General features: G+C 47.4%; 96 protein-coding genes, 1 rRNA gene and 5 pseudogenes. 67 read left to right on the top strand and 35 right to left on the bottom strand.

All coding sequences use genetic code 11. From position 1 onward, the window contains the following. The 7 genes and pseudogenes from AC1DN5_RS17980 to nosA all read left to right on the top strand — a co-directional run. Window positions 1-181: pseudogene (locus AC1DN5_RS17980) on the top strand (collagen-like protein); the annotation flags it as partial. 179 nt (window positions 182-360) lie between these two features. Then, entirely contained in the window at window positions 361-1,965 is a 1,605-nt protein-coding gene (locus AC1DN5_RS17975) for a sensor histidine kinase (RefSeq protein ID WP_366970071.1), read from the top strand. Next, complete coding sequence (locus tag AC1DN5_RS17970) at window positions 1,962-2,642, top strand: response regulator (RefSeq protein WP_016936789.1); 681 nt, start codon at window positions 1,962-1,964, stop codon at window positions 2,640-2,642. The genes AC1DN5_RS17975 and AC1DN5_RS17970 overlap by 4 nt, the downstream gene beginning before the upstream one ends. 12 nt (window positions 2,643-2,654) lie before the next feature. Continuing rightward, window positions 2,655-3,617, top strand: a complete 963-nt coding sequence (locus AC1DN5_RS17965) for a tripartite tricarboxylate transporter substrate binding protein (RefSeq protein ID WP_264819818.1) — start codon at window positions 2,655-2,657, stop codon at window positions 3,615-3,617. 193 nt (window positions 3,618-3,810) lie between these two features. Then, complete coding sequence (locus AC1DN5_RS17960) at window positions 3,811-5,109, top strand: Mg(2+)/citrate complex secondary transporter CitM (RefSeq protein WP_366970070.1); 1,299 nt, start codon at window positions 3,811-3,813, stop codon at window positions 5,107-5,109. A gap of 51 nt (window positions 5,110-5,160) precedes the next feature. Next, entirely contained in the window at window positions 5,161-5,955 is a 795-nt protein-coding gene (locus AC1DN5_RS17955) for an MBL fold metallo-hydrolase (protein ID WP_047476464.1), read from the top strand. 123 nt (window positions 5,956-6,078) lie between these two features. Then, window positions 6,079-7,170 carry a nitric oxide synthase gene (gene nosA, locus AC1DN5_RS17950; RefSeq protein WP_045925413.1) on the top strand — a complete coding sequence of 364 codons (1,092 nt, stop codon included), beginning with the start codon at window positions 6,079-6,081 and terminating at the stop codon, window positions 7,168-7,170. On the opposite strand, the gene AC1DN5_RS17945 is transcribed toward nosA, so the two are convergent. Next, window positions 7,164-7,436, bottom strand: a complete 273-nt coding sequence (locus AC1DN5_RS17945) for an acylphosphatase (protein WP_326352472.1) — start codon at window positions 7,434-7,436, stop codon at window positions 7,164-7,166. The two genes, nosA and AC1DN5_RS17945, sit on opposite strands and share 7 nt — an antisense overlap. Before the next feature lie 67 nt (window positions 7,437-7,503). Between AC1DN5_RS17945 and AC1DN5_RS17940 the strand changes: the two genes are divergently transcribed. Next, the gene (locus AC1DN5_RS17940; protein ID WP_366970069.1) at window positions 7,504-8,163 is read left to right on the top strand and encodes an MOSC domain-containing protein; all 660 of its coding nucleotides are present in this window, start codon (window positions 7,504-7,506) and stop codon (window positions 8,161-8,163) included. 40 nt (window positions 8,164-8,203) lie between these two features. Here the strand turns inward: AC1DN5_RS17940 and AC1DN5_RS17935 are convergent, their stop codons facing one another. The 4 genes from AC1DN5_RS17935 to map form a co-directional block, all read right to left on the bottom strand. After that, the gene (locus AC1DN5_RS17935) at window positions 8,204-8,338 is read right to left on the bottom strand and encodes a YflJ family protein (protein WP_003155609.1); all 135 of its coding nucleotides are present in this window, start codon (window positions 8,336-8,338) and stop codon (window positions 8,204-8,206) included. 179 nt (window positions 8,339-8,517) lie between these two features. Then, window positions 8,518-8,673, bottom strand: a complete 156-nt coding sequence (locus tag AC1DN5_RS17930; RefSeq protein WP_003155608.1) for a hypothetical protein — start codon at window positions 8,671-8,673, stop codon at window positions 8,518-8,520. 81 nt (window positions 8,674-8,754) lie between these two features. Then, a complete protein-coding gene (locus tag AC1DN5_RS17925) occupies window positions 8,755-9,066 on the bottom strand; it encodes a DUF3243 domain-containing protein (RefSeq protein ID WP_003155607.1) in 312 nt (103 codons plus the stop codon). Between the two features lie 56 nt (window positions 9,067-9,122). Further along, window positions 9,123-9,872: a type I methionyl aminopeptidase gene (map, locus tag AC1DN5_RS17920; RefSeq protein WP_016936782.1), complete on the bottom strand. Its 750-nt coding sequence runs from the start codon at window positions 9,870-9,872 to the stop codon at window positions 9,123-9,125. Window positions 9,873-10,037: 165 nt separating this feature from the next. On the opposite strand from map, the gene nagE reads away from it, so the two are divergent. Further along, a complete protein-coding gene (gene nagE, locus AC1DN5_RS17915; RefSeq protein ID WP_366970067.1) occupies window positions 10,038-11,414 on the top strand; it encodes an N-acetylglucosamine-specific PTS transporter subunit IIBC in 1,377 nt (458 codons plus the stop codon). A gap of 128 nt (window positions 11,415-11,542) precedes the next feature. Beyond that, window positions 11,543-11,986 (top strand): YfmQ family protein, encoded by a 444-nt coding sequence (locus tag AC1DN5_RS17910; RefSeq protein WP_007408492.1) that lies wholly within the window; start codon window positions 11,543-11,545, stop codon window positions 11,984-11,986. A gap of 40 nt (window positions 11,987-12,026) precedes the next feature. Here the strand turns inward: AC1DN5_RS17910 and ltaS are convergent, their stop codons facing one another. Beyond that, window positions 12,027-13,964 (bottom strand): lipoteichoic acid synthase, encoded by a 1,938-nt coding sequence (ltaS, locus tag AC1DN5_RS17905; protein ID WP_366970066.1) that lies wholly within the window; start codon window positions 13,962-13,964, stop codon window positions 12,027-12,029. Between the two features lie 247 nt (window positions 13,965-14,211). On the opposite strand from ltaS, the gene AC1DN5_RS17900 reads away from it, so the two are divergent. After that, window positions 14,212-14,589, top strand: coding sequence for a DnaJ family domain-containing protein (locus AC1DN5_RS17900; RefSeq protein ID WP_016936778.1), 378 nt, complete (start codon window positions 14,212-14,214; stop codon window positions 14,587-14,589). Window positions 14,590-14,598: 9 nt separating this feature from the next. On the opposite strand, the gene AC1DN5_RS17895 is transcribed toward AC1DN5_RS17900, so the two are convergent. From AC1DN5_RS17895 to AC1DN5_RS17885, 3 genes are read right to left on the bottom strand one after another with little or no spacing between them, the layout of a single operon-like run. After that, window positions 14,599-15,030, bottom strand: coding sequence for an Hsp20/alpha crystallin family protein (locus AC1DN5_RS17895; RefSeq protein WP_016936777.1), 432 nt, complete (start codon window positions 15,028-15,030; stop codon window positions 14,599-14,601). Between the two features lie 15 nt (window positions 15,031-15,045). Beyond that, window positions 15,046-15,288: a spore germination protein gene (locus tag AC1DN5_RS17890; RefSeq protein WP_003155595.1), complete on the bottom strand. Its 243-nt coding sequence runs from the start codon at window positions 15,286-15,288 to the stop codon at window positions 15,046-15,048. Between the two features lie 14 nt (window positions 15,289-15,302). Further along, complete coding sequence (locus AC1DN5_RS17885; protein ID WP_007408496.1) at window positions 15,303-15,563, bottom strand: spore germination protein; 261 nt, start codon at window positions 15,561-15,563, stop codon at window positions 15,303-15,305. A gap of 70 nt (window positions 15,564-15,633) precedes the next feature. Between AC1DN5_RS17885 and AC1DN5_RS17880 the strand changes: the two are divergent. Both AC1DN5_RS17880 and AC1DN5_RS17875 read left to right on the top strand, forming a co-directional pair. After that, window positions 15,634-15,760 (top strand): annotated as a pseudogene (locus AC1DN5_RS17880) (trehalose operon repressor); the annotation flags it as partial. Window positions 15,761-15,892: 132 nt separating this feature from the next. Beyond that, the gene (locus AC1DN5_RS17875) at window positions 15,893-16,558 is read left to right on the top strand and encodes an NAD(P)H-dependent oxidoreductase (RefSeq protein ID WP_016936776.1); all 666 of its coding nucleotides are present in this window, start codon (window positions 15,893-15,895) and stop codon (window positions 16,556-16,558) included. A 39-nt stretch (window positions 16,559-16,597) separates the two neighbouring features. On the opposite strand, the gene AC1DN5_RS17870 is transcribed toward AC1DN5_RS17875, so the two are convergent. The 3 genes from AC1DN5_RS17870 to AC1DN5_RS17860 form a co-directional block, all read right to left on the bottom strand. Beyond that, window positions 16,598-17,359 carry a YibE/F family protein gene (locus AC1DN5_RS17870; RefSeq protein WP_047476487.1) on the bottom strand — a complete coding sequence of 254 codons (762 nt, stop codon included), beginning with the start codon at window positions 17,357-17,359 and terminating at the stop codon, window positions 16,598-16,600. Further along, the gene (locus AC1DN5_RS17865; protein ID WP_366970065.1) at window positions 17,356-18,495 is read right to left on the bottom strand and encodes a YibE/F family protein; all 1,140 of its coding nucleotides are present in this window, start codon (window positions 18,493-18,495) and stop codon (window positions 17,356-17,358) included. Before AC1DN5_RS17865 ends, AC1DN5_RS17870 begins: the two co-directional genes overlap by 4 nt. Before the next feature lie 180 nt (window positions 18,496-18,675). Next, window positions 18,676-22,968 (bottom strand): multifunctional 2',3'-cyclic-nucleotide 2'-phosphodiesterase/3'-nucleotidase/5'-nucleotidase, encoded by a 4,293-nt coding sequence (locus AC1DN5_RS17860; RefSeq protein WP_366970064.1) that lies wholly within the window; start codon window positions 22,966-22,968, stop codon window positions 18,676-18,678. 220 nt (window positions 22,969-23,188) lie between these two features. Between AC1DN5_RS17860 and AC1DN5_RS17855 the strand changes: the two genes are divergently transcribed. Continuing rightward, window positions 23,189-23,704, top strand: a complete 516-nt coding sequence (locus AC1DN5_RS17855) for a type 1 glutamine amidotransferase domain-containing protein (protein WP_016936772.1) — start codon at window positions 23,189-23,191, stop codon at window positions 23,702-23,704. A gap of 19 nt (window positions 23,705-23,723) precedes the next feature. Here AC1DN5_RS17855 and AC1DN5_RS17850 read toward each other — a convergent pair whose 3' ends face one another. The 5 genes from AC1DN5_RS17850 to AC1DN5_RS17830 all read right to left on the bottom strand — a co-directional run bounded on the left by AC1DN5_RS17850 (window position 23,724) and on the right by AC1DN5_RS17830 (window position 28,370). Next, on the bottom strand, window positions 23,724-24,755 hold the full coding sequence (locus AC1DN5_RS17850) for a LacI family DNA-binding transcriptional regulator (RefSeq protein WP_366970062.1): 1,032 nt from the start codon (window positions 24,753-24,755) through the stop codon (window positions 23,724-23,726). Between the two features lie 136 nt (window positions 24,756-24,891). Beyond that, a complete protein-coding gene (locus AC1DN5_RS17845) occupies window positions 24,892-25,776 on the bottom strand; it encodes a shikimate dehydrogenase (protein ID WP_366970061.1) in 885 nt (294 codons plus the stop codon). A 64-nt stretch (window positions 25,777-25,840) separates the two neighbouring features. After that, on the bottom strand, window positions 25,841-26,602 hold the full coding sequence (gene aroD, locus AC1DN5_RS17840; protein WP_366970060.1) for a type I 3-dehydroquinate dehydratase: 762 nt from the start codon (window positions 26,600-26,602) through the stop codon (window positions 25,841-25,843). Window positions 26,603-26,629: 27 nt separating this feature from the next. Beyond that, entirely contained in the window at window positions 26,630-27,823 is a 1,194-nt protein-coding gene (locus tag AC1DN5_RS17835; protein ID WP_366970059.1) for an MFS transporter, read from the bottom strand. 331 nt (window positions 27,824-28,154) lie between these two features. Next, entirely contained in the window at window positions 28,155-28,370 is a 216-nt protein-coding gene (locus AC1DN5_RS17830) for a DUF1128 domain-containing protein (protein WP_003155571.1), read from the bottom strand. 155 nt (window positions 28,371-28,525) lie between these two features. Here AC1DN5_RS17830 and AC1DN5_RS17825 point away from each other — a divergent pair, with 155 nt between their 5' ends. The 3 genes from AC1DN5_RS17825 to AC1DN5_RS17815 are packed head-to-tail and all read left to right on the top strand — an operon-like array spanning window position 28,526 to window position 30,190. Continuing rightward, entirely contained in the window at window positions 28,526-28,999 is a 474-nt protein-coding gene (locus AC1DN5_RS17825) for a low molecular weight protein-tyrosine-phosphatase (protein WP_038457293.1), read from the top strand. Between the two features lie 13 nt (window positions 29,000-29,012). Next, entirely contained in the window at window positions 29,013-29,339 is a 327-nt protein-coding gene (locus AC1DN5_RS17820; RefSeq protein WP_366970058.1) for a hypothetical protein, read from the top strand. Between the two features lie 11 nt (window positions 29,340-29,350). Beyond that, entirely contained in the window at window positions 29,351-30,190 is an 840-nt protein-coding gene (locus AC1DN5_RS17815) for a YihY family inner membrane protein (RefSeq protein WP_016936765.1), read from the top strand. Window positions 30,191-30,375: 185 nt separating this feature from the next. Here the strand turns inward: AC1DN5_RS17815 and AC1DN5_RS17810 are convergent, their stop codons facing one another. Next, window positions 30,376-31,554 (bottom strand): MFS transporter, encoded by a 1,179-nt coding sequence (locus AC1DN5_RS17810; RefSeq protein ID WP_366970057.1) that lies wholly within the window; start codon window positions 31,552-31,554, stop codon window positions 30,376-30,378. 159 nt (window positions 31,555-31,713) lie between these two features. On the opposite strand from AC1DN5_RS17810, the gene cax reads away from it, so the two are divergent. Both cax and AC1DN5_RS17800 read left to right on the top strand, forming a co-directional pair. Continuing rightward, window positions 31,714-32,769, top strand: a complete 1,056-nt coding sequence (cax, locus tag AC1DN5_RS17805) for a calcium/proton exchanger (RefSeq protein ID WP_366970056.1) — start codon at window positions 31,714-31,716, stop codon at window positions 32,767-32,769. A gap of 70 nt (window positions 32,770-32,839) precedes the next feature. Further along, a complete protein-coding gene (locus AC1DN5_RS17800; protein ID WP_095242108.1) occupies window positions 32,840-33,634 on the top strand; it encodes a YfkD famly protein in 795 nt (264 codons plus the stop codon). A gap of 28 nt (window positions 33,635-33,662) precedes the next feature. Here AC1DN5_RS17800 and AC1DN5_RS17795 read toward each other — a convergent pair whose 3' ends face one another. Both AC1DN5_RS17795 and yfkAB read right to left on the bottom strand, forming a co-directional pair. Beyond that, entirely contained in the window at window positions 33,663-34,496 is an 834-nt protein-coding gene (locus tag AC1DN5_RS17795; RefSeq protein ID WP_016936760.1) for a mechanosensitive ion channel family protein, read from the bottom strand. Between the two features lie 6 nt (window positions 34,497-34,502). Further along, window positions 34,503-35,624 (bottom strand): radical SAM/CxCxxxxC motif protein YfkAB, encoded by a 1,122-nt coding sequence (yfkAB, locus tag AC1DN5_RS17790; RefSeq protein ID WP_095242109.1) that lies wholly within the window; start codon window positions 35,622-35,624, stop codon window positions 34,503-34,505. A 145-nt stretch (window positions 35,625-35,769) separates the two neighbouring features. Here yfkAB and AC1DN5_RS17785 point away from each other — a divergent pair, with 145 nt between their 5' ends. Beyond that, window positions 35,770-35,955 (top strand): SE1561 family protein, encoded by a 186-nt coding sequence (locus AC1DN5_RS17785; RefSeq protein ID WP_003155558.1) that lies wholly within the window; start codon window positions 35,770-35,772, stop codon window positions 35,953-35,955. A 101-nt stretch (window positions 35,956-36,056) separates the two neighbouring features. Next, window positions 36,057-36,848 carry a delta-lactam-biosynthetic de-N-acetylase gene (pdaA, locus tag AC1DN5_RS17780; RefSeq protein ID WP_016936758.1) on the top strand — a complete coding sequence of 264 codons (792 nt, stop codon included), beginning with the start codon at window positions 36,057-36,059 and terminating at the stop codon, window positions 36,846-36,848. 34 nt (window positions 36,849-36,882) lie between these two features. Here pdaA and AC1DN5_RS17775 read toward each other — a convergent pair whose 3' ends face one another. From AC1DN5_RS17775 to corA, 3 genes are all read right to left on the bottom strand, one after another. Continuing rightward, window positions 36,883-37,743, bottom strand: coding sequence for an NAD(P)-dependent oxidoreductase (locus AC1DN5_RS17775; protein WP_366970055.1), 861 nt, complete (start codon window positions 37,741-37,743; stop codon window positions 36,883-36,885). 50 nt (window positions 37,744-37,793) lie between these two features. Next, window positions 37,794-38,441, bottom strand: a complete 648-nt coding sequence (locus tag AC1DN5_RS17770; RefSeq protein ID WP_366970054.1) for a hypothetical protein — start codon at window positions 38,439-38,441, stop codon at window positions 37,794-37,796. Between the two features lie 64 nt (window positions 38,442-38,505). After that, window positions 38,506-39,465, bottom strand: coding sequence for a magnesium/cobalt transporter CorA (gene corA, locus AC1DN5_RS17765; RefSeq protein ID WP_366970053.1), 960 nt, complete (start codon window positions 39,463-39,465; stop codon window positions 38,506-38,508). A 106-nt stretch (window positions 39,466-39,571) separates the two neighbouring features. On the opposite strand from corA, the gene AC1DN5_RS17760 reads away from it, so the two are divergent. The 19 genes and pseudogenes from AC1DN5_RS17760 to cyoE all read left to right on the top strand — a co-directional run bounded on the left by AC1DN5_RS17760 (window position 39,572) and on the right by cyoE (window position 62,356). Beyond that, window positions 39,572-40,435, top strand: coding sequence for a DNA-3-methyladenine glycosylase family protein (locus AC1DN5_RS17760; protein ID WP_366970120.1), 864 nt, complete (start codon window positions 39,572-39,574; stop codon window positions 40,433-40,435). Window positions 40,436-40,579: 144 nt separating this feature from the next. Then, window positions 40,580-41,980, top strand: coding sequence for a 23S rRNA (uracil(1939)-C(5))-methyltransferase RlmD (gene rlmD, locus AC1DN5_RS17755; RefSeq protein ID WP_198698554.1), 1,401 nt, complete (start codon window positions 40,580-40,582; stop codon window positions 41,978-41,980). A 481-nt stretch (window positions 41,981-42,461) separates the two neighbouring features. Further along, complete coding sequence (locus AC1DN5_RS17750) at window positions 42,462-42,761, top strand: YfzA family protein (RefSeq protein ID WP_327816156.1); 300 nt, start codon at window positions 42,462-42,464, stop codon at window positions 42,759-42,761. A 580-nt stretch (window positions 42,762-43,341) separates the two neighbouring features. Next, window positions 43,342-44,325 (top strand): tRNA dihydrouridine synthase, encoded by a 984-nt coding sequence (locus AC1DN5_RS17745; RefSeq protein ID WP_045925467.1) that lies wholly within the window; start codon window positions 43,342-43,344, stop codon window positions 44,323-44,325. Between the two features lie 189 nt (window positions 44,326-44,514). Further along, window positions 44,515-44,967 (top strand): DUF6884 domain-containing protein, encoded by a 453-nt coding sequence (locus AC1DN5_RS17740; protein ID WP_327816155.1) that lies wholly within the window; start codon window positions 44,515-44,517, stop codon window positions 44,965-44,967. A 272-nt stretch (window positions 44,968-45,239) separates the two neighbouring features. Next, a pseudogene (locus AC1DN5_RS17735) lies at window positions 45,240-46,260 on the top strand (thiamine pyrophosphate-dependent dehydrogenase E1 component subunit alpha). Beyond that, window positions 46,245-47,273 carry an alpha-ketoacid dehydrogenase subunit beta gene (locus tag AC1DN5_RS17730; protein WP_016936747.1) on the top strand — a complete coding sequence of 343 codons (1,029 nt, stop codon included), beginning with the start codon at window positions 46,245-46,247 and terminating at the stop codon, window positions 47,271-47,273. Before AC1DN5_RS17735 ends, AC1DN5_RS17730 begins: the two are co-directional and overlap by 16 nt. A gap of 14 nt (window positions 47,274-47,287) precedes the next feature. Continuing rightward, window positions 47,288-48,481 carry a dihydrolipoamide acetyltransferase family protein gene (locus AC1DN5_RS17725; protein ID WP_366970052.1) on the top strand — a complete coding sequence of 398 codons (1,194 nt, stop codon included), beginning with the start codon at window positions 47,288-47,290 and terminating at the stop codon, window positions 48,479-48,481. A gap of 14 nt (window positions 48,482-48,495) precedes the next feature. Next, on the top strand, window positions 48,496-49,875 hold the full coding sequence (gene lpdA, locus AC1DN5_RS17720; protein ID WP_016936745.1) for a dihydrolipoyl dehydrogenase: 1,380 nt from the start codon (window positions 48,496-48,498) through the stop codon (window positions 49,873-49,875). A 107-nt stretch (window positions 49,876-49,982) separates the two neighbouring features. Further along, on the top strand, window positions 49,983-51,791 hold the full coding sequence (locus tag AC1DN5_RS17715) for a sigma-54-dependent Fis family transcriptional regulator (protein WP_366970051.1): 1,809 nt from the start codon (window positions 49,983-49,985) through the stop codon (window positions 51,789-51,791). A gap of 65 nt (window positions 51,792-51,856) precedes the next feature. Continuing rightward, window positions 51,857-52,039, top strand: coding sequence for a small acid-soluble spore protein H (locus tag AC1DN5_RS17710; protein ID WP_016936743.1), 183 nt, complete (start codon window positions 51,857-51,859; stop codon window positions 52,037-52,039). A 171-nt stretch (window positions 52,040-52,210) separates the two neighbouring features. After that, complete coding sequence (gene glvA, locus AC1DN5_RS17705; RefSeq protein WP_060963313.1) at window positions 52,211-53,560, top strand: maltose-6'-phosphate glucosidase; 1,350 nt, start codon at window positions 52,211-52,213, stop codon at window positions 53,558-53,560. Between the two features lie 67 nt (window positions 53,561-53,627). Beyond that, complete coding sequence (locus AC1DN5_RS17700) at window positions 53,628-54,389, top strand: MurR/RpiR family transcriptional regulator (RefSeq protein WP_016936741.1); 762 nt, start codon at window positions 53,628-53,630, stop codon at window positions 54,387-54,389. Between the two features lie 16 nt (window positions 54,390-54,405). Then, on the top strand, window positions 54,406-55,992 hold the full coding sequence (locus tag AC1DN5_RS17695; RefSeq protein ID WP_366970049.1) for an alpha-glucoside-specific PTS transporter subunit IIBC: 1,587 nt from the start codon (window positions 54,406-54,408) through the stop codon (window positions 55,990-55,992). A gap of 135 nt (window positions 55,993-56,127) precedes the next feature. Further along, entirely contained in the window at window positions 56,128-57,861 is a 1,734-nt protein-coding gene (locus AC1DN5_RS17690) for an ABC transporter ATP-binding protein (RefSeq protein ID WP_366970048.1), read from the top strand. After that, a complete protein-coding gene (locus AC1DN5_RS17685; RefSeq protein ID WP_366970047.1) occupies window positions 57,842-59,659 on the top strand; it encodes an ABC transporter ATP-binding protein in 1,818 nt (605 codons plus the stop codon). Before AC1DN5_RS17690 ends, AC1DN5_RS17685 begins: the two co-directional genes overlap by 20 nt. A gap of 167 nt (window positions 59,660-59,826) precedes the next feature. Next, the gene (locus AC1DN5_RS17680; protein ID WP_060963309.1) at window positions 59,827-60,231 is read left to right on the top strand and encodes a DoxX family protein; all 405 of its coding nucleotides are present in this window, start codon (window positions 59,827-59,829) and stop codon (window positions 60,229-60,231) included. Between the two features lie 16 nt (window positions 60,232-60,247). Beyond that, window positions 60,248-61,105: a catechol 2,3-dioxygenase gene (catE, locus tag AC1DN5_RS17675; RefSeq protein WP_366970046.1), complete on the top strand. Its 858-nt coding sequence runs from the start codon at window positions 60,248-60,250 to the stop codon at window positions 61,103-61,105. 303 nt (window positions 61,106-61,408) lie between these two features. Continuing rightward, on the top strand, window positions 61,409-62,356 hold the full coding sequence (gene cyoE / locus AC1DN5_RS17670; RefSeq protein WP_188154866.1) for a heme o synthase: 948 nt from the start codon (window positions 61,409-61,411) through the stop codon (window positions 62,354-62,356). 39 nt (window positions 62,357-62,395) lie between these two features. Here cyoE and AC1DN5_RS17665 read toward each other — a convergent pair whose 3' ends face one another. After that, window positions 62,396-62,947 carry a PadR family transcriptional regulator gene (locus AC1DN5_RS17665; RefSeq protein ID WP_016936735.1) on the bottom strand — a complete coding sequence of 184 codons (552 nt, stop codon included), beginning with the start codon at window positions 62,945-62,947 and terminating at the stop codon, window positions 62,396-62,398. Between the two features lie 221 nt (window positions 62,948-63,168). Between AC1DN5_RS17665 and AC1DN5_RS17660 the strand changes: the two genes are divergently transcribed. From AC1DN5_RS17660 to AC1DN5_RS17640, 5 genes and pseudogenes are all read left to right on the top strand, one after another. After that, window positions 63,169-63,771 carry an NAD(P)H-dependent oxidoreductase gene (locus AC1DN5_RS17660; protein WP_016936733.1) on the top strand — a complete coding sequence of 201 codons (603 nt, stop codon included), beginning with the start codon at window positions 63,169-63,171 and terminating at the stop codon, window positions 63,769-63,771. Further along, window positions 63,762-64,850 carry an acyltransferase family protein gene (locus AC1DN5_RS17655; protein ID WP_366970045.1) on the top strand — a complete coding sequence of 363 codons (1,089 nt, stop codon included), beginning with the start codon at window positions 63,762-63,764 and terminating at the stop codon, window positions 64,848-64,850. The genes AC1DN5_RS17660 and AC1DN5_RS17655 overlap by 10 nt, the downstream gene beginning before the upstream one ends. Before the next feature lie 344 nt (window positions 64,851-65,194). After that, window positions 65,195-67,606 carry a PEP/pyruvate-binding domain-containing protein gene (locus AC1DN5_RS17650; RefSeq protein ID WP_366970044.1) on the top strand — a complete coding sequence of 804 codons (2,412 nt, stop codon included), beginning with the start codon at window positions 65,195-65,197 and terminating at the stop codon, window positions 67,604-67,606. A gap of 22 nt (window positions 67,607-67,628) precedes the next feature. Beyond that, entirely contained in the window at window positions 67,629-67,901 is a 273-nt protein-coding gene (locus AC1DN5_RS17645; RefSeq protein WP_016936729.1) for a ribonuclease inhibitor Barstar, read from the top strand. Window positions 67,902-67,926: 25 nt separating this feature from the next. Further along, window positions 67,927-68,468: pseudogene (locus AC1DN5_RS17640) on the top strand (YfiT family bacillithiol transferase). Here the strand turns inward: AC1DN5_RS17640 and AC1DN5_RS17635 are convergent. Next, the gene (locus AC1DN5_RS17635) at window positions 68,428-70,020 is read right to left on the bottom strand and encodes an MFS transporter (RefSeq protein WP_366970043.1); all 1,593 of its coding nucleotides are present in this window, start codon (window positions 70,018-70,020) and stop codon (window positions 68,428-68,430) included. The pseudogene AC1DN5_RS17640 and the gene AC1DN5_RS17635 sit on opposite strands and share 41 nt — an antisense overlap. Before the next feature lie 106 nt (window positions 70,021-70,126). Continuing rightward, entirely contained in the window at window positions 70,127-70,609 is a 483-nt protein-coding gene (locus AC1DN5_RS17630) for a MarR family transcriptional regulator (protein ID WP_016936726.1), read from the bottom strand. A gap of 168 nt (window positions 70,610-70,777) precedes the next feature. Here AC1DN5_RS17630 and mprF point away from each other — a divergent pair, with 168 nt between their 5' ends. The 3 genes from mprF (at window position 70,778) to AC1DN5_RS17615 (ending at window position 74,992) form a co-directional block, all read left to right on the top strand. Next, complete coding sequence (gene mprF, locus AC1DN5_RS17625) at window positions 70,778-73,348, top strand: bifunctional lysylphosphatidylglycerol flippase/synthetase MprF (RefSeq protein ID WP_366970042.1); 2,571 nt, start codon at window positions 70,778-70,780, stop codon at window positions 73,346-73,348. Window positions 73,349-73,446: 98 nt separating this feature from the next. Continuing rightward, entirely contained in the window at window positions 73,447-74,331 is an 885-nt protein-coding gene (locus tag AC1DN5_RS17620; protein ID WP_016936724.1) for a PhzF family phenazine biosynthesis isomerase, read from the top strand. Between the two features lie 76 nt (window positions 74,332-74,407). After that, window positions 74,408-74,992, top strand: a complete 585-nt coding sequence (locus AC1DN5_RS17615; protein ID WP_366970040.1) for a nitroreductase family protein — start codon at window positions 74,408-74,410, stop codon at window positions 74,990-74,992. A 38-nt stretch (window positions 74,993-75,030) separates the two neighbouring features. Here AC1DN5_RS17615 and AC1DN5_RS17610 read toward each other — a convergent pair whose 3' ends face one another. The 3 genes from AC1DN5_RS17610 to AC1DN5_RS17600 form a co-directional block, all read right to left on the bottom strand. Continuing rightward, the gene (locus AC1DN5_RS17610) at window positions 75,031-75,222 is read right to left on the bottom strand and encodes a YfhD family protein (protein WP_064778744.1); all 192 of its coding nucleotides are present in this window, start codon (window positions 75,220-75,222) and stop codon (window positions 75,031-75,033) included. Between the two features lie 69 nt (window positions 75,223-75,291). Next, window positions 75,292-75,402, bottom strand: coding sequence for a YfhE family protein (locus AC1DN5_RS17605; protein WP_003155504.1), 111 nt, complete (start codon window positions 75,400-75,402; stop codon window positions 75,292-75,294). A 57-nt stretch (window positions 75,403-75,459) separates the two neighbouring features. Then, the gene (locus tag AC1DN5_RS17600) at window positions 75,460-76,359 is read right to left on the bottom strand and encodes a TIGR01777 family oxidoreductase (protein ID WP_047476553.1); all 900 of its coding nucleotides are present in this window, start codon (window positions 76,357-76,359) and stop codon (window positions 75,460-75,462) included. Between the two features lie 90 nt (window positions 76,360-76,449). On the opposite strand from AC1DN5_RS17600, the gene recX reads away from it, so the two are divergent. The 3 genes from recX to AC1DN5_RS17585 all read left to right on the top strand — a co-directional run bounded on the left by recX (window position 76,450) and on the right by AC1DN5_RS17585 (window position 78,898). Further along, window positions 76,450-77,241, top strand: coding sequence for a recombination regulator RecX (recX, locus tag AC1DN5_RS17595; RefSeq protein WP_342007494.1), 792 nt, complete (start codon window positions 76,450-76,452; stop codon window positions 77,239-77,241). Between the two features lie 6 nt (window positions 77,242-77,247). Beyond that, window positions 77,248-77,562: a YfhH family protein gene (locus AC1DN5_RS17590; protein ID WP_198698574.1), complete on the top strand. Its 315-nt coding sequence runs from the start codon at window positions 77,248-77,250 to the stop codon at window positions 77,560-77,562. A 142-nt stretch (window positions 77,563-77,704) separates the two neighbouring features. Then, window positions 77,705-78,898: an MFS transporter gene (locus tag AC1DN5_RS17585; RefSeq protein ID WP_076983019.1), complete on the top strand. Its 1,194-nt coding sequence runs from the start codon at window positions 77,705-77,707 to the stop codon at window positions 78,896-78,898. A gap of 175 nt (window positions 78,899-79,073) precedes the next feature. Here AC1DN5_RS17585 and AC1DN5_RS17580 read toward each other — a convergent pair whose 3' ends face one another. Further along, window positions 79,074-79,226, bottom strand: coding sequence for a small, acid-soluble spore protein K (locus tag AC1DN5_RS17580; RefSeq protein ID WP_003155495.1), 153 nt, complete (start codon window positions 79,224-79,226; stop codon window positions 79,074-79,076). A 123-nt stretch (window positions 79,227-79,349) separates the two neighbouring features. Between AC1DN5_RS17580 and AC1DN5_RS17575 the strand changes: the two genes are divergently transcribed. The 6 genes from AC1DN5_RS17575 (at window position 79,350) to AC1DN5_RS17550 (ending at window position 85,375) form a co-directional block, all read left to right on the top strand. Beyond that, window positions 79,350-79,619, top strand: coding sequence for a YfhJ family protein (locus tag AC1DN5_RS17575; protein ID WP_016936717.1), 270 nt, complete (start codon window positions 79,350-79,352; stop codon window positions 79,617-79,619). A gap of 133 nt (window positions 79,620-79,752) precedes the next feature. Beyond that, a complete protein-coding gene (locus tag AC1DN5_RS17570; protein WP_016936716.1) occupies window positions 79,753-80,280 on the top strand; it encodes an SH3 domain-containing protein in 528 nt (175 codons plus the stop codon). Between the two features lie 112 nt (window positions 80,281-80,392). Beyond that, entirely contained in the window at window positions 80,393-80,698 is a 306-nt protein-coding gene (locus tag AC1DN5_RS17565) for an SdpI family protein (protein ID WP_366970119.1), read from the top strand. Further along, window positions 80,695-81,555, top strand: a complete 861-nt coding sequence (locus AC1DN5_RS17560) for an alpha/beta fold hydrolase (RefSeq protein WP_016936714.1) — start codon at window positions 80,695-80,697, stop codon at window positions 81,553-81,555. The genes AC1DN5_RS17565 and AC1DN5_RS17560 overlap by 4 nt, the downstream gene beginning before the upstream one ends. 217 nt (window positions 81,556-81,772) lie before the next feature. Continuing rightward, window positions 81,773-82,753, top strand: coding sequence for a glycosyltransferase family 2 protein (locus tag AC1DN5_RS17555; protein ID WP_366970039.1), 981 nt, complete (start codon window positions 81,773-81,775; stop codon window positions 82,751-82,753). 36 nt (window positions 82,754-82,789) lie between these two features. Next, complete coding sequence (locus AC1DN5_RS17550) at window positions 82,790-85,375, top strand: YfhO family protein (RefSeq protein WP_366970038.1); 2,586 nt, start codon at window positions 82,790-82,792, stop codon at window positions 85,373-85,375. On the opposite strand, the gene AC1DN5_RS17545 is transcribed toward AC1DN5_RS17550, so the two are convergent. After that, on the bottom strand, window positions 85,372-86,355 hold the full coding sequence (locus tag AC1DN5_RS17545; RefSeq protein WP_016936711.1) for a metal-dependent hydrolase: 984 nt from the start codon (window positions 86,353-86,355) through the stop codon (window positions 85,372-85,374). The two genes, AC1DN5_RS17550 and AC1DN5_RS17545, sit on opposite strands and share 4 nt — an antisense overlap. Before the next feature lie 225 nt (window positions 86,356-86,580). Here AC1DN5_RS17545 and mutY point away from each other — a divergent pair, with 225 nt between their 5' ends. After that, window positions 86,581-87,678, top strand: a complete 1,098-nt coding sequence (mutY, locus tag AC1DN5_RS17540; protein WP_016936710.1) for an A/G-specific adenine glycosylase — start codon at window positions 86,581-86,583, stop codon at window positions 87,676-87,678. 6 nt (window positions 87,679-87,684) lie between these two features. Here the strand turns inward: mutY and AC1DN5_RS17535 are convergent, their stop codons facing one another. Further along, window positions 87,685-87,909, bottom strand: a complete 225-nt coding sequence (locus tag AC1DN5_RS17535) for a hypothetical protein (protein WP_016936709.1) — start codon at window positions 87,907-87,909, stop codon at window positions 87,685-87,687. A gap of 82 nt (window positions 87,910-87,991) precedes the next feature. Here AC1DN5_RS17535 and fabL point away from each other — a divergent pair, with 82 nt between their 5' ends. The 5 genes and pseudogenes from fabL to AC1DN5_RS17510 all read left to right on the top strand — a co-directional run bounded on the left by fabL (window position 87,992) and on the right by AC1DN5_RS17510 (window position 91,898). Beyond that, entirely contained in the window at window positions 87,992-88,744 is a 753-nt protein-coding gene (gene fabL, locus AC1DN5_RS17530) for an enoyl-[acyl-carrier-protein] reductase FabL (protein WP_016936708.1), read from the top strand. A gap of 84 nt (window positions 88,745-88,828) precedes the next feature. Beyond that, a pseudogene (locus tag AC1DN5_RS17525) lies at window positions 88,829-88,981 on the top strand (gamma-type small acid-soluble spore protein); the annotation flags it as partial. 160 nt (window positions 88,982-89,141) lie between these two features. Continuing rightward, entirely contained in the window at window positions 89,142-89,408 is a 267-nt protein-coding gene (locus AC1DN5_RS17520) for a YgaB family protein (RefSeq protein ID WP_003155476.1), read from the top strand. A gap of 135 nt (window positions 89,409-89,543) precedes the next feature. Continuing rightward, window positions 89,544-90,074: a nucleoside tri-diphosphate phosphatase gene (gene ntdP / locus AC1DN5_RS17515; protein ID WP_003155475.1), complete on the top strand. Its 531-nt coding sequence runs from the start codon at window positions 89,544-89,546 to the stop codon at window positions 90,072-90,074. An 81-nt stretch (window positions 90,075-90,155) separates the two neighbouring features. Then, entirely contained in the window at window positions 90,156-91,898 is a 1,743-nt protein-coding gene (locus tag AC1DN5_RS17510) for an ABC transporter ATP-binding protein (protein WP_016936707.1), read from the top strand. Window positions 91,899-91,974: 76 nt separating this feature from the next. Here the strand turns inward: AC1DN5_RS17510 and AC1DN5_RS17505 are convergent, their stop codons facing one another. Beyond that, window positions 91,975-93,042, bottom strand: coding sequence for an aromatic acid exporter family protein (locus tag AC1DN5_RS17505; protein ID WP_016936706.1), 1,068 nt, complete (start codon window positions 93,040-93,042; stop codon window positions 91,975-91,977). Window positions 93,043-93,251: 209 nt separating this feature from the next. Then, window positions 93,252-94,541 carry a glutamate-1-semialdehyde 2,1-aminomutase gene (locus tag AC1DN5_RS17500; RefSeq protein WP_016936705.1) on the bottom strand — a complete coding sequence of 430 codons (1,290 nt, stop codon included), beginning with the start codon at window positions 94,539-94,541 and terminating at the stop codon, window positions 93,252-93,254. Window positions 94,542-94,697: 156 nt separating this feature from the next. Between AC1DN5_RS17500 and bcp the strand changes: the two genes are divergently transcribed. Beyond that, on the top strand, window positions 94,698-95,171 hold the full coding sequence (gene bcp / locus AC1DN5_RS17495; protein WP_016936704.1) for a thioredoxin-dependent thiol peroxidase: 474 nt from the start codon (window positions 94,698-94,700) through the stop codon (window positions 95,169-95,171). Between the two features lie 124 nt (window positions 95,172-95,295). Further along, on the top strand, window positions 95,296-95,733 hold the full coding sequence (gene perR, locus AC1DN5_RS17490; protein WP_013351502.1) for a peroxide-responsive transcriptional repressor PerR: 438 nt from the start codon (window positions 95,296-95,298) through the stop codon (window positions 95,731-95,733). Between the two features lie 34 nt (window positions 95,734-95,767). Here perR and AC1DN5_RS17485 read toward each other — a convergent pair whose 3' ends face one another. Continuing rightward, entirely contained in the window at window positions 95,768-96,121 is a 354-nt protein-coding gene (locus tag AC1DN5_RS17485) for a YgzB family protein (protein WP_007408568.1), read from the bottom strand. 202 nt (window positions 96,122-96,323) lie between these two features. Between AC1DN5_RS17485 and AC1DN5_RS17480 the strand changes: the two genes are divergently transcribed. Beyond that, window positions 96,324-97,208: a nucleotidyltransferase-like protein gene (locus tag AC1DN5_RS17480; protein WP_016936703.1), complete on the top strand. Its 885-nt coding sequence runs from the start codon at window positions 96,324-96,326 to the stop codon at window positions 97,206-97,208. 294 nt (window positions 97,209-97,502) lie between these two features. Continuing rightward, a 16S ribosomal RNA gene (locus tag AC1DN5_RS17475) occupies window positions 97,503-97,634 on the top strand; the annotation flags it as partial.

The following is a 97,634-nucleotide window of genomic DNA, read 5'->3' as shown; positions in this document are numbered from 1 at the left end:
AGCTCCTGCCCTTACCGGCGTATTGTCAATCGGCAGCATCAGCAACGGAATCACTACAGGGCTGAACATTACAGTAACTCCTCAAACCCGGCTGTTAATGGTATTCTCCGCCACTGCGACAGGTCTTTCTCTTATTAATACAGTGGCGGAATACGCAAGCGCGGGAGTTGAGATTTCCTGATAGAAAGAAGGCTCACTTCGGTCAGCTTTCTTTTTTGTTACATAAATCCTCAAAAGTGAAAATATGCCTATCATCCTTTTCGAAAATCGGCAAGAGAAAAAGATCACGAAAATTCTTAAAAATAAAAAATAAGGATATAAAAAGTGGTATGATTTTAGGAGGAAAGGACGGCTGGTGCTGTGTTGGAAGAGAAACGGTTTTATGTCTCTCTGCAAATGAAAATCGCCGGATTAATTACGGCTTTATTAATACTTGTCATCGGAACGCTTACTGTTATATTTGCCTTTCAGCAATTAAAGGAAGGCCAGAAGCAGGCGGAACAGCTGGCGGTGCAGACGGCAAAAACCATATCATACATGCCGCCTGTAAAAGAGGCATTCCGGCTTGCGGATCAAAATGCTTTTAAAAAGTTAGACGTCATTGAACAAATGAAAGAACAGGCAGGTGCGCACGCCGTCTACATTACCGATCAAAAAGGGCATGCCGTGTTTCATTCGGATCGCAGCAGCATTCCGAAAGATAATCAAAATCTGAAAAACAAAGCCGTCATGTTCGGCGGGGCTCCGGTTTCTGACGGAATGAAGGCCGTCCGGGGAAGCGCACCGGTTATTCTGGAGGAAAAAAATCATAACGAAGTCGTCGGAACGGTGACAGTCGAGTTTCTGCAAGATGAGATAGAAAAAGATATGAAAGCACATCTGCAGCACTTAAGCTATTTTGCATGTTTGGTGTTCCTTATCGGCATCGGGGGAGCGGCGGCGCTTGCAAAAAGCATCCGTAAAGATACACTCGGCCTTGAACCGCATGAAATTGCGGCGCTGTACCGGGAGCGAAATGCGATGCTCCTTGCGATTAAGGAAGGGATTATCGCTGTAAACAAAGAAGGCGCGGTGACCATGATGAATTTGTCTGCGGCTGATATGCTGCATCTTCCGGAACCGATGATCGGAAGGCATATAAAAGAAATCATGCCGGGCGCAAAGCTCATGCCCGTTTTTGCAGGCGGAGAATTACCGCCGAACGTGGAGGTGCGAGCCGGGGATAAAGTGTTTATCTTAAACGTAAAAGAGATGAGACAGGCCGGGCAAGTATACGGAGCGGTCATAAGCTTCCGCGAAAAAACGGAGCTCAAGAAGCTGATTAACGAGCTGACTGAAATAAAAAAATACTCGGAAGATCTCCGTGCGCAAACGCATGAATTCTCAAACAAGCTTTACGCGATACTCGGTCTGTTAGAACTGGGAGAATACGATGAAGCCATTGAACTGATTAAAGAAGAGTACGCCATCCAGAATGAACAGCACGAAATCCTCTTTCAAAACATTCATTCACAGCGGGTTCAGGCCATACTATTAGGAAAAATGGGAAAGGCATCTGAGAAGAAAGTGAAGCTTTCAATAGATGAAAACAGCTTTTTAGAATCGCTGCCGGCGCATGTGGGCTCATCCCAGCTCATTACAATCATCGGAAATCTTATTGATAACGCTTTCGAAGCCGTCGCCGAAAAAGAGAAAAAAGAGGTATCCTTTTTTATGACTGATATCGGAAGGGATATTGTCATAGAAGTGGCGGACTCGGGAGATGGGGTGCCTCAGGAAAAAACAGAAACGATATTTGAAAAGGGATACTCTTCAAAGGGGACAAGGAGAGGATACGGCTTAGCCAATCTGAAGGAAGCCGTCAGTGAATTGCAGGGATGGATAGAGATTTCACAGCAAAAGAGCGGCGGTGCCGTATTTACGGTGTTTATACCGAAAGAAAGGCCAAAGGGGGAATCCGTGTGATTAATATCGCGATTGCAGAGGATGACTTTCGAATCGCGCAAATCCATGAAAAATTCATCGAACATCTTGATGGATTCAATGTCATCGGCAAAGCAATCAATGCCAAAGACACCATATCACTGCTTGAGAACCGGCAGCCTGATCTGCTGCTTTTGGATATTTATATGCCGGATGAGCTGGGAACAGATTTGCTTCCGCTCATCCGCTGCCGTTTTCCTTCTGTTGATATCATCATTATTACGGCTTCTGCCGAAACAAGATTGCTGCAGGAAGCGCTCAGATCAGGCGTTTCCCACTATGTCATAAAGCCGGTTTCAGCACATAAATTTACAGAAGTGCTTTTGCAGTACCGTGAAAAAAGAGATTGGCTGCACTCACAGCCGGAGCTGAGCCAGTCCGTCATCGATATGTTTTTCGGAAGCGGCCAGAAAGAACAAAAACAGCTCAATGATCTGCCCAAAGGCATTAATTCTATTACACTTCAAAAAATCAAAAACGCGCTCAGGACTGCAGAAAAAGGGATGACGGCTGAAGAACTGGGTGAAAAAATGGGGGCCTCCAGAACAACGGCGCGGCGCTACGCCGAGTTTCTCGTTTCTCAGGAAGAAGCGCTCGCTGAATTAGAGTACGGCATTATCGGCAGGCCGGAACGGAAATATTATTTAGCACATGAATAAGGGATGGGAGAAATGAAGCGGTTGGGAGTGCTCCTTGTTTTGCTGGCGGCGCTGGTTTCATTTGACGGACGGCAGATGGCGGGCATCCGCTCAGCCGGAGGACCGATTGAAATCGTCGTACCTGCAGCGCCTCAAGGGGGCTGGGATGTAACGGCAAAAGCTTTGCAATCGGTAATAGAGCGGAAGCATATATTAGGCCGGCCCGTAAAGATTGTCTATAAGCCCGGCGGAGGCGGAGACAGCGGCTGGAAATATGTAAATGAACGCAAAACGGATGTCATCAGTATGAATTCAAGCCTGCTGTTAAGCAATGAAATTTTAGGACAAAGCCGGCTGAAGGCAGATGATTTTACGCCTTTGGCCATTATTGCAAAAGAGTGGCAGACTGTCGCTCTTCCGAAAGATTCAAAGATAAAAAGCGGAAAGCAGCTGCTCGGCGATATTAAAACACATCCGGGCGGCATAAAGATCGGATTTGCGCCCGGTCTCGGAAATGATGACCAGCTCTCCTTTGCGAGAGCCGCGGAAATGGCGGGAATTTCGCCGTTTGATATCCGCTTTTTTCAATACGGGAGCAGCAATGAAGTCATTGAAGCTCTTATCAATCATGATATAGATGCCGCCTCGATGACCATTTCAGAAGCGAGAGACACCTATCAAAAAGGGAAAATCACATTAGCGGCCGTTACTTCTGACAAAAGGCTTTCGGGCTTCAGCGATGTCCCGACATGGAAAGAACAGGGGGTGCCGTTTGTCTTTGCCCACTGGAGAGGCATCATGGGACCGAAAGACATGACCGAAGGCGAAATCGCTTATTGGGATCAGGCTTTGAAACAGATTACCTCATCTGCTGAGTGGAAACAAATGATGAAAAAACAGGATTGGGAGAGCTTTTATAAAAACAGCAGCGGCGCAAAACACTTTTTAGAAGAGCAGACCGAGTTTTATAAAGAAATGATGAGCAGCGAAAAATAAAGATTCCGCAGACATGCGGAATCCTTTTTATTTATAAATGAACAAAATGAACGAAAAGGTTATAAAAAATTAAAAATCTTTAAAATCCAAAATATTTACTTCAATATGCAATTCTCATAATATAGCAAAAAGGCGGATGAAGGGGAATCGGGCCTTTAAAATGTAAGCGTATTCATAATAAGGGGGACATACTGTGTTAGCAATCTTAGGCTTTCTTATGATGGTTGTTTTTATGGTGCTGATTATGACAAAACGGCTTTCGGTGTTAACGGCGCTCGTATTGACGCCGATCGTATTTGCGCTGATTGCCGGCTTTTCATTTAACCGGGTCGGCGGGATGATGATCTCCGGTATTGAACAGGTGGCGCCGATTGCAGTCATGATTATGTTTGCAATTCTTTATTTCGGCATTATGATTGATACCGGTTTATTCGATCCGATGGTTGCGCGTATTTTAAAGCTGGTCAAAGGCGATCCGCTCAAAATTGTTGTCGGAACAGCCGTGCTGACCATGCTTGTCGCGCTGGACGGAGACGGTTCGACGACGTATATGATTACGACTAGCGCATTGCTGCCTTTATATATTATGCTCGGAATCCGTCCGATTATTTTAGCGGGAATCGCCGGGGTCGGCATGGGGATTATGAACACGATCCCATGGGGCGGCGCGACGCCGCGTGCGGCGAGCGCCCTCGGCGTGGACCCGGCGGAGCTGACGGGACCGATGCTGCCTGTCATTGCGAGCGGCATGGTGTGTATGATTGCGGTCGCTTATGTACTCGGAAGGATGGAAAGGAAACGGCTTGGGGTGATCGAATTAAAGCAGCCGTCCCATACAAATGAAACGGCTGCGGCTGCGGAAGATGAATGGAAGCGGCCGAAACTGTGGTGGTTCAATTTACTGTTAACGCTTTCTTTAGTCGGGTTTTTAGTATCAGGAAAAGTGAATTTAACCGTGCTGTTCATCATCGCGTTTTGTATCGCGCTGATTGTCAATTATCCGAAGCTTAACGATCAAAGGGAGCGCATTTCAGCCCATTCGAGCAATGTGCTTGCGATCGGGTCGATGATTTTTGCCGCAGGCGTGTTTACCGGAATTTTAACGGGGACGAAGATGGTTGATGAAATGGCCATATCTCTCGTTTCGCTTATTCCGGAGCAGCTGGGGGGATTTATTCCGGCGATTGTTGCCTTAACGAGCGGTATTTTTACATTTCTGATGCCCAATGACGCCTATTTTTACGGCGTGCTGCCCATTTTGTCCGAAACCGCCGTGGCGTATGGTGTTGATAAGGTGGAAATCGCCCGCGCTTCGATTATCGGCCAGCCGATTCATATGTTAAGTCCGCTCGTGCCGTCGACGCATTTATTAGTCGGGCTTGCCGGGGTAACCATTGATGAGCATCAGAAATTTGCGATGAAATGGGCGGTTCTTGCCGTTATCGTCATGACTGCCTTTGCACTTCTTATCGGCGCGATCACGATTTTTTAACATAAAACAGCCTGTTCGTCGCACACTAAAGGCATCAGAGGAGGTGCCATGATGAGTGATCCGTTTATGCCGCTTTTTTCGGTTAAAAGCGGCGTCGGTTTTAAAGCGGCGGACGGCGTTTACGGACTGACCGTGCAGATTGCGAATGTTTACTTTATCGAAAATCCCTCAGTTCCGGGGGAAATCATTCTTGTTGACGCGGGAATGCCGCAATCGGCGGAAATGATTACAGATGAAATGAAACGCCGGTTCGGGCAGGGGTATCAGCTGAAGGCCGTCATTTTGACGCACGGCCATTTTGACCATGTCGGTGCGATGGAAGAGCTGCTTAAGCATTGGGATGTACCGGTTTATATTCATGAACAGGAGCTCCCGTACGTCACGGGAAAAGCGGATTATCCGCCTGCCAGGCCGGATGCGAAAAAAGGGCTTGTCGCAAAGCTGTCACCGCTGTTTCCCCGCCATACGATCCGCATTCCGTCCGTTCAGGCGCTGCCTTCAGACGGCGCCGTTCCATTGCTTGAAGATTGGAAATGGATTCATACGCCCGGCCACACCCCCGGCCATATTTCATTATTCCGGGAGAAAGACCGCGTTTTGATTGCCGGTGATGCCGTGATCACTGTTGAGCAGGAATCCCTTGCGGACGTTGTCATTCAAAAGCAAGAGCTTCACGGGCCGCCCGCCTATTTCACAGCGGATACGCAGACTGCGGCAGCATCCGTTCAAAAACTTGCCGAACTGGAGCCGGAAGCGCTTTTGACGGGTCACGGGATTCCGATGTCAGGAAAAAACTACCGTGATGATTTGCTTACACTGGCTGAAAAACTGCATTCCGTTTTGTGAAACACCTGCGAAAATCACAGGTGTTTTTTCTTTGCACTTTCCAGTATGAGACAAAAAAACCATTGTGTTCACCCTTAAAAACGATACAATGGGAAGCAGATGTAAATTGAAGGAGAGAGTTTTTTGAAACATACGGAATTACTCTGGGATGAGGCGAAGGATTTTATTGAGGTCTGCTATCAGGAACTCGGCATGGAATCGCAAATCAATGCGCGTCTTCACTCGATAAAAGATGAGATAGATCGGACGGGCAGTTATGTCCATACGGCGGAAGAGCTTGAACACGGCGCAAAAATGGCATGGCGCAACAGCAACCGCTGTATCGGGCGTCTGTTCTGGCAATCGCTGAACGTCATTGACCGGCGCGGCGTGAATACAAAAGAAGAGGTGCGCGACGCTTTATTTGAACATATCGAAATCGCGACGAACGACGGAAAAATTAAACCGACAATTACGATTTTCCCTCCTGAGAAGAATGGGGAGAAACAGGTCGAAATCTGGAATCATCAGCTCATCCGCTATGCGGGATATGAGACTGAAAAAGGAAGAATCGGCGATCCGGCATCGTATGAGCTGACGGCTGTCTGCGAAAAACTCGGCTGGCGCGGAAAGCGGACCGATTTTGATATTTTGCCGCTGCTGTTCCGGATGAAAGGGGACGAGCAGCCCGTTTGGTACGACCTGCCTCAGGCTCTCGTGAAAGAGGTGCCGATCTCCCATCCTGATATAGAAGAGTTTGCCGATTTGAATATCAAATGGTACGGGGTTCCGATTATCGCTGATATGAGGCTTGAAATCGGCGGACTGTCGTACAACGCGGCGCCTTTTAACGGCTGGTATATGGGAACCGAAATCGGCGCAAGGAATCTTGCTGATGAGAAACGGTATGATCTGCTCAGAAAAATCGCGTCGGCCATGGGGATTTCATCCAGCCTGAATACCGACCTGTGGAAAGATCAGGTGCTTGTAGAACTGAATAAGGCAGTGCTCTATTCATACAAAAAACACGGTGTCAGCATTGTCGATCATCATACGGCGGCAAATCAATTTAAGCGTTTTGAAGAGCAGGAACAAGACGCGGGCAGAAAGCTGACGGGAGACTGGACCTGGCTGATTCCGCCGATCTCGCCGGCTTCCACCCACATTTTCCATAAATCATACGACAATACGATTGTGAAGCCGAATTATTTTTATCAGGACAAGCCTTATCAGTAACTGATGGAAAAGGTTCGGTACCCTTTCAGATGGCGTGATTCTTCGATGGTTACGCCTGTTACCTTTGAGAAGGGGCTGCCTTTTCTGACGGCTTCGGCAAAGTGTTTTAACGACTCTTCAGGGCCTTCGGCAAGGATTTCAACCCGGCCGTCATCGCGGTTTTTGACCCAGCCGGTAATCTTATGTCTGTCTGCTTCCATCTGGACGAAGTAGCGAAAACCGACGCCTTGAACCCGGCCGTCTGCAAACATATGATATTGAAGCATGGAAAAACCACCTTTTTCCTACTATGATAAAGGAAAGATATGATATTTCGCAAAGGATGTGAACGGGATGACGCAAGACTATTCTGTCTTATCTATCAATCTCGGAATGCCGGCAATTCATGAATTTGCCGGCAGACAAATCAATTCCGGCATCGTCAAGCGGCCTGCGGATTCTCCCGTCATGCTGTATAAAACCCATTTTGCGGGGGACGGACAAGCCGATCCGAAGAATCACGGCGGCCCTGATAAAGCGGTGTGCGTGTATCCCGCCGAGCATTATTCATATTGGGAAACAACGCTTGCGAGAAAACTGCCCGCCGCAGCGTTCGGAGAGAATGTAACAGTCAAAGGGCTGGCCGAACAGGACGTATGGATCGGAGACGTGTTCCAGCTGGGCGAAGCCGTCGTGCAAGTAAGCCAGCCGCGCCAGCCCTGCGTCAAACTCGCCCTTAAATACGGCATCAAAGATATGGTGCTCCGTGTACAGCAGACGGGATTTACCGGCTTTTATTTCAGGGTGCTTGAAGAAGGATATGTCGATCCGCATCCGGTCCTCAAGCGTTTGTCGAGAGGCAAAGAAAGCATTTCCGTCTGGTATGCGAATGAAGTGAAATACCGTGATTCAGGCAATCTGCCGGCCATTGAAGAAGTGCTCCGGGAAGAAGCGCTGTCAGAAAGCTGGAGAGAGTCCTTCCTTAAAAAAAGAGACAGGCTCTTGAATGTATAAAAAAAAAGCCGTACTGCACTGACAGCACGGCTGATTGACATTATGCTTGTTTCTTTGTTTCCAGAAGATTGGCAAGGAAATACTTTTTGAAGCTTTGAAGCTTTCTTCCTTCATAGTGGGTAATTCCTTTTTTCTTTAATTCTTCTACATACCAGCCTTTACTGCCATAATGCATGTCAGAAAACTCCTTTCTCCGTTCTCCCGCAGGGGAGAGTTTCTTCAGTTTTTGCCAAACTTTTGGCATTGTAACATCTATAAAAAGACGCTGAAAAGGGGGAAAGCAAAAACTGAGCCTTTCGATTCAGAGATGTAAAGCTTTCTTACATATATATGTAAAGGGCGGTCTTTTCATGCTTAATGGCCGGTTAATTTTAACAGCACCGTGCCGAGTGTCATAATTCCGAATACGACGCCGAAATAAATCAGCATCCCCTTCTTTTTCTTCACCCCGTAAACGGTAAGAATGATGCTTTCAATAAAGAAAATAAACCCGAAGATAATAAACCACATATTGAAAAATGGCTCCTTTCACAGACATATGTCCAGTGTAGCACACCTCTTGTCACGAAACATAAAAAGCCGGGCACTGTATCAGTGTCCGGCAAGTTTGACGAGAAGCTGGGCCAAATGCTGTTTTTCATTGTCATCCGCAATATCCCACAGCTCTTGTAAAAGTTTTTCTTCCGCATTGCGGGGCTCCTCGTGCTTGGCGAGATAGTCCCCGAGGATGGCGGCGCTTTTGATGATTTTGCTGTCATCCAGGCCTAGTTTCTTTCCGGCGGAAATTTTCTGGTGAAGGTACGCTTTAAATTCCTCGAAATCCTCTAAAATCTGCTGTTTCGTAACGCCGTGCATGGCGTGTATTTCGTTTTCGATTTTGATTTTTTCTTTATCTTTTTTCATGCGTCTCCCTCCTTCGGGTTAGTTGTTGTATACCTGTTTGGAAGGGAGATGAAACATTACAATGCCGTTAAAATAATCGGTTTGTCTTTTGTGATGACGATGGTGTGCTCCACTTGGGCGACAAGGCTTTTATCCGGTGTTTTATATGTCCAGCCGTCTCCCGCTTCAACAATGGTTTCAGCCTTCGTGGAAATAAACGGCTCAAGCGCGATCACGGTGCCGTTTTTAAACAGCGCGTTATCAAACGGATCGTAGTAATTCATGATGTGGTTCGGCGCTTCATGGAGGTTTCTGCCGATTCCGTGGCCCGTCAGCGTTTTAATGACGGTAAATCCGTTGGAGCGGGCTTCATGGTAGACGGCTCTGCCGATCTGATTTTGGCGTTTTCCGGCTTTTGCCTGCTCCAGTCCTTTTTGAAACGCGGATTGTGCGCAGTTGCAAAGCTTTTGCAGACGTTCATCGCCTTCTCCGAGCACGAATGAAATTCCCGTATCGGAATAAAAACCGCCGAACTCCGCCGAAATATCGATATTTACAAGATCCCCGGCTTTTAAGATTTTAGAGGCGCTCGGAATGCCGTGAGCGACTTCGTCATTTACGCTGATGCATGTCACGCCGGGGAAATCGTATTCCTTCTCCGGAGCGGAAGCTGCTCCGTGTTCGTCAAGCACCGCCTTTCCGATCAGGTCAAGATCTTTCGTGCTCATGCCGGGCTCTGCCTTTTTCTTCATTTCTTCACGCGCCAGGGCGACGATTCTGCCGATTTTTTTAAGACCTTCTAATTCTTGATCGTTCGTTACAATCATTGTCATTCCCGCTTTCTATGTTTAATCATCTGATTCAAGCTTACCACAACTGCTTTATAAATAGAAAACCAACAAGCCTTATGTGCATAAATGAAGGGAAAATTGGTATAGATCACTAGATGACTTATGTGATATATTTAAGAAAAAAGAAGGGGGATGGGTAATATGCTTCAATTTTTGCAAAAACTCGGAAAATCCTTTATGCTTCCGATTGCCGTTCTGCCCGCCGTGGGTATTATTTTGGCCATCGGCAGAGAGGATTTATTAAATATTCCGTTCATTTATGCGGCGGGGACAGCGGTATTTGATCATTTGCCGCTGATTTTTGCGATCGGAATCGCGATCGGGATCTCAAAAGACAGCAATGGGGCCGCCGCTCTGTCGGGAGCAATTTCCTATATTATGCTGGACGCGGCTGTAAAATCGATCAATTCGACAAATAATATGGCCGTTTTCGGAGGGATTATCGCGGGGTTAATTGCGGGATACACGTATAATCGCTTTAAGGATACGAAGCTGCCTGAATATCTCGGATTTTTCAGCGGACGCAGGCTCGTTCCGATTGTAACGGCGCTGATTACCATTATTTTGGCCGGTATTTTCGGCTTTGTGTGGCCGCCGATTCAGTCGGTGATTACGTCATTCGGGGAATGGATGATCGGGCTCGGGGGCATCGGCGCCGGGATTTACGGGATTTTTAACCGGCTTTTGATTCCATTCGGTCTTCATCATGTGCTGAATAATATTTTTTGGTTCCAGTTTGGCGATTTTCACGGAAAAACGGGAGATCTGGCCCGCTTCTTTGCGAAGGATCCGACGGCCGGGACTTATATGACGGGATTCTTTCCGATTATGATGTTCGGGCTTCCGGCCGCTTGTCTGGCAATGATTGCCGCAGCTAAGCCAAGCAAGCGCAAAGCGACGGCCGGAATGATGATCGGCCTTGCGCTGACGGCATTTATTACCGGAATTACAGAACCGATTGAATTTGCATTTATGTTTTTATCACCGCTTCTGTACGGGGTTCATGCTTTATTAACCGGGTTCTCTTTATTTATCGTCAATATTCTCGGCATCAGGTCAGGCTTTTCGTTCTCAGCGGGGGCGATAGATTATCTTCTCAGCTACGGTATTGCGGAAAAACCGCTTTTGCTGCTCGTTGTCGGGCTTTGTTATGCGGTGATCTATTTTGTTGTCTTCTACGTGCTCATCAAATCGTTAAACTTGAAGACGCCGGGACGGGAAGATGATGAGGAAGAGGAAGAAGTGCTTAGTGAGGATACGGCCGGTTCGGTTGAAGAACATGCCATGCTCAAGGGGCTCGGCGGCAGACAAAATCTCGAAACGATTGACCACTGTGCGACCCGCCTCAGACTGACCGTTCAGGATACATCCCTGATTAATGAGACGGCACTTAAAAAAGCGGGAGCAAAAGGGGTTATCAAAACGGGGAATAAAACGGCGCAGGTCATTATCGGGCCGAACGTCGAATTTGTCGCAGAAGAGCTGAAAGAGGCCGTCCGCCATGACGGTCAGAAGTAGAACAAAGCCCGGATCATCTATGTGATTCGGATTTTTTTGAACATATATCAAGTTTCACATAATGGACAAAAAACAACGTTTCCTCCTGTGGTAAGATTCATGTAGAACAAGTATGGAGATGATGTAAGGTGACGTGGATTGCAGTTGTTTCAATTGTTGTCATAAGCCTGATTAAGATTGTGCTGACATGCCTTCCTACCGGAGCGGTGGAATGGATTCTCCGAAAATTTGAAACCCATTCGAAGCTCAGTGACGCGTCCGCTGCCGTATCCCTCGGCGGAAAACGTCTGGAAGGCGAAGACAAACGCCGGGTGATTGATGATTTTAACGAAGCCGTATTTATCGAACGGCATTATATATACCCAGGTGATGAAGAGCGGTATCTTCATCCGCAGAACGGAGCCGACCCGCTTGTCATTAAGACGAGAAAAGGGAAAAAAGATGTGACGGTGTTTGTATACAGCTACGAAGATCATGTAGATGTCGTCAAACAGCAGAAAAAGAAAGTCGTCGCTTATTCGGTTCTTTCCGACAGCCTGCAAAAGCGCTCTATGGCCGCTGCCGGGAGCTGAACATAAAAAAGCCAGATCATTGATATGATCTGGCTTTTGTTTATTCTTTTTGATCATCTGCTGAAGAATCTTCACGCTTTGTATAATCGATTTTTGAAGGATCCACTTTCTTGAAGCCTTTCGGCTGATAGAAGCGAAGCAGATCTCCGTTGATGATCTTATCAGACATCTCAAGCTCAGTCTTGACGAGTGAGTCTTCTTTTTTGTCGACTTCTGAATCATCTAAAAGTCTTCCGGTTTTCGTATCGTAATACTTGCCGGATACTTTCGTGTAGTTCGGTGAGATGAAGTCGCCGTTACGGAACGGAATCACTTCTCTGTGCTCTTTCGATAAGATATCTGAACCGGACATGAGATAATCTTTCGTATCGACGCCGAGCAGATGGAGAACGGTCGGCGCGACATCGACATCGCCGGCAAATTTATGATTGCGGCCGCCTTTCACGCCTGGAGCGTGGATAAAGAGCGGAACCCGCTGAAGCTGGGCATTGTCGTATTCATTGATCTCATCTTTGCCAAGCACTTTCGCCATCGCTTTATTATGGTTTTCAGAGATGCCGTAGTGGTCTCCGTACATCACAATAATCGATTTATCATACAGGCCGTCTTTTTTCAGGTCATGAAAGAACTGTTCGATTGATTCATCCAGATAGTTCGCGGACTGGAAGTAGTTATTGACGACCGAATCGCCAAAGTCTCCCGCCGGGAAGTCCGTGTCTTCTTTATCCATCCCGAACGGGAAGTGGTTTGACAGCGTAATGAACTTCGTATAGAACGGCTGCGGCAGGCTCTTTAAGAGCGGCATGGATTCTTTGAAATACGGTTTGTCTTTCATGCCGTAGTTTTTCGTATTCTCTTCGCTCATGTCATAATAAGCAGAATCGAAAAACTTATCGATGCCTTCCGCTTTGTACATTTCGTTACGGTTCCAGAAAGTCTGCGTATTTCCGTGGAAAGCGGCAGACGTGTAGTTTTTGCCTTTTAAAATCGCAGGAACGGACTGCAGTGTGTTTTGCGCTTTATTGACGAAAACCGAACCTTGCGAGAGCGGGTACAGAGAGTTCTCCATCATAAATTCCGCATCTGATGTTTTACCTTGTCCCGTTTGGTGGAAAAAGTTATCAAAGTAGAATGTTTGATTGTCATGCGCCAGTTTGTTTAAAAACGGCGTCACTTCCTTGCCGTTAATTTTGTAATCAATGATGAAGGACTGCAGAGACTCTAATGAGACGTAGATGACGTTTTTTCCTTCGGCTTTTCCGAAGTAGACATTGTTCGGCACGTCATAGTTGGCCTTCATATAGTTTTCCACATCCGTTACATCGCTTGAATCGGCAAGCGCGCGCTGGCTGTTTGACTTCACATTCTGCACGGCATCGTAAATCGTAAAGTTGTACGTGCCCAAGTATTTCACCAGATAGTTACGGTCAAATGAGCGTGTCAAAAGCTCAGGACGGTCGGTTTCCGCTACGGCGAGGTTGATCAGGAACACAAGCACGGCGGAAGCCAAAACGATTCTGAATGATTTCTTCGCCGGTTTTTCAGCCGGTTTTTTCATCTTAAGGGCCAAAATAATCAAAATGACGGTATCCAGGAAGTAGAAGACATCTGTCCATCTCATTAATGAGAACGCGCTGTCTCCGAGCTGGCCGCCGTTTGTTTTTGCCTGCATCATGACCGGGATGGTAATGAAATCATTAAAGAATCTATAATAGACGATGTTTGCATAAAGCAAAAAAGACAATAAAAAATGAATCACAATAATGGCTGTCTGCTGTAATTTTTTCTTGAAAAGAAGTCCAAATCCAAGAAAGAACAGGCCGGAGCTCAGCGGATTCACAAAAAGCAATATTTTCTGGATCGTGTTGTCTATGCCGAGGTTAAAGTTTAAAATATAAGCAGCATATGTTTTCACCCACAATAACACGACCGCTATCAAGAAGAAGGCAAGTCCTCTTTCTTTTATAAATGTTTTCATTGTTACACTCCTTTTTTCCGATCACGGTTTACACGGAACGATAGAAAAAACGAACGTAATCAATATACCATGAAACCAGCAAATAGAAAAGGTGGAAAAGGCTCATAGGAAAAAGGGCGAAAAATGCTGTCGCAGCGGCGGTTTATCTGATGAATGCCGCCTAAGAAAAATCCGAATGGAACAAAATGGGATCAGGGTTTTTGTATGGATATGATCCGGTCTAATTGAAAAAAGGGGGTAACAAGTGATGGATATTGCCCATATCGTGGCTGAAGATAAAATCAAGCGCGCCATTAAGGATGGAGAATTCGCCGGCATCAAAGGCATGGGAAAGCCCCTGCCGAAAGACGATGCCGCACATCTTCCGGAGTCGCTCAGAATGGGCTACCGCATGTTGAAAAATGCCGGGATCGCCGAGGATGAGGGCGCGCTGAAGAAAGAGCTGATGACGCTCGATTATTTGATCGCCAAGTGCCGCAATGAAACGGAGCTGGATCACCTGCGGAACAAACGGACGGAAAAACAAGTCAGACTCGACAAGCTGACGGAGGAGAGAGACATGTTCTCAGAACCCGCATCTTCTCATTATAAGGAGAAAGTGTACAGACGCCTGAACCGTCCGTAAACCGGTTCCTTATATTTTCTGCTGAAAAGGAATGTATTCCATAAGGCGCGGATAGGAAATGTGGAGCAGGCCGTTCATGCACTGCGCCTGCAGCAGATGGGGCTCAGCCGGTTCAGGAAGTTCAATCGTCTCATCAATTTCTCCGTAATATCGGTTTTGGCAGATCCCCATGTCCTTTGGAAAAAGGGGCGTGATGTTTCCTTTTATATGCAGCCGCGTTCTTGACACCAGCCTCAATGTCAATTCTTCTTCGTAGACGCCGGGCATTTCCACAATGACAAATGTGTGCTGTTCATCCTGATAGATATCATAAACCAAGGTGTTTTTTTGTAAGGAGAAAAATTCTTCGGGAGATTTCCGTTTCAGGACATTGGTCCAAAAGTCGCTGGGCTTGTGCTCGTTCGTAATCTCAAGCCACTTTCTCATTTTTTCGATATCCACTTCAGCAAACCCCCCTTATATTTGATTTGCGATCGGCATTGACGGGTTGGCGATCTGATCCTGGTCGCTCACATCAGGGTCAAGATGGCCCGAATTCAAACATCCGGCGGCCGGTGAAAAGTCTCCTAAAGAAAAGTTCGCGCCGACAAATTTGCTGTTGGCGGTGTGGCTGTTTTGTACGGTCTGACCGATATCGACGTTTCCGTTTTGGGTGGCTCCGTTTACTTTTATATTGACGACGTTAATTTGGTAAGGCATTCATAAAAACCCCTTTAATCTATAATGGGCGGCACCGGTGTAATATTTGCGGTATCTGCGGTTCCGATGGCTGTCTGGTCGTTTACATCAGGATCATTTAACAAGTTCTCCATCATCGATTCTATAGGTGACGTATCGCCGAATGAAGAGTTCAGTCCTTGTGATTTGTTGTTTGTGGTGGGACTGTTGTATGCCGCTTCCCCAATCGTAATAGATCCGTTGCCAGAAATACTGTTAATCTTCAGATAGTACAGGTTGATAACAGTGGATGGCATCTCTTCACACCTCTTTAACTTAGTTGTACAGTACTGTATGCTTTTTGCGCTCCTGTTGTGAATTTCGCCCGGATTCAGCCATATGGCAGTCGTGAAAAACCATGTGTTTTTGGAGGACACCAGCTTCTTTCATAACGGAAAGCCGGCACCAGCTCGATACATTCCGTTTCGTCGGCTTTGCGAGAAGAGAAAAATAAAAACGGACTGCCGCGGCAGCCCGTTTTTTTGTCAGTATCAAAATGAATACTATCCAACAAAAATGTGCGTACTGGTACTTTCAAAAATAATGGCTACAATAGTACATAACGAGATAAAAAGGAGAGATCATGATGTCAGATAAAAAACAGCAGATCATCGAAGCGTATCAATTCAGACACGCCACAAAGGAATTTGATCCTGAGAAAAAAATTTCAGAAAGCGATTTTGAATTCATTTTAGAAACGGGAAGACTGTCCCCAAGCTCACTCGGATTGGAGCCTTGGAAATTTGTCGTCGTTCAAAACCCGGAGCTTCGTGAAAAACTCCGCGAGTTCACATGGGGCGCGCAAAAGCAGCTGCCGACTGCAAGCCACTTCGTACTTCTGCTTGCCCGGACGGCAAAGGATATCCGTTTTGACGCCGATTATGTCAAAAACCACTTGAAGGAAGTCAAAAAAATGCCGGAAGATATGTATGAAGGCTATATCAGCAAAACAGAAGATTTCCAGAAAAATGATTTCAATCTGCTTGAATCAGATCGAGCGCTGTTTGACTGGGCTTCAAAACAGACATACATCGCACTTGGCAATATGATGACAGCCGCGGCGCAGATCGGAATCGACTCCTGCCCTGTAGAAGGCTTCAACTACAAAGAAATCCACCGGATCCTTGAGGAAGAAGGACTTCTGGAAAACGGAAGTTTCGACATCTCTGTCATGGCCGCATTCGGTTACCGTGTCAGAGAACCGCGTCCGAAAACAAGATCTGCCGCAAAAGATGTTGTAAAGTGGGTATAAGATCAATAAAAAAAGCTGCCGGGATTTTCTCGGCAGCTTTTAACGTTTCGTCTGTTTCGCTAAAAAACAGGCGGTGATCCAGGATGTAACGGGAATGATGATGCCGATCCCGACGCCGGCGCAAAGAATGGTGACGGCTTCCGCGCTGAAGACTTTTGAGTTCACTATTTTTTCAGCAGAGTATGATAAGTCTTTAAACCAGATAATTAAAGCCAAATAGCTGCCGAAAAAAGCAAAAAATAACGTATTCGTATTCGTTCCTAAAATATCTCTCCCGATGCTTAAACCAAATTTGTACAGATCTTTTCGGCTCATGGACGGGTTATAGCTGTAAATCTCTCTCATCGGTGATGTAATGGAGATCGCGACATCGGTAATTGCCCCTATCGTGCCCATAATGATCATAGCCGCGGTAACCTTCACAAAATCCACCCCGACAAAAAGTGTGAATATGCCGATATCACCCAGTTCTTCTTCACCAAACCCTTGAATCGAAGTCTGTTTCGTGACAGCCAGAATAAAAAACAGCATCAATACGATCGTCAGCATGGCAGAAATAAAGGCGGTTACGGTTTTGACGTTTCCCCCGTTAATATAAAAAAGTGTAATGCTGCAAATCGCGGCGGAAGAGAGCAATGTTAAAACAATCGGATTGATGTGCGGGTCTGTCATTAAAATGATGGTGAGAAAGAGAACGCCGAAATTTAAAAATAGCGCAATAAAAGACCTCGCTCCCTTTTTACCGCCGATGAGAACCATCAATAGAAATAAAATCGCCGCAAGAATTACGATGACATTCATGAGCTTGCCTTCTTTCGTTTAATAAAAAAGACAGAAGCATACAGACTGGCGGGGATGGTTAATACAATTCCGATTCCCCCGGCCAATGCTCTGGCTATTTCCAAGGAAATGTTCATAGAAAGAGTGAATCCTATCGGGGAATCATTTTTCAAATACAAAAGCATCATCGGTATAGAGCCGCTGATATAAGCAAAAAACAGAATGTTGGTCATCGCCCCCATGATGTCTTTACCGATCTCCATTCCGGAACGTTTGAGTGCTTGTAATGAGATACTCTTGTTTTCTTCATATAATCCAAAGACAGATGACGTCATGGTAATGGCCACATCCATGACCGCTCCCAGTGATCCGATAAATACGCCGGCCATGAACACCGTGTGATAAGGACGGGTTAAATACTGCATTTCTTCATATCTGAGACCTTTTTCTCCGGTTGCCGCCATCACCAAATACGTAATGAGCAGGGAGACAAAAGTGCCTGCGAGCGTCGCGGCTATGGCGGCATATGTTTTCGCGTGAAAACCGCTGACAAGCAGCAACGAAATGACAGTAAAGATGAGAATACAGATACCGCAGATGAAAATCAGCCCGATATTCGGGTGCTTTCGGTATAAATCTAATGCATAAGACAATAAAACAGCGTTAAACATCAGGCTGATGATCGAAAAGAAGCCTTGTTTTTTGCCGACGATCAGTAGGGTGAATATGAAAATCCAAGCGATCAGCAAAAGCTGTTTATCCCGTTTTTTATCTATAATGCTTCCGGATATATCCTTACTTGATGGTTTCCCTTTATCAATTGACACGAATACTTCATCACCGGGCTGATACTTTTGATCATTCGCTCCGGATGAGGAATACTGATTGGACAAATGAATGAGCTTTCCTTTTTGACTGCCGTTTTCAAGTTTGGCTGTGATTGTCTGACTGAAAATCTTATCTTTGTTTTTGTGCATGTCCTGCACATCAGACTGGTGTTCCAATGCTGTTTTCGTCACTTTGGCAATCGGGCGCTCATAAAAAGAAGCGTTGTAATTGACGAAAATGAGCGAGCTGATACAGCAAAGCGCTGTTATCACGTAAAACAGCTTTATTTTGTAAGTCATGCTGTTTCGTTTGTTTTTTGTTATTTTCAAAAAAAGTCCTCCAAACAGGCCTCGCCGTGAAGTGTCAGGCTATGCAGCTGCTGCATAAATAACGCTCATATTTTATCATTCGGCCGTACCGCTGTCGATTCAGAAGGCGGACCGGGAAAAGCTCCCCTGACATCAGATCAGGAGAGCTTTTGGGAGAACCGCCCGAGAAAAGCGGCCTTTTTATGCTTCGTTCACTTTTTTTGCTTTTCTTCTTTGATACAGATACAGTGCCGTTCCGAGCGCGCTGATGAGAAACCCGGCAAGGAGGATGGAATACATCGCTGTGGCTGTATCAGGAAGCAGGCCGCCCGGCGATACTCCGTCCTGCGCTTGGCCGGATGAAGGGTTTTGGCCGTTTGGCTGCTTTCCGGAGCCGTGATCTCCGCTTATCGGCGGCGAGCTCTTCGTGTTTGCGTTTAATATCGCGTATTCACTGAAATGATTGGTATAGCCCGTGACGAGATCGTGTGAAACCGATCCGTTGTCTGTTTTTGTATAGGCGTTCTTTTTCCGGTCTATGTGATAAATGCCCGGCTGTTTCGCCTTTTTCGTATTCTCAATGCGCATGGTAAGCTTTACAGGCGCTTTGAATGTTTTGATGTCTTTGTTTTTCTGCTTCATTGTAAAGTCGTATACGTTTGAAAGCGCGCCGCTAACTTTCTTTTTCGGCGTCACGCCGAACCGTGTCTCATCAGCTGCAGCGTTTGCCATCGGCATTTTCATGCTGAACTTGTCATGCAGGATCGTAAGGGAAGAATCAGATGTTCTGTCCTTTAACAGGCCGATCTGTTTTTTGGTTACGCTGAGATCAATCGGCTTTTTGGCGCCGTCATTCTTGTCGTAGTATACGATCGGTGTATTGGCGTTTTTGGCATAGACCGCAAATGCGCTGTCATCTTCAAGCGTCCACGAGCCGTTTTTTTGCTTCGTCGGCAGGTACACTTCTTGCGCGCGGCCGTCAACTTTCGGTTCCACCGCTTTTCCCGCTTTTTCAAGCTGCTCGATAAAGACCTCATAGTCGACAAAGCCAAGGTCTTCTTTATGGGACGCTTCGTTAAAGACGGAATATCCGTCTCCGCCTTCGCCGACAAAGTTACTGGTGGCGACTCTGTATGTTTTCTTATCAGAAATCGGCTTTACGCTGCCGTCATCCTGCACGGCCGCAGCTTGAAGAACGCGGTGTCCCGGTTTTTTATTCAGTGTAAACGTGTATGTTAAACCGGCAACTTGAGGAAAGGCGCCCCCTTGAGCCTCAATTCCGCTTAACCCTTGTTCCAGGGCTTGTTTGATCTGTTTCCCGGTTAAATCCGCGACATAAAGCGTGTTGCCGAACGGCATCACATTCAGCACATCGCCGAGTGTGATGTCGCCTTTATCAATGCCCGCGCGGATGCCGCCCCCGTTTGTGATCGCGATTTGGGCGCCGGCAGCTTCCTTCGCTTTTTGCAGCATGCCGTCCGCGATGAAGTTTCCGAGATTGGTTTCTTTAGAGCGGACATGCTCGCGCCGGCCGTCAAGCGCGACTTTCGTTGAGCCGACTTTTTCATTTTTGACGGAGATGAGCTCTTTTTTAAACGGATCAAGCTCTGTTTTCAGATCCGGGTCTTCTTTCGTCTGCTCATTCACCGGCAGGGCTTGAAGAGAGGATTGTTCCGGCAGGACGACCCCGTTTTTGTCAAATGCGACATCCACCCGGCCTAAATATTCGCCGTATTCTTTTGCCTGGGCGACGATGGTCGGCTCTTCGTTTTTGACGATCTCCATTTTATCTACAAGCGTATGCGTATGTCCGCCGACGATTAAGTCGATGCCTTTTACTTTTTTGGCGAGATCGAGATCACGCTGATGCCCGATATGGGTCAGGGCGATAATTTTATTGACATGTTCCTTGTTCTGTATCTCTTTTACCGTATCTTGTGCGGATTGGAAGGCATCATTAAAGACAATGCTTTTACCCGGGCTTGATGTGACGGACGTATCTTCCGTCGTTAAGCCGAATACGGCGACTTTTTCTCCGTTTACATCAAGCAGAATGTATGGATAGATGCCTGCTTTTTTCTTTTTCCCTGCTGTAAAGGTGACTGCTTTTTTCATGAATGGTCTGAGTTTTGACTCTTTGGACACATCGACATTTGAGCTGACGAGCGGGAAGTCAGGCGCTTGGAAATTGTATTTTCCGGACGGGTCAGCCGCGCTTCCGTTCCCGCTCAGGAAGCTGGCGAGAGCACCCGGGCCTTTATCAAATTCATGATTTCCGAAGGTCATTGCGTCGTAGCCCATGCTGTTCATCAATTTTAAATCAGCCAGTCCCTGCCACTTTGTGAAATAAAGATCGCCTGAGAAAACGTCTCCCGCATCAAGCAAAATGCTGCGGTCGGTTTCGCTTCTGATTTCTTTGATTTTCGTCATCCGCCTCGCCGCGTTATCAAGGTGGGCGTGCGTGTCGTTTGTATGCATAACGGTAAGCTTCCATGCGTCATCTTTCGGCGGATCTGTGCCCGGTTCATCATCTTTGAACTGGAGCTTGTACTGTCCGTAGCCGGCGTTTTGTGATTTTCCGATATAGGCGACGTCATCTGCGCGGTCGGCAAACGGCTTTGCGGCCAAGGAGGATTCAAATGTCAGGTTCGTCCCTTTGACCGGAAGGATGGACCAGTTATGATCAGCCTGCGGATTAATTGTTTTCTGCTGGATGATGTAATCCATTAAGACCTGCCTGTTTTCTTCGGCTGATGAGTATACGATTTTATCATTGCTTAAGTGAGGAAATCCTCCGCCTCCTGAAGCGCGGTAATTATTTGTGACGATCAGAAATTCCTGCTTGGCGCTGACAGGCTTTCCTTGGTAAGAAAGGTTGACGATCCGGCTTGCATCGGGATGAATGACTGTTCCGTTTTCGTTGTATTTCGCCGGTTTAGTGACATCGACCTGATAGGTGACGCCGTCAATGACATCAAAATTGTATGAGCGGTAGGCGTCATTTAAAAGCGCTTGGCTGCCGCCTTTTGCCTGATCGATCTGATTAAATTGCCCTGCGGACATTTCAAGCCAGTCTTTCACTTCGCTGCCGTTCAGCTTGACGATCTGAACCGTGTTGTCATACAGGTATAAATCGCCGATATTTTTGATGGCGAGGTCACCTGCGGAAATGTTTGTATAGTAGTTTGAACCGTTCCGCCCGCCGGCTTTAAACGGAGCGCCCGCCGAGAGGATTGGCAGATCTTTATATTCCGTATCTTTCATCTTATTTTCGGCGTACCATTTTTGCGCATCCGTCACGATTTGAATGGACGGATCATCTTTGACTTGGGCGAAAAAACTGTTGATATCGGCTTTTGTCTGGCCGACGGGTTCTCTGATGTATTGCAGTGTGCTTTCATGCGCTTTTTTGACGGTATTGACGACGGTTTCGTTTTCCGAAGTCACATTGCCGGCAATCGGCTCGATCCTGCCTTTCCCATCTTCCACATGCCATGCGCCGTCTGTTTTTGCAAGCCGGAGGTCGATGACGCCCGCATATTTGCCCCAGCTGCTTGACATGACAACGGGGATGCCGTTAATCGTGCCTTTATCGACGTCGAATTGATCAGCGCCTTTGTATTCAGCATCAGGGAACAGACCGTGCTGATGGCCTGATACGATCGCGTCAATTCCGCTGACTTTCGTTGCCAGATCAAAAACGGCATTTTCCGCACGGGAGGACTGTGCTTTTTTTTCGATGCCGCTGTGGGCGAGGGCGATGACGATATCGGCACCTTCAGCTTTCATTTTCGGAACGGTTTTCTTCGCGGATTCCACAATGTCCTCGACTTGAACGCGTCCTTCAAGATTTTTTTTATCCCACGTCATGATTTGGGGAGGGACAAAGCCGATGTAGCCGACTTTTAGCTGGTGTTTTCCGCCGTTTTCATCCGTGACGGTTTTGTCTTTTATGACATAAGGCGTATAGCGGTTTTCACCGCTCAATGTTTTCACATTGGCGTTGACGATCGGATAATCAGCGCCTTTCATCGTCCCGTCCAGAAAATCCAGCCCGTAATTAAATTCATGATTGCCGAGTGTTCCTGCGTCATAGTGCAGACTATTCATCACTTCAATAATCGGATGGGTCTTTGCGCCTGAAATGATCTCGTTTTTCTGATATTTTACAGCGTATTCTCCGAGGGGATTCCCCTGAATCAGGTCTCCGTTATCGACAAGCAGCGTATTCGGATTTTCGCTTCTGTGTTTCGCAATGAGCTGAGCTGTTCGGGCCAGCCCGAATTCCGTTGTCGGTTTGTCGCTGTAGTAATCGTAGTCCATCATATTGGCGTGAACGTCAGTTGTCGCTAAAATGCTGAGATTCACACTGGAGGATTTGTTTTCTTCTGCTTTAATGGGTGTTATTGGGAGGATTAGACTAAGTATCATAACTAGGGTCAGCAGAATACGGAGAGTCTTATTGACGCTGCATCGTCTTTTCTGTATTCTCACCTGTTCTCCACCTTTCAACAAATTTTGTCATGCAGTACCATTGTAAGAATATTTTGTGAAAGTTTATATAGATTTCATGATGATTCTTGTAAAAAGAAGAAAAATGAGGATAATGACCTATGTAAAACGAATGGGCGGCAAATGAGTCTTTTATGTTTGATGTTAGTGTGGCTGGGGTACATGGATTTATGTAGACTTCATCAAGCAGGAGGTAGTAACTATGGGTAAAAAAATTGCAGTTGTATTAACGGATTATTTTGAGGACGTCGAATATACGGAACCTGCGAAAGCTTTTAAAGATGCGGGTCATGAATTAACAGTGATTGAACAGGAAAAAGGAAAAACAGTCAAAGGCAAACAAGGGGAAGCGGAAGTGAAAGTGGATGCGTCCATCGATGATGTGAATCCGAAAGACTTTGACGCATTGCTGATCCCGGGCGGATTCTCACCTGACATGCTGCGTGCGGATGACCGTTTCGTCAAATTTGCCAAAGCGTTTATGGATGATAAAAAACCGGTTTTCGCCATCTGTCACGGCCCTCAGCTTCTCATCAACGCGAAAGCATTGGACGGGCGCAAAGCGACAGGATTTACATCCATCCGTATTGACATGGAAAACGCGGGCGCAAATGTGGTGGATGAAGAAGTCGTCGTCTGCCAGAACCAGCTGGTCACAAGCCGCACACCGGATGACATTCCGGCATTCAACCGCGAATCATTAAAACTGCTTGCATAATAAAAAGCGGAGCGCCGTATCAGGCGTTCCGCTTTTTTTGTGAAGATTCACGAATGACCAGCTCAGGCGCCAGAATAATGCGCTGTTTTTGGTGCTGGGAATTGGTGATTTTATGATGCAGCAATTGAGCCGCTTCTTTTCCCGACTGCCGGGGAAAAGAAGAAACGGTTGTAAGCGGGGGATAAGAAATTTCAGCTTCCGGCACGTTGTCAAAGCCGACAATGTCAATATCTTCGCCCGGGATGAGTCCTGCTTTTCTGATCCCTTGCATGACGCCGAACGCGACCAAATCACTGAAGCAGAAAATCGCGGCCGGGCGCTCAGGCCCGCGGAGCAGCTCCATCACAGCTTCATAGCCTGCCTCGCGGGTCGGCGCGCTGTCAATCACAAATTCATTTTTCACTTCAAGATCCGCTTCACGGAGCGCTTTTTTAAAACCTTTCATCCGTTTCGTCCATGTTGATGAGTGCTTCACGCCGCCCAGAAACGCAATCTCCTGATGCCCTTTTTCAATGAGATGGCGCACTGCCTTATAGGTGCCTTCCTCATAGTCAGCTCCGACAAAATCACAGTCCGCATCGGCAATCTCCCTGACGGCGAGCACGACCGGAATATCAAGCTGCTCAAGGCGGGAAAGGGTTTCCTCGGCCGCTCCTGAAACCGGGCATAAAATCAATCCGCCGACCCTGTGTTCCAGCATGGTCGAGATCAGCTGCTCCTGCTTGGCGACGGAATCAAATGTCGTGCCTAAGAGCACTGTTAATCCGACTTCCTCGAGTGTATTCTGCACGCCGATCAGAAACTCTGAGAAAAACGTATTGGAAATGTCAGTGATAATCAATCCTACCGTTGTGGACGTCTGTGATCGTAAATTCGCGGCGACCCGATCATATACGTACCCAAGTTCCCGCATGGATTGCAGCACTTTCTCACGGGTCGCTTCGGAAATACGCGGATTATTGCGGACGATTAATGAGGCGGTGGATGTTGAGACGCCGGCATGCTCAGCGACCTGCTGCAATGTCACCCGGCGTTTTTTTTGCTGTTTCATACGTCGCATTCCTCACTTGGTTATTATTCGTTACCTCCATTATAAGCGTTTTGGCGCGTGAGAAGAAAGAGAGAGGGGGAGAAAAAGATAAAGCGCCGGAAGACGGATTGTCCTTCGGCGCTTCTGTCACAATAAATTATTCAAACATCTGCTCTTTAATATACTGAACCGGCATTTCACGGCCTGTCCAATATTCAAACGCCATGGCGCCCTGCCAAAGCATCATGCCGAGGCCGTTAATGGTTTTGCAGCCGGCCGCTTGAGCCTGTTCAAGCAATTTCGACGTAACGGGGTTGTAAACGACGTCTGTCACAATCAAATCCGGACGGAGCATGGATGTGTCTTCAATGACGCTCAAGCCTTCAAGCGGTTTCATGCCGACACCCGTTCCGTTTGTGAAAATATCGCTTGAAGCGATTTCAGCACGCAGCGCATCTTGATCTTCGAGCGGGAAAAGATTCGCTTTACAAGAAGAGCCCTTCATTTCTTCATTGATGATGCGGACATTCTCTTCCGCTTTTTCGAAAAACGCGTCATTGCGGGCGAAAATTGAGATTTCGCCGAGGCCTTCCAATGCGGATTGAATCGCAATCGGAGTAGCGGCCCCGCCGGAACCGACCAGCGTCATTTTTTTGCCTGTGATGTCGATGCCGTGTTCTTTTAAGTTGCGGACGTATCCCATACCGTCAGTGGAGTGTCCGATCAATTTTCCGTTCTCATTCACTACTGTATTCACCGCGCCGGTGAATTTCGCTGAATCCGCGAGTTCATCGAGGTAAGGGAGAATGTTCATCTTATTCGGCATCGAGACATTGAAGCCTCTGACGTTTAAGGCGCGCATTCCCGTCACCACATCTTCAAGCTGTTCATTGCCGACTTCAAATGCAAGGTAAGCGTAGTTCAGCCCTAATTTTTTAAACGCCAGGTTGTGCATCGTCGGAGATAAAGAGTGTCCGATCGGTGTCGCGAATAATCCGATAAGCTGAGTTTTTCCGTTAATCCGTCCTAAATCTTTCTTCATGATGTATTCCTCCGTTAGTCCATTCATCTGTTTTTCATTCCGCATGAGGGAAGAAAAACGCTGGTTACATATTTTTATTTAAAATGCTGAGTACACTTCGCAATTCAGCAACGGGAATCTGTCCGGGCGCAGATGCTTCTTTGCCCGCGCCGAACGTACACGCCGAGCCGAAGACTTCCCCGGCCAGCCGGCTGATCAGGCCCGTTCCCGCCATTGACATCGTGATGATCGGCCGGTCTGCGTATTGTGTTTTCATCGTATGCGTGGCATCCAATAAGACGAAAACATCTTCAGTGCTTTGCGGCATCACCGCGATTTTCGGAATGTGCGCGCCGTACGCCTGCATTTTCCGCAGCCGGGAGATGATTTCTTCTTTTTTCGGTGTCTGATGAAAATCATGATTGGACATGACGACATATACGCCATTGTCTTCAGCAGTTTTCACAATTGATTTGACTTCCGCTTCTCCCGTAAATAATTCAACGTCTACAAGATCAATGTGTGTTGTTTCGATTACGGTTTTAAGCAATTCAATGTAAAGGCGGACGTCAATAACTTTATTCCCGCCTTCTTTATGGGTTCTGAATGTAAAAAGCAGCGGTGTTGCGCCTGCGGCTTTCCGCACCTTTTCAAGCATGCCTTTTACGGCGTCCGGGCTCTCAACGTGCTCGTATACATCCGCCCGCCACTCAATGATATCCGGGTTAAGCCTGTTGACGGCTTCAATTTCTTCAAGGAGTTCTTTCTCTCGGACTGCCATCAGCGGCACAATGATCTTCGGAAGTCCTTCGCCGATGACCGTGTTTCTGATTGTAATAGATTGCATGATACGTTCTCTCCCTTTAAAAAATAGTCAGGCTTTCATCACTTGCTTAAAACGGATACCGATAAACAATGCGAGGAGGGCGCTGACGGCCGCAATTCCAATATCAAGCAGAAAAACAGGGGTCAGGCCGGCCGTTTTGGATATCGCTCCCGTTATAAGCGGAATGACAATAAAAGATAAGCTTGATGCTATATTAACAAAAGATGTGATGGTCCCTTTATTTTTAGGGAATAAAACAGCCATAACCGTCATCGCCAATTGCAGAATGCCCGCAGTTGAAAGTCCGATGACGAAGGAACTGATGACCGATACGGCCGGCTGCTGAATGAAAATCAGAGCAAGCAGCGCGATTGCCGCGATCACCGGGTACAGCACCATTACCGTAATCGGCTGAATCACTCTGTTTAACAGCACAGCCAGCAATAACACGGACACAAGCGCCCCTATGCTGTAATAGCTCAACAATTTGACGGCCTGCACTTCGGGCATGCCCAAAACAGATTGACCGAACTTAGGAAGCCATACTTGAACGAGCATAAACAGCGCCGTTGATGAAAAGCCTAACAAAATAATGGCAAGGCCTTCGCGCCATATCGACGGCTGTGATCTGAACGTGTCATCAGACGGAGAAGCATCCGTCCGGCCGCCGTCATCTTTTTGTTTATGATTCGGGAACGGAACTTTCAACAGGAAAAAGCCGTTCAGGAAGAAAATGATGCCGGGCACGAAAAACGTCCACCCGTAAAACAAATGCCTGTCCGCAATAAATGCGATAAAAAACGGAAGCACCGTCGCGCCGATGGATACAAACGCTTTGATTAACACGGTTGCAGAGCTTGCGTTTTTCGGAAATCCTTCAATAAGCGCCGGATATGTGCCGGAATCCAAAAATGAATTGGCGATCCCTGCGAAAATAGCAAAGATAAACGCTTCCGTATAGTTTGTCGAAAGCGGAATCCCGATTAAGAAAATCAGATACAGAAATGCGCCCGCCACGATAAACGGCCGTCTCCCGAATGTATCCGAAAGCTTCCCGGCAAACAGAAGCGAAATCAGCTTCCCGATCCCGATGGCGGAGACCAAATAGCTGACCCCGGCTGCGGATGTATGAAGCTGTTTTGATAATGCTTCCATATTCGATGCGATAATAATATTGATCATGCCCAGCAGGAAATAGTTGATATAAAGACCCGCTGCCATTTTGGTGTATATGTTTTTCATGATGACATCCCCTAATGCGGTTATTAAAGTTAAATTATTTTTTAAATTGATAAACGCACAGAACCATTCCCCTTTATTGAACCACTGCCTTTCTTTAAAAACTGGTTTGATAAAACGGCTGCAGGTATACTTGATTAACACTGATAAGACAGCAAGTATATCGTTCTACTAAATAAAAACAAATTAGCGGCCCGCTCTTTTAGTATATCGTTCTACCAAGTTCACAGTTACTATACGCCTTCTTTTTAATTGTGTCAAACCGATGAACTTTTATTTTTTACTTTTTTAAATCAAAAAAGCCCCGCCGTTTTTCGGCGGGGCTGACACGGGTTTATTTTCTGAGAGAGGCGAGCTCCTCAGCAATGGCCTGCATTTCACTCGGACTGAATGATGCTTTTTTCATGACCATTTGATGAAGGTATGTAAGATCTTCTATTTTTTCATCACTGAAATCTTCCGCTCTGATGACGCCGACATTGAGCATGTTGAGCTTCTGTGAAATGTCTTCAATCATTTTGTTTAACGTTTCTGTTTGTTGGCTCGGCAAATTCATGCATCCTTTCATGACCGTTTTCGTACCCTTTATTCTAACAGAATTCATTTAGAATAAAAGCTTATTTCCACAGCCGCAGAAAAATTGCTAAGATGATGTTAAGGTTTTTGATCCTCAAAATGCGGGGAAAGAATAGGGAGGTTATCGATATGATACATGTGCTGTTTGTCTGTCTGGGAAATATTTGCCGGTCGCCTATGGCAGAGGCGGTATTTTCTGATATGGTAAAGAAAAACGGGCTGAACGGGCAGATTAACATTGATTCAGCGGGAATCGGCGCCTGGCATGCGGGAAATCCGCCGCATGAAGGGACAAAGGAGATCCTGAAGAAGAAAGGGATCAGCGCAAGCGGCATCACGGCGAGGCAGGTCCGTGAGTCTGATCTGACCGATTTTGATTACGTCATTGCGATGGATGCTGAAAATATCGGGCATCTGCGCAGCATGGCCGGTTATAAAAAAGCGGCGCCGCGTATCGCAAGGCTGCTTGATTATGTACCGGAGTCGGATCTTGCGGACGTGCCTGATCCGTATTATACCGGGAATTTCAGCGAAGTGTACGCTCTGATCGAGTCCGGGTGCCGTCATTTGCTGGAAACAATAAAGAAAGACCATCATTTATAAGGGGGATTGACCGATGAAGCAGACACGCATCATGGCAAAAGCGATTCTGATCGGCGCTGCCGCCGGCGGAGCACTTTCTTTATTACATAAGCCGACAAGAGAGGCATGTTTCCGGAACATGGACGCGTGCAGGCGGCGTGCGGCATTTTACCGGAATAATCCCGATGCCTTGAAACAGGAGGCTTCTGCAAAACTGGACCAAGTGAAAAGCATCGCCAATACCGTATCGGACGATCTGAGTTTTTTAAACGGACAGATCACCAAGCTGAAGCAGACGACGCCGCAGGTCATTGACTTGTTAAAAGAGACGAAGGAGCATTTTTCGAAAAACGATCATTGAGGTGGGATGTCATGAGTTTTATAAAGGAGCTGTTTGCAAGATTTTCTCTGCATGAAGGACAAAGTAAATCGGCGGAGCTGGCGTATTTTTTTCTTCTGTCATTGTTTCCGTTAATGATTTTCATGCTGACGCTCACCGCCTATCTTCCCATATCGGCAGAAGACGTGCTCGGCGCAGTCGATCAATACGCGCCCGACAGCGCCATGTCCATGGTAAAATCCATTACGGAGCAAACGCTGAACAAACGCAGCGGCGGACTTTTGTCATTCGGGATTATCGCCGTCATCTGGTCGGCTTCTAACGGTATGAACGCGATTGTCAGAGCATTTAACCATGCCTACGAAGTCGAGGAAAACCGCTCATTTATCATCATTCGCCTGACCTCAATTTTTTTAACCATCGCGATGGTGGTTACGATTTTAATCGCACTGCTTCTGCCGGTATTCGGCAGAGAAATCGGACTGCTGGCCGCAGATTTTATCGGCGCCCCCGGCTTGTTTTTGCAGGTGTGGTCGGTTGTCCGCTGGGGTATCAGTCCGCTTATCCTTTTAATCGTCTTTACCGCGCTTTACATTTTCGCGCCGAATAAAAGGCTTTCCCTCCGTTTTGTGCTGCCGGGAGCCGTATTTGCGGCAGCCGGCTGGATTATCGTCAGTATGCTGTTCTCATTTTACGTCGGCACCTTTGCCAACTACAGCGCCACATACGGGAGCATCGGGGGAATTATCGTCCTTATGATCTGGTTTTACCTTACGGGAACCCTGCTGATTTTAGGAGGAGAAATCAACGCGCTTTTACATAAACGTAAAAAGCTTCCTGATGAAAATCCGTACCGCGGGAGCAAGCTATAGAGGAACGGATGACGTTCAAGCTGAAAAACGGAGGGGAATCGGCTATGACCAAGCATACGAAAAAAGGCGGAAGCCATAATAAACAAAACTCGAAAAACGGCCCGAAGAATAAAACAAGCGGAAGCGCCAACGGGCAGAACGGATACCACTAGAAAAAAGCCGCCTGGCCTAAATCAGGCGGCTTTTTATGAGGCGGGAAAAGAATGGGAATCGGATGCGGCGCTGTGCTTTGTTTTCCCGAAGACGAGCGCAAGCCAAATACAGACCAGGATCACTGTAATAAAGTAAAACAAATTGGCGCTTTCAAACCGCTGCATATACCAGCCGCCCGCCACCGGCCCGATCATGCTGCCGAGGCTGAACGAAATCCCGCAGAGCAGATTGCCCGCCGGAAGAAGATGGGACGGCAGCAGGTCGCTCATATAGCTGATGCCGAGGGAAAACATACTGCCGACCGCCATCCCTGCCATGAAAAAGCAGCCGCCGATGACAGAAGGCGACGGAAACAATCCGGCCGTCAAAAAGCAAAGGGCACCCGTTAATAAGATGACGAGCAGGACACGTTTTCTCCCGAATCGATCGCTTAATAAACCGAGAGGGAACTGGAATACAATACCTCCGATGGCGAAAGCGGGCAATATCAGCGCAACGGCATCGACGGATATGCCTAAGCGCAGGGCGTACACGGGAAAACTCCCGTTCAGCGCCGTTTCTAAAAAACCGTAGCCGAAAGCCGGGAGAAAAGCGACCCAGCCGAAAAGAAGGGCGCGGTAAAACCGTTTTGCGCTGTTGTCCCCGGATGTTTCATCCGGACCTTGCGCCGGGTACTCGTTACGTAAGGCAAACACAAACAGCCAGGCGGCAAGACTGATACAGCCGGATACGATAAACGGAAGGGACGGACTTGTTTTCACAAGAGGGACCATGAACGGGCCGACAGCGAATCCAAGCCCGAAGGACAGTCCGTACAGCGAAATGTTTCTTCCTCTGTTTTGGGGCGTTGACTTGGAAGTCACCCACGTTTGGGTGGAAAAATGCAGCATATGATCCCCGATTCCGATCAGCAGCCGAAGAAAAAACCATAACCATATGGATTGAAGCCAAATAAAACTGAATAAGCTGATGATGACAAGAAATCCGCCCGCGACCATCAGAGGTTTGAATCCGAGCTTTCTCAGCGGCGCTTCCATAAATGGCGACGCAAGAAGCACGCCGATATAAAGGCCGGTTGCGTGCAGGCCGTTTATAGCGGCTGATTCTCCGTTCGTTTCAAAAATGACGGAAATGACCGGCAGAAGCATACCTTGGGAAAAACCGGAGATGGAAACAAGCAGAACCAAAATAAAGAAGTGCAGTCGTGACATCGCGTATTTTCTCCTTCTTCAGTATCTTTCTTGATCGTACACGGATTTTCCGCGTCCGGCAACCTGAAAATGCCAATTCGGGCTGACTCGGAAGTGTAATTGAGGGAGTTTTTGAGAAGGATATAAAAAGACTCATTCGAAAAAAGGAGCCAGGCAGATATGAATCGGATTTTTTTCTTTACGGCTGCGGCGGGAGTGCCGCTTTCAGTCATCGGCGGCCTGATGCACTGGCCGTCAGCGGTTTTGTTTATGATTTATTGCTTGACGATTATTGCGCTTGCAAGTTATATGGGGAGAGCGACTGAATCTCTTGCCATTATCGCGGGACCGCGGATCGGCGGTCTGCTGAATGCCACGTTCGGCAATGCGGTAGAGCTGATTATATCGCTATTTGCCTTAAAGGAAGGGCTGACGGGCATCGTGCTTGCTTCACTGACCGGTTCGGTGCTCGGCAACCTTCTGCTTGTCGCGGGATTGTCGTTTTTTATCGGCGGTTTGAAATACAAGCGGCAGGAATTCAATATTCATGATGCCCGCCATAATTCAGGCCTGCTGATATTTGCCATTATCGTAGCTTTTGTCATTCCCGAAGTGTTTTCCATGGATATGGGGGGAAAAAGCAAACTTGATTTGAGTGTCGGCATCAGCATCATCATGATCCTTTTATACGTGGCGGCTCTTTACTTCAAGCTCGTCACCCACCGCGGCGTTTATCAGCCGAACCAGCCGGAGGCCAAGGAAGAAGAGGAGCAGCCTGAGTGGTCGGGGAAAAGGGCGACAGCCGTCTTATTTATCGCAACCATTATTGTCGCCTACATATCTGAAAACCTTGTTCATACGTTTCATGCGGTGGCTGAACAGTTCGGCTGGAGCGAATTGTTTATCGGGGTGATTATCGTCGCAATCGTCGGAAATGCCGCAGAGCATGCGTCGGCCATCATTATGGCGTACAAAGACAAAATGGATGTCGCCGTTGAAATCGCGGTCGGCTCGACTTTGCAGATTGCCATGTTTGTAGCCCCGGTTCTTGTGATCTGTTCCATCTTTTTTCCGGTCAATATGCCGCTTGTATTCACATTGCCTGAGCTTGTCGCGATGATATCATCCGTCCTTTTGATGACAATGATTTCAAATGACGGTGATTCGAACTGGTTTGAGGGGGCTACTCTCCTTGCCGCTTATGTCATCATGGCGATCGGATTTTTCCTGCTTTAACCTGTAAAAAATGCGGATAACAACGATTACGGAGGAAAAGACTAAAGGAAAATGCTATAGAAAGAGTGATATGATGAAAAAGCTGTTTCATGCCACATTGATTCTGCTGTTATCCTTTAGTTTTTTTGCAGCGCCGTCTGCCGGTGCAAAGAAACCGTTTAAGGTTCCCAACTCTGTCGTCAGCATTTCCAAGGAAAATACGTATCCGAATGCTTCACAGGACCAGCCGATGCTTCAGCCGAGCAAACTGGCAAAGGAATTGTTAGATACATCAGAGATCAACATCGAAAATCCGCATCTGATAAAGATGCTGAATGAATCCTCGGTTTCCGGTTCACCGCTTGCCATCGGATACCGGGCGACAATATTTCTCGGGAAATGGGCGCTCGGTTATCAATCGAACGAAACGGTCGCCAACTGGGAATATAAAAAAATCAACACGAACAGAGCGGATAACCGGGGCGGGCAGCAAGCCGCGGAAATCTCATACGCCCAAGAACAGCAATACAAAATCAAAGGCGGGCTCACAGCGAAAGTGCCGAACGCAGAAGACGTAAAAAGCATGATGATGCAAAAAGCGATGAAGAAAACAAAACTGCCGCTTGCGTTTGAAACGGTCATCGGCGCCGGGACAAAACGCGATCAGATTTATAAAATTTCTCCGCAGCGGCTCGGCTATTTACATGCCTATGCCCCGGCCGTTAATGAGAAAGGAAAAGTAACATACGGCGAAGTGTATTTGGTGCTGAAAGGCAGCAAGCGGAAACTTGTCGTCAAAAATGTGACCTCGCAAGGAATCGGTGCTTGGATTCCGGTGCAGGATCATGTCACATTCGGTTTTCAAATGACAGCGCAGCCGAGATAAATAAAAAAAGCTGATTCCCGATTGGGAATCAGCTTTTTTGTGTATGATTCATTTCCTCAAGCAATTGCACATTGTTGTTGTACAGTTCCCGGGCAAGAACGCGTCTCACCGCAAGGCTCGCCGAGAAGTATTCTGTGTCTTGAACCATGCCTTTGACGGTAAATTCAATGCCTCTCGTCAATTTGTTCAGGCTCATGATTCCATGCACTTGAAACGGTTCCGCAGCATTGAGAAATTCATCCCGCTTCAGTGAATCGCGAAGTTCATCATTGAGCATGTCACAGGCTTTTTCTAAGACGGCGTATACCCGCTCAGGATCTTCCTTGTAACTGATCACGACAGACTCGGTAATCCTCATAAAATCAATGTTATAGTTTTGAAGCTGTCTCACCTCACCATTTGAAATGGTAAGCAGCTTGCCGGAGAACTCACGGATCTGCATGGAACGGAGCCCGATTTCTTCGACTGTGCCGTTGAACAGATTATTAATCGTCACGTAATCGCCTTTATGCAGCTGGCGTTCGTATATTAAAAAGACACCGGCCAAAATGTCCTTGATTAAAGACTGGGCGCCGAAACCGATGACGATACCGGCAACGCCCGCTCCGGCTAAAATTCTGCCGAAATCATGAACGAATAAAGAAATGACGTAAAAGATAAATCCGATCGTCGCCGTATACTGGGTGATGGATCGGACGAGGCTCTCAATCGTTTTCCCTTTCCGTTCCTCCAAGAAATCTGTGCGTTTAAATAACACCTGAACAAAGCGGTTGATCAGAAAAACACCGGCGTAAAGCACGAGAGCGACGATGATGATCTCAACCACTTTGCTTTTCAAAATATCCGTAATTGTCGTTTCCATCTTCTGTTATCCTCTGGCTTTTCGTAATGAAAAATCTGTCTCCTGATAATAACTGTTTTTGACAAGGACGTTCGGTCCGAGGCATCGGACGTTTGTACAGCGGCAGTTCAGCTCTTTGCTCAGCTTCGTCTGTCTCCACTTGTCATACGCTTCAGGAAGGCTGTCAGTTTTAATATTGCCGAGCGGCGGTGTATCACCGAAATCCGTGACAATGATATTTCCGTCAAAGATGTTGACATTCAAGCGGGAGCGGCCGTCAGGATCGTTTCGCACCGTAACGTTTTTCGCTTCCCGCAGGCGGCGGAGGAGCTTCTGATCTTCTTCATCAGGGCTGCATGCGTAAAACGGGAGCGTACCGAACAGCATCCATGTTTCTTCATCGCGAATATCGAGCAGATGATGAATGGCCTGTCTCATGTCCTTCAGGCTGAGTGATTCAAGCGCGCTGGCGAAATCACTCGGATACATCGGATGGACTTCGTGGCGCTGGCATTTCATTTCTTCCGTAATCTGCCGGTGAATATGTTCAATATGCGGAAGCGTGCGTTTATTCAGCATCGTTTCCGCTGAAACCATTACACCCGCTTCGACCAGCGTGCGGCTGTTTTCAATCATTTTGTCAAAATAGCGCGCCCGCTGTTCAAATGTCGGTTTTTTCTCCATCATCGCAAATCCGATGTCGGCAAAGTCCTCGACCGTTCCCCAGTTGTGGGAAATGTGAAGAACGTCCAAATAAGGAATAATCCGTTCGTAGCGGCCGATATCAAGCGTCAGGTTTGAATTGATCTGTGTGCGCACGCCGCGTTCATGCGCATATTTCAAAAGCGGGACGACATATTCCTTTACCGATTTCAGCGAAAGCATCGGTTCGCCGCCCGTAATGCTGATCGAGCGTAACAGCGGAATTTCTTCAAGCCGCTTTAATAAAAGCTCGATCGGCAGCGCATTCGGGTCTTTCGGCTGGAGCGTGTACCCGACGGCGCAGTGCTCGCATCTCATATTGCACAAGGTCGTCGTTGTAAATTCAACGTTCGTCAGTTTCATATCTCCATACTGGTCGACATCCATGTACGCTTCCCAAGGATCGTACTCCGGTGTGATCGGACGCAGTGCTGTGTTTTGTGTCATGACTATCTAACTCCTTTATAAATGGGCATACTAACGTCTGCCAAGTGTTAATTTTAGACCTGATCTGCCAAGATCGCAAGTAGCGGAACCATTGAAAAACGGCAAAAAATACGCTACCATTATAAAAAATGAATGGAGTGGAAGTATGGGGAATGCAGTAAACAGCAAAGATCAGCAGCTCGATTACTTAAAGAACAGACTCGATATGTTTATGAATGTCATTGATTCATTAGACCCTGAATCAACGGACGTTGAAGATATAGACCGGCTCATCGGCATGCTTGATGATCTGGAAGCAAAATACGAACGCTTCAAAAAGGATTGGGAATAAACCCCGGCAGCCCGCCGGGGTTTTTCTCTTTCCATAATGCGGCTGTATAAAAGGGGTGAGCCTACTGCAAAATAAGGAAAAATGCAGAAGGAGTGCTGGGCATGAAATGGTTTTGTTCAATTTGCTGCATGGCTGTTTTACTTGCGGGAGGCATAAACAGTGCAGAGGCCGTGCCGAATGAGCGGATAAACTGGGGATTTAAACGCAGCGTCAATCATCAGCCGCCGGATGCCGGCAGACAGCTGGACAATCTTGTCAAAAAATACGATGCCTTTTATTTAGGCAATACGAAAGAAAAGACCATTTACTTAACGTTTGATAACGGATACGAAAATGGGTATACCCCGAAAGTGCTTGATGTTTTAAAAAAACATCATGTCACAGGCACTTTTTTTGTCACAGGCCATTTTGTGAAAGAGCAGCCTGATTTGATTAAACGGATGTCAAAGGAAGGCCATATTATCGGCAATCATTCTTTTCATCATCCTGATCTGACGACAAAAACGGGCGATCAGATTCAAGATGAACTCGATTCTGTCACGGAAGCTGTTTACAACATTACCGGAAAGCGGGACAATCTGTATCTCCGTCCGCCGCGCGGCGTGTTCAGCGAATATGTCCTGAAAGAAACGAAGCGCCTCGGCTACCAAACCGTTTTCTGGTCCGTCGCATTTGTCGATTGGAAGGTTAACGAGCAGAAAGGGAAAAAATACGCCTATGATCACATGATAAAACAGGCGCATCCCGGCGCGATCTACCTTCTCCACACCGTTTCAAAGGACAATTCAGAAGCTTTGGACGATGCGATTACCGATTTGAAAAAAGAAGGATACACGTTTAAAAGCATTGATGATCTAATGTTTGAGAAAGAAATGAAGCTGCCGCGTCTGTAAAAAACACCTCTCCGTTATAAGGAGAGGTGTTTTGTTATTTCAGACATTTAATCAAAGCGGCCCAATCCAGATCCCCGAAGCCTTGTTCGATCCCGCTTTCAAAATGGCTCTTGGCCAGCTCGGCAAGAGGGAGTTTGGCGGAAACCTGTTCTGCGGCGGTGAGCGCCAGATTGGTATCCTTCAGCCCTAAAGACATCTTGAAACCGGCCGGCTCAAATGCCTGCTCAGCCATAATGGTACCGTAATTTTGATAGACAGGAGAGCCAAAGAGCGCGCTGGCGATTTCTAAAAATTGTTTCCGTTCTAAACCGTACTTCTCCATCATTAAGAATGATTCTGATAGCGCCTCCAGCATAGAAACGAGCAAGAAATTGATGCTGATTTTCGCAGCATTGGCGGTCTTTGTTTCTTCACCGACGTCAAAAATCTGCTGGCTCAGGCTTTTTAGCAAAGGCTCGGCCTTTTTCTTCGCTTCTGCCGGTCCGGCTGTGATGATGCGAAGCTCGGCCTTCTTAGCGGCATCGGGCCGGCCGAGGACGGGAGCGGCAATAAAGGATTGGCCTCTGCCCGAATGTGCAGCGGAAAGCTGTTCTGACAGCGCCGTACTGATGGTGCTCATTGAAATATGAATGCCGTTTTCAGATAACCCGGCAATAATGCCGTCAGCTCCGAACGTCACGCCTGTTACGGCTTCATCGTCTGACAGCATTGAAAGCACAATATCCGCATGTTCTGCTGCCTGGCGGGGCGTTTCGGCATATTCAGCCCCTTTTTCCAGCAGATCAGCCGCTTTTTCCTTCGTCCGGTTATATACAGTCAGGCTGTATCCGGCTTTCATGATATTTTCGGCGATGGGGTGTCCCATGTTGCCGAGTCCCGCGATGGCGATCTTCATTTGACAGTCCCTCCAATGTAATGTTTTCCGCTATTATACATGCAAAATGTTTATTGTGCTGTGTACAGGCTTGCCACTTTCAGTTCTGGGTCTGATGACCAGCCGGAATCTGATGCGGCTTTCCCCTTATGAAATCCGGTAAACCGCGTCTTGATGATTGTTTTTGAACGGGGCTTTACTGTGAACGTTTTGGATTTGAATGTGACGCCTTTTAAGTCCTCAGATAAGTCCGGCGTGACAGAAATCGCTTGTTCCCCTTTTCCGTAGTGATTGACATAAAGCGTACAGCTCATGCTCGCTCTTTTTCCCTCAATGAAATGGCTGCATTCGCTGCGGTGCTTCAAATATTCGACAGCCTCTTTTTCGGGCGCGAATTGTTTTAAGGAAAAAGCGGCATATTCGGTGGCGGGGCTGATACCGGAAGCGGCCCCCATACTGAGAAAGATCAAAAACAGCCCTGCCGCGGGAAGCGTCCGCCTGAACGCGGCGGCACACCAGATTAACGCCGCAAAGTAAAGGACGACCCCGGGAATGACGGAGATATGGGCTCCGTCTTCAGACCAGGGAGAAAAGCCGAGTGATTCAAAGATGTAATCAGACATCGTACAGCCGTTATACAGCGGGGCAATGGAGACGACACAAAAAAGCAGGAGGACAGAAGAAATGGTTTTATGAGAAAGCATGATAACGGCGCACACCTCTTTACGTTTTTTTCCAACATATCATGTTTTCTCAAAAAAAAAGAACAGCCGGCAGCCGTTCTTACTTGAAAATATTAAACCAGCCTTTGCGGGCGAACCAAAACAGCATGGCGGCCACAAGAACGGCCATGACGCCCAAAACGATAAAATATCCGTATTTCCAGTGAAGCTCGGGCATGTTATCAAAATTCATACCGTACACCCCCGCGATGAACGTCAGCGGTATAAAGATGGTCGAGACGATGGTTAATGTCATCATAATGGCGTTCATCCGGTTTGAATTCAGCGTTACGTAACTGTCCCGCAGATCTGACGTCATATCACGGTTTGACTCGATCAGCTCAGCGAGTTTTAACAGGTGGTCATAAATATCGCTGAAATAAGCCTTCGTTTCACGGCTTTCTTTTACATGGTCAAGGCTCAAAATCCGGTACATTAAATCGCGCATCGGAATGATCGTCCGTCTCAGGTTCAAAAGATCAGTCCGCAATTCAAACACTTCATTCATTAAAGTGCCGTAAGATTTATGTGTTCTGCTGTCTTCAATCTCATTCAGCCGGTCTTCAATTTTGTACAGCACAGGGAAATATTCATCGACAAGCTGATCCATAATCATATAAGTGATATGTCCGGGCCCTTTTTTGGCTAACCCCGGAGAAGCGAAAAACCGTTCTCTCACCCTTGAGACACCGGGCGATTCGTGTAAATGGAAGCTGACGATGAAACGGTCGGACTGAAAGATGTCCACCTCTTCCATTTCCAGTGTGTCCGGGTTTAAAGCGTGGAGCACATAAAAACGGTAGCCGTCATAGTGGTCGATTTTCGGCCGCTGCATGTGCTGAAAGCAATCCTCGATCGCAAGCGGATGAAAATGAAAATAATCCCGCAGCAGCTCGGTTTCATCATTCTCGGCGCCGAAAAAATCAACCCAGTACCATACAATGTCCGGTTGTTCTGTACGTGATAGGGGGATATTATCTAATATCTCATTATGTGTTGTGATTGCGGTTATATGTATCATAAACAACCCTCCGCCTGCCATTATATCATGCGGCGTTATGAAGAAAAGTATACGAATTGCCGCCGGGCCGCTTCATGATATACTTGGACAAAAAGGGGTGGAGCATATGTGGGAGGAAACGGTTTCGGTCACGCCGCCGTATCATTTTGATAAAGTGCTTGAAAGGCTGTCACTCGATCCGCTGAACGCGGTCGATCTTAAAGCAAGATCAATCAAAGTGCCGCTCAGAACACGGGACAGCAAACTGTCCGTCATCACGGTTCAAGCGGAAGGCACCGCCGCAGATCCAGTTTTTCTCGTCAGCGGAGAAAGTGACCGCGAGGAGATGATTGAACGGATCAAACACATTTTTCAGTGGGAGCAGCCGCTTCAGCCGGTGCTTGATCATTTCTCAAAAACAAATCTGTCGGCGCTTTTTGAGGAGCATGCGGGAACCCCGCTCGTCTTAGAATATGACGTCTACAACTGTCTTATGAAATGCATCATCCACCAGCAGCTCAACCTGTCCTTCGCTTTTACGTTAACGGAACGGTTCGTCCATGCCTTTGGTGAACAAAAAGACGGCGTCTGGTGCTATCCCGAACCGAAAACGATTGCGGCGCTTGATTATCAGGACTTGCGGGAGCTCCAGTTCAGTATGAGAAAAGCGGAATATGCGATTGACATTTCACGGATGATTGCAGAAGGAGCGCTCAATCTGGCGGAACTTTCCCATCTATCAGATGAAGACATTATGAAAAAGCTGATCACCATCAGAGGCATCGGGCCGTGGACCGCCCAAAACGTCCTCATGTTCGGCCTTGGCCGCCCGAATCTGTTTCCTTTGGCGGACATCGGCCTGCAAAACGCCGTCAAACTCCGCTTCGCCCTTGAGGATAAACCGTCAAAAGACATGATGCTCCAGGTAAGCAGCGAATGGGCGCCGTATTTAAGCTATGCGTCCTTATACTTGTGGAGAAGTATTGAATGAAAACCGCTTTGATCATTTTTTGGAAACTTCCAATGAAAAACATGAAGGAACCGCCGGCTGCATGTTATACTGAAAAGATGCGGTATTTCAAATCAGCCGTTTTCCCATGAGGAAGGCTTTATATAGAAACGGAGAGAAAAAAACGTGAATCAACATCAAAAAAAGGCGCCTGCCGAATTGAAAATCGGACAGACATTTCCGCTGACCATCAAACGTCTCGGCATTAATGGAGAGGGCGTCGGTTATTTTAAGAAAAAGGTTGTCTTCGTTCCCGGCGCTCTGCCCGGCGAAGAAGTCGTTGCCGAAGCGACAAATGTGCAGCCGAAATTTTCAGAAGCACGCGTCAAAAAAATCCGCAAGCCGTCTGAACACCGCGTCACACCGCCATGTCCGGTCTATGAACAGTGCGGCGGCTGTCAGCTTCAGCATCTGGCATACACCCAGCAGCTTCGCGAAAAACGCGATATCGTCATTCAATCTTTGGAACGTCATACGAGATTCAATGCCGAAGAAATGAACATTAAAGAAACGATCGGAATGGACAACCCGTGGAATTACCGGAACAAAAGCCAGTTCCAAGTCGGACGCTCGCAAAGCGGCAGCATCATTGCCGGCTTATACGGACTTGACTCCCATAAAATTGTTCCGATCAAGGAATGCATTGTCCAGCATCCGGCGACAAACAAAACAACGGGTATCGTCCGCCGCATTTTGGAAAAACACAACGTATCTGTTTATAACGAACGGACCAAAAAAGGCGATGTCCGCACGATCGTGACGAGAGTCGGTTTTGAAACAGGCGAAGTGCAGGTCGTGCTTGTCACTGCGAAGGAGACACTGCCGAATAAAGACGAAATCGTCAAAGCCATTCAAAATCGTCTGCCGGAAGTGAAATCGATTATTCAAAACATCAACGGCGCACGCACATCCGTCATTTTCGGTGACAAAACAAAAGCGCTGGCCGGAAGCCATGCCATTCAAGAAGTGCTTGGCGACGTGTCATTTGAACTGAGCGCCCGCGCTTTCTTCCAGCTCAACCCTGAGCAGACGGTCAAGCTGTATGACGAAGTGAAAAAAGCGGCGCAGCTGACCGGAACAGAGAAAGTCGTTGACGCGTATTGCGGCGTCGGTACGATCGGCATGTGGGTCTCAAGCGGTGCAAAAGAGATCCGCGGCATGGACGTCATTAAAGAATCAATTGATGATGCGAAGAAGAACGCTAAAAAACACGGCATCAAAAACGCGGCATATGTCACAGGAACAGCCGAACACTGGCTCCCGAAATGGACGAAAGAAGGTTTCCGTCCTGACGTGGTCATCGTCGACCCGCCGAGAACCGGCTGTGACAGAACATTTTTAGACACCATCAAAAAAGTAAAACCGAAACGCTTCGTCTACGTATCCTGCAATCCTTCCACACTGGCCAAAGACTTGCAGGCGCTCTCGAAAGACTATCGCGTCGAATATATTCAGCCTGTGGATATGTTTCCGCAGACGGCTCATGTGGAAGCAGTAGCGAAGCTTGTGTTGAAATCGTCTCACTAAAATTAAACAATTTCTCATCAGATCTGGATTTCGGCAGAATGAACATTGCCGATTTCCGGATCTTTTTCATGTGCGGATTATTATTTTAACTGACGAAAAGAGTTGAAAAAACGTGAGATAAGCGAATGAAAACAGCTAATGTCGAGCAGAAAAGCATGGGAATAGGGTTCGGCAGGAAAAGTACATCGTAAGAGGGAAGAGATTTTACTACTCCGAAAGTACCGGCATAACTCTATCCAGTTCTCAAATCCGTTATATCGGCAGCCAATAATAAAAATTGATCGTTTCAAAAAAGAATTTTATAACAGTTAAAACTCTAACACTTATCGTTCGATGATAATCATTGAAGGTTGGAATTAAAACAGTTCACATACAGACTTATGAAAGTGGTGAGAAAAGAAGTTGGCACATCTGCTGCTTCATAATATAATGATTTTAGATGCAAACTTAGTAAAAAAATGCAGAAAAGGAAACTGGTTAAATGGATAAAGTAAACAAAAAACGAACGTTATATAAAAGAAGTTGGTTTCTCACGGTTTTGGCATTTTTAGTTTCACAGCTTTATTTTAATTTTGTAGAATTAACGGGATGGGGTCCTAAGTATAGAGAAATGAATGGATTCCCAGCAAATATAGTTGAACTGGATTTCTTTCAAAAATATCTTTCATTCTATGATAATCCATGGTTTAATATTGTCACTGTTTTCTTGGGGGTTTACACTGTTATACAAATCATCACAGGTATAAAAAAGGATATTCGAAAAGTAGACTGCGGAACTTAGTCAGCAGTCTATTTTATTGGTTTTGGATCAGGATTACCAAATCGAAACCTTATCCAAACATATATAGATGATTTCTGGCGACGCCTTATAAATGTTGCAGATATTTTGTTTATAAGTAATAACTTTAAAACTAAAATGTTATAAAGATATTGACATATGGCCAATTATTTTGCATTGGTAATAGGGAGAACTCATATGATATTCTATTTAGGCTGGAATCCTTTTTATCCAAAAAGTTCATAAGTAAGGCCGCTAAGAAAGATGAAGGTCAGCGCTAATATGAATAAACGACAATATAAAAAATAGGTGTGGATCATCATCACACTTTTTCTCTTAGAGGTTAAGGAGTTTGACTGAGTTGATCCGAAATGAACGATATGAGGATAACTATAGCGATAGTCTATTACGTTAACTCTCAGTTTGCTTTTTCACTTTTTCACGTGTAAAAAGTGAAATGTTCAAAATTTACTATCGTTTGATAAGAAATGCTTTCGCGTGCTATAAGTGTAAAAGGAAAGCATGGTCAGTTTTTTAATAAATGATGCAGCCGTATTCCCTAATGAAAGGATATGAATTTGTTATGATAGATAATTTCTGGCGTGAATTGCCGCGGCCATTTTTTGTACTGGCGCCAATGGAAGATGTGACGGATGTCGTTTTTCGCCATGTTGTGAGTGAAGCTGGCAGGCCTGATGTGTTTTTCACAGAGTTTACAAACTCAGAAAGCTATTGTCACCCGGATGGGAAGGATAGTGTGCGCGGCCGTTTGACTTTCACAGAGGATGAACAGCCGATGGTAGCCCACATATGGGGAGATAAGCCTGAAAACTTTCGCCAAATGAGTATTGGGATGGCGGAATTAGGGTTTAAAGGGCTGGATATCAATATGGGCTGTCCAGTGCCTAATGTGGCGGGGAACGGAAAAGGAAGCGGCCTGATCTGCCGTCCTGAAGTTGCAGCCGAATTAATACAGGCAGCAAAAGCGGGAGGACTGCCGGTAAGTGTGAAGACCAGACTTGGCTACACGGATGTAGACGAATGGCGCGGCTGGCTGACACACGTATTGAAACAGGATATTGCTAACCTTTCCATTCATCTGCGTACCAGAGCGGAAATGAGCAAAGTAGATGCGCATTGGGAGCTCATCCCGGAAATCAAGAAACTTCGTGACGAGATAGCGCCAGATACCCTTTTGACGATCAACGGGGATATTCCTGACCGGGAAACGGGGTTAAAGCTTGCCGAACAATACGGTGTTGACGGGATTATGATTGGACGAGGCATTTTTACAAATCCGTTCGCCTTTGAAAAGGAGCCGAAAGAGCATAGCAGTAAGGAATTGCTTGATCTTTTGAGACTGCATCTGAATCTTCATGATGAATATTCAAAAGAAGAAGCTAGAGCATACAAACCGCTCCCTCGCTTTTTCAAGATTTATCTCCGCGGATTCCGGGGAGCAAGTGAATTAAGAAATCAATGCATGAATACAAAGTCAACAGATGAAGTGCGTGCATTGCTCGATAACTTTGAGAGAAAGTATCTTGATGGGATGGAGCAAGTGTGACATAAACAATTCCTCATCCGGCCCGGATTTCAGTATGAATTCCGGGTCTTTTTGTGTGCAGCCTTTACCCCGCCTGCACCCTGATTACAGAAAGCAGATCTATGTCCCGTTCCCCTGACGTTTTATCATGCGTAAATCAGCAGATAATGGTACATTGATATGAGAAACTGCATAAAGGGGGAGAGAAAAATGAAACGACTGTGCATTATCCCCTGCGGCAAGAAAAAAATCTGGGACATCAATCCGGATACAGGGCCGGTAAAGGCGGAGGACGCCTATCTCAGCCCGTTTCATCAGGCATGCGGGCGATACGCGAAAGCTTTTTTCGATGAGTGGGTGATTTTGTCGGCAAAGCACGGATTTCTTTGTCCGGATGATATGGTTCCTGAAAATTACGATGTCACTTTTGGAACCGGTCATCCGGAGATCATGGCAGCGGAGGAGCTGCAGCGCCAATTTTGTGAAAAAGGCTTTTCTGACACCGTTGAAATTGTCATGCTTGGCGGGAAAAAATACCGAAGCGTCCTAAACGCCGTCATCGGAGAGCATCAGCATGTCAGCTGGCCACTGTCATCGTACAAAGGCATTGGCTACATGCTTCAAGCGCTGAATAAGGCTCTAGAAGAAAAGCATGAACTGTAACAGCCATTCAGACAAGCAGCGCAGAAGTATGAAGCTGGTAAAAGATTTCCGAGGAAATAAATACGTCGATCATTGTCAAAGACCGGGTGATGTCCGGTCTTTTTTGTATACCTGAAAACGAGACAAATGGATATAGATCGAGACAAAATGAGACACCTGTATCAAACTGTCTCGCAGTATAAAATAAAAACATTGATTTTACGGGCTTTAAAAGCTGGCACACTTCTTGCATTTATAAATATGAACCCTAAATAGAAGGAGGCGCACAAAAAATGGAATTGTTAAAACGGGAAGGCTTGTCATTAACTGAGGAGAAAGCGCTGTGGATGTACCAAAAGATGCTGGAAATCAGGGGCTTTGAAGACAAAGTCCATGAACTGTTCGCGCAGGGAGTGCTTCCAGGATTCGTCCATTTGTATGCCGGTGAGGAAGCGGTAGCTGCAGGGGTGTGCGCTCATTTGAATGACGGAGATAGCATTACAAGCACACACAGGGGACATGGCCATTGTATCGCCAAAGGCTGTGATCTGGATGGTATGATGGCGGAAATATTCGGGAAAGCGACCGGACTGTGTAAAGGCAAGGGCGGTTCTATGCACATTGCGGATCTGGATAAAGGCATGCTCGGCGCAAACGGAATTGTAGGCGGAGGATTTACGCTTGCCTGCGGATCAGCGCTGACAGCTAAATATAAAGGGACTAATAATGTAAGCGTTTGCTTCTTTGGAGACGGCGCAAACAACCAAGGTACGTTTCATGAGGGGCTCAATCTGGCGGCTGTATGGAATCTTCCTGTCGTGTTTATCGCGGAAAACAACGGCTACGGAGAAGCGACGCCGTTTTCGTACGCGTCGGCCTGTGATTCTATTGCCGACAGAGCGGCGGCTTACCGGATGCCCGGCGTAACTGTGGACGGAAAAGACGTGCTGGCCGTTTATGAAGCCGCAGAAGAAGCGGTCACGCGGGCGAGAAACGGCGGAGGGCCGTCATTAATTGAATGCATGACTTACAGAAATTACGGCCACTTCGAAGGAGACGCCCAGACGTATAAGCCGAAAGAGGAAAAGACGGATCACTTAGACCGTGATGCAATCAGCGCTTTTAAAGCATATCTGCTTCAGGAAAAGACAGCGGAACAAAAGCTCGCCGATATTGAAAACAATGTGAAACAAGCGGTTGAAAAAGCGGTTTCTTTCAGTGAGAAAAGTCCGTATCCGAGCGAATCTGAGCTTCTGACTGATGTGTATGTGAGCTATTAAAAAAGGGGGAATGTTGAAATGGCAAGAATCGTGAGCATGTCCGATGCAATCAATGAAGCGATGAGACTTGCGATGCAAAGAGATGAAAATGTGCTGTTAATCGGTGAAGATGTGGCCGGAGGCGCGGATGTCGACCATTTGCAGAATGATGAAGCATGGGGCGGCGTGCTTGGTGTGACGAAGGGGCTTGTTCAGGAATTCGGGAGAAGCAGGGTGCTTGATACGCCGATTTCTGAAGCGGGTTACATGGGAGCGGCCATGGCTGCGGCCTCTACCGGACTCAGACCGATTGCCGAGCTGATGTTCAATGACTTTATCGGAACCTGCTTTGATCAGGTGCTTAATCAGGGGGCGAAATTCCGCTATATGTTCGGCGGGAAAGCCCAAGTGCCGATTACAGTGCGTACGACTTACGGAGCGGGTTTCAGAGCGGCCGCCCAGCATTCTCAAGCCATGTATGCTCTGTTTACGAGCATTCCCGGACTGAAAACCGTCGTCCCTTCAAATCCGTATGATGCAAAAGGACTTCTTCTGGCTGCGATTGAGGACAATGATCCGGTGTTCTTTTTTGAAGACAAAACGTCCTACAGCATGACGGGCGAGGTGCCTGAAGGATATTATACGATTCCGCTCGGCAAAGCCGATATTAAACGCCAAGGCGGCGATGTGACACTTTTTGCAGTCGGCAAGCAGGTGAATACGGCGCTGGAAGCCGCGGAAGAGCTGTCGAAAAAAGGGATCGAAGCAGAGGTGCTTGACCCTCGCAGTCTGTCACCGCTTGATGAAGAGGCTATCCTTGCGTCACTTGAAAAAACAAACAGGCTGATCATTATTGATGAAGCCAATCCGCGCTGCAGCATTGCGACAGACATCGCGGCGCTTGCTGCGGATAAAGGCTTTGACCTGCTGGACGCACCGATAAAACGAATCACGGCTCCGCATACGCCTGTTCCGTTTTCACCGGTCTTAGAAGATATCTATCTTCCGGCGCCGGCCCGTATCGTAAATGAGACGCTTGAGCTTTTAGGAGAACCTTTGGCGTATTAAAGGAGGGATAAAGAATGGCTGTAAAAGTAGTGATGCCAAAGCTTGGAATGGCGATGAAAAAAGGTGAAGTATCCGTCTGGAATAAAAAAGTCGGCGACCCGGTTGAAAAGGGAGAAAGCATCGCCAGCATCAACTCTGAAAAAATAGAAATGGACATTGAAGCGCCTGAAAGCGGCACGCTTCTTCATATTAAAGTCAAAGAGGGAGAGGGAGTCCCGCCGGGAACGGCCATCTGTTATATCGGGGAAAACGGCGAAGAAGTTCGGGAAAAAGAGACACCGGCGCCTGAAAATGAAGAGAAACCGCAAGCTGAACCTGAACATATTCCCGCTCCCAAAGCCGGGCAAAAGCGGAAACACCGCGTGAAAATATCTCCCGTTGCCCGAAAAATGGCCGAGAAAGCCGGATTGAAAGTTGATACGCTGAACGGGACGGGTCCCGGAGGCCGAATTGTAAAAGCTGACGTCATCAAAGCCATGAAGACGGAAGCTGAACCGCAGTCTTCGGTTCAGATGGCACAGCCGGAGGGAAAACCGGCTTCAGCGATGAGAAAAGTGATTGCAGACCGAATGCACAAAAGCCTGCAAAACAGCGCCCAGCTGACGCTGACCATGAAAGCCGACATTACAGAGCTGTTGAAATGGCAGCGGCAGCTCGCCGACAGTGCGAAAAAGCGGAGCGGTGTTAAACTGACGGTCACACATTTCGTATCCCGGGCCGCGGTGCTTGCGCTGAAACAGCATCCTGAGCTGAACAGCTCTTATCAAGAGGAGCGGATCATCACCTATCCATATGTCCACCTCGGGATGGCGGTTTCGCTTGAAAACGGCCTCGTCGTGCCGGTGATCCGGGATGCGGAAAAGCTTTCATTCCTTGAGCTTGCGGATCACATCAGCACATCTGCACGGCGGGCGCGGGAAGGCAATGCTTCCGGCGATGACCTTCGCGGATCGACATTTTCTATTACGAATCTCGGGGGTTACGGAGTGGAGCATTTCACCCCGATCCTAAACCCGCCTGAAGCCGGTATTCTCGGAGTAGGCGCAAGCTATGAAACGCCGGCGTTCAAAGGAGATGAGCTTGTCAAAAGCACCATCCTGCCGCTGAGCCTTACTTTTGATCACAGAGTATGTGACGGCGCCCCGGCTGCGGACTTCCTGAAAACAGTCAAAACATTGCTTGAAGAGCCTGCCGGATTGATTTTATAGAGAGAGGTGAAGAAATGAAACTAGCCATTATCGGCGGCGGGCCGGCCGGATATGCAGCAGCCGTGACTGCCGCGCGGAGGGGAGCAGAAGTCGTCCTGATAGACAAAGGACCGCTCGGGGGTACGTGTCTCAATGAAGGGTGCATCCCGACAAAGTCGCTTTTGGAAAGCGCAAATGTGCTTGATAAAATCAGGCACGCAGATACATTCGGCATCGAACTCCCGCAAAACATTACACTCAATTGGGCCCGCATGCAGGGGCGCAAACGGCAAATCGTCAGCCAGCTCGTGCAGGGAATTCAATACTTAATGAAAGCAAATCAGATTAAAGTCATCCGCGGGACTGCTTCATTTCTCACAGATCAGACGCTGCTGATTGAAGAAGAAGAAGGCGCAAAAGACATTCTGGAAGCGGACCGGATATTGATTGCATCCGGATCTGAACCGGCGGAGCTGCCGTTTGCCCCTTTTGACGGCAATTGGGTGATCGACAGCAAAGATGCGCTTTCTTTGCAGCACATTCCTTCCTCTCTTCTCATTGTCGGAGGAGGTGTAATCGGTTGCGAGTTTGCATCTTTATTCAGCCGGTTTAAAACGAAAGTAACGGTGATTGAATCGGCTGACAGGCTGCTCCCGGCAGAAGACGGAGAAATCGCGGCCGCTTTTGAAGACTCTTTAAGAGAGAGCGGGGTTGATATTCAGACGAAAGCCGCCCTACAGCGGATTGACAGAGAAAGGAAAACTGCTGTGTGGACACAAGACGGCAAAGAAATTGAGGCCCGGGCTGATCACATTCTGGTTGCAATCGGCAGAAAACCGCGTTTGCAAAAGCTGAACATGGAGCAGGCAGGCATCCTGTATTCTCCGCGCGGCATTGAAGTCAATGACCATATGCAGACAAACGTGCCGCATATATATGCATGCGGCGACGCGGCCGGAGGAATGCAGCTGGCGCATGCCGCTATTCATGAAGGCATCACCGCTGCTTCGCATGCCACGGGAAAGGACAGCAAAGTCGATATGCGGGCGGTGCCCCGCTGCATTTATACATCGCCGGAAATGGCAGCTGTCGGACTGACGGAAACGCAGGCGAGAGAGAAATACGGAGACGTAAAAATCGGAGAATGCTCATTTTCCGCTAATGGAAAAGCGTTAATTAAACATCAGCACGGCGGCAAAATGAAAATCATTGCCGAACCGGAATTCGGAGAAATCGTCGGCGTGTCAATGATCGGGCCGGACGTAACGGAATTGATCGGCCAGGCGGTCATGCTGATGAACGGTGAAATGACGGCGGATATGTCAGAGCAATTGATCGCCGCGCATCCGACTCTTTCGGAAACGCTTCAGGAAGCTCTGCTGAATGTCACCGGACTTGCGGTGCATTCCGTTTAGCCGGGATACCCTTTCTCAGACTGAGAAGGGGTATTTTTTATTGAAAGCGCTTTACTTTTCCCCTACAATATATGAAAAGATGGTCTGAACAGGGGGGAGCGGATACGATGAATGTCATTCGGAATGATTTTAAAACCTGGAAGCGCTTTGTGAAAGAAGGCGTGCTTGATGAATCCCGTATTCAGAAGCGGATCGCAGCCTCATGGCACCGCTGCAAAAAAGCCGACGTCAACCCTTATCTGGAAAAGGGGCCGAAGGTAATGCCGGCAGATCATTTAGAAAGGCAGGCCGAGAAGCATGCGTTATTTTTGGCGGCCTCGTCGCCGCATGCAGAAAAAATGAAGACGGCGATGCGGGAAATGGAAATGATGGTTCTCCTGATTGATGCCGACGGCGTTGTCCATTCTGTTAACGGCCACCCGCGCACCATTCATGAAGCGAACCGCATCAATTTCTTAAAAGGCGCCTGCTGGACGGAGACGGCGGTCGGCACGAATGCGATCGGGACGGCCCTTTATACGAATGAGCCGGTCATGATACACGGCTCTGAACATTATTCGCTCGCTTCCCATCAGTGGAGCTGTTCCGCCGCTCCGATCCGTTATGAAGACGGGCGGCTGGCCGGTGTCATTGATATTTCCTGCCCTGCCGCCCGCGCTCAGCCATTTATGCTCGGAATTGCTTCCTCCATTGCTTATACGGCGGAACGGGAGCTCGCCTTAAAGATGAAGATGACAGAACTTGATATGATCGGAAAATTTGAGGAACTCACCAAGTCTCATGAACCGATCGTGCTTTGCAATGAGATCAATCGGATTATCGCCGCAAGCCGTCCCGTTCAGCATTTAACCGGGCATATGCTGCGCGAGCTTGAGGAACAGGGCTTTCAGACCAAGCAGGCGAAACGGGAGGAGAACGGCTTCACATGCTTTTATGTAACCAAACGAGAAGAAAAGCCGTCTTTTATATTTCATGGCGCGGCAGGAGAAAGCCCGTCATCCCGACATATGCTGCAGCAGCTGGAGCTTGTCGCCCGAACGGACGCAACCGTCTGTCTGACCGGAGAAACCGGTACGGGAAAGGAGGTTGCCGCCCGGGCGATTCATAACAACAGCTCCCGAAAAAACGGCCCGTTTATCGCAGTGAACTGCGGAGCGGTCCCCGAGAAGCTGATTGAAAGCGAACTGTTCGGCTACACGGAAGGCGCCTTCACCGGAGCCAAACGGAAAGGACAGAGCGGCGCATTGCAAAAAGCTGATAAAGGCACACTTTTCCTCGATGAAATCGGAGAAATATCACACTCCATGCAGGTCGCTCTGTTACGCGTGCTGCAGGAACGGAAGGTCACTCCGATCGGCGGGACGAAAGAAATTCCCGTTGACATCAGAATCATCACCGCCGCCCACACTGATCTGAGACAGCTTGTTGAAAGCAAAAAGCTGAGAGAGGATTTATTTTACCGGCTTCACGTCTGTCCGATCCATCTCCCGCCATTAAGAGAACGCACCGAAGACATTCCCGCCCTCTTCTTTGAATTTCAGCGGAACCGCGGCTGGCCGGGAGAGCTTCCTGATGATTTTTTAGACATCTTAAAGAACCGCAAATGGCCGGGGAATATCAGAGAATTGTTTAATGTGTTTGAACGTCTGTCCGTCATGTTCCCGGACGGAAGGCTGTCAGGGCGCCCTCTCCCATCTCTGCTTGAAGCGTCAGGCCTCACAGAAGAGTCTCAGTCTTTTAGCCAAGAAGAAGCGCCCCCTGTTTCCATCCGGGAGCACATTCAGAAAAACATCATCGTAAACGCGCTTGAATCGGCAAAGGGAAATGTCACGCTGGCCGCTAAAATGGCGGGAATTCCGCGGAGCACGTTTTACAAACGCCTCAAAAAATTCAAACTCACCGCCGGACAATTGTAAGAAACAAGCATACTTCTCTTGGCTGCCGGACACGTTATGTGTGAGGCCCAAAGGAGGTTTGAGACGTGAACACACAGCGTGCGAAAGACATTGCTGAATCCGCTGCCATGGCGTATGTGACGTATGAAGGCGTCCCGATTTATATTCAGCATGTCAACGAGGACAAGGAAACGGCCAGGATTTTTCCGATCGGAAATCCTCAATTTGAGCAGGAAGTGCAGCTTTCTGATTTACAAGAGCATTTTTGAGACACAGGTCTGCTGATCACAGCAGGCCTTTTTTGTTCCTGTGAGAACTTTCCCGCTTTTTGAGAAAAATAACTAAAAATGATTAAATGATCTAACTCCCACAAACCCGGTACAGAGAAGCCATTCTCATGATATAAATAAAATGTAAACGTTATCAGAGGAGGGCTTCACATGACAGACAAATCATTCTCAATCGTTATTGCAGGCGGCGGCAGCACATTTACCCCCGGAATTGTATTAATGCTTTTGAATCACCTGGAAGAGTTTCCGATCAGAAAGCTGAAACTTTATGACAATGATAAAGAAAGGCAGGAACGGATTGCGGGTGCGTGTGAGGTATTCATAAAAGAAAAAGCGCCGGACATTGAATTTTTGGCGACTGATGACCCGGAGACGGCTTTTACGGATGTTGATTTCGTCATGGCGCATATCCGCGTCGGGAAATATGCGATGCGCGCGCTGGATGAACAAATCCCGCTGAAGTACGGTGTCGTCGGACAGGAAACATGCGGGCCGGGCGGAATTGCATACGGCATGCGGTCTATCGGCGGCGTTCTGGAAATCCTCGATTATATGGAAACGTACTCGCCTGACGCGTGGATGCTGAATTACTCCAATCCTGCGGCGATTGTGGCCGAAGCGACACGGCGCCTCAGACCGAATTCAAAAATATTGAACATCTGCGACATGCCGGTCGGAATTGAGGATCGCATGGCGAATATCCTCGGATTATCCTCAAGAAAAGAAATGAAGGTCCGTTATTACGGCTTGAACCACTTTGGCTGGTGGACGTCCATCACGGATCGAGAGGGCAATGATTTAATGCCGAAGCTGAAGGAGCATGTCCGTGAATACGGCTACGTTCCGAAGACGGAGGCTGAACAGACCGAAGCAAGCTGGAATGACACCTTCAAAAAAGCGCGCGACGTTCAGGCGGCCGATCCGGATACGCTTCCGAACACATATCTGCAATATTACTTATTCCCGGATGATATGGTGAAAAAATCAAATCCGAATCATACGAGAGCCAACGAAGTCATGGAAGGGCGCGAAGCTTTCATTTTCAGCCAATGCGATATGATTACGCGCGAGCAGTCATCGGAAAACAGTGAAATTACAATTGACGACCATGCTTCCTATATCGTCGATCTTGCCCGGGCCATCGCTTACAATACCGGGGAGAGAATGCTGTTAATCGTTGAAAATAACGGCGCGATCGCAAACTTTGATCCGTCAGCCATGGTTGAGATTCCTTGTCTCGTAGGTTCAAACGGACCGGAACCGCTCTCCGTCGGGAATATTCCGCAATTTCAAAAAGGCCTGATGGAACAGCAGGTATCTGTCGAAAAACTGACGGCTGAAGCATGGGAAGAGCGGTCATTTCAAAAGCTGTGGCAGGCACTGATCCTGTCAAAAACAGTGCCGAATGCCCGTGTGGCAAGACTGATTCTTGAAGATCTGATGGAGGCTAATAAGGATTACTGGCCTGAGCTTGATGTAAGTCCGTCTCATATTTCCTGATGACAATCTTCCCCGTTTTCTTCATCTGTTATTCTATATAATAGAAAGAAAACGGGGGGATTTTGGGATGAGTCTTGAAGAACTGGTTAATCAGCATTACGCGAAATTAAATGACAACGATTTTTATATTTTAAAATATATATTGAACAATAAGCATACGTGCTACCATCTCGGTATCAATGACATGGCGAAAGCCTGCAATGTCTCTCGGTCTTCGATCCTGCGGCTCGCCCAAAAGCTCGGCTTCAGCGGCTACAGTGAATTCCGGGTTTTTCTGAAATGGGAGGATCAGCCTGAAGAAGGCGAGAATATGACATTTGAAAAGCTGCTGGATGATATTGAAGCCAACGTAAAATACGTAAAGTCAAAAGATATGACGGAGATGTGCCGGCTGATAGATGAAGCAAAACGGATTTTCGTTTACGGATCGGGCACGGCTCAAAGGGTGTGCGCCCGCGAGCTGCAACGGATGTTTGTATCCCGGCGGAAGTATTTGATTTTAATACAGGACATCACAGAGTTTGATATCATGTGTGATGATTTTACGGTTGATGACGTATTCATCATTATTTCTTTATCCGGGGAAACACCTGAATTAATTCCGCAGGCAAGGACCTTGTCCGCAAAGGGAGTTCCGTTCATTTCAATCACCAATCTGAAAAACAACGTACTGGCGCAGACGACGCCGTATAATCTTTATGCGACCAGCAAGCCGGTAACGTTAAGCGATAAAACGGAAATTGTCGCATTTGCCCCGTTTTTTCTGGTGGGCGAAGCGTTATTCCGTGCATATGTTGATTATAAAGAGCTTGAAAATTTTGATAAATAGCGGGAGGTCACGTGAAATGATGCAAAAAGTCCAGCGCTTTGGCAGCGCGATGTTTGTGCCTGTTTTGTTATTTGCATTTTCCGGTATTATTGTCGGTCTGAGTACGCTCTTTAAAAATAAAACGCTGATGGGGCCGCTGGCTGATCCTGACGGGCTTTGGTATCAATGCTGGTATGTCATTGAACAGGGCGGCTGGACCGTCTTTAATCAAATGCCGCTCCTGTTTGCGATCGGCATCCCTGTCGCTTTAGCGAAAAAAGCGCAGGCGCGGGCTTGTTTGGAAGCGCTTACAGTTTATCTTACATTCAATTACTTTATCAATGCGATTCTGACGGTTTGGGGCGGGGCTTTTCATGTCGATATGAATCAGGAAGCCGGCGGAACGAGCGGGCTGACGATGATCGCCGGGATCAAAACGCTTGATACGAATATTATCGGCGCCATCTTTATTTCATCTATTGTCGTTTACTTGCACAATCGCTATTTTGATAAAAAACTGCCGGATTTCCTGGGGATTTTCCAAGGATCTTCGTACATCGTCATTATTTCTTTTTTCATTATGATACCGATTTCACTTGCGGTGGCCTATGTATGGCCGATGGTTCAGTCTGGAATCGGATCGCTGCAAAGCTTTCTCGTTTCTTCCGGGGCGGTCGGCGTGTGGATTTACACGTTCTTGGAGCGGATTTTAATTCCGACGGGTCTGCATCATTTTATTTACTCACCGTTTGTTTACGGGCCGGCTGTAGCTGAAGGCGGTATCGTCACCTATTGGGCCCAGCATCTCGGAGAATACTCCCAAAGCGTCAAACCGCTGAAAGAATTGTTCCCGCAGGGGGGCTTCGCGCTTCACGGCAACTCGAAAATCTTCGGCATTCCGGGAATCGCGCTCGCCTTTTACGCCACGGCTTCAAAGGAAAAGAAAAAAATTGTCGCCGGCCTTTTGATCCCTGTCACTTTGACGTCTATTGTCGCCGGTATTACGGAGCCGATTGAATTTACATTCCTTTTTATCTCGCCGTTTTTATTTGCGGTTCATGCTTTGCTTGCCGCTTCCATGGCGACCGTCATGTATATGGCCGGCGTCGTCGGAAATATGGGCGGCGGTTTGATTGAAGCGGCGACCTTGAACTGGATCCCGCTGGCGCCAAGCCACGGTTTGACGTATGTATACCAGATCATCATCGGCTTGTGCTTTACCGCCATTTACTTTTTCGTCTTCCGTTTCCTTATTCTCAAATTCAACATCGCCACCCCGGGCAGAGAGAAAGAGGAAGGAAAGGAAACAAAGCTTTATTCGAAAAAGGAGTACAGAGAACGGAAGCAGGCTTCAAAAGAAACAGCGGCGGCAGACGAAACACAGCGGGATACAGCCGCTTTGTATATTGAAGCGCTGGGCGGAAAGGACAATATTACAGAGGTCACCAATTGCGCCACCCGTCTCCGTGTCACTGTCGCTGATGAATCAAAGGTCAAAAGTGATGCCGATTTCAGAGAGCTGGGAGCCCACGGCGTCGTCAGAAAAGGCAAGGCGCTTCAGGTCATTGTCGGATTAGGCGTTCCGCAAATGCGGGAGCGCATTGAACAGCAATTGGATCAATAAGGTCAAAACCTTCCCTTTCAGGGAAGGTTTATCTTTGTCACAGATTATTGAAAAAACGGCACACCAAATTTCTTTATTCATTTGCCGGAAAGGCATAAAATAATAATACTGAACAAAGAATTTGGAGGCTTACACATGTCAAAGGCTTTATCATATGTAAAACCGTATTCTCTGTTGGCGGGAATCGCTCTGTTTTTCATGCTCATCGAGCTTGCGGTAGAGCTGATACAGCCCCTGCTGATCGGGAAAATCATCGACGAAGGAATTTTAAAGCAGGAGCTCGGAACGGTCTGGCTGTGGGGCGGCGTGATGATCGGACTGACCGTTGTTTCATTTGCATCGGGCATTTTAAATTCGTTCTACTCCGCCCACATCAGCCAAAGCTATGCGTATGATACGCGAAAAGGGCTATTTCAAAAAATCCAGTCCTTCTCCTATTCGACGTTTGCGCAATTCTCATCCACATCATTTATCACCCGGCTGACAAACGATGTGACGCAGGTCCAAAATATGCTTTTCATGAGTCTTCGGTTTATGCTTCGGGCGCCGTTAATGATTGCGGGCGGCATTATTCTCTCGCTGACCGTTAATGCAAAACTCGGTTTTTTTCTGCTGATCACGGTGCCGATTTTGCTTTTGTTTTTGCTGTGGGTGCTGAAAAGAGGCGGCGCGCTGTTTCGGTCTGTGCAAAAGCGGCTTGACCAGGTCAATACGATCATGCAGGAAAACCTGACGGCGATCAAACTGATTAAAGCGCTTCTCCGTGCAAACCACGAAGTGAAACGTTTTTTGAAATCGAATACGAAGCTGATGGAAAAGACAGTATCCGCCTTTCGTCTCGTGGAAGCGGCGATGCCGATCTTAATGCTGCTGATGAACAGCTGCATTTTGTTTATCTTATGGTTCGGCGCCAAAAGCATTGATCAGGGCGGGGCGCAGGTCGGAGATATCGTTTCCGTGATTAACTATGCGACGCGGATTACAGGCGCGCTGTCCGTCCTGCCATTTCTCATTATGGTATTTTCCCGGGCGAAAGCTTCCGGCGAAAGAATCGGCGAGGTGCTGGAAACAGAAGGCGGCGAGGGAACGGGACATGACCCGGCACAAGCGCTTGCAGGCGAAATTGAGTTTCGCGAAGTGTCCTTCCGCTATCCGGACATGGAAAAAGACGCGCTGCATCACGTTTCCTTTTCTGCCAGCCCGAAAGAAACGGTTGCCATTATGGGCGCGACAGGCTCAGGAAAATCCACGCTCTTTCAGCTGATTCCGCGCCTGTACACGGCTGATTCAGGCAGTATTTTCATAGACGGAAAACCGATCGGTGAATTCTCCGCTCACGGGCTGCGCAAGGAAATCGGCTATGTTCCGCAGGAAGTGCTCCTGTTTTCGGGCACAATCCGTGAAAATATCGCCTGGGGGCGGGAGGATGCTTCACTAGATGAAGTAATGGAAGCAGCCAAAGACGCGCAAATCCATGACACGATTATGAAGCTGTCAAACGGATACGACACGGTGCTGGGACAGCGGGGCGTCAATTTGTCAGGCGGGCAGAAGCAGCGCATTTCCATCGCGCGTGCTTTTATCAGAAAGCCGTCCCTCCTGCTGTTAGACGACAGTACGAGCGCGCTGGATCTTCAGACGGAAGCCAAGCTTTTAAAAGCGATCAGATCCTATGAATGCACGACACTGATTATCACGCAAAAAATAACGACCGCGATGAAGGCTGACACCATCTTATTGCTTGAAGACGGCGAACTGCTGGCAAAAGGCACGCACCAAGAGCTGATGGCAGAGTCTCATCTGTACCGGCAGATTTATGAATCCCAATTCGGAAAGGAGGGAGCTGACAGTGGAGAAAGACATTCGTAAACCTTTCCGTTATCCGAAAATACCGCTCAAATCGAGTGAAGGCGGCAGAAAACGTGCGAAAGCAAAAGATGCAAAAGGGACCCTGCGCAGAATCTGGTCGTATGTAGCAGAGAAAAAAGGGCTATTGACTCTTGTGATCATCATGGTAGTCATAAGCGCCGTATTCGGCCTCCTCGGACCGTTCGTCATCGGGAAAGCGATTGATCATTTCATCGTCGGACGGACGACGGACGGATTGGCGGGGGTGCTGTTCATACTATTTGGGATTTACCTCGTGCAATCGTTGTCCTTATGGTTTCAAAACTATTGGATGATCAATATCTCGCAAAGCACCGTGTTTAAAATGCGGAGCGAGCTGTTTACCCATCTGCATGAGCTGCCGATCCCGTTTTTTGATAAACAGCGGCTCGGGGACTTGATGAGCCGGGTCACCAATGATATTGAAAATGTCAGCTCCACTTTAAATACATCCGTCATTCAAGTGCTGTCGAGCGTCATTACATTCGTCGGCACAATCGCCGTGATGCTGTACATGAGCCCGCTTTTAACATTGATTACGCTTTTGATCATTCCGATCATGTTTTTAAGCATCAAATGGATCACCAACCGGACGGGACTCTTGTTTAAGCAGCAGCAGAAAAACCTCGGCGAGCTGAACGGTTTTATTGAAGAGTCGGTATCAGGAGCGAAGGTCATTAAAGCCTACTCAAGAGAAGACCGAGTCATGGAGCAATTTTTAGAAAAAAACGCGGCGTTAAAATCATCGGGGTTTTGGGGGCAGACAATTTCGGGATTCATTCCGAAAGTCATGAACTCTTTAAACAATTTAAGCTTTACGATTATAGCGGCGGTCGGCGGGCTGTTTGCGCTGAAAGGGTGGATCTCAATCGGTTCAATTGTCGTATTCGCCGAATACTCGCGGCAGTTCACCCGCCCTTTGAATGATTTAGCCAATCAGTTCAATACGATGTTATCGGCAATCGCCGGGGCTGAACGGGTGTTTGACGTGCTTGATGAAAAAGAGGAGCGGGAAGATGAAGAGCATGCGGCGCACCAGCCGATCAAAACGGGTGACATTGAATTCCGCGATGTCTCCTTCGGCTATCAGGAAGACAGCCTGATCTTAAAACATCTGTCCTTCAGCGTTCCGAAAGGACAGTCAATCGCCTTCGTCGGTCCGACCGGAGCGGGTAAAACAACCGTTACGAGCTTGATCGCCCGTTTTTACGAGCCGAATGAAGGAAAAATCCTCATTGACGGAACGGACATCAAAAAACTGACAAGATCCAGTCTGAGAAAAAACATGGGGTTTGTTCTGCAGGATTCATTTCTCTTCCAGGGCACCATCAGGGAGAATATCCGCTACGGCCGGCTGGATGCTTCTGACAAAGAGGTGGAGGAAGCCGCAAAAGCTGCCAATGCCCACGGATTCATCGAACGGCTCCCGAAAGGCTATGATACCGTTCTTACCCAAAACGGCGCGGGCATCAGCCAAGGACAGAGGCAGCTCATTTCCATCGCGAGAGCTGTGCTCGCGGACCCGGTTCTGCTCATTTTGGATGAAGCGACGAGCAACATTGATACAGTGACTGAAGTGAAAATACAAGAAGCGCTCGGCCGTTTAATGGCGGGCAGAACGAGCGTTATTATTGCTCACAGGCTGAACACGATTCAAAAAGCCGACCAGATTCTTGTGCTGAAAGACGGGGAAATGGCTGAAAAAGGAACCCATGCCGAACTTCTCAGCCAGAATGGTTTTTACCAAGAATTATATGAAAGCCAGTTCCGGGAATCGTAAATAGGGACAAAGGCCTCCGACAGAGAGCGGAGGTCTTTTTTTTATGAGGATAAATAGTACTTTTCAGTTATTTTCGTTAAATGTAACGAAATTACTTGACGTAAATAAGTTATGTATATATACTAGCTTACATAAAGTAAGTGATAATAATTTTCAAGGAGGATTTTATGAATAAATCATTCGAAACAGGAACACTGCTTTTAAGGGTTGTAACAGGTATTATCTTTTTTGTACACGGTTTATCCAAGTTCCAAGGATTAGAAGGCACCACACAATTTTTCCAAAGCATCGGGCTTCCGGCATTTATGGTCTATGTCATCGCAACGATTGAGCTTGTCGGCGGGGTTCTGATCTTTTTCGGTCTGGCGACGCGCATAATTGGCGTTCTGTTTGCCCTCACATTAGTCGGCGCTATCTTTACGGCGAAGCTTTCCTCACCATTTATGGGCGGCTCGGAATTTGATTTCATCTTACTGGCGGCATCTATTCACTTAGCGCTTTCAGGAAGCCGTCTGCTTTCATTGGATCAGCTCCTTTTCAAATCAAAAAAGGGAGAAACTTTTTCAGCATAAGAAAGAAGGCGTTCAAATGACCGGCATTCATCAAGATACAGCAATCGGTTATGTCAAATTGACTATCAAAAATTTGGAACGGTCGCTCGACTTTTACCAAAATGTGATCGGCTTTCAAGTCATCTCGCAAACCGATCGTTCCGCAGAACTGTCAGCAGACGGAAAACGCGTCCTGCTGATGCTTGAGGAAAATCCAAGCGCCGTCATTCTCCCGGAGCGGTCGGTCACCGGCCTGTACCATTTCGCGATACTTCTGCCTGACCGGAAAGAACTCGGCATCGCATTGGCCAGGCTGATTGAAAACGGCATCGCGCTCGGTCAGGGGGATCACGGGGTCAGTGAAGCTCTTTACCTGTCTGATCCGGACGGAAACGGCATTGAAATATACGCCGATCGTCCCCGCAGTACGTGGCAGCGCGATGCAGAGGGCAATTACGTCATGCAAACGGCGCCCGTCGATGTGAACGGGCTTTTGAAAGAAGCCGGAGCTGAACGGAAAAGCCGCCTCCCGGAAGGAACCGTAATCGGTCACATCCATCTCCATGTGACGGATTTACAGGAAGCTAAAGCTTTTTACACCGATATCCTCGGTTTTGACATTGTCGGCAATTACGCCGCCATGTCCGCCCTGTTTGTTTCAGCGGGAGGGTATCACCATCACATCGGCCTGAATATATGGGCCGGAACACATGCGCCGCCGAAACCGGGAAATGCAAGCGGACTGGATTATTACACCATCGTGCTCCCGCATCAAAAAGAGCTCTCACGTGTGACAAAAGCGCTGACCGATGCCGGCTTTGAGATTGAAGAAAAAGAAGCGGGCATATTCGTCAAAGACCCTGTGTCAGGGGCGGATATCGCATTTACACTGTAAGAAACAAACCTTGCCGTTCACCGGCAAGGTTTTTTATTTTTCTGAAGTGTTCTCGAAAGGAGAGCGAAAATCACAGTGACGCGCAAAAATGGCGCCTGGAGCCCGCCATCGCCGGCCCGCGCTCAGGGCCTCCGCTGAATTGAAAATTGTGTACATTCGGCAGATCAGGGAGCCATAAGCCGTATCCTGTCAGAAGATACGGCTTTTCGTATGCTATTTACAATTTTGTGAAAAATAACCGATATGAATTGAACTTCCTTATTCTTCCTGATATGATAAGCCGAAAAAGGAGAATCTGAACTGATGAATTCTAATGCAGCACAGACGGAACAGCCGATGAAGCATAACGGAAACCGGGTGACGGTCAAGGACTTTATCATCCTTGCCAAACCCGGGATTATCATCTCGAATTCACTCGCTGCATTGGGCGGATTTTGGATCGCGTGGCTTCAGTCAGAAAGGACGGGCGGAGGGCCCGGTATATTTGCGGCTATGACGATCGCCATGATCGGAACGGCGCTTGTCATGGCATCAAGCACTGTTTTTAATAACTTCTTTGACCGCGGTATGGATGCAAAGATGGCGCGAACCCGCACCCGCGCAAGCGTCACGGGGAAAATACCGCCGCCGGTCATGATCCTGTACGGCATCTGTCTCGGCGCATGCGGATTCATCATGCTTGCTGCGCTTAATGTACTGACTGCCGTTCTTGGCCTGCTTGCATTTTTACTGTATGCCGTCGTTTATACGCTTTGGTTTAAAAGACAATCCGTCTGGAGCACATTTGTCGGCAGCTTTCCGGGAGCCGCTCCGCCCTTAATCGGTTATTGCGCGCTGGCCGGGTGTATTGATATGCCCGCGATTTTGTTATATGCGATTATGTTTTTGTGGCAGCCGCCACATTTTTGGGCGATCGGGATCAGGCGAAAGGAAGAGTATCGTGCCGCCGGTATTCCGCTTTTGCCGATTGTAAAAGGCAACCGCGTCACAAAAATGAAAATGCTGCGTTACATCGCCGTTCTGACTGCGGTTTCGCTGCTCGTTCCTTTCTATATAGATGTCAGCCCGCTTTATACCGCGTCCGCTCTTCTGCTCGGAGCCGTCTGGCTGTACCGGAGCGTCAAAGGTTTTCAGGCGGCGGATGACACGCAATGGTCGAAGGGGATGTTTTTGTATTCGATTGTATATTTCAGCCTGCTTTTTCTTATTTTAATGGCTGATTCGTTGATCACGGCGGTTCTCAGAACGTAAACAGGCGGCTTATAGATACAGAGCCGCCCGTTTTTTTGTTTATGCTTTTTTGATGAGAGCCAAAATATCTTCAAGCCAGGAAATGTAATTGCGTTCCCGCTCAAGCGCTTTTGTCAGCACGAGATAATGGCCGAAATCGGGAGACGAAAATGAATCCGCATCCTCGGACGATGTCATCAGTTCGTGATAACTGTTTTCCAAGTCGGACAATTTTTCCTTCCGCTTTACGAGCTGATCGGTGAATAGCTCATCCGCTTCCTCCCGGGTCAAAGCTGAGATGAAATAAGCCTTCAGCATAAATTCATCCTTCACTGTTTCCGGAATCGGATCTTTTTTCGTCAGCCAGGCGGCAAGCTCCCGTTCTCCATTGCCGGTCAGCGTGTACATTTTTTTCTCAAGCTTCGTTCCTTGAATCGCAGTGCGGAACGTAATAAACCCCTCAGCCGTCAGTTTTTTCAATTCCGGATAAATCTGGCTGTGCTTTGCGCTCCAGAACTGGCCGAGCTCTTCTTTAAAATAGCTCGATATATCATATCCGCTCAATTCGCCTTTTCTTAAAAGCCCTAAAATCGCGTACTTTAAAATTCTCATGTTGTCCTCCAAGCCCATTCATTTGACAGCTAGTATACCACACGGCTGCGAAAAAACGTAGAAATGCCGGATGCGGAAATCCTGATCATAGAAAGACTTCGGGATTGGATTTTGGTTTCAGCCGCATACAGATTTGAAACCCCTTTCATCATGTCTTTGCCTTATTCATAAGACATCATGATATAATCATTGTAAAAATTAAGAAATACTGGGAGGTACATATGAAGACGGTGATTGTGTATGCAGACCCGGATGAGAACAGCTTCAATGCGGCTATCGTAAAATACGTCGCCATGGCTTTGAAGGACAGCGGCAAAAGCTATACTGTCATTGACTTATACGCCGATCAATTTGATCCCGTGCTGAAGGCCGGAGATGAAAAAAAGCGGACGGATATGAAAAGGGACGCTGAAACGAAGAGATACCGGAAACTGATGAAAGAAGCGGATCATCTCATTTTCATCTACCCGCTGTGGTGGGGAGGCGTTCCGGCGATTATGAAAGGCTTTTTTGACAAAGTGCTTGTCGCCGGAGAAGCCTATACATTTGAAAACGGCCGCGTAAAAGGCCTGCTGCGGGCAGAGACGGCACAGGTGTTTTATACGGCGGACTCCCCGAACCGGCACTTAAAGTGGTTCCGGAAAAACGCGGACTGGATTACGCTGAAAAAAGGAATTCTGCAATTTTGCGGCATTCAAAAAGCCGAACGGAACTTTATGTCCTCAGTTAAAACGAGCACACCCGAGCTGCGGGAAAAGCGGCTGCGCCAGGCATACGCCAAAGTCCGCCGCGCTTGTGAAAAAGGAGCGGCCGCATGCAGATAAAAGAAATTTTCGTGATCCGCTGCCTGTCCTGCTTAAGTGTCGTTCTGCTGCACGTGGTGTCAATGGTGCTGATGATTCAGGAAGAGTCCTTAGCAAGCGCCGCCCGTACGGTTGATGCATTCCGGACTTTGCTGATGTTCAGCACGCCGGCGTTTATCTTTATCTCGGAATTTTTGCTTGCCAGGTCCTATCCGGAAGGCGTCCCTGCAGGATTCTTAAAGAAAAGGGGAAAAGTTATTTTCGTGCCGTTTCTGTTTATCGCCGCGGTGGATGCCATCTTAATGAAAAGTGTCGCAGAAGAGGGAGCCGGTTTCGTTTCAGTGTTCGGTAAATTTTTAGAAAATGTCTTTTTAGGAAACTTCATCGGCTACTTCATTCTTGTGATCTTTCAATTTTATATTCTCCATATGCTGCTGCACCGCTGGCTGAACAACACATCTCCCGTGTGGGTGCTGTCTGTTTCGTTTATCATCAATGCCGTCTATCTGGCCTATTTTTCAATCGTTCGTCCGCCTGCTTCATCGGGGCTTGATTCTATTTTTCCGTTCTTTTGGGTTCCGTTTCCGGGCTGGCTGTTTTATTTCTGTCTGGCATTTTATTGCGGAAAGGAATACCGGCGTTTTTTAGCGCTCATCAATCAGTACCGTTATGCGGTTTACTTCAGTGCGGCCGTATCGGCCATATTGATTGTGGCCGTTTCATATACCAGCGGCGGGTCCATTTCTTCTAAGCGTCCGGATATTATGATTTACGCGGTCAGTATGATCTTTCTGTGTTTTCATCTGTTTTCAAAGCTCAAAAAAGTGCCCGCGATTGTGATGATGATCAGCAACTATTCGTTTTCAATCTATCTGCTGCACTCCTACTTTTTAATCAGCGGATACCTCCTGGAAGGCTATTTGCGGTCAATGCCTTTGCCGGCTGCCATCCTTCTGTTATTTTTGATCTGCACGCTCGGTCCCATTTTCATATCTTGGGGGTGCAACCATTTCAGATACGGATACTTGTTTGTCGGGAAAGTGTATCAGCCGAAGCAGATTAAAAGAAATACGGCGGCGCATCAAGGCCGCACAGTCTGAAAAAAAGGCGGCGTTTCGGCCGCCTTTTTGATGCGGGTCCGCTTTATCCGGCACGAGGACGGATAGTTGTACATCCTGCATACAAAGCCCCCCGGGCAAGCCGACAGCGAATGCCAGGTAAGCAGTATCGGGCAGCCTATCTCTAATTTTAATAGCGCGTTCACTGGCTGAAGACCCCCGCCTGCGTCCGTTTTGACCGGATGCATTTATGACAAAATAACGCCATCGATTTTCTCCCTTGTGAAGACCGATATATTGTATACTTATAGGAAATACTTTCAAAAAAAGTGAAAAAGAGAAAAACGGAGAGCTTGGATGAACGACTAAAAAGGAGCGGGGACATTATGAATGACTGTGTCAAAACATTCGGAGAACTTCCGGCCGAACTTTATTTCTCTGCGGGAGGAAAAGGAAGCATTCTCTCTAAAATGTATCAAAGCGGGTATCCTGTGCCTGAAGGATTTGTGATTTTGCCGTCAGCCTTTCAGGACGGACAGCTCCGCCATCAGGCGAGAGAGGCTATTGATCAATATGTGAATTCCATCCGCAGCCGCCATGCATCTGCGTTGTTTGCCGTACGCTCATCTGCGCTGAGCGAGGATTCCGCTCAGGCTTCCTTTGCCGGAGAATTCGATACGGTGTTGAATGTCAAAACAGATCAAGACATATCCGGGGCGATTGATGAAGTCTGCCGATCGGCACAGTCAGAAAGGGTAAAAGCGTACAGCGCCGTTCAGGGAATGGAAGATGAGCATGAAATCGCAATCGTCATCCAGCTGATGATACCGTCTGAGATATCCGGAGTGCTGTTTACCGCAGATCCGATTACGGGGAGCAGGCGGGAGATGACAGGCAATTACGTCTACGGTCTCGGGGAGCAGCTCGTTTCCGGGGAAGCCGATGCCTTTTCTTTTAAACTGGCACGGCCCAAGAAAAAATATGACGGCCCCGGGGAATTTCGTAAATATGCGTCAAAGCTCTATAAACTGGCGAAAAAGCTGGAAAAAGAACTTGGAGGGCCGCAGGATATTGAATGGGCCGCCGCGGGCGGGACATTGTATATTCTTCAATCCCGCCCGATTACGACCTTACAAGCCGGAAATCTGGAAACCTATGAATGGAATGATTCTTTCAGCGGTGATTTTTTATGGACAAACACAAATATAGGAGAAGCGATTCCCGATGTGATGACGCCGCTGACATGGTCGCTCCTCCGGAATCTGGATGAAGAGTCGGGCATTATTCCGGGCTATTATGTCTGGTCCGGCAATATTTGCGGAAGAGCCTATAACAATATGAGCCAGCCTCTTTCCGTTCTCGCCGCTTTCGGTCTGAATCCGAAAGGCGGTAAAATAGGAAAAATGATGAGCGATACATTGGGAGAAATCCCGGCGGAAATGAAGATTCCTTTATATCCGTTCTCAAAGTATGAACTTTTGAAGATCATCTCGAAAAAACTGAAACCGTATCTGTCGAAAATGAAGCACGCAAAAAAAAACATGTCCTCCTACTTGGACGAATCGCCGGAGTGGTGCCGGAATATTGAGGAAAAGCTGAAACGTGCCGAAACGGAGCGGGCATTATTAGCGATATGGAACAATGAGATCTATCCGTATTTGTGCAATGCGTGGTTTGCGTTAATATCCGGCGGGCGTGATTCTGCGCAATCCTCTTCGTCGTTAACCTCTCAATTAACAAAACTCGCAGGCATAGAAGATGCGAATCTCCTGCTTTCCAATCTGAGGGGAAAAGGCGGACTGGCCAGCCTGGAGCCGATTATCGGCATTGATCAAGTCATGAAAGGCCGTATGAGCGAGGAAGAATATCTCAGGAACCAAGGCCACCGAGGCCCGCATGAATACGAACTTTCCATACCGCATCCGGGAGAAAACCGGGATTGGCTGACGAAGCAGATCAAAGAACACAAGGAGTCGGGTATTGATGCCGAACAATTGCTTTTGAAACAGCAGCGGGCGCATGAACAGGCCTTCCGAAGATTTGAAGAAAAGTTTCCTCATAAGGTCAAATGGCTCAAAGCCAAAATGGAAAAAGCGTCAGATTACGCGAATATTAGAGAAACAACCAGATCCGAATTTGTCAGGGTGTACCGGACAGCCAGAGCATTCGCGCTCAGAGCGGCGGAAATGACCGGCATGAAGGACGATATTTTCTTCTTGTATCTGCATGAAATAACCGATCTGCTCGCGGGGAAAGAGCCGGCGGTTGCGTCGATTCAAGCGAGAAAGCAAAACTATGAAACTTATAAAAAACTGCCGCCGTTCCCATCCGTTATTAACGGAAGATTCAATCCGTTTAAATGGGCTGAGGATCCTGACAGAAGAGCGGATTATTACGATGCTTTTATGCCTGCGGAAACTGATGATGCGTATACTTTAAAAGGTTTCGCGGGAGCGGCCGGGAGAGTGGAGGGCATTGTCCGTGTCCTTGATGTCCCGGAAGACGGGGATTCTTTTGCGGCGGGGGAAATTTTAGTGACCTCGACAACTAATGTAGGCTGGACCCCGCTTTTTCCAAGAGCGGCTGCTATCATAACGGACGTCGGCGCCCCTTTGTCCCACGCGGCGATCGTCGCCCGGGAACTGGGGATTCCTGCTGTTGTCGGGTGCGGAAATGCAACGTCAAAACTGAAAACGGGGGACAGGGTGGCCGTTGACGGCGGGCAAGGCATCGTCCAGCTGGAACCGCGGCAGACTCCGGTCACTTCTGAAGAGGAAAATGGTAAACTGATAGAATAAAATCATGAGAAAGGAGCCGCACATGAAAAAAGCAATCATTAACGGGGAACAAATCAGAAGTATGAGCGACCTGCACCAGACATTGAAAAAGGAGCTTGCCCTTCCTGAATACTACGGTGAAAACCTTGACGCTTTATGGGATTGTCTGACCGGCTGGGTCGAGTATCCCCTCGTTTTAGAATGGAGACAGTTTGAACAAAGCAAGCAGCTTACAGAAAATGGCGCAGAGAGTGTGCTTCAAGTCTTTCGTGAAGCGAAAGCGGAAGGCTGCGACATCACCATCATACTTTCATAATACGATCAACGGGAGAGAGACAAAAATGGAAAAACAAACCCTCAGCTATCCGATTGGAGAATATCAGCCGGCTGAATCGATTCGGCCGGACAGAAACAAGAATGGATCAATGCGCTGGAACACGCTCCGGCCAAACTGAAACAAGCTGTCAGAGCGATGTCGGACAATCAGCTCGATACGCCGTACCGCGAAGGGGGATGGACTGTCCGTCAAGTGGTTCACCATCTGGCGGACAGCCACATGAACGGTTATACCCGGTTTAAATTGGCTTTAACAGAAGATGAACCGGAAATCCGTCCCTATGATGAAAACGGCTGGGCCGATCTTCATGATTCAAAAACCGCCGCTTGCGGGGATACGCTTGAGCTGTTAACAATCCTGCACAGAAGGTGGGCCGCTCTTTTGCGCTCCATGACGGAAGCCCAATACAAACGGAGATACTTCCATCCTGTATCCAAAGAGACGGTTACGCTGGAACAAGCGCTCGGATTATATGTCTGGCATTCTGAACATCATATCGCCCATATTACTGAGCTTTGCCGGCGGATGGACTGGCGTTTGTCTTAGAGGATGCCGGCTTCCGGAAAAACGCCAAAACAGCCGCAGACACAACCGTGCATAACGAAATGACAGCGGCTGCCGTATAAAGGTGATGATAGCCGCTGGCAATGCCTGCTTCAATCGCATCAGAAACCGCTTTTTTGACGGCGGGAACGGGGATTCGGCTTACCTGTTCCTGCAACGAAGAAAGCCCGCCGCTGATATCGGGCAATTGCACCTGGTCAGCAGGAACACCGCTTTTTGCTAAACGGTTTTTGATGTCATCTCCGATCCGGTCAAAGCCGGCTGTAATGAAGCCGGCATATAAGGCTGGGGCGAGCGTCAGCCCGACCTGCCTCACGAGGGAAAGCGTGCCGAGCGCCGTCCCTTTGTTTTGGCCCGCCGTTTCTGATACAAGCACATTCAGCGGAGCTCCGAGCAGGAATCCGAAACCGATCCCCGCAATGACACTCGCCGTGACAAATTCCCATTTATCCGTCACCCATAACGGAAACAGGCTGAAGCCGGCAAATGCGATAGCGCCTGATACAACAGCAGAGAAGACCGGCCCTTTTTTATCCGTGACCGCCCCGCCGAGCCATGCGCCGATGCCTGATGCCAACGCGAGCGGTGTCATCCAATAACCCGCTTTCTCCGCCGATACGTGCAAATACTGCTCCGCATAAGAAGGAATAAAAATGACCGCAGCAAGCAGCCCGCCCGATAAAAACCCGATGACGAGCGTCCATTGAAACACTTTATTTTGCAGCAGCGAGTAGGCGAGAATCGGATCGCCCCCGCGTTTTTCAACCCGCTTTTCAACCTTAAGCAGCGCCCAAAAGAGAAGTGCCGCCCCCAGAAGATATCCGTACACCTTCACGTCCATTATGCTTTCTGACAGCTTTGCCCCATCGAGGTTTGTGATACCGATCATGCAAGATAAGATTGCCAGAGACAGCATCATCGTGCCGGCAAGATCAAGCTTTTTCGCCTCAGGCTCTTTCGTTTCAGCGATAAACAAACCGCCGCACACAACCAAAGCGGCGGCTATCGGCAGATTAATCAAAAACAGCCAATGCCACGACCCGGTTATATGAAGCAAAAAACTCCCGATATTCGGTCCGAGGACGGCCGCTATACCGTTCATCGCCCCTAAAAGCCCGAGAGCTTTTCCCTGTTTTTCTTTCGGAAGCACAGCCAGCACATGTGAGCTGCCGATAATAAAAATTCCTCCGCCGCCAAAGGCTTGAATGAGCCGCGCCGCCAAAAACATCGGGAAGCTCTGACTGAGTGCGACAAGCAAAGAGCCAAGACCGAACAGTCCGACTTCAATCATAAACAGTTTTTTCCGTCCATAGCGGTCCGACAGCTTGCCGACAATCGGCACACTGACACTGAGTCCCAATGTGTAAAGGGTCACGCCCCACGATCCCCATGAAGGAGAAATATCAAAAGACCTGTTAATCGTCGTCAGAGCAGCGGAAATAATTCCGTTGTCCAGCGCCGCCATGAACACACCGATCGTAAAAAGGGTGATGGCCCAGCTCTGGTTTTTTCCTGTTTGCACTCGTCCCGGCATACTGATCAATCCTTTCATTTTAATTCACTTAAAATATATTATTCACTTTGAATGAATTAAATGTCAAATAAAAAAAGGCCGCCGATACGGCAGGCCTTTTTCATCTCTATGCCTGTTTGGAGGATTCCAGCGCTTTTGCCAAAATGGCGAGCCCTTGATTAACCGTTTGTTTTTCTTCAGCAGTCAGCGTTTCCAATGATCGCTTCAATTTTACATGTCCTTTTTGATAAAGGCTGCGGAAAATGTTTTTCGCGTTTTCCGTTAATTGAACGACGACTGAACGGCGGTCTTCTTCTGACGGGGCGCGTGTAACGAAACTCGATTTTTCCAACCGGTCAAGCAGCCCCGTCGTATTTGAAAGGGAAGCACCCATTTTTTCTGCAATTTCACTCACCTTCAGCGTCCCATGGTTGTTCAGAAGCATCAGCACCTTCATTTGCGGCATGCTCATATCAAGCTTCATCCATTCTGACACATCGCCGAGTCCAGCCGACGTCATCACTTTCATGTACAGCACCCAAATATCCCGTTCCTCAGGAGAAAAAATATCGCCGCCCAAGACCGTTGTATCATGCAGGTTATAATCCATCGTCTCACTTCCTCATTCATACTCCTTCATACCATATTACTGATTTTCATCTGAGAAAGAAAGTTGCAGACGAGTTTTGTTTGAATAGGAGGTGGTAGTGTATAATATGTTGGAGATTATTGGGGGAATTATAATAAATAAGCTATTTTATGATGATTGGAGAGAACATTGCTGACTAAAAAGAATGCCTTATCGATATTAAAAGTATTATTTCCTATTGCAGTTTTGCTTTTAGTCATTTATCAGTCGAAGAAGGAATTGACAGATCTTTCTTTTAAACGCACGCTGTACATTATTAACGGGATTGAGCGGTACGATTTATTTATCCTCGTTCTGCTCGGCCTCCTTGCCGTCAGTGCGATGTCCTTTTACGACTTTGTGCTGAAACGGGCGCTGCGGCTCAACATTCCGAATTGGAAAGTGTTCAGGGTTTCCTTTATCGCCAATTCCTTTAACAATGTCCTTGGATTCGGGGGTCTGGCAGGCGTCGGACTGCGGACGATGCTGTACAAAGAGCATACGAACGACGTAAAACGACTTGTCGCAGGCATTGCCTGGCTTACTTCTTCAGCGCTGCTCGGGCTGTCAGTCTTCAGTATTCTGACTGTCGCCCGGGTGCTGCCGGTGGGCGAAATCACAGGTGAGAAGCCGTGGCTGTGGGCTGTTATCGCCGGCGTGGCGCTTATTGTGCCGGTGGCCTTAATCGCCGCTTGGATCAACAATAAAAAAGCTCGAACGGAAGATGGTGAAGCAAAACTGAGGCATCCGATTTTTTCTTATATCGGAGCTTCGTTTGCCGAATGGTTTGCGGCGGCCGTCGTTATGTATTATTCACTGCATGTCATGGGGATTCACGCAGATGTCCGCCATGTATTCGGTGTATTCGCGATAGCCGCTATCGGGGGAATCATCAGCCTTGTGCCGGGCGGATTAGGCTCGTTTGACCTCCTGTTTCTGCTCGGCATGCAGAATATGGGCTTTCCGCAGGAAGCGGTTGTGACATCCATCGTCATCTACCGGATTGTGTATTCATTTATTCCGTTTGTGTTCGGGCTGTTCTTTGCGGCCGGCGACTTAACGGAAAACACGCTGAAACGGCTGGAATCAAATCCGAAGATGGCGCCTGCCGTAGAAACGACGAACGTGCTTCTCGTATTGCAGCGCGGGATCTTAATCAGAGTGCTTTACGGTTCGCTGTCGCTTTTGGTTTTCGTGTCGGGAGTGGTCGTGCTGGCGTCCGTCGCATTGCCGATCGACAGAGAGACGGTCATTCCGCATATTCCGCGCCCGGCGCTCCTTGCGTTTAACGCGTTATCGCTAAGCGCGGCTTTGATTCTATTAATTCTGCCGATTGAATTATATAAACGGACGAAACGCTCTTATTCAATGGCGGTCGCCGCGCTGGTCGGCGGTTTTGTGTTCAGTTTCTTAAAAGGAATGAACATCAGTGCGATCTTTATTCTGCCTGTCGTCATCGTCGTGCTTGTGCTGCTGAAGCGGCAGTTTATCAGGGAACAGGCATCGTATACACTCGGCCAGATGATTTTTGCGGCCGCTCTGTTTATTATCGCCTTGTTTAACTATAATCTCATTGCCGGTTTTATTTGGGATAAAATGAATCGGCTGCTGCGCCACGATTACTTCGTCCATAATAATTCGCACATTACATATGCGACGATGACGGCCATTATTGTCGTGCCTCTGTTTTTCCTTTTGTTTACGGTCTTTTATCATAAAAGATTGAAGCCGATCGGGGAAGAGGCCGATCCTGAACGGCTGAAGACCTTTTTGGCGGAAGAAGGCGGAAATGCGCTCAGCCATCTCGGCTTTCTCGGGGATAAGCGGTTTTATTTCTCAAGCGACGGCAAAGCGCTTTTATTGTTCGGCCAGATTTCGAGAAGACTTGTCGTGCTCGGTGATCCGTCAGGGCAGAAAGACTCTTTTCCGCTGGTGATCGAGGAATTTTTGAACGAAGCGCATAAGCAGGGACTGAGTGTCATGTTTTATCAGATTGAACGTGAAGACATGGCGCTGTACCACGACTTCGGCTATAACTTCTTCAAGCTTGGAGAAGAAGCTCTCGTGGATATGGAGGCATTTACGCTGTCAGGAAAGAAAAAAGCGGGGCTGCGGGCGATTAACAACAAATTTGACCGCGAAGGCTACACATTTCATGTCGGGGAACCGCCGTTTTCTTCCGAGTTTATGGCCAAGCTGAAAGACATTTCGGACGAATGGCTCGGACCGAAAAAAGAGAAAGGCTTTTCTCTCGGTTTCTTCGATCGGGACTATTTGGAACAAGCCCCGATTGCTTACGTGAAAGACACAGAAGGGGAGATCATCGCTTTTGCCAACCTGATGCCGATGTACCAGGAAGGCGAAATATCAGTCGACTTGATGCGTTATCGGAAAAACGCGCCGAACGGTATTATGGACGCGCTTTTCATCCGTCTGTTTCTCTGGGCGCAGGAAAAAGGCTATACCACTTTTAATATGGGGATGGCGCCGTTGTCAAACGTAGGAACGGCCTTTACATCTTTCTGGTCGGAAAGAATCGCAGCCGTCATCTTCAACAACGTCCGGTATATGTACAGCTTCAGCGGGCTGCGGGCCTTTAAAGAAAAATACAAACCGGAATGGCGCGGGAAATACTTGGCATACCGCAAAAACAGATCACTGTCTGTCACGATGTTTCTCGTCACCCGCCTGATCGGAAAAACAAAAAAAAGACGCCGTTAAAAGGCGTCTTTTTTTTCCTTTAATGTAATTAACTAAAAATTCTAATTTTCTTTTGTTATACTGAATAACATACCATGAGACGAAAGGAAGACTGATGAATGAAACAGGCAGTTGTATTTAAATATGAAGCGTTTACCGATATTCCTGATCTGGGAAATCCCGCTGGAATCGTCTTTAACGGTGATGATTATTCAGATGAAGAGATGCAGATGATCGCCGAAATGGCAGGGTACAATGAAACTTCATTTCTCTGTAAAAGCGGAGAAGCCGATCTGCGCATCCGCTATTTTACACCCGGCCATGAAATGAATTTATGCGGACATGCTACAGTTGCCTCTCTTTACGCATTAATTGAAAAAGGAAGGCTTCAGGCTGATCAGACGTATCGGATTGAGACAAAAGCCGGCATTCTTCCCGTAAAAGCCGCTGAACGAAACGGGCGGGTATACATCACGCTTGAACAGGCTCCCCCGCAATTTCTGCCGTTTACGGGAGACAAAGAACAGCTTGCGGCTTCGCTCGGGATAACGGCTGAGGATTTCCACGGCGAGCTTCCGATTGTTTACGGATCAACGGGGATCTGGACATTGATTGTTCCGCTGAAATCACTGGAAGCATCACGGAATATGGTGCCGGACAACACGCAATTTCCCGCTGTATTGCAAGATCTTCCGAAAGCGAGCGTCCATCCTTTTTCTCTGGAAACCGTTCATCAGGAAAGCGATCTGCACGGACGCCATTTTTCTTCTCCTTTTTCCGGAACGACCGAAGACCCCGTCACGGGAACCGCTTCAGGCGTCATGGCGGCCTATATGCGGCAATACGGGGGCTCTGAAGCCGAATGCCTCACGATTGAACAAGGTCAGGAAATAGGGAAAGACGGAAAAGTGGAAATCAGGATCACGGAGGAAGGCGGCAAGGTGAAAATCGAGATGACAGGAACGGCCGTGTATGCCGAATCAATTCATCTTCAGCTTCCGTAACGGTTTACAAAAGCCGGTTCTATCCGTTATATTATAAATGATAATCATTTTCAATTGAATAGGAAGGTGAATCGGCATGCCGAAAACCGAACAATTACAGCAAAACGAGGGTCTTAAACATACGATCAGAAACAGAAGATCCATCCGGTCATTTAAACCGGAAACCGTTCCTTCTGAAGTCATATTAGATATGCTCGAAACGGCCGTTTACGCACCGAACCACAGACTGACGGAGCCATGGCGTTTTATCTACGCGGCAAGCGAAGCGGGAAAAGAAAAGCTTGCGGACAGCTACGTTTCATTTTTCAAAAAAATAAAAGATGATTTCAACGAGGAAAAAGAGCGGAACATGAGAAAAAATCTCAGTGCCATTCCGGGATTTTTGTTGGTCGTCTTAAAAGAAGATGAAAATGAATTTACGCGAAATGATGATTTTGCGGCGCTGAGCGGCATGATTCAAAACCTTCAGCTTCTCGCACATGAAAACGGCATCGGCATGGTTTGGAAAAGCGGCCGCATTATGTATGACAAACAGGTGCATCGAGACTTCGGCCTTGCAGACAATGAGCGCTTCGCCGCCATCATCCAAACGGGCTATCCGGATGAACAGCCTAAGGCGAAAGAACGGACGCCGGCAAAAACCCTGTTTACCGAACTGTAAAAAAATCCCCGTCCTCAAGAAGAGGCGGGGATTTTGTATTAGCGGGTTTTGCTTTTTGCTCTGTTGTCAGCAGCTTTCATCCGCGCCTGCGCTTCGCGGTCAGCGGAATCAGCAAGCTCGCTTGAATATTCCTCATATGTGCCGTCTGTTTCATGTTTCAAAGCAGCCGGAACTTGAGGAAGTTTTTGTTTGTTTTTATCACGGTTTTTGTGAGTATGATTTCTGCCCATAACAATCGCCCCCTGAAAAAAGTGATATCAAACAAACATAGTATCTGCCCGGTCCCGATCTTTATTCGTTTATTTCCGTTTGGCTGCTCTTTCCGCTTTTTTGAATTCACCGGAATAAAGGACTTCCTGCATTTTTTTGAGATTGGCTCCCTGCTGATGTTTTTCGCGCTTCTTTTCCATAAAAGAAGACCCTCCTTCAAAACAGAATACCAATAGGATTGGCTTTTATTTCCGTTTTTATGCAGATAAGAGATCCTTTAAAGCCAAATCAAGTTCTTCATACGTAAATTGAAAACCGGACGTCAGCGCCTGTTTAGGCAGGGCGCGCTGGCCTTTTACGATCAGCAGGCTCATCTCTCCCAATGCTTTCTCCAGAAAAACTTCCGGTACGGGAATCCAGTGGGGGCGGTGCAGGACGCTTGCGATCGTCTTTCCGAATTGCTTCATTTCAACGGGGTTCGGCGATGTCACATTCATCGGGCCGGATAAGTCATCATGCTCCGCCGCATACGCGATGAGTTCCGCGGCGTCATCGACATGAACCCATGACAGCCATTGCCGTCCCGAGCCGACGGTGCCGCCCGCTAACAGCTTATAAGGGAGAACCATGAGCGGCAGGGCGCCTTTTTCACCGAGCATCACGCCGAATCTGGCATATACCGTCCGAATGCCGAGCGCTTCAATTTTCTGGCCTTCACGCTCCCACATATGAGCCGTATGACTGAGAAAGTCTTCATTTGACGTATCGGACTGCTCAGTGAACGTTTTCTCTGTGCTAGTGCCGTAAATGCCGACGGCGCTTGCCTGAATCAGAGCCCGCGGTTTTTGGGGCTGCTGCTTCATAATCCGTCTGACTTCTCTCGTCGCTTTTATTCTGCTTGAGATGATTTGTTCCTTCGTTGTGTCCGTCCAGCGGTCAAAGATGGATTTGCCGGCGAGGTTCACCCATACATCAATAGGGGGAAGCTCGCGCTCAGGCGCCGCGTTTTCGGCCAGCCATTGAACATATGTCACATTTTTTTGTTCGGTTTCTCTTTGTTTTCTTGATAAAATATAGACATGATGTCCCCGGCGGGTAAACACATCTGTCAGATGCCGGCCGAGAAAACCCGTGCCGCCTGTCATCGCGATATTCATATCCATCTCTCCTTACACGTTGATACATATACTGTACCTCATTTGTCAAAAAGAAAAACGCCTGAACATCGGGCGGGAAAGGAGACCGGGATGCCGTTTATTACAAAAATATCGACCCAAAAGAAAAACACCGAGCGCTTCAACATCTTTCTTGATGAGAAATATGCATTCAGCGTCGACGCCGACGTGCTCGTGCGTTTTGACCTGAAAAAAGGGAAAGAACTGGACGAGCTTGACATTCTTGAAATCCAGCACGGCGATGAAGTGAAAAAAGCCTTTAACCGCGCCGTAGATTTTTTATCATACCGGATGCGCTCTGAAAAAGAAGTCCGGGACCATCTGAAGAAAAAAGAAACACCTGAGATGGTCATTCCTGAAGTCATCCATAAACTGTACGATTACCGCTACTTAAATGACAAAGAATTTGCCGAAGCTTATGCAAGCACCCACAAAAAAACAAACGGCAAAGGCCCTGACGTCCTGTTCCGCGAGCTGAAAGCGAAAGGAATAGACGACGATACGATCAAGGAGACGCTCAGTGCGTTTACATTTGATGAGCAGATACAAGAAGCGCTGAAACATATCGGGAAAATCCTGAAAAAAGACAAAAAGCTGTCCACAAAAGAGATCAGACAGCGGGCGCAGATGCAGCTTCAGCGAAAAGGTTTTCCATTCGACGTCATCAACGCCGCCCTGGAGCAGACGGAGTATGAGAATGATGACGAAGCTGAGATGGAAGCCCTGAAGATTCATGCGGAAAAGGCGATCAGGAAATACCGCTATGACGGCAGCTATGAAAGCGGAATGAAGGTCAAACAGTACTTATTCAGAAAAGGATTCTCGATTGACGATATTGAACAATTTTTGCAGGAAGAGGAGTAAACCGAAATGGACAAACGATACAGTCAAATGACGCCTCATGAACTACAGACAGAAATTGCGGGATTGACGGAAAAAGCGAGAAGAGCGGAACAGATGGGCATTGTAAATGAACTGGCCGTGCTTGAACGGAAAATCACGATGGCCAAAGCCTACATGCTGGAGCCGGAAGACTTTCAGCCCGGCGCAGTGTATCAGATAGAAGGTTCTGATGATACATTCAGCATTGATTACATCAACGGCGTATTCGCCTGGGGGCACAGATCATCGTCGCCTGACCTGGAAGAGGCGCTGCCGATTTCTGTTTTGAAAGAAAAAAGTTAACAAAAGAGGCCGGCTCCGGCCTCTTTTTCTTTTGAACACATTCGTTTCAACCTTTCAGTAAAAAATGATTGAATTCAATTTCGATATCTTTTAAGATGAAATTCGTTGTTTTTTATTAAAAAGGAGGCGATTCGCGTTGAATATCAAAATGAAACAGCCATCAGTGAAATTAATGATTTTTGTTTTAATGATTTGCACGTTTTCCATCGGGTATACGGAATATGCTGTCATGGGTATTTTGACGTCGATTGCCGATGACTTTCATATACATGTGTCCTCAGCGGGCATGCTTGTTACGGCGTACGCGGCAAGCGTCTGCCTGACGGGCCCGATCGTAACCATTATCGCGGTTAAGCTCCCGAGAAAGCCGGTGCTGCTCGGGTTGATGGGAATTTTCGTCCTTGCCAACCTGATGAGCGTCTTTGCGCCAAATTTCGCCGTACTGGCGATTTCCAGAATTTTATCCGCATCCATTCACGGAGCCTTTTTTGCTATCGCTATGGTGTTTGCGAGTGAAATGGTGCCGCCTGAAAAACGTTCCGCCGCCGCTGCATCGATGAACGGAGGATTAACCGTGGCGCTGATGCTCGGCGTTCCGTTCGGCTCTTATTTAGGGGATGCCCTTAATTGGCGTGCCGTCTTTTTCATTATTTCTGTTTTAGGCCTGATCGGACTGATCGGTCTGATGCTGGTCGTACCGAATCAAAAACCGAAAGTGATTCCGATGCTGATGAATGAATGGAGTGTCTTTAAGCATAAGCAAGTGATTTTTTCCTTTGCGATCACCATTCTCGGCTACTCAGGCGTTTTTATCGCTTACACGTTTATCGAGCCGATTTTAAGAGATTCAGCTGGATTCGGCACGGTCGGCATCACAGGCGCGTTATTTGCCTACGGTCTCGGCGGAGTGGCGGGGAATTTCTTCGCAGGGAAAGTGCCGCTCAAACTGCTGACACGCACAATGATCGGCGTGATGATCGGCTTGATCGGCGTCATGGCGATTTTCCCTTATATTGCTGTTTTTCCTGCCGCAGCCGTTTCGGCGACATTTTTATTCGGTGCATGTGCGTTCGGTACGCCGCCGCTTTTACAGACAAAGGTTATTTCTTCCTCTGAAAACGGCACGACGATCGCCGCCGCGGTGAGCGTTTCCGCCTTTAACCTGGCAAACGCGCTCGGCGCCTGGATCGGCGGTTTGATTCTCGGCGGAACGGGATCTTACTCATGGCTGTTTGCCGGCGGTGCACTGATGACCGCTCTCGGCCTTGTGCTGTCCACGTTCGCTCATCTGTCTGAGAAGAAGGACGTCTATGAATACCAAATGCATAAAGGATAACAAAAAGCTTGCAGCGGATATTCCGTCTGCAAGCTTTTTTTCAGTTTTCATCACGGTGAGCCGTCAGCGAGAGTAACGGGCAGCGGTTTTTTACTGACATATTACGGTATTTGTTTGACGTTATTGTCCTTTGCAAAAAAGAGACCGGATCATTTCCGGTCTCTTTACGGTGTGTTTATCGTCTGCCTGAAGCTCTCATGCGCTCTTGCGGATGCGAATTAATTGAACCGTCCGCCCGTTTAGAAGCGTAGTCATCCTTTGCCCGCGGTTCGCCTTCAAACTTATTATTGTTTTGATTAGGAAATCCTTTTGCTTTGTTCCGGACCATTTGTTTTCCCCCTCGGCCAATATCAAAAGGTTGCGCCTTCTGGACTGAAGACGTAAAGTTAGTATATGCCTGTGACAAGCTGCGTAAAAGCAGCAGGTTTTCCCAAGGAAAGGAGACAGAGACATGAATACATATATCGACAAACTGACGAATTTGCTGCTTGAGAAAAATGATATGCTCAGCTATTTGCAAGCACGTACTTGGGTGGAGCTTTTATGGGGAGATTTCGAAGCGACTTACGCAAAAGCCGGCCGCCCGTATCAAGGAGAGCAAATGACAGAACGCGTCGTCAAGGAATGGATTGAATCGTACGGCAGCAAGCTTCATATGTTCCAAAGCATGCGGGAAGACGTTTCTCATTATTTGGATCAAAGCAGGGGACTCCTGCATTAACATAATAGCGCGTTCCGCCGGATGTCTTCCGGCGGTTTTTTCTTTTTATAAAAGAAATAGGAAAATCATGTTTGATGACCCGCAAAGTGTGGAATTGTGTAATAACTTAATAAAATAGCGGGGAGGAACCACAATGAACATGAAAAAAGGGTTAACCGCAATTATTCCGGCCGCAGGACTTTGCTTATTTTTAGCCGCAGGCACCGTTTTTTTTGATCCGGCAGCGAATGCCGCAGCAGTTCAGCAGACAAAAATAGACACCGCAGCAGATACATATATCGTGAAAGCAGGAGAACTTAACGTCCGTAAAGAACCAAATAAACAAGGGCGGATTGTCGGCACGCTCCGTTCAGAAGATGCCGTAAAGGTTAAACAGCTTGAAGGGGCAGATTGGGCCGAGATTAACTACAAAGGTCAGAAAGCCTATATCTCCACTCATTTTCTGATGAAGCAGCCGATGAAGGCAGTGACCGCGAAACAAACCGCTTTTTATACGCCGACTTTGGAAACCGGCAAAAAAAGCTCCGTGAAAGCGGGGGAAACCGTCAATGTGCTCGGCTGGGGATTCAGCCATGACGGAGGATTTGACCGTAAATGGGCGTACGTCACATACGGCGGGAAAGCAGGTTATGTGAAGACGGCCGACTTAGTTCAAAAATAAAGATTCAGGCAGGCGGATGAGCCTGCTTTTTTTCTGAAACTTTCCGCCTTTCCTTTCGTATGAAATGAAAAGGAGAGTGACAGATGTGATAATGGTAATCGGCGGCCTTCTGATGGCTGCAGCCGGCATTTTAGTCACACTTTTCCCGCCGAAGTCAATTAACAGCCTGTACGGATATCGGACAAAACGCTCAATGGCGGATGAATCCCAGTGGAGAGAAGGCAACCGTTTCAGTGCGGTCCTCATGATTCTGTTCGGCCTTCTGACGGCTGCGGCCGGATTTGCGGGCAGCCTGCTCATTCCGCTCACTCAGCCGTACAGCCTGATCGTCCAAGCCGTATGTTTGATTGCGATCAGCGCGCTGATCATAGCCTTAACAGAAAGAAGATTAAAACAAAAGGGGAGGAGAACCGATTGAATGACATCACTTTTCACATGATCGAAACAAACGGAGTGACGCTGCACACGGCTTCAGCGGGTCCGAAAGACGGCCCTTTGGCGGTGCTGCTGCACGGGTTTCCGGAATTTTGGTACGGGTGGAAGAGCCAGATCAAACCGCTTGCGGATGCCGGATACCATGTTGTCGTGCCCGATCAGCGCGGCTATAATCTCAGTGATAAACCGGAGGGCATTGAAAACTATACCATTGATAAACTCAGGGATGACATTATCGGGCTGATCACTCACTTTACAGATGACAAGGCCGTCGTCATCGGTCACGATTGGGGCGGAGCTGTAGCCTGGCACTTGGCATCCACGCGGCCGCAATACGTTGAAAAATTAATCACGGTCAATATCCCGCATCCGGCGGTTATGCGGAAGGTTACACCGTTCTACCCGCCGCAATGGAAGAAAAGCTCTTATATCGCGTTCTTTCAGCTCCCGGAAAAACCTGAACGGAGATTATCTGAAGATGATTACCGCGTATTGGATCACGCCATCGGCTTATCCGAACGCCCGGCGCTTTTTTCACGGGAAGATGTCGACAGCTACAAAGAAGCGTGGGGCAGAAAAGGAGCCCTCACGGCTATGCTGAACTGGTACCGGGCGATCAGATGCGGCGGTTTAGGCCCTTCAGTTCCGCTTAAAATGTCTGTTCCGTACCGATTAATATGGGGCGTCAATGACCGCGCGCTGAGCAAAAAGCTCGCTTCGGAAACAAAACGGATGATTCCAAACGGCGACTTAATCTTCATAGACGATGCCTCGCATTGGGTCATTCACGAAAAACCGCGCATCGTCAGCCATTTGATTCATGAATACCTTCAGCAATAAAGTCTGTCCCGCGTACAGACTTTTTCTTTTTTTTCTCATATCTGCCGAAAAACATGACAAAATAAAAATATATAACCATATGCAGAAAAATTTTTCTTTCCCTGTAACGAAAAAAGGGTTTAAACGACTTTAAAAAAAGGAAAAGCCTTACTGAAGTTTTGCGGACTATTCCACTAAGGCCGCACTAAAAAAGAATAATACAAAAGAAGGTGCCTTCATGAAACAAAGGTTAATCTCAATTATTATTCCGTCTTACAATGAAGGAAACAACGTCAAGCTCATCCATGAATCTTTAAAAAAAGAGTTTCAAACGATTCATTATGACTATGAAATTTTCTACATCAATGACGGAAGCGCGGATGACACCCTTCAGCAGATTAAGGAACTGGCCGCCAGAAACCATCGCGTCAAATACATATCTTTTTCCCGCAACTTCGGGAAAGAAGCGGCCATTTTGGCGGGATTTGAACACGTGCAGGGAGAAGCGGTAATCGTGATGGACGCTGACCTGCAGCACCCGACGCATCTGCTGAAAGACTTCATTCAAGGCTATGAAGAAGGATATGACCAAGTTATTGCGCAGCGCAACCGAAAAGGGGACAGCCCCGTGCGTTCCGTGCTTTCTTCCCTGTATTATAAATTTATTAACAAAGCCGTCGAAGTGGATCTGCGTGACGGAGTCGGGGATTTCCGCCTGCTGAGCCGGCAGGCCGTTGATGCTCTTTTGAAGCTGAGTGAAGGGAACCGCTTCTCGAAAGGGCTGTTCTGCTGGATCGGGTTTGACCAGAAAATCGTATTTTATGAAAATGTCGAAAGGCAGAACGGCAAGTCCAAATGGTCATTCAGCAATCTGTTCAACTACGGAATGGACGGTATCGTCTCCTTTAACAACAAACCGCTGAGGGTTTGCTTTTTCACCGGTATTCTGATATTGCTTCTGTCGATGGTTTATATTGTAACGACCTTTATTCATATTCTGACACACGGCGTGTCCGTTCCCGGATACTTCACCATTATTTCCGCCGTGCTGTTTTTAGGAGGCATCCAGCTTTTGAGTCTCGGCATCATCGGCGAGTATATCGGCCGGATTTACTATGAAACGAAAAAACGCCCGCACTATTTAATTAAAGAAGCGAATATTACGTACGGAGAACAAAATGAAACGAATTATACAAAAAAGCGCAAGTGGAACCATTAAACAGCCGCCGCTGTGCGCAGGGTCTGGAGACGTTGTATGAAAAAAAATAAATGGATCTTGCCGGCAGCCTGTGTGCTGGCTGCGGCAGCCGCTCATATTTTTTTCTTAAAGGAGTGGTCGGCAGGCCGCTATATGACGGGGGCTGGAGACGGAATCGCCCAAATGGCGGTCTTCAAAAAGCTGCTGTTTGACCAATATATGAACGGCCGGCTGTTTTACAGCTATTCGTTCGGAATGGGCGGGGGAGTGTACAGTCAGCTCGGCTATTATTTCTCTACTTCTTTTCTCTTTCTGTTTATCTCCGCCGCTGTCCGCATCCTGCAGCTTATGCAGCTGTCGGGTGAGGCGGATGCGCTTTTTTGGGCTCAAGCCTCCGTTTTTATCAGCATCGCCAAGCAGAGTTTCGTCATATTCACGGCAGCCTGTGTGTTCCGTTATTTCGTCAAACGGACAGTGCCTGCTTTTGTCGGCGCCGTGTTGTACGGGGTCTCGATTATCTACTTCCGGCATGAGGTGTATTGGGACTTTTTCACTGACAGTATGGTGTGGCTGCCGCTGCTCGTGCTCGGCGCGGAAAAAATCATCACAGAAAAAAAGCCGGCGTGGTTTATCTTCGCCTGTGCGCTGACATTGATCAACAACTTTTATTTTGCGTATATTAATCTGATTTTCATCGGTATTTACATCTTATTCAGATGGATCATTCATCTTGAAGACAATGAAGCCAAAAAGCTCACTCAATGCAGAATGTTTATTTTGTCAGGCCTGCTCGGCTTCGGCATAAGCGCAGTCTCCTTTATCCCTGTCGTATACGGATATCTTCATAATCTGCGGCCGCCGTATTCAGAGCAGATTGCATGGCTCGATTTTTCCGACAACATTTTATTTTCAAGCCGGATAATCATTCTGCCGGCGGTTTTTTTGCTTTTTCTATTTACATTTTCTTTATATAAAAACCGGCTGTTCCGGCTGTTTGCGGGGATCAGTCTGCTGTACATTCTGTTTCACTTCAGTCCGTTTGCGGCAAGTGCCTTTAACGGTTTTTCAGCTCCGCAAAACAGGTTTGAATACGTCTTGTGCTTCACGATTGCCGGAACAGTCGCAGCAGGGCTTTCTAAGCTTTCAGACATCAGCATGAAGAGTATGCTGATATCCGCCGTGCTCGCCGTTCTGCTCTATTGGAGCCAGGTGAGACGGTTCAGTCTGGATATTTCTGATCAGGCCAACTTTTCTATCCTGCTCCTTCTGGGGCTGACCATTGCCGCTTTCCTTGCAGCAAAGACAAGACTGAAAGGCGCGGTGCCCGCCGTCTATGCCGTCATTCTCTTGACGGCGGTGCTGACGGCTAATACATATGAAAAATATGCGTTATCAGAAGGCGGGAAGATTTATACGGTATCGCATACCTTTATGACGGGTCCTGATTATAAGGGCAAAGAACAAACAGAGCTTATTCAGCGTCTGAAAGAAAAAGACCCGGATCCCTTTGCCCGTTTAGATTGGATGAACGGAGTATTTAATAACACTCCGATCATTTACGGGTTCAACGGATTCAGCGTATACTCAAGCATCCTGAACCGCAATCTGCTGTCCTTTTACTGGAACGACCTTCAGATTGATATGGGCAGAGAAAGCGTCAGCCGCTATGCGACATTAGGAAACAGGGCTAATTTATACAGCCTGCTTTACGGAAAATATTATATGACGGAAAAAACAAACGAGGCCGGCGTCCCTTACGGATTCAAAAAAATCATGGAGTCATCCCGCTATGCGGTTTATCAAAATCAATATGTGCTCCCGTTCGTCCGGACAGCCGATCGCGTATATAACGAGGGCGACCTGAAAAAAGCGCCCGCCCTTGCCAGGGAGCGGGCGATGCTTGATGGAATCATCACGGAATCGAGCACAGTAAAAACGAAAAAAACCCCAAAAGCGAAAAATATGATCCGTCAGGCCAAGGTAACGGCCGACCATGCGGATTATCAAGACGGCATCCTGACGGTAAACGAAGACGGCGGCGGCCTGATCATTACACCGCACGGCGCTGAGGCTGGCGGCGGAGATTATTATGTCAGCTTTTATTTATTGAACAAAGCGAAGGACCAGGGATTTACATTAAAAGTGAACGATTACACGACAACGAGAAAATCGAATCAATCCATTTATAAAACAGGTGTAAATGATCTCACCGTCAGAGTGCCGAAAACAAAAAACATTCAAATCCGGCTGCCGAAAGGAACGTATCAGCTCGACAGACTGGCGCTTTACGAAGAACGGTACGGAACACTGAAAAATGCATACCGAAAAGCGGAAAAAGAACCGCCGGCCGATCTCAGCTGGCGCGGAAATACGCTTCATATCTCGTATGAAAACAAAACAGGCGCGCCGTATATCATGCTTCCGATTCCATATGAAAAAGGATGGGAACTGAAGATAAACGGCAGACAAGAACAGATTGAAAAAGCGGATTATTCCTTTATCGGATTTAAAGCGCAAAAAGGAAAAAATGATATTCAATTAACGTATTACCCGCCGTTTTTTAAACCGGCTGCCACTCTATCGGTCATCAGCCTCGTGCTTGCCGCCATATATGTGAGAAGACAAAAGAAGCCCGGCTCTTAAACAGAGCCGAGCTTTAATTTTTTCTGCAGTTTTTCTTCGCTGAAAATCCAGCCCGTGTAAGAAGAAAGAGGCTCTAAATCATGACTGAGGTGGACGATGGCGACAAAGGGGTAGTGCCCTTTGCTTCGATAGCGCAAATCAATAAAACGCACCTCATAATGATCTTTAAAGGTATCGACCTCCCACCTGTAAACGGGCGAGAACGATAGAAAGGCTGCAATATTTTCATCCTGTTTCGCGGCCTTCATCACATCGGTTTCCGGTACGGGCACGCGGTTGAATGTATCCAATATCACCACATGGCCGTCAAGGCTTCTGCCGACATAAAAGGCATGCGCCGTCGTTACGGCGATTCGCCACTGCCTGAATTTCATCGTCGGCGAAATAATGATGGTTTCAATTTCTTCTTCAATCATCTCACGCAGCCGCCGCTTAATCCGCAGCTGCATCAAAAACCGGACGGCGTAATATCCCGCGAGGATGATATACAGCGTCAAAAATGTCACGCCCGGATGGCCTCCGATATACCACACGGCAATCGCGGCCAAATGGCTGATGAAAATAAACGGGTCAAAGGTATTGATGAGACCGAGAGCGACCCATTTTTTCGAAAACGGGCGGAGGGCCTGCGTTCCGTACGCGTTAAAAATGTCGACAAACACATGCAGAACGACAGCCAGAAGCGTCCACAGCCACAAGTGCAGAAAGTTCGCTTCCGGGTAAAACATAAACAGAATGCCCGGAATCAGAATGGACCAAAATAAAACGGCGGGAATGGAGTGCGTGAACCCTCTATGATTTCGAATATAAACGGCATTATTTTTCAGCTTCAATATGGTATCAATATCAGGTGCCTGAGAGCCGGCAAGAGCGGCGATCATAACTGCCTGAGACATGGGGGTATGCATGCCGACGGCAGGATCGAGAGTTGCGATTCCGCCAAGCGCGATGCCCATGACAACGTGAGTGCCAGTATCCATTGGTGACCTCCTAGCAGGCGTTATACATCAGTCGCCCGCATATTTCGCATTATAAGATATTCCCCATTTTCTGTTTGCCCAATCATGGCGTTTATCCGCCGTTCTCATATGTTTCCGCTTTTTCTTTATCACTATTTAATGTAACATATTATCGTAACGTGCCCTTAGTTTACACCAAAATACAGTGTCAAGAAAAGCGGGACCCGAAACATCTGAGGAGAAGATATGAACGCACTTGAAGAAAAATTGAAACAAAAAGATATAGACGCATTTCGTAAGGATTTAATTACATGGTTCGAAAGAGAACAGAGAATTCTGCCGTGGAGAGAAAATCAGGATCCGTATCGGGTGTGGGTGTCAGAGGTCATGCTGCAGCAGACGCGCGTAGATACTGTCATCCCTTATTTCCAACGGTTTCTTGAGCAATTTCCGACCGTCTCGGCGCTCGCTGAAGCCGATGAGGAAAAAGTGCTCAAAGCCTGGGAAGGGTTAGGCTATTACTCCCGTGTGAGAAATCTGCAAAGCGCCGTAAAAGAAGTGCACGAGCGGTACGGGGGAGTCGTTCCTGACGGGGAAAAGGAATTCGGCGGACTGAAAGGTGTCGGCCCTTATACAAAAGGCGCCGTGCTCAGCATTGCATACAACAAGCCGGTTCCGGCCGTAGACGGCAATGTGATGCGTGTCATGTCGAGAATTCTTTCCATATGGGACGATATCGCAAAGCCGAAAACGAGAACCATTTTCGAACAGGCGGTATCCGCTTTTATTTCTCATGAAAAACCATCTGAATTCAACCAGGGTTTAATGGAGCTCGGTGCGATCATCTGCACCCCGAAATCGCCGTCCTGTCTGCTGTGCCCCGTGCAAAAGCACTGTTCGGCATTTGCGGAAGGGACAGAGCGGGAGCTGCCTGTCAAAAGCAAAAAGAAAAAACCCGGGGTGAAAACAATGGCAGCCGTTGTGCTGACAGACGACCAGGACAATGTCTATATTCATAAACGGCCGCCAAAAGGACTGCTCGCCAATCTGTGGGAGTTTCCGAACACCGAAACCCAAAAAGGAATCAAAACCGAAAGAGAGCAGCTTGAAGCCTTTTTAGAAAAAGAGATGGGAACAACCGCTGAAATCGGGGAGCTGGAAGGCATCGTTGAGCATGTTTTTACTCATCTCGTCTGGAATATTTCGGTCTTTTTCGGTAAAGTAAAACAAGTGTCGGATACATCAGAATTAATACGGGTCACAAAAGAGGAACTCGAGGAATATGCTTTTCCCGTTTCCCATCAAAAGATTTGGAAAATGGCGGACGAAAGCGGCCGCCGGTAAAAAGCGTCAGTCATAGCTGACGCGCGTGCCGTGGCTGTAATCCGCCTCATTCCGTTTCAGTCCGCCGCGGGCTTCGATTTCCTGAATCAGTTCCCGGTATTTGGACTGGCCTTCCTCGTTTAAATACGGCATAATTTGCTGGAAGGCATGGTGGAAATAGGCGAGCTCTGAATCTTTCCAATCTTGTTTGGGCATCATGGCCAATTCGCCCATATCACGTCCGACATACATATAAAAAGACCCCTTTCAATGAATATTGCTTTTATTGTTTGTTGAATGAAAAGAACTATACGCAGCAAGGAGCTGAGGAAAAATGGAACAAAATAAATGCGCACTGATCACGGGAAGCAGCCGGGGCGTCGGAAAAGCGGCAGCCATCAGACTCGCAGAAAAAGGCTACAACATCGTCATCAATTACGCTCGCAGTAAAAAAGCGGCACTAGAAACTGCCGAAGAAATTGAGAAACTCGGCGTTAAAACGCTCGTCATTAAAGCCAATGTCGGCCAGCCGGCAAAAATTAAAGACATGTTCCGCCAGATCGACGAAGCATTCGGCAGACTGGACGTATTCGTCAATAACGCGGCTTCAGGCGTGCTGAGACCGGTTATGGAACTCGAAGAAACACATTGGGACTGGACGATGAATATCAACGCGAAAGCATTGCTTTTCTGCGCTCAGGAAGCGGCAAAGCTGATGGAGAAAAACGGAGGCGGCCACATCGTCAGCATCAGCTCGCTCGGCAGCATCCGTTACCTTGAGAACTATACGACGGTCGGTGTCTCAAAAGCCGCTTTAGAAGCGTTAACCCGTTACCTGGCGGTTGAGCTTTCTCCGAAAAATATCATCGTAAACGCGGTTTCCGGCGGAGCGATTGATACGGACGCGCTGAAGCATTTCCCTAACAGAGACGAATTGCTTGAAGATGCCCGCCAAAATACGCCGGCCGGCAGAATGGTCGAAATTAAAGATATGATCGATACGGTGGAGTTTTTAGTTTCTTCAAAAGCGGACATGATCCGCGGCCAGACCATCATTATCGACGGCGGACGCTCTCTGCTCGTATAAGTTTTTAAAAAACATGAATAGCCTTAACACCTCCTGCACATTCTAAAGTGCGTGGAGGTGATAACAATGGCAAACTCAAAATACAGCAAAACAGACGTTCAGCAGGTGAAAAAACAAAATCAGCAATCAGCTTCCGGTCAAGGTCAATACGGCACTGAATTCGGCAGTGAAACTGATGCGCAGCAGGTAAGAAAGCAAAACCAATCTGCTGAACAAAACAAACAGCAAAACAGCTAATCACTGAAACAAAAAAGCACTTCATCCTCGGATGGAAGTGCTTTTTTCTTTTCTCAAAACGACAAAACTTGTGATTCCTCTACAGAATGAGTCAAAGGGTTTTCCGGCTGAAAATCGAAATGGTAAGGAGTATCAACCTAAAAGCCTAAGGAGGAACCCGATGTCAGAGTTTGAAAAGCTTGTAAGTGAACAGATGAAGATCATGGATCAGCTTCTCGAGCTGCAGTCAGAACTCGACCGCTGCCGGCAGGTGGAGGCGGAACTCATCAGTCTGGAAAGAGATGCGAAGCTGGACAATGTACAGGACGAAATTGCGACAAAGCGAAAAGATCTGGCCGGCATACAGGAGTTATTCCAAAGGCAGACAGAGCAAGTCATCCAGTCTTATCGCAGCACGGAAAAGCCGTCTTCCTATGTGCAGAAATGAATGTGCCATTCCGGAAGCGGAGTGGTTCTTTTATTTTCATTTTTTAATTCGTAACGGTATAATAGTGAAAAGACTTGTCGGAAAGCAATTGCGGCTGCATTGACTGCAGGGCTTTACAGAAAGTAGGGGAGAAATATGGGATATCCCAAGGAAGGAGAAACCATTCAAATTCACAGCTATAAGCATAACGGGCTGCTTCATCGAATTTGGAATGAAACGACGATTTTAAAAAGTACGGAATTGTGTATCATCGGAGCTAACGACCGGACAATGGTGACGGAATCCGACGGACGGACGTGGGTGACGAGAGAACCGGCGATCTGCTACTTTCATGCCCGTCAGTGGTTTAACGTCATCGGAATGCTGAGAGATGACGGGGTTCACTATTACTGCAACATCAGCTCGCCGTTCGCTTATGACGGGGAGGCCATCAAATATATTGATTACGATTTGGATGTCAAGGTGTTTCCGGATATGACGTATAACATTCTTGACGAAGATGAATACGATGATCACCGCAAATCAATGAATTACCCTAAAGAGATCGACAGCATTCTGAAGGAGTATCTGAATACGCTGCTGCACTGGATTCATCAGCGGAAAGGACCGTTTGCTCCGGAATTTGTTGATATGTGGTATGAACGGTATCTGCGCTATACAAAATAAAGAATATAATAAAAACCTGTTGGGGTGTCAACAGGTTTTTCACATGGGCTCACACGCCTTAAAGAGAGAGGGGGATAAAGTGTGGGCGTAATCAGACGCTATATGCAATTTGTAAAACCTTATAAAAAACAAATCTTTATCACAGTGTGTATCGGTATTATAAAGTTCTCCATCCCGCTGGCTCTCCCGCTTCTGTTAAAATACGTAGTCGATGACATTATTCAAGGGAGCGGCACGGCAAGCGCTAAAACGTCATCACTATTCACGATTATGGGCATCATGTTCGTGCTGTTTTTAGTTCTGCGTCCGCCGGTAGAATATTATCGGCAATATTTCGCGCAATGGACGGGCAGCCGGGTGCTCTACGATATCAGAGGAGTATTGTTTGACCATATTCAAAAATTGAGCCTGCGGTTTTATGCCAATACGAGAACAGGCGAAGTCATTTCCCGGGTGATAAATGATGTCGAACAGACAAAAGACTTTGTCATAACGGGACTGATGAATATCTGGCTTGATATGATGACGGTGCTGATCGTCATCTGTATTATGTTCACACTCGATGTCAAGCTGACACTGATATCTGTCATTTTATTTCCGTTATACGGAATTTCAGTGAAATACTTTTACGGCCGTCTCCGAAAACTGACACGCGAGCGTTCTCAGGCTCTCGCTCAGGTGCAGGGCCATTTGCACGAAAGAGTTCAAGGGATGCCCGTTATCAGAAGCTTCGCCATTGAAAATTATGAACAAGCCAATTTTGATGAGAAAAACGGACATTTTCTGGACAAAGCGATCCGTCATACGAATTGGAACGCCAAAACATTTGCGGTCGTAAACACCATTACGGATTTAGCGCCGCTGCTCGTTATCGCGTTTGCGGGCTATTTTGTCATAAACGGCCCGCTGACAGTAGGGACAATGGTTGCGTTCGTCGGTTACATTGACAGAATGTACAATCCGGTCAGAAGATTGATCAACTCATCGACGACGCTGACCCAGTCGATTGCTTCAATGGACCGCATATTTGAATTTATCGACGAGCCGTATGAATTGACTGATAAACCGAATGCCGTCAAGGCTGACAGCATTAAAGGCGAGGTTGAATTCCGAAATGTTTCGTTCTCCTATGAAGAAGGAAAAGAAAAGATCTTGCGGGACGTTTCCTTAAAGGTGACAAAAGGGGAGACCGTTGCGCTTGTCGGGATGAGCGGCGGCGGAAAATCTACGCTTGTCAGCCTCATACCGCGTTTTTATGATGTGTCCGGCGGCAGCCTGCTGATTGACGGCACAGATATTCGCGATTATGAAGCGAGAAGCCTCCGCAATCAAGTCGGAATGGTGCTTCAAGATACATTTCTGTTCAGTGAGACGATTCGTGAAAATATCGCCATCGGTAAACCGGGAGCGTCTCTGGATGAGGTGGTTGCGGCTGCGAAAGCGGCAAATGCCCATGAATTTATTATGGGCTTCCCCGAAGGCTATGAGACCAAAGTAGGCGAGCGGGGCGTCAAATTGTCAGGCGGGCAGAAGCAGCGGATTTCGATCGCGCGTGTATTCTTAAAAAATCCGCCGCTGCTGATTTTGGATGAAGCGACTTCGGCTCTTGATCTTGAAAGTGAACACTACATTCAGGAAGCGATGGACAAGCTTGCGAAAAACCGGACGACATTTATCGTCGCCCACAGGCTGTCCACGATTACGCATGCGGATAAAATTGTCGTCATGGAAAACGGCTCCGTCATTGAAACCGGCACGCACGAAGAATTAATGGCGCGTGGCGGCCAGTACAGACATTTATTTACGATCCAGAATTTAAATTGACCGAAAAACTTATGCCGGCCGAATGGGCGGCATAAGTTTTTTTATACAAAAAAACCCGGTTCTTCTTAGCACCGGGTTACTCATCATCGTCTGTTTCTAATTCGCTGTCTTTCGGGTGGTATGTCTGGAAACTCGTAATCAGTGTATCAAGATGTTCCAGCTGCTCGCGGTATTCCGCAACCGCAGCCATAATGCTGAGCATATTGTAATCAAGCAGTTCATCCTCGCAGTTCTGCTGATTTTTCAAGAAAGACTTCGTCAAAAGCTGTTTATATCTTATGCTTTCTTCAGCATCGTCATCATGCGGCTTAATCTTGCCGACAGTCCGCATCAAAATTCTTTCGTGCCAATGAAGCAGATAATCAATTTCTTCTGTCAGCGTCTCCTGAAATTCCTCCGGCATATGATAAATCTCGTTTTCATAGCGATGCAGCTTTTTCAGCGTATCAAGCGCCCGGTTCGCCGTAATAATCGCTTGTCTGAATAAAACAAGCTTGCGCGACTTTACATACGTTGTCTTCTTAAAGTAGCTTCTCTCTTCTTTATAAAGAAGATACGTATGGTCAAGCTTCATCATCTTTTCCTTCAGCTTCTCAATATCTTCTTTCAATATCGAGTGCTCCGTCGACTGGCGCATGGTCAGTCTGATCCATTTCATGATCTCATCGGTGTATTCAACCGTATGATGAGTCAGTTTCGTTTCGTATTTCGGCGGAAGAAACACAAGGTTCACAATAAAAGAAGAAAGCACGCCTAAAATAACGGTGCTTGTTCGAATCAGAGCGAACGTCAGGAAGCTGTTTCCCGGTGTTTCCAAAATCGCGATAACTGTAACGAGCGCAATTGAAATGGTGTGTTCAATTTTCAGTTTTAACATAATCGTAATGACAATGACTGCGGTCAATCCGATCATAATCGGACTCGGTCCGAAAATCAGTCCGAATACCGTAGCGATGACAGCGCCGATGATATTTGCCTGCACCTGATCAATAATGATAAGAAAAGACCTGTAAATAGAGGGCTGTATGGCAAATATAGCTGCAATCCCGGCAAAGATCGGCGACGGAAGTCCGATCCATGATGCTAAGTAGAGGGCGAGCGTAATCGCAATCCCTGTTTTAAAAATGCGGGCACCAAGTTTCATTGGTTTGTGCGTGCATTCCTTTCTCTAATAAATTATGTGCCGAACGAACGGCTGACACTTACATTTCCCTGTCGGTTTATTTGCTAAACAATAAAGTAATATACAGGGATCATACCAATTATTCAAGGTCTTTTTTTGAAAAAACCATTATCTCACAAATCGGACAAAAAGAAAAAGCGGAAGCCCCGGGCTTCCGCTTGTTTCAACAGTTATTTTTTCATATGTCTGAACGCATCTTCGACCGCTTTTAAAGTGGCATCGATATCTTCTTCAGTATGTGCGGTTGTGATAAACCAAGCTTCATACTTCGACGGGGCGAGATTGATCCCGCGTTCAAGCATCAGCTTGAAGAACTTGGCAAATGCTTCTCCGTCCGTATTTTCCGCCTGCTCATAATTGACGATCTTTTCATCACTGAAGTAAACCGTAAGCGCGCCTTTTAAACGGTTGACGGTAATGGTAATGCCATGTGTCTCCGCATGGGCGAGAATGCCTTGCTCAAGTCTTGCGCCGAGCTGATCAAGCCGCTCATAAACGCCTTCTTCCTTCAGCACTTCCAGACAGGCGATACCGGATAAGATGGATGCGGGATTTCCGGCCATCGTGCCGGCTTGATATGCCGGACCGAGCGGAGCAACCTGTTCCATGATCTCTTTTTTGCCTCCGTAAGCGCCGATCGGCAACCCGCCTCCGATGATTTTTCCGAGCGCCGTTAAATCAGGCTTTACTTGGAGAAGATCCTGCGCGCCTCCGTACATAAAACGGAACGCCGTGATCACTTCATCATAAATGACGAGCGCGCCCGCTTTATGGGTCAATTCATTGACCTGTTCCAAAAAGCCTTCTTTAGGTTCAACGATGCCGAAATTGCCGACAATCGGCTCGACAAGAACCGCTGCAATTTCTGAACCCCATTTGTCCAATGCGGCTTTGTAACTGTCAATGTCATTGAAAGGAACGGTAATCACCTCTTTGGCGATGCTTTTCGGCACACCGGCGGAATCGGGGGTGCCGAGTGTAGACGGACCTGAACCCGCAGCGACAAGCACGAGATCAGAATGGCCGTGATAGCAGCCGGCGAATTTAATGATTTTTGTCCGGCCGGTATAAGCGCGTGCAACCCGGATCGTTGTCATCACAGCTTCAGTACCCGAGTTTACGAACCGCACTTTATCAAGTGAAGGAATGGCCTCCTTCAGCATTTTGGCGAAAGTGACCTCATGCTTAGTCGGCGTTCCGTACAGTACGCCGTTTTCAGCGGCTTTTTTAATCGCTTCTGTAATATGCGGGTGGGCATGTCCGGTAATAATCGGACCGTAAGCCGCTAAATAATCAATATACTGATTCCCGTCTACATCCCAGAAATAAGCGCCATTTGCTTTTTCCATCGCAACGGGTGAACCGCCGCCCACCGCTTTATAGGATCTGGACGGGCTGTTCACGCCTCCCACGATATGCTCTAACGCTTCTTTATGAAGTTCAACTGATTTTGTATACAAAAAATGACCCTCCTAATATCTCCTTACATCATATTCTATTGTAGCATGCTTCAATGCGAGCACAACGGTTCTTGCTTCCAGAAAAGAGCGGGGGATAACAGTTGTAATCTTAACGCGAATTGGATACGCTTAATAAAAAACCCGGAGGTATAAGAAATGACGATTGAAATCGGACAAGCAGCACCGGATATGAAATTAGTGAACGACAGCGGAGAAAAAGTATCATTAACAGATTTTAAAGGGAAGTACGTCGTGCTCTATTTTTATCCGAAAGACATGACACCCGGATGCACGACGGAAGCATGCGATTTCCGTGATCAGCACGAAAGTTTCGCGGGACTTGATGCGGTTATCATCGGAGTAAGCCCTGACAGCCGTGACAAACATGAAAAATTCAAGCAGAAACACGATCTTCCTTTCCAGCTCCTCGTCGATGATGAGCACAAACTGGCGGAAGCTTTTGATGTGTGGAAGCTGAAGAAGAATTTTGGGAAAGAATATATGGGAATCGAACGCTCCACCTTTCTGTTAGACAAAGAAGGCCGTCTCGTGAAGGAATGGAGAAAGGTAAAAGTGAAAGATCATGTTGCGGAAGCGCTTCGCGAATTAGAACAAATTGCGTCTAATTAATGGACAAATGCTGAACTCACGGGGTTTTCGTCAGATTGCATTTGACAGGAGACCGGAAAAAGATGTACACTAATTATAAACATTATAAAGTAAGAATCTTTTTTAGAAGAGAGGTGCATGACGGATGGCTGCACATGAATTAAAAGAAGCCTTAGACACGTTGAAGGATACGGGAGTCCGGATTACTCCTCAACGTCATGCCATTCTGGAATATCTCGTGGACTCTATGGCTCATCCGACAGCGGACGATATATATAAAGCCTTGGAAGGGAAATTCCCTAATATGAGTGTTGCGACAGTTTATAACAATTTGCGTGTATTCCGGGAAGCGGGGCTTGTAAAGGAGCTTACGTACGGAGATGCGTCCAGCAGATTTGACTTTGTCACCTCTGACCATTATCACGCCATTTGTGAAAACTGCGGAAAAATCGTGGACTTCCATTATCCTGGCCTTGACGAAGTGGAACAGCTTGCGGCTCACGTAACGGGGTTTAAGGTAAGCCACCATCGTTTGGAGATTTACGGCGTCTGCCAAGAATGCTCCAAAAAAGAAAACCATTAAACGAAGCTGACCGCTTTGATACGGTCAGCTTTGTTTATTTCACACTGTTTTTTCTGTTATAAGACTCATCGAACGCTTTGCCTTCCAAACCTTTATCCAATGTAAGCGGCTCTCTGCAATGCATGCACATATCCACTCTGCCCAGAATCTTCGTTTCTTTCTCGCAGGCGGGGCACATCACCCGGACCGCTTTTGTGGACAGCATGCCGATCCAAAAATAAACGGCGGTGCTGAGCCCGATCGACAGCAGGCCGAGAATCATAAATAAGCTGGCAAGCAAAACAGACTGCTTAAAGAACAGCCCGATGTACATAATGATAAACCCAACGAAAACTAAACTTAACGCAAACGTTCTGATCTTATTAATTTTGCTTGAGTATTTCGCCATGTCCATCCCCCTCTGGTTTAACTATAGCACAAATCAGATGGCATATTCTTCATGTTTTCGTAAGAAAAGGCAAGAATAGATATGGCAGCTGAAAGGAAATTTGTTATAATAGTTCAATGTGTTTAGAAAAAAGGACTTTCATGTTTTATCATAGAAATGTAGAAACAAAAGCTTGTGAAACAATCGCATTGGAGGAATCGTAATGGACAATCTTCTCCGTCCAATTTACCAAGAAAGAGCAAGTCATCCCGATACGCTGGCCGTCCTTATGATTGAGAGAAGGAGCAAAGCATCATCCATCACGGATAACTTTGATGCGGTCATGCTTGTCATTGTCAAACAGGCTGAAGAGCCTCTTTTTATAAAGCATTATGAATTCGAACACAAAACCGCTTCCTTACATATTGTAACGGATGCCCTGCTCCAGGAATGGATTCTGCTGGGGACAAATAGAAGAGTTATAGATTGGATCATAAACGGCAAGGTGCTGTTTGACCGCAATGAATATATATCTGAACTCAATGACCGGCTCAGCACTTTTCCTTTCGCCGAGCGGAAATTAAAGATCGGAATGGAATACGGTAAGCTGATCAGAAGGTTTGTAGAAGGAAAAGCGTTTTTTGAAGCTGATCATTTTCTGGATGCATATTATGCGGTCGTGCATGCTCTTCACCACTTGGCCCGCATAGAAGTGATTGACCGGGGGTTTTATCCTGAAACGACAGTCTGGAATCAGGTCCGCCATATTGAGCCGCAGGTATATAAGTTATATTCCGAACTTGTCGAGAGCCACGAAAGTTTGGAGAAAAGGCTCGAATTATTATTCTTAGCAAATGATTTTCTCATCCATTCAAAAGCTGAAATCGGTTCTGCGCATCTTTTTCAAGTTATGAGTGAAAAAGAAATGTGGCAGTTTGGAGAATTGCTTCAGCATCCTGAGCTGGCGCCTTTCACCCAAGATCTCGGTGTCATGCTTGATTACCTGACGGAAAAAGGTTTTATTGAAGTATCTCAAATAGAGACAAAAGGACAGGAAGTATATCATCGAGGATATTCTTTCAAAAAAAGTGTTGACGCTGAATTATAGGCGTGTTATATTATTAAACGTCGCTGATGCGCTTCGACAAAAAGCACACAGCGGCGGAGAAATAAAAACAAAAAAACATTTGACAGCAACTTGCTGAAATGTTATACTGAGAAAGTCGCCTCAAGATGAGGTTGAAGATGATCTTTGAAAACTAAACAAGACAAAACGTACCTGTTAATTCAAAGTTTTAAATAAATCGCACAGCGATGTGCGTAGTCAGTCAAACTAAGGTCTGCACGATGCAGATCACACAGACGTTACTGCAGTATGCAGTGAGCTTAGTCTGTGATCCATTTATCGGAGAGTTTGATCCTGGCTCAGGACGAACGCTGGCGGCGTGCCTAATACATGCAAGTCGAGCGGACAGATGGGAGCTTGCTCCCTGATGTTAGCGGCGGACGGGTGAGTAACACGTGGGTAACCTGC

The sequence above is a fragment of the Bacillus sp. 01N42_2 genome, assembly GCF_056399565.1.
The sequence above is the reverse complement of the archived record's forward strand: the minus strand, read 5'-3'. Positions and strand labels throughout refer to the sequence as shown.

Excerpts from the sequence above, each read along its gene's own strand:
- AC1DN5_RS17965 (WP_264819818.1), top strand. The coding sequence starts at position 2,655 with ATGAAGCGGTTGGGAGTGCTCCTTGTTTTGCTGGCGGCGCTGGTTTCA.
- AC1DN5_RS17955 (WP_047476464.1), top strand. The coding sequence starts at position 5,161 with ATGAGTGATCCGTTTATGCCGCTTTTTTCGGTTAAAAGCGGCGTCGGT.
- AC1DN5_RS17945 (WP_326352472.1), bottom strand. The coding sequence starts at position 7,436 with ATGCTTCAATATCATATGTTTGCAGACGGCCGGGTTCAAGGCGTCGGT.
- AC1DN5_RS17940 (WP_366970069.1), top strand. The coding sequence starts at position 7,504 with ATGACGCAAGACTATTCTGTCTTATCTATCAATCTCGGAATGCCGGCA.
- AC1DN5_RS17935 (WP_003155609.1), bottom strand. The coding sequence starts at position 8,338 with ATGCATTATGGCAGTAAAGGCTGGTATGTAGAAGAATTAAAGAAAAAA.
- AC1DN5_RS17930 (WP_003155608.1), bottom strand. The coding sequence starts at position 8,673 with ATGTGGTTTATTATCTTCGGGTTTATTTTCTTTATTGAAAGCATCATT.
- AC1DN5_RS17925 (WP_003155607.1), bottom strand. The coding sequence starts at position 9,066 with ATGAAAAAAGATAAAGAAAAAATCAAAATCGAAAACGAAATACACGCC.
- map (WP_016936782.1), bottom strand. The coding sequence starts at position 9,872 with ATGATTGTAACGAACGATCAAGAATTAGAAGGTCTTAAAAAAATCGGC.
- nagE (WP_366970067.1), top strand. The coding sequence starts at position 10,038 with ATGCTTCAATTTTTGCAAAAACTCGGAAAATCCTTTATGCTTCCGATT.
- ltaS (WP_366970066.1), bottom strand. The coding sequence starts at position 13,964 with ATGAAAACATTTATAAAAGAAAGAGGACTTGCCTTCTTCTTGATAGCG.
- AC1DN5_RS17900 (WP_016936778.1), top strand. The coding sequence starts at position 14,212 with ATGGATATTGCCCATATCGTGGCTGAAGATAAAATCAAGCGCGCCATT.
- AC1DN5_RS17890 (WP_003155595.1), bottom strand. The coding sequence starts at position 15,288 with ATGCCTTACCAAATTAACGTCGTCAATATAAAAGTAAACGGAGCCACC.
- AC1DN5_RS17885 (WP_007408496.1), bottom strand. The coding sequence starts at position 15,563 with ATGCCATCCACTGTTATCAACCTGTACTATCTGAAGATTAACAGTATT.
- AC1DN5_RS17875 (WP_016936776.1), top strand. The coding sequence starts at position 15,893 with ATGTCAGATAAAAAACAGCAGATCATCGAAGCGTATCAATTCAGACAC.
- AC1DN5_RS17870 (WP_047476487.1), bottom strand. The coding sequence starts at position 17,359 with ATGAATGTCATCGTAATTCTTGCGGCGATTTTATTTCTATTGATGGTT.
- AC1DN5_RS17855 (WP_016936772.1), top strand. The coding sequence starts at position 23,189 with ATGGGTAAAAAAATTGCAGTTGTATTAACGGATTATTTTGAGGACGTC.
- AC1DN5_RS17850 (WP_366970062.1), bottom strand. The coding sequence starts at position 24,755 with ATGAAACAGCAAAAAAAACGCCGGGTGACATTGCAGCAGGTCGCTGAG.
- AC1DN5_RS17845 (WP_366970061.1), bottom strand. The coding sequence starts at position 25,776 with ATGAAGAAAGATTTAGGACGGATTAACGGAAAAACTCAGCTTATCGGA.
- aroD (WP_366970060.1), bottom strand. The coding sequence starts at position 26,602 with ATGCAATCTATTACAATCAGAAACACGGTCATCGGCGAAGGACTTCCG.
- AC1DN5_RS17835 (WP_366970059.1), bottom strand. The coding sequence starts at position 27,823 with ATGAAAAACATATACACCAAAATGGCAGCGGGTCTTTATATCAACTAT.
- AC1DN5_RS17825 (WP_038457293.1), top strand. The coding sequence starts at position 28,526 with ATGATACATGTGCTGTTTGTCTGTCTGGGAAATATTTGCCGGTCGCCT.
- AC1DN5_RS17820 (WP_366970058.1), top strand. The coding sequence starts at position 29,013 with ATGAAGCAGACACGCATCATGGCAAAAGCGATTCTGATCGGCGCTGCC.
- AC1DN5_RS17815 (WP_016936765.1), top strand. The coding sequence starts at position 29,351 with ATGAGTTTTATAAAGGAGCTGTTTGCAAGATTTTCTCTGCATGAAGGA.
- AC1DN5_RS17810 (WP_366970057.1), bottom strand. The coding sequence starts at position 31,554 with ATGTCACGACTGCACTTCTTTATTTTGGTTCTGCTTGTTTCCATCTCC.
- cax (WP_366970056.1), top strand. The coding sequence starts at position 31,714 with ATGAATCGGATTTTTTTCTTTACGGCTGCGGCGGGAGTGCCGCTTTCA.
- AC1DN5_RS17800 (WP_095242108.1), top strand. The coding sequence starts at position 32,840 with ATGATGAAAAAGCTGTTTCATGCCACATTGATTCTGCTGTTATCCTTT.
- AC1DN5_RS17795 (WP_016936760.1), bottom strand. The coding sequence starts at position 34,496 with ATGGAAACGACAATTACGGATATTTTGAAAAGCAAAGTGGTTGAGATC.
- yfkAB (WP_095242109.1), bottom strand. The coding sequence starts at position 35,624 with ATGACACAAAACACAGCACTGCGTCCGATCACACCGGAGTACGATCCT.
- AC1DN5_RS17785 (WP_003155558.1), top strand. The coding sequence starts at position 35,770 with ATGGGGAATGCAGTAAACAGCAAAGATCAGCAGCTCGATTACTTAAAG.
- pdaA (WP_016936758.1), top strand. The coding sequence starts at position 36,057 with ATGAAATGGTTTTGTTCAATTTGCTGCATGGCTGTTTTACTTGCGGGA.
- AC1DN5_RS17775 (WP_366970055.1), bottom strand. The coding sequence starts at position 37,743 with ATGAAGATCGCCATCGCGGGACTCGGCAACATGGGACACCCCATCGCC.
- corA (WP_366970053.1), bottom strand. The coding sequence starts at position 39,465 with ATGATACATATAACCGCAATCACAACACATAATGAGATATTAGATAAT.
- AC1DN5_RS17760 (WP_366970120.1), top strand. The coding sequence starts at position 39,572 with ATGTGGGAGGAAACGGTTTCGGTCACGCCGCCGTATCATTTTGATAAA.
- AC1DN5_RS17750 (WP_327816156.1), top strand. The coding sequence starts at position 42,462 with ATGGATAAAGTAAACAAAAAACGAACGTTATATAAAAGAAGTTGGTTT.
- AC1DN5_RS17745 (WP_045925467.1), top strand. The coding sequence starts at position 43,342 with ATGATAGATAATTTCTGGCGTGAATTGCCGCGGCCATTTTTTGTACTG.
- AC1DN5_RS17740 (WP_327816155.1), top strand. The coding sequence starts at position 44,515 with ATGAAACGACTGTGCATTATCCCCTGCGGCAAGAAAAAAATCTGGGAC.
- AC1DN5_RS17730 (WP_016936747.1), top strand. The coding sequence starts at position 46,245 with ATGGCAAGAATCGTGAGCATGTCCGATGCAATCAATGAAGCGATGAGA.
- AC1DN5_RS17725 (WP_366970052.1), top strand. The coding sequence starts at position 47,288 with ATGGCTGTAAAAGTAGTGATGCCAAAGCTTGGAATGGCGATGAAAAAA.
- lpdA (WP_016936745.1), top strand. The coding sequence starts at position 48,496 with ATGAAACTAGCCATTATCGGCGGCGGGCCGGCCGGATATGCAGCAGCC.
- AC1DN5_RS17715 (WP_366970051.1), top strand. The coding sequence starts at position 49,983 with ATGAATGTCATTCGGAATGATTTTAAAACCTGGAAGCGCTTTGTGAAA.
- glvA (WP_060963313.1), top strand. The coding sequence starts at position 52,211 with ATGACAGACAAATCATTCTCAATCGTTATTGCAGGCGGCGGCAGCACA.
- AC1DN5_RS17700 (WP_016936741.1), top strand. The coding sequence starts at position 53,628 with ATGAGTCTTGAAGAACTGGTTAATCAGCATTACGCGAAATTAAATGAC.
- AC1DN5_RS17695 (WP_366970049.1), top strand. The coding sequence starts at position 54,406 with ATGATGCAAAAAGTCCAGCGCTTTGGCAGCGCGATGTTTGTGCCTGTT.
- AC1DN5_RS17690 (WP_366970048.1), top strand. The coding sequence starts at position 56,128 with ATGTCAAAGGCTTTATCATATGTAAAACCGTATTCTCTGTTGGCGGGA.
- AC1DN5_RS17680 (WP_060963309.1), top strand. The coding sequence starts at position 59,827 with ATGAATAAATCATTCGAAACAGGAACACTGCTTTTAAGGGTTGTAACA.
- catE (WP_366970046.1), top strand. The coding sequence starts at position 60,248 with ATGACCGGCATTCATCAAGATACAGCAATCGGTTATGTCAAATTGACT.
- cyoE (WP_188154866.1), top strand. The coding sequence starts at position 61,409 with ATGAATTCTAATGCAGCACAGACGGAACAGCCGATGAAGCATAACGGA.
- AC1DN5_RS17665 (WP_016936735.1), bottom strand. The coding sequence starts at position 62,947 with ATGAGAATTTTAAAGTACGCGATTTTAGGGCTTTTAAGAAAAGGCGAA.
- AC1DN5_RS17660 (WP_016936733.1), top strand. The coding sequence starts at position 63,169 with ATGAAGACGGTGATTGTGTATGCAGACCCGGATGAGAACAGCTTCAAT.
- AC1DN5_RS17655 (WP_366970045.1), top strand. The coding sequence starts at position 63,762 with ATGCAGATAAAAGAAATTTTCGTGATCCGCTGCCTGTCCTGCTTAAGT.
- AC1DN5_RS17650 (WP_366970044.1), top strand. The coding sequence starts at position 65,195 with ATGAATGACTGTGTCAAAACATTCGGAGAACTTCCGGCCGAACTTTAT.
- AC1DN5_RS17645 (WP_016936729.1), top strand. The coding sequence starts at position 67,629 with ATGAAAAAAGCAATCATTAACGGGGAACAAATCAGAAGTATGAGCGAC.
- AC1DN5_RS17635 (WP_366970043.1), bottom strand. The coding sequence starts at position 70,020 with ATGCCGGGACGAGTGCAAACAGGAAAAAACCAGAGCTGGGCCATCACC.
- AC1DN5_RS17630 (WP_016936726.1), bottom strand. The coding sequence starts at position 70,609 with ATGGATTATAACCTGCATGATACAACGGTCTTGGGCGGCGATATTTTT.
- AC1DN5_RS17620 (WP_016936724.1), top strand. The coding sequence starts at position 73,447 with ATGAAACAGGCAGTTGTATTTAAATATGAAGCGTTTACCGATATTCCT.
- AC1DN5_RS17615 (WP_366970040.1), top strand. The coding sequence starts at position 74,408 with ATGCCGAAAACCGAACAATTACAGCAAAACGAGGGTCTTAAACATACG.
- AC1DN5_RS17610 (WP_064778744.1), bottom strand. The coding sequence starts at position 75,222 with ATGGGCAGAAATCATACTCACAAAAACCGTGATAAAAACAAACAAAAA.
- AC1DN5_RS17605 (WP_003155504.1), bottom strand. The coding sequence starts at position 75,402 with ATGGAAAAGAAGCGCGAAAAACATCAGCAGGGAGCCAATCTCAAAAAA.
- AC1DN5_RS17600 (WP_047476553.1), bottom strand. The coding sequence starts at position 76,359 with ATGAATATCGCGATGACAGGCGGCACGGGTTTTCTCGGCCGGCATCTG.
- recX (WP_342007494.1), top strand. The coding sequence starts at position 76,450 with ATGCCGTTTATTACAAAAATATCGACCCAAAAGAAAAACACCGAGCGC.
- AC1DN5_RS17590 (WP_198698574.1), top strand. The coding sequence starts at position 77,248 with ATGGACAAACGATACAGTCAAATGACGCCTCATGAACTACAGACAGAA.
- AC1DN5_RS17580 (WP_003155495.1), bottom strand. The coding sequence starts at position 79,226 with ATGGTCCGGAACAAAGCAAAAGGATTTCCTAATCAAAACAATAATAAG.
- AC1DN5_RS17575 (WP_016936717.1), top strand. The coding sequence starts at position 79,350 with ATGAATACATATATCGACAAACTGACGAATTTGCTGCTTGAGAAAAAT.
- AC1DN5_RS17570 (WP_016936716.1), top strand. The coding sequence starts at position 79,753 with ATGAACATGAAAAAAGGGTTAACCGCAATTATTCCGGCCGCAGGACTT.
- AC1DN5_RS17565 (WP_366970119.1), top strand. The coding sequence starts at position 80,393 with ATGGCTGCAGCCGGCATTTTAGTCACACTTTTCCCGCCGAAGTCAATT.
- AC1DN5_RS17555 (WP_366970039.1), top strand. The coding sequence starts at position 81,773 with ATGAAACAAAGGTTAATCTCAATTATTATTCCGTCTTACAATGAAGGA.
- AC1DN5_RS17550 (WP_366970038.1), top strand. The coding sequence starts at position 82,790 with ATGAAAAAAAATAAATGGATCTTGCCGGCAGCCTGTGTGCTGGCTGCG.
- AC1DN5_RS17545 (WP_016936711.1), bottom strand. The coding sequence starts at position 86,355 with ATGGATACTGGCACTCACGTTGTCATGGGCATCGCGCTTGGCGGAATC.
- mutY (WP_016936710.1), top strand. The coding sequence starts at position 86,581 with ATGAACGCACTTGAAGAAAAATTGAAACAAAAAGATATAGACGCATTT.
- AC1DN5_RS17535 (WP_016936709.1), bottom strand. The coding sequence starts at position 87,909 with ATGTATGTCGGACGTGATATGGGCGAATTGGCCATGATGCCCAAACAA.
- fabL (WP_016936708.1), top strand. The coding sequence starts at position 87,992 with ATGGAACAAAATAAATGCGCACTGATCACGGGAAGCAGCCGGGGCGTC.
- AC1DN5_RS17520 (WP_003155476.1), top strand. The coding sequence starts at position 89,142 with ATGTCAGAGTTTGAAAAGCTTGTAAGTGAACAGATGAAGATCATGGAT.
- ntdP (WP_003155475.1), top strand. The coding sequence starts at position 89,544 with ATGGGATATCCCAAGGAAGGAGAAACCATTCAAATTCACAGCTATAAG.
- AC1DN5_RS17505 (WP_016936706.1), bottom strand. The coding sequence starts at position 93,042 with ATGAAACTTGGTGCCCGCATTTTTAAAACAGGGATTGCGATTACGCTC.
- bcp (WP_016936704.1), top strand. The coding sequence starts at position 94,698 with ATGACGATTGAAATCGGACAAGCAGCACCGGATATGAAATTAGTGAAC.
- perR (WP_013351502.1), top strand. The coding sequence starts at position 95,296 with ATGGCTGCACATGAATTAAAAGAAGCCTTAGACACGTTGAAGGATACG.
- AC1DN5_RS17485 (WP_007408568.1), bottom strand. The coding sequence starts at position 96,121 with ATGGCGAAATACTCAAGCAAAATTAATAAGATCAGAACGTTTGCGTTA.
- AC1DN5_RS17480 (WP_016936703.1), top strand. The coding sequence starts at position 96,324 with ATGGACAATCTTCTCCGTCCAATTTACCAAGAAAGAGCAAGTCATCCC.